The organism is Serratia sp. SCBI, from assembly GCF_000747565.1.
In the GTDB taxonomy this organism is placed as follows: domain Bacteria; phylum Pseudomonadota; class Gammaproteobacteria; order Enterobacterales; family Enterobacteriaceae; genus Serratia; species Serratia ureilytica.
The window spans coordinates 3,958,308-4,073,650 of record NZ_CP003424.1; the positions used below are offsets into that span (position 1 = coordinate 3,958,308).

A 115,343-nucleotide genomic window follows, 5' to 3' on the forward strand; every position below is an offset into this window, starting at 1 on the left:
CGCAACACGTCGATCAGGGGCTGTCGCTGACGTTGTTCTTCCGCGATACCGCCACCACCCGCGACATCAACCGCGCGCAGATCTACGCCTGGCGCAAAGGCATCAAAACCATTTACTACATCCGCCTGCGCCAGATGGCGCTGGAAGGCACCGAGGTGCAGGGCTGCGTGTCCTGCGCGCTGTGAGGCAACTTATGACGACCGTAACATCGGCGCCGCTGGTGCGCGCCATCAACTGGAACATCATCGAAGACGACAAGGATCTGGAGGTGTGGAACCGCCTGACCTCCAACTTCTGGCTGCCGGAGAAGGTGCCGCTGTCCAACGATATCCCCTCCTGGGCCACGCTGACGCCGAAGGAGCAGCAGCTGACCATTCGGGTGTTCACCGGGTTGACGCTGCTGGACACCATCCAGAACACCGTCGGCGCGCCGGCCCTGATCGCCGATGCGCTGACGCCGCACGAAGAGGCGGTGTACTCCAACATCAGCTTTATGGAGGCGGTGCACGCCCGCTCTTACAGCTCAATCTTCTCTACCCTGTGCCAAACGCCGGACGTGGATGACGCCTATCGCTGGAGCGAGGAAAACCGCGCGCTGCAGAAGAAAGCCGGCATCATTCTGGCGCACTACCGCAGCGACGATCCGCTGCTGAAAAAAGTCGCCAGCGTGTTCCTCGAGTCGTTCCTGTTCTATTCGGGCTTTTACCTGCCGATGTACTGGTCCAGCCGCGCCAAGCTGACCAACACCGCCGATCTGATCCGCCTGATCATTCGCGACGAGGCGGTGCACGGCTACTACATCGGCTATAAGTTCCAGAAAGGGCTGGAGAAAGTGGACGCCGCGCGGCGCCGGCAGGTGAAAAACTTCGCCTTCGACCTGATGCAGGATTTGTACGACAACGAGGTGCGCTACACCGAGGAGCTGTACGACGGCGTCGGCTGGACGGAAGACGTGAAAACCTTCCTGCACTACAACGCCAACAAGGCGCTGATGAATCTGGGGTATGAAGCGCTGTTCCCACCGGCGATGGCGGAGGTCAACCCGGCTATCCTATCGGCATTGTCGCCGAACGCCGATGAAAACCACGACTTCTTCTCCGGCTCCGGTTCGTCTTACGTTATCGGCAAGGCGGTCAACACCGAGGATGAGGATTGGGATTTCTGAGGACATGACAGCGATGCCGGTCTTTCAGGCCGGTATCGTGCATTCAATACCCTTGTTCTTTCTGACTGCGGATCGCCAGAACAAACGCCGTATCGATATCAGGAATGTATTTGTAGAGCGCCAAATAACCGCGAGCTTGCTGCCCAATAATCAATTCACGCAGCCCTGCGCCAAGGGACCGTCCGATCAATGGATTATGTTCCAATACCGCAATTGCCTGGATGATTTCCTGAATGCGCCGCCCTGAATCCGCAGCGCCATACTGAGCCAAATGAGCGAGAATACGTTCGATATCATCCCTGACCTCTGGCGCCAACTCGACATTTGCCATCAGCGCCCCAATTTTTTAACCGGAGGTTTGACAGCGGCAGTATCACCCGCTGCGTAATTTTCCAAATAACCGCGCATCTCTTTCCAAGAGACCGTCTCTCCCGTCGCAATTATCTTGGCATAGCGTTTTTCCGCTTCATTCTCAAAGTCGCGGCGCAACTCTTCCTGCTGCGTTTTCTCCGCTATTGCCTGCAAAATAAAGCTGTGAGACGTTACGCCAACCTGCTCGGCGACGGCAGCGACTCGGGCTTTAAGCTCATCTGGAATACGAATGGTCGTCGTCGACATAATCGCTCCTAACGTCGGTCAATCACATGTAGCTCAATTGTGCTACATGCAGTCTGGCAGCGCAATAATGCAGAGGATTATTTCACCGATTGACGCAGCTCTAGCCGCTGCCAGATAGCGCGTTTCTCCGCGTCGCTGGCGGTCGGCCAGGCGGCGATCTCCGCCCGCGTGCGCCGGCATCCGCGGCACTGCTGGGTTTCGTCGTCGATCCGGCACAGGCTGACGCAGGGCGACCTGACGCCGGGATGAAATTGCTGATTGTCGCCCGCCATACGCTGCCCTTGATGTGATGAGTTCCGCCACAGGATACCCGATCCTGCGGCGGCGCGTCGTCAATCAGATGATGCCGCCGTTGGCGCGCAGGGTTTGGCCGTTGATCCAACCGCCGTCGGCCCCCGCGAGGAAGGCCACCGCCGCAGCGATATCGTCCGGCGTGCCCAGGCGCTCCAGCGGTGCCATCTTCGCCAGCCGTTCGATAAGCTCCGGGGTTTTGCCGTCGAGGAACAAGCCGGTGGCGGTCGGTCCCGGCGCGACGGCGTTCACCGTGATATTGCGGCCGCGCAGCTCTTTCGCCAGCACGCTGGTCAGCGCTTCGATCGCCGCCTTACTGGCGGCATACATACCGTACCCCGGCTGCAGCAACCCCACCACGCTGGAGGAGAAGTTGATGATGCGGCCATTGTCACGCAGGCGTTTCGCCGCCTCGCGCATCGCATTGAAGCTGCCTTTCAGATTGATGTCGAGCAGGCGATCCACGTCTTCGTCACGCATGTCCGCCACCGGCGCCAGCGCGATCACCCCGGCGTTATTGACCAGCACGTCGACGCCGCCAAACGCCTGTTCGGCGCTGTCGAACAGGCGGGCGACCGCAGATGCATCGCTGACGTCGGCTTTGACGCTCAAGGCGCGGCCGCCGCCCTGTTCAATCTTGCGCACCAGCTCATCGGCCGGCGCCGGGTTGCCCGAATAGTTGATGATGACGGTGAAGCCATCGGCGGCCAGACGCTCGGCGATGGCCGCGCCGATGCCGCGCGATGCGCCGGTGACGATGGCGACGGAGGGAGTTTTCTGATTCATCGGGAGATCCTTAAAGAAAACGACGAGGGTAACGTTAATCATGCACTCTTTATCACGGCGAATAAGCCCCGATTCTCTGGCATCATCATCCCAAATTATCGAACAATGTCCCCAAGGCGCTTACGATGGCCGCCCGTTGGGCGGCCATCGCCATTACAGCGCGCCGTAGTTCAATGGCACCCAGGTGTAACCGTCGCCCTGGCGGTTCAAATACCCCAACCCCGGGAACGACAGGTGTGCGCCCCCCACCAGCTCGCTCTGCCGCGCGCTGTCGCCAAATATCCGCAGCCGCTGAGCGACCGCCGCCTTGGCGTCATTATCAAAGCTGATAGCCACCTTCGGATGCGGCATCTGCACCGCCGCCACGTGGATCAGATCCCCCAGCAGCAACAGCTTCTGGCCCTGGCTGGTCACCTGATACACGCTATGCCCCGGCGTATGGCCGTGGGCGGCAAAGGCGGCAATGCCCGGGGAAAGCTCACCGTCGCCGCTGAACGGCTTAAAGTGGCCGGCCGCCTGATACGGCTTGATCACTGCCTGAGCCCTTTCGAAGTTGCTTTTACTGCCCGCGCTAGCCTGTTTCAGTTTGTCCGCGCTTAGCCAGAAGTCCGCGTCCTGGCTGGCGGCGCGCACCACCGCATTGGGGAATACCGCCTTGCCGTCGTGCGTCAGCCCGCCGAGGTGGTCCGGGTGCATGTGGGTCAGGTAGATCTCATCCACCTGCTCCGGCTGGTAGCCCGCCGCACGCAGGTTATCCACCAGCTTGCCCAGGCCGTCGCCCAGCAGTTGGCCGGCGCCGCTGTCGATCATCACCAGCTTGTCGCCGGTATTGATCAGATAAGCATTGACCGACGTGACCACCGGCAGGCTTTGATGCTGCTCGGCTACCCCGGCGGCGATCTGCTGCGGCGTACGGCCCAGTAACAGCTTATCCGCCGGCAGGCGAATAATGCCGTCGGACAACGCGGTCACTTCAAAGCTGCCCAGCATGATGCGGTAAAATCCCGGCGTCGGGGTTTTGGCCTGCGGCGCGGCGGCGCCGGCCTGTAACGACATAACGGCCAGCGCCGCGCCCAACAGACAACGTTTCCAGAACATGATGACTCCTTGTGAGAATTGAACAGCGCTAAGTATTGACGCAAAAAGCCCGATGCGCCTGTTTAATAAATGCCTTTGATAAATATATAAATAATATATTCATTATGAATAATTTTGTTTGCCGAGCCACACAACCCCAATCCATATTTTCTCGTGCGCCGCTTCGTTATTTTTCTTACTCCCTAAACCACGAGTAAGGAAATATGATGAGCTATCAATTCGAAAACCTGGTCTTTGAAGGCGGCGGCGTAAAAGGCATCGCCTATGGCGGCGCACTGGAATTGCTGGAGGCCAAAGGCATCATGCCGCAGATCAAGCAAACTTCCGGCGCCTCAGCGGGCGCCATCGCCGCGCTGCTGGTCGGGCTGGGCTGCAGCTCGGCCGACGTGACCAAGATTCTGTCGGCGATGGATTTTAAAAAATTCCTCGATTATAACGGCGGTTTTTTCGGCACGCTCCAGGACGCCTATCGCCTGTTCAATCAATACGGCATCGCGCCCGGCGATTATTTCTATCAATGGTCACGCGATATTATCAAACAATATACCGGCAACCCGGATATTACCTTCGAACAGTTCGAAGCGATGAAGGCGGCGAAAGGGTTCAAGTCGATTTACTTTATCGGCGCCAACCTCAACAGCGGCCAGCGAGAGGTTTATTCTCACCGTACCACGCCGCGCATGAAAGTGGCGGATGGCCTGCGCATTTCGATGTCGTTCCCGTTCGCCTTCGTGGCGAAGAAAAATGCCCTGGGCGACCTGTGCATCGACGGCGGCATGATCGACAACTACCCGGTGCGGCTGTTCGACTATGACTTCTCCGCCACGCCGCCTTACATCGACAGCACCAGCCAGCGCATCAACACCCGTACGCTGGGCATTCGCCTGGACTCCGCCAGTGAAATCGCTCAGGCCGCCGGTCAGGCCGGCCCGCGCACGCCGGTCAACAACCTGTTTGATTTCACCCTGGCGGTGGCCAACGTGATGCTGGACATCCAAACCAAGGTGCATCTGGACAGCGATGACTGGAAGCGCACCGTGTATGTCGACACGCTCGACGTCGGCACGCTGGAGTTCGGCATCAGCGAGGAGAAGAAACGCGCGCTGATCGAATCCGGCCGTCGCGGCGTAGAGCGCTACTTCGCGTGGTATGACGCCGCCATGAAGCAAGCGGCGTAACCGGCAGTTCCCCGCCCGCGCGTCGGGCCGGCGCGCGGGCAAAAAAAATCCCCGCGGGGGCGGGGAAAGGCAAAGTAACGCTAAGGATTTATAGGAGTTATACGAAGAACTTGGCCAACACCAGCAGCGACAGCGAAACGTTGATAGCGCCGCCGATACGGGTTGCGATCTGGGCGAACGGCATCAGCGACATGCGGTTGCCGGCGGTGAGGATCGCGACGTCGCCGGTCCCGCCCTGCCCGCTCTGGCAGCAGGAGACGATCGCCACGTCGATAGGGTGCATGCCGATTTTCTTGCCGACGAAGAAACCGGTCGCTACCAGCGCGCTGACGGTGGTGACGATCACGATCAGATTCTGTACGGTGAACGCGTCCACCAGTTCCTGCCACGGCGTGATGGCTACCCCGACGGCGAACAGGATGGGATAGGTCACGGCGGTGCGGAAGAATTTGTACACCACCTGCGAGCCTTCCTGAATGCGCGGCGACACCCCGTGCGCCAACTTCACCGCCACGGCGGCGAACAGCATGCCCACCGGCGCCGGCAGGCCGATCAGACGGTGCAGCAGCATGCCCACCATATACAGCAGAATGGCCAACAGCGCGCCGCAGGCGATGGTGCTGACGTCCACCTTGCCGCTGATTTTTTCAACCGCGCTCATGTCGCTTTCACCCTGCTTGCTCGGCATCAGGCTGCCTTCGCCGGTCAGGTGCGGATAACGCTTGCCCAGCTGGTTGAGCAGGCCGGCGATGACGATAGCGGTCAGGCTGCCGAGCATCACGATAGGCAGAATGCGACCCAGCGCCACGCCCTGCTCCATGTGCAGGATCGCGGCATAGCCCATCGACAGCGGGATCGCCCCTTCACCTACGCCGCCGGCCATGATCGGCAAGATCAGGAAGAAGAAGATCTGGAACGGTTCCAGGCCCAGCGCCATGCCGACGCCCATCCCCACCAGCATGCCGACGATCTCGCCGCACAGCATGGGGATGAAGATGCGCAGGAAGCCCTGGATCAGCACCTGGCGGTTCATGCTCATGATGCTGCCGACGATGATGCAGCAGATGTAGAGGTAAAGAATGTTGGTCGATTTGTAGAACTTGGTGGTCGACTCCACCACCACGTCCGGCAGCAGGCCATAGTGCACCAGCGCGGAAGGAATGAAGGTCGCGCAGATCGCCGCCGCGCCCATTTTGCCGATCAGTGGCAGGCGCTTGCCGAATTCGCCGCAGGCGAAGCCGAAGAACGCCAGGGTGGCCACCATCACCACAATATCGCTCGGCAACTTGCCTTCCAGGCAGTCGAGCAGAATCAATACGCCGGCCAGAATAAAGAACGGTAACGGAATAATCCCTACTTTATAATTGTCCAGTATCCGCCACCATTTCTCACGCAGAGGAATATCAGCGGCCTTGTCTTTGGCTACGAGGTAAGAATCATCTGTTGTGCTCATAATCTGGCCTCTTATTAGTTTGTTCAGCCATCATAGAGAAGCGCACGGATTATCTGCTGTGATTATGTTCAAAATTAAAAAGGGTTTTTAATGGTGGTTATGGTTTCTATGGGGTTAATTAAGATTATGTAAAAATCAGCGTGGTTTTAATGGCGTTAATACCGTTTTTATTTTAAAGCTTATCAACTTTATCGCAGACGAACAATTCTCGTCCGGTTCACGCTAATCCCGTGTGAGGGATCACAAGTTGATCGGGCGCAATATTACACACCCCGTATCTCGTGATAGGGTAAGGCTTCAGGATCTCTTTACGGTGAAGCTCCTCCATGCGCCTTAAACTCTCATTTCAAATCAAGCTGTTTCTGTGCCTGGTGGCCTTCTCCTGCCTGCTGCTGAGCTGCATCGGCGCCTACACCTATTACCAGCTGGATGCGCAGCTGCACCGCGATCTCGGCGCCCGCGCCCAGGTGCAGGCGCGTGAAATCGCCCTTATCCCTTCGTTGGTGGATGCCGTAGAAAAAAACGACGCCGCCAGGATCGCTGCGTTGATGAAAAAAATCCGCGCCAGCAGCGACGCCAGCTATATCGTCATCGGTGATAATCATGCCCGTCATCTCTATCATTCCGAATATGAGGGCCGCCTGGGCACGCCGATGATCGGCGGTGATAATAAAGAAGTATTGGAAGGAAAAAGCATTATTTCCATTCGCAAGGGTGGCATCGGCGTTTCATTACGCAGCAAGGCGCCGATTCTGGATGAAAATAATCACGTCATCGGCATCGTTTCCGTCGGCTATTTGAAATCGCATATCGATAATTTAAATGCCAGGACATTAACGCAAATTATCGGTTCCATCGTGCTGCTGCTGATCGCCCTGTTCGTTTTTTCCTGGCTACTGTCGAAAAACCTCAAACGCCAAATGTTCTGGCTGGAGCCGAAAGAGATCGCGCTGCTGGTGCGCCAGCAAAAAGCGCTGCTGGAAGCCATCTATGAGGGCGTGATCGCCATCGATCCGCAGCTGCGGATCATCACCATCAACCATGCGGCGCGTGAGCTGTTGGATCTGCATCAGCCCGCCACCGGCCTGCTGGGCCGGCCGATCGGCGACGTGATCCAGGCCCAGCCGGACTTTTTCGCCGTCGCGCAGTTGGAGCACGACACCCATGACGAGGTGTGCCGCTTCAACCACGTGCGGGTGATCGCCAGCCGGGTGCGCATCATGCAGGAGCAAGAGCTGCAAGGCTGGGTGATCAGTTTCCGCGACAAGAACGATATCAATACCCTGAGCAGCCAGCTCAGCCAGGTGAAACGCTATGCCGACAACCTGCGCATCATGCGCCACGAGCAGCTGAACTGGACCGCCACGCTGGCCGGACTGCTGCATATGCAGCGCTACGACGAGGCCATCCGCTATGTGGAAGCCCAGTCGGAGGGCGCGCAGGAGATCCTCGATTTCATCTCGCAGCGCTTCAGTTCGGCGGCGCTGTGCGGGCTGCTGCTGGGCAAATACTCCAGCGCCAGAGAGAAAGGCATCGAACTGCGTTTCGATCCGGCCTGCCAGCTGCGGCAGATCCCGGCGGCGCTGAATGAGACCGAACTGATGTCGATCGTCGGCAACCTGCTGGATAATGCGGTGGAGGCGACGCTGCACTGCCCGGCTCCGCACGACGCGATCGAACTCTATATCAGCGACGGCAGCGACGAGCTGGTGATCGAGGTGGCGGATCGCGGCACCGGCATCGCCGAGGAGATTCGTGATACGCTGTTTGAACAGGGCGTGACCACCAAAGCGGATAAAAGCGACCACGGCATCGGCCTGCATCTGGTCGCCAGCCACGTGGCGCAGGCGCACGGCAGCATAGAAGTGTCGGACAACGAGCCGCACGGCGCGATATTCTCTATATTTATCCCTAAATAAAACCCATAACCCGATTTTTTTGAGCACCCGATTATGTCACACCAAACACTGGACGTTCTGATCGTGGAAGATGAGCCGCAACTGGCGACGCTGCACGCAGAGTTCATCGAGAAAAATTTCAACCTGCGGGTGGTGGCCTACGCCGCCACGCTGGCCGAAGCGCGGGCCAAAGCCAACGAGCATCAGCCGCGACTGATCCTGCTGGACAACTTTCTGCCGGACGGCCAGGGCATTGAGCTGATGGAAGAACCGGCGGTAAAGAATCCCGCCTGTTCGGTGATTTTCATCACCGCCGCCAGCGACATGCATACCTGCAGCCAGGCGATCCGCAACGGCGCCTTCGACTACATCATCAAGCCGGTGTCTTACAAACGGCTGCGCAACTCGCTCGAGCGCTTCATGCAGTTCGTGCAGACCCAGCGCACCTTCAAAATCATCGATCAGGACAATGTCGATGCGCTGTACAACCTGCAGTCGAAGCAGTTCTCCAGCGAACCGAGCGCCAAAGGCATAGAAACCAACACGCTGGAGCTGGTGCAGGCGCTGTTTATCGCCCAGCCGGCGGTGGCGCATGCGGTGGAAGACGTGGTCGAACAGGTCGGCATCAGCAAAACCACCGCTCGCCGTTATCTGGAATATTGCGTCGCCACCCAGTTCGTGCGGGTGGAGATGCTGTACGGCAATATCGGCCATCCGCGCAGGCTGTATCGCAAGGCCTGAGGCTGCCATCTGGCTGTCATACTAAGGCGATAACATGACGCTCGACGATATCCCCCTCGATATCGGCACCTGTCGTTAAAACTGATGAAATACTGATGACTTTTGCCCGGCCTCTGGTCGGGTTTTTTATTATCCGAACGGCAGGCGCGGCGCCCAAATATCTCTCTGCGCCACACCGTATTATTTCCCCAAAAACCAAACCATTATGGCGAATAATGGCCGTTAATTTTGAGTCACGGGCCAAATTACCATAACTAATTAAAACCTTGATGTAAACCACTAATATCCCATTTAAATGACATTGAGGGTTGTCTCAGATATTCACTGTGTTAGGGTAAAAAGCTCTTTTATTTTGCTAAGGACAGCCCATAACGCTTTAATTAAACCAGAGGAAACAGCAAATTGCATGGCAATTAAACTCGAAGTAAAGAACCTGTATAAGATATTTGGCGAGCACCCGGAACGCGCATTCAAACTGCTGGATAAAGGTCTGACAAAAGATCGGCTGTTTGAAAAAACCGGCTTATCGCTCGGCGTAAAAGACGCCACTCTGGCCATTGAAGAAGGCGAGATATTTGTCATCATGGGGCTCTCCGGTTCCGGCAAGTCCACCTTGGTACGCCTTCTCAATCGTCTGATAGAACCCACCCGTGGTCAGGTGCTGATCGACGGTGAGGACATCGCCAAAATATCCGACACCGCGCTGCGCACCGTGCGGCGAAATAAGATCAGCATGGTATTTCAGTCATTCGCGCTAATGCCGCACATGAATGTTCTGAATAATACCGCCTTTGGCATGGAATTAGCCGGAATACCGCTGCAGGAACGCCAGGAAAAAGCGCTGGACGCCCTGCGTCAGGTCGGGCTGGAGAATTATGCACTGTCTTATCCGGATGAATTATCCGGCGGCATGCGTCAGCGCGTGGGATTAGCCCGCGCGATGGCCAATAACCCGGATATATTATTGATGGACGAAGCCTTCTCGGCGCTCGATCCGTTAATTCGCACCGAAATGCAGGATGAGCTGGTGAAATTACAGGCTCAGCATCAGCGCACCATCGTGTTTATTTCCCACGATCTGGACGAAGCGATGCGCATTGGCGATCGCATCGCCATCATGCAGGGCGGCGAGGTGATCCAGGTCGGCACGCCGGACGAGATCCTCAATAATCCGGCCAACGACTACGTGCGCACCTTCTTCCGCGGCGTGGACATCAGTCATGTGTTCAGCGCCAAGGATATCGCCCAGCGGCGTCCGGTGACGCTGATCCGCAAAACCCCCGGTTTTGGCCCCCGCTCGGCGCTGCAGCTGCTGCGCGATGAGGACCGTGATTATGGTTATGTTGTTGAACGCGGGAAGAAATTTATCGGCGTGGTGTCGATAGAGTCGCTGAAAAAGGCGCTGTCCGCCAATCAAACGCTGGACGATGCCCTGCTTGAGGCCCCCGCCGCCGTGCCGGCCGACACGCCGCTCAGCGATCTGATCTCCCTGGTCGCCCAGGCGCCGTGCGCGGTGCCGGTAGTGGGCGAAGAACATAACTATCTCGGCATCATCTCCAAGGCCATGCTGTTGCAGGCGTTGGACAAGGAGGGCTCAGCCAATGAGTGATACCACGCAAACCCAAGATCCCTGGGCTACCGCACCGGCCGATGCCGGCGCTGCCCCAACTCACGATGCCGCCGCCAACGCCGGCGACGCCTGGTCCAGCGCACCGCCGCCGGCCGCTCATGACGCCGCCGGGCAAGGCGCCGATTGGCTCAGCAGCGCCCCGGCGCAGCCTGAGCACTTCAGCCTGCTTGATCCGTTCCATAAGGCCTGGGTGCCGTTTGATTCCTGGGTCACGCAAGGCATCGACTGGCTGGTGCTGCACTTCCGCCCGCTATTCCAGGGCATCCGCGTGCCGGTAGACGTGATCCTGAGCGGCTTCCAGCAATTGCTGTTGGGCATGCCGGCGCCGATCGCCATTCTGGTGTTCTCGCTGGTCGCCTGGCAGATCGCGGGCCTCGGCATGGGCGCCGCGACGCTGCTCTCTCTGGTCGCCATCGGCGCCATCGGCGCCTGGTCGCAGGCGATGGTTACGCTGGCGCTGGTGCTGACCGCGCTGTTCTTCTGCATCCTTATCGGCCTGCCGCTCGGCATCTGGCTGGCGCGCAGCAAGCATGCCGCCAAAGTGATTAGGCCGCTGCTCGACGCCATGCAAACCACCCCGGCCTTCGTCTATCTGGTGCCGATCGTCATGCTGTTCGGCATCGGCAACGTGCCGGGCGTGGTGGTGACCATTATCTTCGCGCTGCCGCCGATCGTGCGTCTGACCATTCTTGGCATCAAGCAGGTGCCGGAGGATCTGATCGAGGCCGCCGAATCCTTTGGCGCCAGCCCGCGCCAGCTGCTGTTCAAGGTGCAGCTGCCGCTGGCGATGCCGACCATCATGGCCGGCGTGAACCAGACGCTGATGTTGGCGCTGTCGATGGTCGTCATCGCCTCGATGATCGCCGTCGGCGGTCTGGGCCAGATGGTGCTGCGCGGCATCGGCCGGCTGGATATGGGCCTGGCCGCCATCGGCGGGGTCGGCATCGTGATCCTGGCGATCATTCTCGATCGCCTCACCCAATCGCTGGGGCGCGATCGCCGCAGCAAGGGCATCGGCCGCTGGTACCGTCGCGGCCCCATCGGGCTGTTTACCCGTCCATTTATCAAACAAGCCTGACGCTTTTCCCGCCGGCGGCTACGGCCCCGGCGGGCCAGGGCACCACCACATCAAAAGAGGGGAAACACTATGCGCACCACGGGCATCTGGGCTCTCGCCCTGACGACACTGATTGGCTCACAGAGCGCCATCGCGGCGGATTTACCCGGCAAGGGAATCGCGGTACAGCCGGTGCAAAGCACCATTTCCGAAGAGACGTTCCAGACGCTGCTGGTCAGCAAGGCGCTGGAAAAACTGGGTTACGACGTGAAGGAACCGCGCGAAGTGGATTACAACGTCGCCTACACCTCCATCGCCTCCGGCGACGCCACCTTTATCGCGGTCAATTGGGATCCGCTGCACGCCGATCAGTACAAGGCCGCCGGCGGCGACGCCAAGTTCTACCGCGAAGGCGTCTACGTCAACGGCGCCGCGCAGGGCTACCTGATCGACAAGAAAACCGCCGAGCAGTACCACATCACCAACGTCGAACAGCTCAAGGATCCCAAGATCGCCAAGCTGTTCGACACCAACGGCGACGGCAAGGCCGATCTGACCGGCTGCACCCCGGGCTGGGGCTGCGAGGCGGTGATCAACCATCACATCAAGGCCTATGGCCTGAGCAATACCGTCGAACACAACCAGGGCAACTACGCGGCGATGATCGCCGACACCATCACCCGCTACAAAGAGGGCAAACCGGTGCTGTATTACACCTGGACGCCGTACTGGGTCAGCGATGTGATGGTGCCGGGCCGCGACGTGGTCTGGCTGCAGGTACCGTTCTCTTCCTTGCCGGGCGAGCAGAAGAACGTCGATACCAAGCTGCCTAACGGCGCCAACTACGGCTTCCCGGTCAACACCATGCGCATCGCCGCCAACAAGCAGTGGGCCGAAGCCAACCCGGCGGCCGCCAAGCTGTTCGCCATCATGAAGCTGCCGATCGCCGACATCAACGCGCAAAACCTGCGCATGCATGAAGGCCAGGCTTCGGAGGCCGACATCCAAAACCACGTCAACGGTTGGATCAAGGCGCATCAGGCGACCTTCGACGGCTGGGTGAAAACCGCCGCCGAGGCGGCGAAGCCGTAACCGATCGGGGGCGCCTCTGCCGCGCCCCTACCCCGCCAGATCGATGCCGCTGAACTGTAAAAAACGGGCGGCGGCGTTCGACAAGGGCTGCGGCCAGATGCAATACACCTGGCGCCGCGGCCCGTCTTCAATCGGAATCGACACCAGCGCGCTTAAGCGTTGCGCGGTCGAGATCGGTACGATGCCCGCCGCCAACCCGCGCCGCACCAGATTCTCCAACCATTCGATATGATCGATCTCAAAACTGACGTGTCGGCGGATGCCCGCCGCCTGAAAGGCGCGGTCGGTTTGGCGCCGCGCGCCGGTGCCGCTGTAGAAATCCACCAGCGGCACTTCCGCCAGCGCCTGCAGGTTCACCCGCTCGCGGTTGGCCAGCGGGTGCTGCGGCGCCACCAGCGCCACCAGCGGCTCATCGGTCAACTGCCGGTGCGACATCGGCAGCAGATCGACATCGCCGGGCCAGATGCCGACGAACGCCATATCGCACTTCTGCTGACGCACATCCTCCAGCAGGGCTTCGCTCATGCCAACGTACAGGCGGATGTTCACCGCCGGATAGTGGCGATGAAACTTGTCGAGCTTTTCGGTCAGATCAATCGCGTTTATGGTTGAAATCGTGCCGATGGTCAGGGTGCCGGACACCGCATCGCCGGCGGCGGTCACCTCCTCCACCAGCGCCTGCTGTGCCGCCAGCAGACGCTGCGCCGAGGGTATGAAAGCCTGGCCGGCGGGGGTCAAGCGCACCCGGCGCGAAGTACGTTCAAACAGCGTACAGCCCAGCTCTTCTTCCAGTTTGGCGATCTGGTGGCTGAGCGCCGACTGCACCGTATGGCAGCGCTGTGCCGCCCGGGTGAAACTCTGTTCTTCCGCCACCGCCAGCGCATAGCGGATCTGTTTCAGGTTCATGGCATCTATCTTGAAATGAGATAAATCAAATGAAAATTATACATTGGTTTCCGGACGCGCGTTGCCGGATACTGCGCGCCATCTTCTTTCCGTGATGAAAAAACCATGAGCCAACAAAACGCCCATCCGGGCCTCAGCCCGGCGCTGACCGTGCTGATCGCCATCGCTACCGGCCTGGCGGTCGCCAGCAACTATTACGCGCAACCGCTGCTGGAAACCATCGCCACCGGTTTCAACCTGTCGGTCAATCAGGCCGGCTTTATCGTCACCGCCGCGCAGCTCGGTTACGCCACCGGCCTGCTGCTGCTGGTGCCGCTCGGCGACATGTTCGAGCGCCGCGGGCTGATCGTGTTCATGACGCTGCTGGCCGCCGGCGGCATGCTGCTCACCGCCACTTCCGCCACGCTGCCGATGATGATCCTCGGCACCGCGCTCACCGGGCTGTTCTCGGTGGTGGCGCAGATCCTGGTGCCGCTGGCCGCCACGCTGGCCCATCCGGAAAAGCGCGGCAAGACCGTTGGCATCATCATGAGCGGCCTGCTGCTCGGCATCCTGCTGGCGCGCACCGTCGCGGGCGCCTTGGCGTCGTTCGGCGGCTGGCGCACCATCTACTGGGTCGCCAGCGTGCTGATGATCCTGATGGCGCTGATCCTGTGGCGCGCGCTGCCGCGCTATAAGCAACACTCCGGGCTGAACTACCCGCAGCTGCTGGCCTCGATCTTCAGCCTGTTCTGCCGCACGCCGCTGCTGCGCACCCGCGCCATCCTCGGCGCCCTGTCGTTCGCCAACTTCAGCGTGCTCTGGACCTCAATGGCCTTTCTGCTCGCCGCGCCGCCGTTCAACTATTCCGAAGGGGTGATCGGACTGTTCGGTCTGGTGGGCGCCGCCGGAGCGCTGGCCGCTTCGCGCGCCGGGCATCTGGCGGACAAAGGCAAGGCCGGGTTGACCACCACCGTCGGCCTGGTATTGCTGCTGCTGTCCTGGATACCTATCGCGCTGGCTAAACAATCGCTGTGGGCGCTGATCGCCGGCATCCTGATCCTCGATCTGGCGGTGCAGGCGGTACACGTCACCAACCAGAGCGTGATGTATCGCATCATGCCGGAGGCACGCAACCGCCTGACCGCCGGCTACATGACCAGCTACTTTATCGGCGGCGCCCTCGGTTCGCTGCTCTCCGCGTCCGCCTATCAGCATGCCGGCTGGTACGGCGTAGCCGCCGTCGGAGGGGTGTTATGCCTGCTCAACCTGCTGACCTGGTGGCTCGGCAAGCATCACGATCCGCAGGGGCCGGCGGCAATCTGATTATCGTGCAAATAGTCACTAAAGAAATTTATTAGCGGTGCAGGGTATAAACATTACTTACTCTCTGGTAATGTTCTGGGCATAAACTATTGACGACCTATCTACCCTGCGACCCACAACCATGCAAAGCCAAGCTGCAGACAGCCTTACTCCGCCCGCCGTCAGCGCCACCTTCGCCAACGGCGTCGTCGACAGTTTGCCGATCGTCATCGGGTACGTGCCGGTGGCGTTCGCTTTCGGCCTCAGCGCCGTCAAACTGGGCTTTTCCCCGCTGGAAAGTATTTTCTTCTCCTGCATCATCTACGCCGGCGCCAGCCAGTTCGTGATCACTGCCCTGCTGAGCGCCGGCATGTCGCTGTGGGTCTCCGCGCTGACGGTAATGGCGATGGACGTGCGCCACCTGTTGTATGGCCCGGCGCTGCGTCACCGCATCGTCTCGCGCCTGTCGCCCGGCAAAACGGCGCTGTGGGCCTTTGGCCTGACCGATGAGGTCTTCGCCGCCGCCACCGCCAGGCTGATGCGCAATAACCGCAGCTGGAGCGAAAACTGGATGCTGGGCATCGCGCTCTGTTCCTGGCTCTCTTGGGTAGCCGGCACCGCGCTCGGCGCGCTGTTCGGCAACGGCCCGCTGGAGCAGTTCCCGGTGATCGAGGCCTCGCTCGCCTTCATGCTGCCGGCGCTGTTTCTCAGTTTCCTGCTGGCCGCTTTCCGGCGCCCGCAGAGCCTGACCATCGCCGCCGCGCTGGCCGGCGCGCTGCTCGGCGTGGTGCTGTTCTCCATTCCGGTCGCCATTTTGGCCGGCATCGGCGCCGGCTGCGCCGCCGCCCTGTTCCAACCCCCGCACGCGGAGGCCAGCCATGAACACTGATGTGCTGGTGATCGGCCTGGTGGTGGGCTGCGCCAACTACCTGTTCCGTTATCTGCCGCTGCGGCTGGCGCCGGCGCGCGCTCAGCCCGGCATCAAACGCGGCAAAGCCGCCCTGCTGCTCGACAGCATCGGCATCGCCTCCATCTGCGCCCTGCTGGTGGTCTCCAGCACGCCGGTGGTGATGCGCGAACCGGACAAGCTGCTGCCGACGTTAGTGGGGTTCGCCGCGCTGGCGCTGTGCTTCTACCGCAGCAAAAGCATCATTCTGTCGACGCTGCTCGGCGCGACGGCCTTTGGCTTCACATTAAAATTGTTAATGTTTTTCGGCCCTGGCTGACGTCGCCTCCGACCGTTTGGCTTCACACTGGCGTTTTCAGGCGTCACATCTTTACAAACACTGACAAATGACACGAATTGCTAAATTATCCGCACGGCTGAACATTTACATTATTTGTCACCGTCGTTACTATCTCGAACGAAATTAATGAGGCCCTAAATTATGGAAAGCTCGTTTGCCCCCATAGAACAAATGCTGAATTTCCGCGCCACGCGGCAGAAAGATTTCCCTTATCAGGAAATCCTGCTGACCCGTCTGTGCATGCACATGCAAGGCAAGCTGCTGGAAAATCGCAATAAGATGCTGAAAGCGCAGGGGATTAACGAAACACTGTTTATGGCGCTGATTACCCTGGATGCGCAGGAAAGCCACAGCATCCAACCTTCTGAGCTAAGCTCTGCCCTGGGCTCCTCGCGCACCAATGCGACCCGCATCGCCGACGAGCTGGAGAAGCGCGGCTGGATCGAGCGCCGGGAAAGCGACAACGATCGCCGCTGCCTGCATCTGCATCTGACGCCGCAGGGGGAAGAATTTCTCAGTCAACTGCTGCCGCCGCAGCACCAATGTCTGCATTTCCTGTGGTCCACGCTGACCGACGATGAGCAAAAACAGCTGGAACAGCTGACGCGCAAATTGCTGGCACGTCTGGATCAAATGGAAATCACAGAACAGTTACCCTAATTCACAATTTCTGTTCAGGTACCTACTTATGCGATCCCCATTTCACTGGAGATTCACCCCGCTGTTCGCCGTGTTGCTGCTGGCCGGGTGTGCTTCTACCGATAATATTGCCCCGCAATCCACGCTGATGGATCCGCAGAGCCTGCAGTTGGCTCAGCCGAAAGTCAGTTCGCTGGCCGTCAGCCCGCAGTGGTGGCGCGCCCTCAAGGATCCGCAGCTGGACGCCTTGATGACGCAAACGCTGCAAAGTTCGCCGACCCTGCGTCAGGCCGCCGCCCGCGTGCGCGAAGCGCAGAGCGTGGTAGGCGAAGCCAACGCCGCCAACGGGCCGAACCTGGATCTGAACGCCAGCACCCAGCGTCAGCGCGTGCCGCAGAACGTCAATATGGGGCTGGGGTATCCGCATAAGCCGATCTATTCAAGCTCCAACTCGCTGGGGTTGAACCTGGCGTACGAGTTCGACTGGTGGGGCAAATACCGCAACCAGGTGAACGCCGCCAAGGCGCAAGTGAACGCAGCGCGCGCCGAGCAGGAACAGGCGGCGCTGACGCTGACCAGCTCGGTGGCGTCCGCCTACTATCAGCTGCAGAGCAATCTCGCGCTCGAGAAGCTGCTGCAGCAGGAAGTGAACAACAACGAGCGCCTGACCGCGCTGCGCCAACAGCGCTATCAGGCCGGCCTGACCGGCGTCGACGTGCCGCAACAAACCCAGGCGCAGTCCGACGTCGCCAAACAGCAGATTCTGCAGCTGCAGTCGCAAATCGAACAGCTCAGACACCAGCTCGCCGCGCTGGCGGGCCAGGGGCCGAACGCCATGCAGCACCTGCGTCAGGTGCCGCTGCCTGCAGACAACCTGATGGCGCCGCAGGGCGAACTGACGGCGGATCTGCTGGGCAAACGCCCGGACATCGCCGCGCAACGCCAGCTGGTGGAGTCTTACAGCCAGCGCGTCAGCGCCGCGCGTAAAGAGTTTTACCCCAGCCTGACCATTTCAGCCTTCGCCGGCCTGATGACCACCAATACCAGTGGCACCAGCCCGAATCTGTTTGAAGCGGCCAGCCAGGCCTGGAACGTGATGCCGGCGATCTCGCTGCCGATCTTCCACGCCGGGGCCCTGCGCAGCAAGCTGGGCGAGGAATCCGCGCTGTATGACGAAGCGGTGGAATCCTACAACCAAACCATCCTGAATGCGGTACAGGAAACCGCCGACGCCATCACCATCCAGCAGAGCTCTGCACAACAGCAGCTGCAGGCGGCGTCCGCGGCCCAGTCGATGCAACAGGTGTATCAGGTCGCCAACGCCCGTTACCAGGCAGGGATTATCGGGCGCGACGATCTGTTGACCAGCCAGACGCAGCTATTGCAGCAGCAACAGGCGGAGTTGAATGCCAGCAGCAATTTACTGCAGGCGAAGATAGGACTGATCCGCGCGTTGGGCGGTGGCTATCAGGCCCCGGCCGCAGCGGATTCGAAAGCATAATAATATAAGGCTTGGAGAACACCATGAGCGCAAGCGCGGAAACCCAAAACCCGCAGCAGCCGAGCGGCAAAAAGAAGCAGCGCAAATTTTGGCTGCTGTTGCTGACGGTTATTTTCATTGTTATAGGGGTGGCTTATTTAGTGTATTGGTTCCTGGTGCTGCGTCATCACCAAGAAACCGACGACGCCTACGTTTCCGGCAACCAGGTGCAGATCATGGCCCAGGTGTCCGGCAGCGTGAACAGCGTCAACTTCGACAACACCGACTACGTCAAGCAGGGCGACGTGCTGCTGACGCTCGATCCGACCGATGCCGAGCAGGCGTTTGAACGCGCCAAAACCGGCCTGGCCAACAGCGTGCGTCAGACCCACCAGCTGATCATCAACAGCAAGCAGTATCAGGCCAACATCGCCTTGCGCAAGACCGATCTGAGCAAGGCCGAGAACGATCTGAAACGTCGCGTGGTGCTGGGCAGCGTTGACGCCATCGGCCGCGAAGAGCTGCAACACGCTCGCGATGCGGTCGACAGCGCCAAAGCCGCGCTGGAAGTGGCGGTGCAGCAATACAACGCCAACCAGGCGATGGTGCTGAACACCCCGCTGGAACAGCAACCGGCGATCCAGCAAGCCGCCGCGCAGATGCGCGACGCCTGGCTGGCGCTGCAGCGTACCAAAGTGATCAGCCCGATTACCGGCTATGTCTCGCGCCGCAGCGTGCAGGTCGGCGCGCAGATCGCCGCCGGTTCGCCGCTGATGGCGGTAGTGCCGGCCGATCACATCTGGGTTGACGCCAACTTCAAGGAAACGCAAATCGCCAATATGCGCATCGGCCAGCCGGCGACGGTGGTCAGCGACGTCTACGGCGACGACGTGGTGTATCAAGGCAAAGTGGTCGGTATCGACATGGGCACCGGCAGCGCCTTCTCGCTGCTGCCGGCCCAGAACGCCACCGGCAACTGGATCAAGGTGGTGCAACGTCTGCCGGTGCGTATTGAGCTCGACGCCAAGCAGGTGGCCGATCATCCGCTGCGCATCGGTCTTTCGACGCTGGTGACCGTCGACACCGCCAACCTGGACGGCCGCGTGCTGTCTGACGTGGTGCGCGACAAACCGCTGTATCAGAGCGACGCGCTGGCGTTGAACCTGGCGCCGGTTAACCAGCTGATCGCCGACGTGATCCATGCGAACGCCGGCTAAGCGCGCGGGAGGCCATCTTGCCACAGAAACCGCTTGAAGGCGCCCAGCTTGCCTGGATGACGGTCGCGCTCGCCATGGCGACCTTCATGCAGGTGCTGGACTCCACCATCGCCAACGTGGCGATCCCCACCATTGCCGGTAACCTCGGGTCTTCCAACTCGCAGGGCACCTGGGTGATCACCTCGTTCGGCGTGGCGAACGCCATCTCGATCCCGATCACCGGCTGGCTGGCGAAGCGCATCGGCGAAGTGCGGCTGTTCCTCTGGTCCACCGCGCTGTTCGTTCTCGCCTCCTGGCTGTGCGGCATCTCCAACAGCCTCGGCATGCTGATCTTCTTCCGCGTGATCCAGGGCGTGGTGGCCGGACCGCTGATCCCGCTGTCGCAGAGCCTGTTGCTGAACAACTACCCGCCCGCCAAGCGAGCGATGGCCCTGGCGCTCTGGTCGATGACCGTGATCGTCGCGCCGATCTTCGGGCCAATTCTCGGCGGTTACATCAGCGACAACTACCACTGGGGTTGGATCTTCTTCATCAACATCCCGATCGGCGCCTTCGTTATCCTGGCGGCGATGGCGACGCTGAAGGGGCGAGAAACCAAAACCGAGATCAAGCCGATCGACACCGTCGGCCTGGTGTTGCTGATCGTCGGCATCGGTTCGCTGCAGGTGATGCTCGATCAGGGCAAGGAGCTGGACTGGTTCAACTCGACCGAGATCATCACCCTGACCGTCGTGGCGGTCGTGGCGCTGCTGTTCCTGGTAGTCTGGGAACTGACGGACGATCATCCGGTGGTGGATTTATCGCTGTTCAAGTCGCGCAACTTTACCATCGGCTGTCTGTGCATCAGCCTGGCGTACATGCTGTATTTCGGCGCCATCGTTCTGCTGCCGCAGCTGCTGCAAGAGGTGTACGGCTATACCGCTACCTGGGCGGGGCTGGCGTCGGCGCCGGTCGGGCTGATCCCGGTGCTGCTGTCGCCGATCATTGGTAAGTTCGGCAACCGGCTCGACATGCGCAAGCTGGTGACTTTCAGCTTCATCATGTATGCCGTGTGCTTCTATTGGCGCGCCTATACGTTTGAACCGGGCATGGACTTCGGCGCTTCGGCCTGGCCGCAGTTCGTTCAAGGTTTCGCCATCGCCTGCTTCTTCATGCCGTTGACCACCATCACGCTGTCCGGCCTGCCGCCGGAACGCATGGCGGCGGCATCGAGCCTGTCGAACTTTACGCGAACCCTGGCGGGGTCGATCGGCACCTCGATCACCACCACCCTGTGGACGCAGCGCGAATCGCAGCATCACGCGCAGCTGACGGAGTTCGTCAACCCGTACAATCCGCAGTCGCAGGAGATGTACCGGCAGCTCGAGCAGCTCGGCATGAGCAAGCAGCAGGCGTCGGCCTACATCGCCAACGAGATCACGGCACAGGGGCTGATCATCTCCGCCAACGAGATTTTCTGGCTGTCGGCCGGGGTATTCCTGGTGCTGCTGGCGCTGGTGTGGGTAGCGAAACCGCCATTCAGCTCCGGCGGCGGCGGGGGCGGTGGCGCTCACTAAGCTTCAAACGAAACGGGCGCCCTGAGGCGCCCGTTTTTTTATTCGACGTGAGAATCACGCCTGATTCTGACGCCACCAGTCCGCCAGCAGAATGCCGGTCGCCACGGAAACGTTCAGGCTTTCTACCTTGCCGGTGCCGCCGATAGACACGTTCATATCGCCCTGCTGCCAGGCGCTGTCGCTGAGGCCGTCGCGCTCCTGGCCAAGCACCAGCACCATCTTGGCCGGCAGCTTGGCCTGCGCCAGCGCGGTGCCTTTGTGGCTGGAGGTGGTGACGATGGTGTAACCCGCCTTGCGGAAGGTATCCAGCACCGACAGGAAATCATCGGCGTTGATCGCCTTGATGTGCTCCGCGCCGCCTTCTGCGGTACGCACCGCCGCGCCGGATTCCAGCAACGCCGGATCCTGCAGCAGCACGCCGTTGACGCCGAAGTGGGCGCACGAACGGACGATGGCGCCCAGGTTATGCGGGTTGCCGACTTCTTCCAGCGCCAATACGCAGTCGGTCGCCGGCGCAGTTTTCAGGTAGGTCTGCGCATCCAGGCCCTGACGCTTTTTGATCAGGAAGCAGACGCCGCCGTGGTGCTCGGTGCCGGAAGCCTTGGCCAGCTCTTCCTCATCCACCACGTGGTAGGCTTTGCGGTTAGCCGCCATCCAGCGCAGCGCTTCACGAAAGCGCGGCGTGACCGACTGCACGAACCAGGCGCGCACGATCGCTTCCGGGCGACTGGCGAACAGCGCCTGACAGGCGTTCTCACCGTAAACGCGGGTTTCTTCCGCGCGCTGGCGGCGCAGCTGTTCCGGATCGATGAAGCTTTTGCCGCTGATGCCGCCGTGATCGAACGCCGGCTCTTCACTCGGCGCGCGCGACACGGTTCTCCACGGCGACTCGTTGCCGCCGCGATCTTCAGAGCGCGCCGGACGGCGAGGACGATCGCTTTCACTGCGGCGGGAATCGGCTCCGCGACGATCGTTGCCGCCGCGCGCCTTGTCTTGACCGGTGCGGCCCGAGCGCGCACCGTCAGCCGGACGGCCTTTGCCGGCCGGACGTTTATTCTTGTTGCGGTCGTCGCCATTGTCGTCGTCGCTGCGGACGTACATCACTTTGACCTTACCGTTCTTGCCACTAAATGAATCGTTCATTGTCTTCTCCACCAACGCGCAGGGCGCGAAGATTACCTGATGTTGGTGCATGAAGCCACCAACTTGCGCTAAAAGCTCCCAACTATCACATCCATTGAACAAACCTCATTGTTCATGCGCCGGGTTTTGCCGATAATCGTCAGCATTAAAGAAACATCTCCGCAACCGCGTTGCGGGGACCCGGCTTTCTCAGTACCCGAGGTCAACATGAATACAGTTTGTGCAGCTTGCAATGCCACCAACCGTGTGCCGGAAGAACGTCTGGCGGACAACGCGAAATGCGGCCGCTGCGGCCATGAGCTCTTCGACGGTGAAGTGATCAACGCCACCGCCGCCACGCTGGACCAGTTGCTGCAGGACGATCTGCCGGTCGTGGTCGATTTCTGGGCGCCGTGGTGCGGCCCGTGCCGCAGCTTTGCGCCGATCTTTGAAGACGTGGCCGAAGAGCGCGCCGGCAAAGTGCGCTTCGTGAAAGTGAACACCGAAGCCGAGCCGGAACTGAGCGCACGTTTCCGCATCCGCAGCATCCCGACCATCATGGTGTTCCGTCAGGGCAAGATGGTCGACATGCTCAACGGCGCGATGCCGAAGGCGCCGTTTGACAACTGGCTCAACGAGTTAGTGTGATTCGGCAAGTATAGGCCGTATCCCGCCATCGCGCGCGAACGCGCCCCGATCGAGCCCGCCCCTCCCGGCGGGCTTTTTTCTGCGTTACAATAGCGGTTTTTCCCCAGGATCGTTATGACCGACAACGCCGTACTTCGCCTGCGCCAATTCCGTTTAGACCGCGCCACCCGCCCCTTTCTGGCGCGCGGTTGCCGGGTGGCGCGTTGTCAGGGGTGCCTGCTGCCGCATAAGAACTGCCTGTGCGACACCATTCGCCCGCAGCAGGCCAGCAGCCGTTTCTGCCTGATCATGTTCGGCGCCGAGCCGCTCAAGCCCAGCAACACCGGGCGCCTGATCGCCGATATCCTGCCGGACACCCAGGCGTTCCTCTGGTCGCGTACCGAGGTCGATCCCGCCCTGCTGGCGGCCATCAACGATCCGACACGGCAGCCTTACGTGGTGTTCCCCGCGTCCTACGCCGACGCCGAGCGGCCGGTGTTCAGCGAACTGCCCGTCGGCGGCAAACCGCCGCTGTTCATCATGCTGGACGGCACCTGGGCGGAAGCGCGCAAAATGTTCCGTAAAAGCCCGTATCTCAATCAATTCCCGGTGTTTTCACTCAACGTCGACGCCGCATCGGCCTACCAGCTGCGCGAAGCCAGCCGCGCCGAGCAACACTGCACGGCGGAAGTGGCCGCCGCCCTGCTGCAACAGGCGGGCGATATGCCGGCCGCCGACGGATTGAATCAGCATTTCCGCTATTTCCGTCAACAGTATCTGGCGGGAAAACCGACCCGACCGGAGGCACCGGTCACAGCAATGTAGCCATAAAGCGCCTAAAATCAGGCGTAACGTTGCCAAAAGGAGCCGTGCATGAGCCAGCGAGGGTTAGAAGCGCTACTACGTCCCAAATCGATCGCCGTGCTGGGCGCTTCGCAGCAGCCGGGCCGCGCCGGCAACCTGATGATGAGCAACCTGCTGGCCGGCGGTTTCGGCGGGCCCATCTTGCCGGTGACGCCGCGCTACAAGGCGGTATGCGGCGTCATGGCCTATCCCGACGTCGCCAGCCTGCCGCTGACGCCGGATCTGGCGATCATCTGCACCCACGCCAGCCGTAATCTGGCGCTGATTGAAGCGCTGGGCCAACGCGGCTGCAAAACCGCCATTGTGCTCTCTTCGCCGCCGGAACAGTTCGCCGAGCTCAAAGCCTGCGCGCAGCGTTACGCCATGCGACTGCTGGGCCCCAACAGTCTGGGGCTGCTGGCGCCGTGGCAAGGCATCAACGCCAGCTTCTCGCCGGTGCCGATCCAAAAGGGCAAGCTGGCGTTTATCTCGCAGTCCGCCGCCGTCGCCAACACCATTCTCGACTGGGCGCAGCAGCGCGAAGTCGGCTTCTCCTATTTCATCGCGCTGGGCGACAGCCTGGATATCGACGTCGACGACCTGCTCGACTTTTTGGCGCGCGACAGCAAGACCAGCGCCATCCTGCTGTATCTGGAAAACATCAGCGACGCGCGGCGCTTTCTCTCCGCCTCGCGCAGCGCCTCGCGCAACAAGCCTATTCTGGTGATCAAAAGCGGCCGCAGCCAACAGGCGCAATTACTGCTCAACAGCCAACTGGGGCTGGACGCCGCCTATGACGCCGCCATCCAACGCGCCGGCCTGCTGCGCGTCCAGGATACCCATGAGCTGTTCTCGGCGGTGGAAACCCTCAGCCATATGCATCCGCTGCGCGGCGAACGGCTGATGATCGTCAGCAACGGGGCGGCGCCGGCGGCGATGGCCTTGGACGAACTGCTCGGCCGCAACGGCAAGCTGGCGACGCTGAGCGAGGAGAGCCTGGCGACGCTGAGCGACGCGCTGCCGGACTTCATTCGCGCCGGCAACCCGCTCGACCTGCGCGACGACGCCACGCCGCAGCGTTATCTGGCGGCTCTCGAAGCGCTGCTCGACAGCCACGACTATGACGCGCTGCTGCTGATCCACGCGCCGAGCGCGGCTGCGCCCGGCACCGCCACGGCGCAGCGGCTGATCGACGCGCTGCATCGCCATGCGCGCGGCAAGCGCATCACGCTGCTGACCAACTGGTGCGGCGAATACTCTTCGCAAGAGGCACGCCGGCTGTTTACCGAGGCCGCCATTCCGACTTACCGCACGCCGGAAGGCGCTGTGACCGCTTTTATGCATATGGTGGAATACCGCCGCAACCAGAAGCAGCTGAAGGAGACGCCGGCGCTGCCGGTCGGCCTGACCGCCAATACCGCCGACGCTCACCGCCTGATCCATCAGGCGCTGGCCGAAGGCGCCACCCAGTTGGATACCCACGAGGTGCAATCCATTCTGCAGGCTTATGACCTGAGCACCCTGCCGACCTGGATCGCCGAAGACAGCGCCGAAGCGGTGCACATCGCCGAGCAGATCGGCTACCCGGTAGCGCTGAAGCTGCGCTCGCCGGATATCCCGCACAAGTCGGAAGTTCAGGGCGTGATGCTCTACCTGCGCACCGCGACCGAAGTGCAGCGCGCGGCGGAGGCGATCCTCGACCGCGTGAAGCGCACCTACCCTCAGGCACGCATCCACGGCTTGCTGGTGCAGAGCATGGCCAACCGCGCCGGCGCCCAGGAGCTGCGCATCGCGGTAGAGCAGGATGCCATTTTCGGCCCGTTGATCATGCTGGGTGAAGGCGGCGTAGAGTGGCGCCAGGAAAATCAGGTCGCGGTCGCGCTGCCGCCGTTGAATATGGCGCTGGCGCGTTATCTGGTGCTGCAGGCGGTGAAAGGCGGCAAGATCCGCGGGCGCAGCGCACTGCGGCCTTTAGATATCCCCGGGCTGAGCCGCTTGCTGGTGCAGGTTTCCAACCTGATCCTTGACTGCCCTGAGATCGCCCGACTGGATATTCATCCGGTGCTGGCTTCCGGCAGCGAGTTCACCCTGCTGGACGTTTCGATGCAGCTCGCACCGTTCAGCGGCGATCCGCAGGCGCGGCTGGCGATTCGGCCTTATCCGCATGAGCTGGAAGAGACCATCGCGCTGAAAGACGGCAGCCAATGCCTGTTCCGCCCGATCCTGCCGGAAGACGAGCCGGCGCTGAAGCATTTCATCGACCGGGTGACCAAGGAAGATCTCTATTACCGCTACTTCAGCGAGATCAACGAGTTTACCCATGACGATTTGGCCAACATGACGCAGATCGACTACGATCGGGAAATGGCCTTTGTGGCGGTGCGGGCAGACGAGATTATCGGCGTGACCCGCGCGCTGTCCGATCCGGACAACACCGATGCCGAGTTCGCCGTGCTGGTGCGTTCCGACCTGAAAGGCGTGGGGCTCGGCCGCCAGCTGCTGGAGAAAATGATCGCCTATGCGCGCGCGCATGGCCTGACCCGCCTGAGCGGCATCACCATGCCGAATAACCGCGGCATGATCGCGCTGGCGCAGCGGTTGGGCTTTGGCATCGAGGTGCAGCTTGAGGACGGCATCGTCAATCTGACGCTGCCGCTGCAGGCCGACGACGCGCAGTGACCTGCGTCGCAATGCGCTACGAATCCACCACTTAACGCCAAAACATACGCACAATCGAGGCAACTAATGGTATTATCGCCCGATTATTCGGTTTATTGTTTTTAAGTCTGTGGCGTTCCGGCCATCAATCATGAGAGAAGAAGCGCACTGTGATGTTGTCAAAATTTAAACGTAGCAAACATCAACAACACCTTGCACAACTGCCCAAACTCCCCCAGACGGTTGCTGATGTTCGTACTCTGTACGCGCCGTCCGACTTTCGCGCCACGCTGCTGGATTCCATCGCCAACGCCACCCAACGTATCTATCTGGTGGCTCTGTATCTGGAGCATGACGACGCCGGGCGTGAGATCCTCAACGCGCTGTATCAAGCCAAGCAGCGGCGGCCCGAGCTGGAAATCTGCGTGCTTGTCGACTGGCACCGCGCACAGCGCGGGCGCATCGGCGCCGCCGCCGCCAATACCAACGCCGACTGGTACTGCGCCATGGCCAGCCAGCATCCGGAGCAATCGGTGCCAATCTACGGCGTGCCGGTCAATACCCGCGAAGCGCTGGGCGTATTGCATCTGAAGGGCTTTGTGGTCGACGATACCGTTATCTACAGCGGCGCCAGCATCAACGACGTCTATCTGCATCAGCATGAGAAATACCGTTACGATCGCTACCAGTTGATCACCAACGGCGTGCTGGCCGATACTCTGATCGATTACATCAAGCAGCATCTGCTCACCGCCGGCGCCGTACAACGCCTGGATCGCAGCGATCGGCCGAAAAGCCCGGAGATCAAAAACGAAACCCGTCTGTTCCGTTTCGCCCTACGCCGCGCCGGTTACCACTTCCGCGGCAAAGCCGGCAACGATGAGCTGGCGGTGACGCCGATGGTTGGGCTAGGCAAACAAAGCGTGCTGAATAAAACCATTCATCACCTGATGTCATGCACCGACCAGAAACTGACGCTGTGCACCCCCTATTTCAACCTGCCGGCGCTGCTGGTGCGCAACATCATTTATCTGCTGCGACAGGGCAAGCAGGTGGAAATCATCGTCGGCGATAAAACCGCCAACGATTTCTATATTCCGGAAGACCAGCCGTTCAAAATCATCGGCGCGCTGCCCTACCTGTATGAGATCAACCTGCGCCGCTTCCTGAGCCGGTTGCAGCGTTACATCGACACCGGCCAACTGATCGTGCGTTTGTGGAAGGATGGCGATAACAGCTATCACCTGAAAGGCATGTGGGTAGACGAAGAGTGGCAGCTGATTACCGGCAATAACCTCAACCCGCGCGCCTGGCGGCTGGATCTGGAAAACGCCATTCTGATCCACGATCCCAAGCAAGAGCTGCGCGAGCAACGGCAGAAAGAGCTGGAATGCATCCGTACTCATACCACTGTAGTCGGCCATTATCAGGAACTGCAAAGCATTCAGCAGTATCCGATCAAGGTGCGTAAGCTGATTCGGCGTCTGCGCCGTATCCGCATCGATCGGCTGATCAGCCGTATCCTGTAAGCGGTATGCTGACCCCGGCCAAGGCCGGGGTTTTTATTACAGCTGTATCTCCTTGCCTTTGCGATGCAACCGGAGCGAGACCAGCAGCGCCAGCAGGCACATGCCGGAGACATACCAGAAGAAGGCGTTCTCCACGCCAAACGATTTAAGCGACAGCGCCACATATTCCGCCGAGCCGCCGAACATGGCGTTCGCCACCGCATAAGACAAGCCCACCCCTAAAGCACGTACCTCCGGCGGGAACATTTCGGCTTTAAGCAGCCCGCTGATCGCGGTGTAAAAACTGATGATGAACAGCGCCAGCACGATCAGGCCAAACGCCATATAAGGATTACTCACCTCTTTCAGAGCGAACAGGATCGGCACCGTCAACACCGTGGCAAAGGCCGAGAAGATCAACATCGAGCTGCGACGGCCGATTTTGTCCGAAAACGCGCCTACCGCAGGCTGCAGCAGCATAAAGACGAACAGCGCGACGGTCATGATGGCGCTGGCCAGCTTGGCGTCCATACCGGCGGTATTCACCAGATATTTCTGCATGTAGGTGGTGAAGGTGTAGAAGGTCAGCGAACCGGCGGCGGTAAAGCCCAGCACCATCAGGAACGCCTTGCGATTTTTCCACAGCCCCGTCAGCGAACCGGCATCTTTGTGGTTACGCGTCTTCGCATCGGAGGTTTCATTCAGCGAACGGCGCAGGTACAGCGCAACTACCGCCAACACGGCACCCAGGGCAAACGGAATGCGCCATCCCCAGGCTTTCAGCTCTTCGGCGGGCAATATCTGCTGCAGGATCACCAGGACCAGCAGCGCCAACAGTTGCCCGCCGATCAGCGTCACGTACTGGAACGAGGCGTAAAAGCCGCGTCGCCCCTTGATCGCCACCTCGCTCATATAGGTCGCGCTGGTGCCGTATTCCCCCCCTACCGACAGCCCCTGGAACAGGCGGGCGATCAGCAGCAACGCCGGCGCCCAGCTGCCGATCGATTCATACGTCGGCAGGCAGGCGATCACCAGCGATCCGGCGCACATCATACAGACCGAAAGCAGCATGGAATTTTTTCGACCATGCTTGTCGGCAATATAACCGAATAGCCAACCGCCAATCGGCCGCATAAAGAAGCCGGCGGCGAATACCCCGGCGGTTTGCAGCAGCTGCGTGGTGCTGTTGCCCGCCGGGAAGAACGAGGCGGCAAAGTAAATGGAACAGAAGGAGTAAACGTAAAAATCAAACCACTCCACCAGATTGCCTGATGAAGCCCCGACGATAGCGAAAATGCGTTTCTTGTTATCCAGCGCCCCCTGTTCGACGCCGTGCTCATCCCCAAGAGCCGAGGTTGTTTCTGTCATGATGTATTCTCCGAGCCATAACAATGATGAAATTTGGCTTTCTGCCGCCTTGGTTGTTACTTTATTGTTACTTATAAGTTAACAGCCAAACTTAATAGCGGACGAAGAATATCTGACATTCAGAGAAACAATGCGTTGGTTTTGTGATGAATATTAAACAGTACGATGAAAGCTGAAGCGGATTACAACGGGGATTTTCCATTTTATGCATAGCAAAAAGCCCTGAACTGACGCATCAAATAAAGCCGAAAGCCCTGAACGTGGCAGTGTCCTACTCTCGCATGGGGAGACCCCACACTACCATCGGCGCTACGGCGTTTCACTTCTGAGTTCGGCATGGGGTCAGGTGGGACCACCGCGCTATTGCCGCCAGGGCAAATTCTGTTTCATTCCAACCGCCTCACTTCCATGAAGCCATCAGAACCAATCTTGGAACGTCGCTGAAAATCTCTCTAAAAACACCTTCGGTGTTGTAAGGTTAAGCCTCACGGATCATTAGTACTGGTTAGCTCAATGCATCGCTGCACTTACACACCCAGCCTATCAACGTCTTAGTCTTAAACGTTCCTTCAGGGGCCTTAAAGGCCCAGGGAAGACTCATCTTGAGGCAAGTTTCGCGCTTAGATGCTTTCAGCGCTTATCTTTTCCGCACTTAGCTACCGGGCAATGCCATTGGCATGACAACCCGAACACCAGTGGTGCGTTCACTCCGGTCCTCTCGTACTAGGAGCAACCCCTCTCAATCTTCCAACGCCCACGGCAGATAGGGACCGAACTGTCTCACGACGTTCTAAACCCAGCTCGCGTACCACTTTAAATGGCGAACAGCCATACCCTTGGGACCTACTTCAGCCCCAGGATGTGATGAGCCGACATCGAGGTGCCAAACACCGCCGTCGATATGAACTCTTGGGCGGTATCAGCCTGTTATCCCCGGAGTACCTTTTATCCGTTGAGCGATGGCCCTTCCATTCAGAACCACCGGATCACTAAGACCTACTTTCGTACCTGCTCGAGCCGTCACTCTCGCAGTCAAGCTAGCTTATGCCTTTGCACTAACCTCACGATGTCCGACCGTGATTAGCTAACCTTCGTGCTCCTCCGTTACTCTTTGGGAGGAGACCGCCCCAGTCAAACTACCCACCAGACACTGTCCTCACCCCGGATTACGGGGCCGAGTTAGAACATCAAACATTAAAGGGTGGTATTTCAAGGATGGCTCCACGCAGACTGGCGTCCACGCTTCAAAGCCTCCCACCTATCCTACACATCAAGGCTCAATGTTCAGTGTCAAGCTATAGTAAAGGTTCACGGGGTCTTTCCGTCTTGCCGCGGGTACACTGCATCTTCACAGCGAGTTCAATTTCACTGAGTCTCGGGTGGAGACAGCCTGGCCATCATTACGCCATTCGTGCAGGTCGGAACTTACCCGACAAGGAATTTCGCTACCTTAGGACCGTTATAGTTACGGCCGCCGTTTACTGGGGCTTCGATCAAGAGCTTCGCCTTGCGGCTGACCCCATCAATTAACCTTCCAGCACCGGGCAGGCGTCACACCGTATACGTCCACTTTCGTGTTTGCACAGTGCTGTGTTTTTATTAAACAGTTGCAGCCAGCTGGTATCTTCGACTGGCTTCAGCTCCATCCGCAAGGGACTTCACCTACATGCCAGCGTGCCTTCTCCCGAAGTTACGGCACCATTTTGCCTAGTTCCTTCACCCGAGTTCTCTCAAGCGCCTTGGTATTCTCTACCTGACCACCTGTGTCGGTTTGGGGTACGATTTAATGTTACCTGGAGCTTAGAGGATTTTCCTGGAAGCAGGGCATCAACTACTTCTGCACCGTAGTGCATCGTCATCACGCCTCAGGGTTGATATGCAACCGGATTTACCAGGTCACACCCCCTACACGCTTAAACCGGGACAACCGTCGCCCGGCCAGCCTAGCCTTCTCCGTCCCCCCTTCGCAGTAACACCAAGTACAGGAATATTAACCTGTTTCCCATCGACTACGCTTTTCAGCCTCGCCTTAGGGGTCGACTCACCCTGCCCCGATTAACGTTGGACAGGAACCCTTGGTCTTCCGGCGAGCGGGCTTTTCACCCGCTTTATCGTTACTTATGTCAGCATTCGCACTTCTGATACCTCCAGCAACCCTCACAGGCCACCTTCAACGGCTTACAGAACGCTCCCCTACCCAACAACGCTAAGCGTCGCTGCCGCAGCTTCGGTGCATGGTTTAGCCCCGTTACATCTTCCGCGCAGGCCGACTCGACCAGTGAGCTATTACGCTTTCTTTAAATGATGGCTGCTTCTAAGCCAACATCCTGGCTGTCTATGCCTTCCCACATCGTTTCCCACTTAACCATGACTTTGGGACCTTAGCTGGCGGTCTGGGTTGTTTCCCTCTTCACGACGGACGTTAGCACCCGCCGTGTGTCTCCCGTGATAACATTCTTCGGTATTCGGAGTTTGCATCGGTTTGGTAAGCCGGGATGGCCCCCTAGCCGAAACAGTGCTCTACCCCCGAAGATGAGTTCACGAGGCGCTACCTAAATAGCTTTCGGGGAGAACCAGCTATCTCCCGGTTTGATTGGCCTTTCACCCCCAGCCACAAGTCATCCGCTAATTTTTCAACATTAGTCGGTTCGGTCCTCCAGTTAGTGTTACCCAACCTTCAACCTGCCCATGGCTAGATCACCGGGTTTCGGGTCTATACCTTGCAACTAATCGCCCAGTTAAGACTCGGTTTCCCTACGGCTCCCCTATACGGTTAACCTTGCTACAAAATATAAGTCGCTGACCCATTATACAAAAGGTACGCAGTCACACCACGAAGGTGCTCCCACTGCTTGTACGTACACGGTTTCAGGTTCTATTTCACTCCCCTCGCCGGGGTTCTTTTCGCCTTTCCCTCACGGTACTGGTTCACTATCGGTCAGTCAGGAGTATTTAGCCTTGGAGGATGGTCCCCCCATATTCAGACAGGATGTCACGTGTCCCGCCCTACTCATCGAACTCACGACCTGTGCATTTTAGTGTACGGGGCTATCACCCTTTGCTGCGCGACTTTCCAGACGCTTCCACTAACACACAAGCCGATTCAGGTTCTGGGCTCCTCCCCGTTCGCTCGCCGCTACTGGGGGAATCTCGGTTGATTTCTTTTCCTCGGGGTACTTAGATGTTTCAGTTCCCCCGGTTCGCCTCATGCCACTATGTATTCATGACATGATAGTGTGTCGAAACACACTGGGTTTCCCCATTCGGGTATCGCCGGTTATAACGGTTCATATCACCTTACCGACGCTTTTCGCAGATTAGCACGCCCTTCATCGCCTCTGACTGCCTAGGCATCCACCGTGTACGCTTAGTCACTTAACCTCACAACCCGAAGATGTTTCCATCGTTCGCGCTGCAAACATTTGAGAGACTCTATGACAGGTTACTCTTCATCCCAGTACATCTACGGAGGGATAAATTTCAGCCGTCATGTTTCAATTTTCAGCTTGTTCCAGATTGTTAAAGAGCAATATCTTAAACATGACTCGGAAGTCATCTTTAAGATATGGTGTATCGTCAGATACTTGGGACCGCCGCTTTCACCGGGTGGGTCGGAAGCTTGGCGTCCCCTAGGGGATTCGAACCCCTGTTACCGCCGTGAAAGGGCGGTGTCCTAGGCCTCTAGACGAAGGGGACACGACACCGTACTTTTATGACGCTTTTGCTCGTTACTTTTTCATCAGACAATCTGTGTGAGCACGCCACTCGAACTAATATCTTTAGGTAAGGAGGTGATCCAACCGCAGGTTCCCCTACGGTTACCTTGTTACGACTTCACCCCAGTCATGAATCACAAAGTGGTAAGCGCCCTCCCGAAGGTTAAGCTACCTACTTCTTTTGCAACCCACTCCCATGGTGTGACGGGCGGTGTGTACAAGGCCCGGGAACGTATTCACCGTAGCATTCTGATCTACGATTACTAGCGATTCCGACTTCATGGAGTCGAGTTGCAGACTCCAATCCGGACTACGACGTACTTTATGAGGTCCGCTTGCTCTCGCGAGGTCGCTTCTCTTTGTATACGCCATTGTAGCACGTGTGTAGCCCTACTCGTAAGGGCCATGATGACTTGACGTCATCCCCACCTTCCTCCAGTTTATCACTGGCAGTCTCCTTTGAGTTCCCGGCCGAACCGCTGGCAACAAAGGATAAGGGTTGCGCTCGTTGCGGGACTTAACCCAACATTTCACAACACGAGCTGACGACAGCCATGCAGCACCTGTCTCAGAGTTCCCGAAGGCACCAAAGCATCTCTGCTAAGTTCTCTGGATGTCAAGAGTAGGTAAGGTTCTTCGCGTTGCATCGAATTAAACCACATGCTCCACCGCTTGTGCGGGCCCCCGTCAATTCATTTGAGTTTTAACCTTGCGGCCGTACTCCCCAGGCGGTCGATTTAACGCGTTAGCTCCGGAAGCCACGCCTCAAGGGCACAACCTCCAAATCGACATCGTTTACAGCGTGGACTACCAGGGTATCTAATCCTGTTTGCTCCCCACGCTTTCGCACCTGAGCGTCAGTCTTCGTCCAGGGGGCCGCCTTCGCCACCGGTATTCCTCCAGATCTCTACGCATTTCACCGCTACACCTGGAATTCTACCCCCTCTACGAGACTCTAGCTTGCCAGTTTCAAATGCAGTTCCCAGGTTGAGCCCGGGGATTTCACATCTGACTTAACAAACCGCCTGCGTGCGCTTTACGCCCAGTAATTCCGATTAACGCTTGCACCCTCCGTATTACCGCGGCTGCTGGCACGGAGTTAGCCGGTGCTTCTTCTGCGAGTAACGTCAATTGATGAACGTATTAAGTTCACCACCTTCCTCCTCGCTGAAAGTGCTTTACAACCCGAAGGCCTTCTTCACACACGCGGCATGGCTGCATCAGGCTTGCGCCCATTGTGCAATATTCCCCACTGCTGCCTCCCGTAGGAGTCTGGACCGTGTCTCAGTTCCAGTGTGGCTGGTCATCCTCTCAGACCAGCTAGGGATCGTCGCCTAGGTGAGCCATTACCCCACCTACTAGCTAATCCCATCTGGGCACATCTGATGGCAAGAGGCCCGAAGGTCCCCCTCTTTGGTCTTGCGACGTTATGCGGTATTAGCTACCGTTTCCAGTAGTTATCCCCCTCCATCAGGCAGTTTCCCAGACATTACTCACCCGTCCGCCGCTCGTCACCCGGGGAGCAAGCTCCCCTGTGCTACCGCTCGACTTGCATGTGTTAAGCCTGCCGCCAGCGTTCAATCTGAGCCATGATCAAACTCTTCAATTAAAAGCTTGATGTGCTTCCACTCGAGAAGCGATGCTCAAAGATTTACTGCATGAATTTTACTTCAGTTAGTCACTCTTCAAGACTTGATATTTTTTGCATCCGAAGATGCTGGATATCGTCTTGTGGAGTGCCCACACAGATTGTCTGATAAATTGTTAAAGAGCAGTGAGTTAGGCGCTTTCGCTTGCTAACTCGAGGTGGCGTATATTACGCTTTCCTCTTTCAGAGTCAACCCTAATTTTCAGGATTTTTTCTCTGCGACCCCCGGATACTCTGTGAAGTTGTTCACATGTTCCGTGTCGATGGAGGCGCATTATAGGGAGCCGGTTCAGAATGACAAGCGTTAATATGCATTTTTTATCTGACCGCTCACTATTCATTCGTAACGCCTATTAAACCCGCTTTTTGATGGCTGCCGGCAGGTCCGCCAGGCTGTTTAGCACCCAATCGGCCAGCTTTTCGCCCTGCTCCGTCACCGGCTTGCCGGTACGCACCAGCACCTTGGTGCCGACGCCGGCCGCGATCGCCGCCTGCATGTCTTCCGGTTTATCGCCCACCATATAAGAAGCGGCCATATCGATGTTCAATTCCTGCTGCGCTTGCAGCAACATGCCCGGCTGCGGCTTACGGCAGTCGCACACCTGGCGATACTCTTCTACTGCCGCCTCCGGATGATGCGGGCAGAAATAGATGCCGTCGAAGTCGACGTCGCGATCGGCCAGCGACCAGTCCATCCACTCGGTCAGGTACATAAACTGGTCTTCGCTGAACTTGCCGCGCGCAATGCCGGACTGGTTGGTCACCATCACCAGCGCGAAGCCCATCTTTTTGAGCTCGCGACAGGCGTCGATCACGCCGTCGATAAAGTGGAAGTTGTCGATTTCATGGACATAGCCATGGTCAACATTAATCGTGCCGTCACGATCGAGAAAAATTGCTGGAACGCTTTGTGTCACCGCTTTGCTCCTGAGGGCCTGTATACGCTGACAGTATCGCATGTTTTACCCCACGCTGAGAACGCCGGAGAACGTCGTTGGTCGTTGACTTAGACGTCTAGACGCCTTAACATCTGAGACATACCTTGGTTCCACGCCGAGGTTTACTTTTATCTAGCCACGGGCAACCACGCTAAAATAAGAAGAATATGATTAAACTTTCTAACATCACTAAAGTGTTCCAGCAGGGTTCGCGCACCATTACCGCGCTCTCTGACGTGACCCTTCACGTTCCTGCCGGGCAAATCTATGGCGTCATCGGTTCCTCCGGCGCCGGTAAAAGCACGCTGATCCGCTGCGCCAACATGCTTGAGCGCCCCACCTCCGGCCAGGTGCTGGTCGATGGCCAGGATCTGACGTCTCTGTCAGAAAGCGAACTGACGCGCGCCCGTCGCCAAATCGGCATGATCTTCCAGCACTTTAACCTGCTCTCTTCCCGTACGGTGTTCGGCAACGTGGCGTTGCCGCTGGAGCTGGACAATACGCCGCGCGGCGAGATCAAAAAGCGCGTGACCGAACTGCTGGAACTGGTCGGCCTGGCGGACAAGCACGACGCCTACCCGGCCAACCTGTCCGGCGGCCAGAAACAGCGTGTGGCGATCGCGCGTGCGCTGGCCAGCAACCCTAAAGTGCTGCTTTGCGACGAGGCCACCAGCGCGCTGGATCCGGCCACCACCCGTTCCATCCTGGAACTGCTGAAAGACATCAACCGCCGTCTGGGCCTGACCATTCTGCTCATCACCCATGAAATGGACGTGGTGAAACGCATCTGCGACCAGGTCGCGGTCATCAGCCAGGGGCAGCTGATCGAAAAAGACAGCGTCAGCGAAGTGTTCTCGCACCCGAAAACGCCGCTGGCCCAACAGTTCATTCAGTCCACGCTGCATCTGGATATCCCGGACGACTACGCCGCGCGCCTGTCGCCGGAGCGTCAGGGCGACCGTCAGCCGCTGCTGCGCCTGGAGTTCACCGGTCAGTCGGTCGATGCGCCGCTGCTGTCTGAAGCCGCTCGCCGCTTCAACGTGAACAACAACATTATCAGCGCCCAGATGGATTATGCCGGCGGCGTGAAATTCGGCGTGATGCTGGCGGAGCTGCACGGCAGCGACGAAGACGCGCTGGCAACGATTAAGTTCCTGCAAGAAAATCAGGTAAAAGTAGAGGTTCTGGGTTATGTCTGAGGCAATGATGTGGTTGATGGCGCGTGGCGTGTGGGAAACCGTCATGATGACCTTTGTCTCCGGCTTTTTCGGTTTCGTGCTCGGCCTGCCGGTAGGCGTGCTGCTGTATGTCACCCGCCCGGGGCAGATCATCGCCAACAATTCGCTGTATAAGATCCTGTCCGGGCTGGTGAACATCTTCCGTTCCATCCCGTTCATTATCCTGTTGGTTTGGATGATTCCGTTTACCCGCATGATCGTCGGCACCTCGATCGGTCTGCAAGCGGCGATCGTGCCGCTGACCGTTGGCGCCGCGCCGTTCATCGCGCGCATGGTGGAAAACGCCCTGCTGGAGATCCCGTCCGGTCTGGTGGAAGCGGCGCGCGCCATGGGCGCCACGCCGATGCAGATCATCAAGAAAGTGCTGCTGCCGGAAGCCCTGCCTGGCCTGGTCAACGCCGCGACCATCACCCTGATCACCCTGGTGGGCTACTCCGCCATGGGCGGCGCGGTCGGCGCCGGCGGCCTGGGCCAAATCGGTTACCAATACGGTTATATCGGTTATAACGCCACAGTTATGAATACCGTATTAGTATTACTGGTAGTTTTGGTTTATCTGATCCAATTCTGCGGCGATCGCATCGTCAAAGCCGTTACCCATAAATAGTTTCACAGCATATTAATGCGAGTCTAATGAGGAAGGGATATGTCGTTAACATTTAAATCCATCGCGACAATTGGCGCACTGATCGGCACTCTGGCTCTGGCGGGCTGCGGCCAGGATGAAAAGAATCCAAACCACATCAAGGTCGGCGTGATCGTCGGCGCTGAACAGCAAGTGGCCGAAGTGGCGCAGAAAGTGGCGAAAGAGAAATACGGTCTGGACGTTGAGCTGGTCACCTTCAACGACTACGTGCTGCCTAACGAAGCGCTGAGCAAAGGCGATATCGACCTGAACGCCTTCCAGCACAAACCGTATCTGGATCAGCAAATCAAAGATCGCGGCTACAAGCTGGTGCCGGTCGGCAACACCTTTGTTTACCCGATCGCCGGTTACTCCAAGAAAATCAAATCGCTGGACGAACTGAAAGAGGGTTCTCAGATCGCACTGCCGAACGATCCGACCAACCTGGGCCGTTCGCTGCTGCTGCTGCAGAAAGTCGGTCTGATTAAACTGAAAGACGGCGTTGGCTTGCTGCCGACCGTACTGGACGTGACCGAGAACCCGAAAAACCTGAAGCTGGTTGAGCTGGAAGCCCCTCAGCTGCCGCGCTCTCTGGACGATCAGCAGATCGCGCTGGCGGTGATCAACACCACCTATGCTAGCCAGATCGGCCTGACGCCGGCGAAAGACGGTTTGTTTGTGGAAGATAAAGACTCGCCTTACGTCAACCTGCTGGTTGCGCGCGAAGATAATAAAGACGCGGAAAACGTGAAGAAATTCGTCCAGGCCTACCAGTCTGACGAAGTTGACGCCGCCGCCAACAAAATCTTCAACGGCGGTGCCGTGAAAGGCTGGTAAGCGCTTATTCACCAATTTTATTCCTATAATTGCAAGACGGGCCAAGGCCCGTCTTGTTATTTCCGCCATAGATTGCTTCAATAGCGCCACTTTCATTAAGGCAGAGGAATCTCAATGCGTGTTCTACCTCTCTGTTTGTTAGCGCTCGCGCTGGCCGGATGTTCATCGCAACGTATCGCGCCATCCTCAACAAACAGCACCAGCAAGCCGACCACGACCGCCCCGGCCAAGACCACGCCGGCCGCCCGCCCCGCTCCGGTAAAACTGTATAAAAGTGCAGAAGAACTCGTGGGTAAACCGTTCCGCGATCTGGGTGAAGTGTCCGGCGAATCGTGCCAAACCACCGTACAAGACTCCCCACCGAATCTGGCTACCGCCCGTAAACGCATGCAAATCCGTGCGTCTTACATGAAGGCCAACGCCGTGCTGCTGCACGACTGCCAGATTGTCAGCGGCGTCGCCGGTTGTTACCAGCAGGCCGTTTGCCAGGGCTCGGCGCTTAACGTCTCGTCTAAATGACCGAATTCGTTTTTGAGCAGATCGGCGTGATCCGCTCGCCGTATAAAGAGAAATTCGCTGTGCCCCGCCAACCGGGGCTGGTCGAAGACGGTGGCGGCGAACTGCTGCTGCTGCCGCCCTACAACCAGGCGGAAGCGGTTCGCGGTCTCAGCGATTTCAGCCATCTGTGGGTGATGTTCATTTTCCATCAAACCATGGAAGGCGGCTGGCGCCCAACGGTACGCCCACCGCGTTTAGGCGGCAATGCCCGCATGGGCGTGTTCGCCACCCGCTCCACCTTCCGCCCCAACCCGCTCGGCATGTCGCTCATTGAGCTCAAAGGCGTACGGGTGAAAAACGGGGAAGTGGCGCTGGAACTGGGCAGCCTCGATCTGGTCGACGGTACCCCGGTGGTGGACATCAAGCCTTATCTGCCGTTCGCCGAGAGCCAACCGCAGGCCCGCGCCGGCTTTGCCCAGGCCGCGCCCGCCGGCGATATGCCGGTGCGTTTCGCGCCGCAGGCGGAACAGCAGCTGCAGCAACATCAGGCGCGCTACCCGCAATTAAGGCGTTTTATCAGCCAGGTGCTGGCACAGGACCCCCGTCCCGCCTATCGTAAAGGAGAGGACGTCGAACGGGATTACGCCGTCTGGCTGCTGGATTTCAACGTGCGCTGGCGCGTCGTGGACGGCCACACCGAAGTGCTGGCGCTCGACCCGCGTTAAAATTCCGCCGCCTCTCTTTTGGCGACCCGCTCGCGCTGGTAAACTAAATCACTTTTTGGCCGCCACTCTGGTAGCCCGATGCAATTTGCAGTTCTAACGGAACCAAAACACCATGCGTACTAGCCAATATCTGCTCTCCACTCTGAAGGAGACACCTGCCGACGCCGAAGTGATCAGCCACCAGCTGATGCTGCGCGCCGGGATGATCCGCAAGCTGGCCTCCGGTCTTTACACCTGGCTGCCGACCGGCCTGCGCGTTCTGAAAAAGGTTGAAAACATCGTTCGCGAAGAAATGAACAATGCTAACGCGATCGAAGTATCCATGCCGGTGGTTCAGCCTGCCGACCTGTGGCAGGAAAGCGGCCGTTGGGAGCAATACGGCCCCGAGCTGCTGCGCTTCGTCGACCGCGGCGACCGTCCTTTCGTGCTGGGCCCGACGCATGAAGAAGTGATCACCGATCTGATCCGCAACGAGATCAGCTCGTACAAGCAGCTGCCGCTGAACTTCTTCCAGATCCAGACCAAGTTCCGTGATGAAGTGCGCCCACGTTTCGGCGTGATGCGTTCCCGTGAGTTCCTGATGAAGGATGCCTACTCCTTCCATACCTCGCAGGAGTCTCTGCAGGAGACTTACGACGCGATGTACGAAGCGTACAGCAAAATCTTCAGCCGCATGGGCCTGGATTTCCGCCCGGTGCAGGCCGATACCGGCTCGATCGGCGGCAGTGCGTCGCACGAATTCCAGGTGCTGGCAGACAGCGGTGAAGACGATATCGTGTTCTCCACCGGTTCCGACTTCGCCGCCAACATCGAGCTGGCGGAAGCGGTCGCTCCGGCAACGCCGCGCGCGGCGGCCAGCGAAGATCTGCGCCTGGTGGATACGCCAAACGCCAAAACCATCGCCGAGCTGGTGGAGCAATTCCAGCTGCCGGTGGAAAAAACCGTGAAGACGCTGATGGTGCGCGCCACCGAAGAGAGCGGCCATAAACTGATCGCCCTGCTGGTGCGCGGCGATCACGAGCTGAACGAAATCAAGGCCGAGAAGCTGGCGCAGGTTGCCGCGCCGCTGACCTTCGCCACTGAAGAAGAGATCCGCGCCATCGTCGGCGCCGGCCCGGGTTCCCTCGGCCCGGTCAAGCTGCAGATGCCGGTGGTTGCCGACCGCAGCGTAGCGGCGATGAGCGACTTTGGCGCCGGCGCCAACGTCGACGGCAAACACTACTTCGGCATCAACTGGGAGCGCGATCTGCCGCTGCCGCAGGTGGCCGACATCCGTAACGTGGTGGAAGGCGACGCCAGCCCGGACGGTCAGGGCACGCTTCTGATCAAACGCGGCATCGAAGTGGGCCATATCTTCCAGCTCGGCACCAAGTATTCGGAAGCGATGAAAGCGACCGTACAGGGTGAAGACGGCCGCAACCAGGTGCTGACCATGGGTTGCTACGGCATCGGGGTGACGCGCGTCGTGGCCGCTGCCATCGAGCAGAACCACGACGAACGCGGCATTATCTGGCCAGACGCCATCGCGCCGTTCCAGGTCGCTATTCTGCCGATGAACATGCACAAGTCGTTCCGCGTGCAGGCGCTGGCCGAAGAGCTGTACAACACCCTGCGCTCCCACGGCATCGACGTGATCCTCGATGACCGCAAAGAGCGCCCGGGCGTGATGTTCGCGGATATGGAGCTGATCGGCGTGCCGCACTCTATCGTTATCGGCGACCGTAACCTCGACAACGAAGAGATCGAGTACAAAAACCGCCGCGTCGGCGAGAAGCACATGATCAAAACCGGTGAAATCGTTGATTTCCTGCTGGGCCAGATCAAACGCTAAACACCGAGCGTCAGCGAATAAAAAACCCGCCTAGGCGGGTTTTTTTATGTCCATGGGGACAGGGGAAGTTAGTTGTTGCTGCAGCTTTTACTGCGGTCGAACGCGATTTTACCGTCCGGCACCACCGCCTTCTCTATCTGCCCCTCTTCCATCGACGGCTGCACGCTGAAGTGCGCGTTGAAAGTCAGAAACACCGGCTCACCGGCATTCTTATTGGCTTTGGCGTAACCTTGCTCCAGCGCGATGTTGTTATCCACCGGGAACGTGATGCCGGTGGCGCAATCTTTGAACACCGCCGCGTCGGCCATATAGGTGTAGCTGCCTTTCATCACCATCGGCGTTTTAGGCAATGGCTTCTCGACCGGCTCCAGACGATAATTCAGTTTGGAGGCGATCGGCGCGCCGCTGCGATCCAGCATCTCAAGACTCTTGCCCACCGGGCGGAAGTAGCGTTTTTCCCCGGTGCTGTCAGTCAGCACCAGCTTATCCGCGGTGCGCGCCCATTTGCCGTAGTCGGCGAAGGTCTGATCGCCGTCTTTGGTGCCGCGATAAGTTTCCTGCAGCACAAAGGTGCCGTCCTCATCCAGGAACAGCGCCGTATCCAGCCCGCCGCAATCGGCGCAAGGCAACAGCCCTTGATAACTCTGCGGCATCGCCTGCAGCGGTTGTTCCTTCGGTTGATAATGATTGTTGCATCCCAACAACGAGAGTGCGCCTGCCGCCAAGAACAGGGCTACCGTAATTTTCTTCACAGTTATTCTCCTACTGTGTTCATGTATTCCTAAGTGCGAACCTTGCCACGCAGCGCCTTGGTGGCGCCCTTACGCGCCTTGCCTTCCAAACGGCGCAATTTTGCCCCTTTGGTCGGCTTGGTCGCCTTGCGCATTTTTTCCACCACCATCGCCTGCTGAATCAGCGCGACCAATCTGGCCAACGCCGCTTCGCGATTCAATTCCTGACTGCGATACTCTTGCGCCTTGATAATCACTACGCCATCAGCGGTAATGAGATGATGATTCAGCGCCAGCAGCCTTTCCTTATAATACTCTGGCAGGCTGGATGCCCGGATGTCAAAGCGCAAATGGATCGCCGTTGAGGTTTTGTTCACGTGCTGGCCACCCGCGCCCTGCGCGCGGATCGCCGTCAATTCCAGCTCATTATCCGGTATGGCTACGTTTCTTGACAGTTCCAGCACCGGTCACACCTGTGCCTGCTGCCACTCGGCAAACTGGATTTCCAGACTATTCTGAGCATCAGACAGCCAAATAGTTCCCTCCTGCAGCGTTGCCTGCAGCGTCATGGTGCGGCTGGCCAGCGCCGTCAGGCGCGCCAGCTGTTCGTCATCGAGGAAACGCACGCTCAGGTTCTTGTAGCCGGCCACTTTTCCCTGCATCGCCTGCCACCAAACGTGCGCGGCGCGCTCGCCGTAAGCGTACAAGACCACGCGCGGCGACTGGTTGCAGGCCTTGCGGATGCGTTTCTCGTCGGGCAATCCCATCTCGATCCACATTTCCAGCCCGTTGTGGTCGTTGCGCTGCCAGATCTCCGGCTCGTCGTCGGCGCTCAACCCTTTGGTGAACACCAGCCGCTCGTCGGCGTGGCAGATCCAGGCCAACAGTCGCAGCATCATGCGCTGCTCATTTTCGGACGGGTGTTGCGCCAGCGTCAGCGTGGCGTCGTGGTAGAAGTGACGATCCATATCAGCAATATTGACCGCGGCTTTATAAATGGTTGCTTTCAGCGCCATGGGTGACCTCGTTATTATCCGGCGACAGTGTACTTGATCAGGGCCAAACCCCGCCAGCGCGGCCAGGCTGCGGCAGTGCGAAAGGCGTGCCGGGGTGCTGATAACTCCATAACAGCTGTGCTATAGTCGTCTAGGATAGGATAAAACTCCGAGAGCCTGCGCCTCATCGCGATAGTAGTCTTGATGATGCAGAGGTTCTTAAGGGAGGAAACTGTGCAACAATACTGTGAGTTAGTACGCCGTACTTACGCCGAGATTGGCAGTGGAGATCTTGGCTACGTGCCTGATGCGCTGGCTTGTGCGTTGAAGGCATTGGACGATGTCGCAGCGAACCACGCGCTACCGTCCTCCGTTAGGGAACAGGCGGCCTTTGCCGCCGCTAACTTATTGGTGAGCGACTATGTTGATGAATGATGAGTACCAACCCATCAATTGCGATGACTACGACAACCTGGAACTCGCCTGTCAGCATAAACTTATTCTGAAGCTGGAGTTACGCGACGGAGAAGTGATCGAGGCCAAGGCGATCGACCTGCTGCAAAAGAAACGCGTTGAGTATCTGACCATCGAACAGAACGGCCAGCAGCGCGACCTGCGTCTGGACCATATCAGCAGTTTCAGTCATCCGGAAATCGGTACCGTGGTCGTCAGTCTGTCGGACTGAGCAGCGGTAACCCCATCCCAACAGGGCAGCCCAACGGCTGCCCTCGTCATTTAGGGCTTCAGGCTGGCGTAATAAGCCGCCAGATCGGCGATATCGTCATCCGACAATCCCGACACATAGGCTTTCATCACCTCGGCCTGCCCGCCGTTGCGTTCCCCTTTCTTGTACGCCTGCAACGCGTGCTGCAGGTACATGGCGTTCTGCCCGGCCAGATTCGGGTACATCGGCACCGTCACCTTGCCCTGCGCGCCGTGACAGGCCGCGCACGCGGCGGCTTTGGCCTGACCGGCGGCCGCATCCCCCGCCGCCAACGCCGGCAGGCTGAACAGGCCGGCGGCCAACAGCGCGATTTCCACAAACTTCATCATTGCTCCTCACGATTATGATTTTTTTCCCAGCGCAGCCGCCACGGGCGTTCGCCTTCCGGCACCTGCCCCGCCTCACAGACGAATACGCCCAGCGCGGCGATCAGCTGCTCATCATAATAAATCAACGGGATGCGTTCACGCTGCCAGGGAGGAATACCCAGCTCCTGCCACAGTTTTTTTATCGGCCGCGAATGGGCGCGCCCCACGATGCGCACCGCGCCCTGTACACCGCCGAAACGAATGCTAATCTGCTGCGATGGCAGCGGCGCGCGCAGCGCCAGATCGCCCTCACCGGCAACCAACTGCCCCAGCCCGTCCGGCAACGTCAGCGTCTCGTCAGGCTGCCAGGGCAGATGCACATCGCGCAGCGCCGCCAGCGGCGGCAACAAGTGCAATCGGCCTCGGAAACGGCGGATCTGATAGGCGCCGAGCTGCAGCTGCGGTTCGGCATCTTCCCGGCTGAGCGCCACCTCCTCCCACAGACGCTGCAACTGCTCACGCGCCGGCATGGTAACGTTGAACAATGCGATCCAACGCCGCAACAAAGCGAAGCGCCGCACCGGCGAACAGGCCGTCAAACCGTCGATCGCCAATGAGCGATCCGCCGCCAACAGGCTTTGCAGCGGTTCCGCCAGCAGCTCGTCCAACAATTGTTCCTGTTCGGCGCACAGGCTGGCGCTGCGCGCCACCGCCGAGGCGAAGTGCGGCCAACGTTGATTGAGCTGCGGCAACACCTGCAACCGCAGGAAATTGCGATCGAAGCGCGTGTCCTGATTGCTGTCGTCGTCTATCCAGGCCAAGCCGTGGCGTTGCGCGTAATTTTCCAGCGTTTGACGCGAGCAGCCCAGCAGCGGCCGCAACAGCAGGTGCTCGCCCAGCGTGGCGCGCGCCGCCATCGCCGACAACCCCGCCGGCCCGCTGCCGCGCTTGAGCGCCAACAGGAAGGTTTCGCTTTGATCGTCAAGGTGTTGGGCGGTGAGCAGCGCTTCGCCCTCCGCCAATGCTGTGCTGAAAGCGGCATAGCGCGCCGCCCGCGCCGCCGCTTCGATGCCGCCCTGGCGGGCATCCACCTGCACGTGCGTCACCGTCAGCGGGATCCGCCACTCGGCGCACCGGCTGCGGCAATGCTCAACCCAACGGTCGGCAAAGGCGCTCAGGCCATGGTGCACGTGCAGCGCACGTAGCTGCAGCGCCGGACGTTGGCGGCGCAACGCCGCCAGCAGATGCAGCAGCACGCTGGAATCCAGGCCGCCGCTAAACGCCACCAGCAGCCGCTGCTGCGCGCCCAGCTGTTCCGCCACCTGCGTCGTTAATTGATCAGTATCCATCGGTAGGCTTTGTCACTTCTACATAGCTGCACGTTAACCCCGCCTACCGCCATCAATCAAGCATTAACCGTCCGGGCCTGGCGTCGCGTCAGCAGCCACCAGCCGCCCAGCACCGCGATCACCGCCAGCGCACATCCGGCCGCCCCCCAGCCGATCTGGGCGAAAATGCGGCCATACGCCTGCATCGCCGCCCCTTCGATGTGATCCTCGGCGGTCTGATTGGCGATAATGCCCGCCAGATAGTTGGCGATCGAACCGGTGGCCAGCATATAGATGCCGGTCAACACGCCGGTGGCACCAGGGATATTCAGCCGGGTGATCTGCGCCATCGCCACCGGATCGATAAACAGTTCGGCGAAGCCCATCACCGCCAGACCGGCGATCATCAGCCCCATCGATCCCGGCCCGTGCAGCCGGGTATTGAGCGCCATCAGCGTAAAGCCGACGCCGATCAACAGCAGACCGAAGGCGAACTTGCACCAGATGCGCAGCGTGCGATCGCCATCGCCGCTCGCCAGCCACGCCAGCGCCACGCCGCCCAGCATCACCGCACAGGCGTTAACCGACTGGAACAAGGCGGTCGGCACCGTCCAGCCGAACCAGCGCCGATCGACGAAGTGATCGATAAACAGGCTGATGGAGCTGCCGCCCTGCTGGGCGAAAGCCCAGAACAGCGTGCCCAGCAGCATCAGCACAACGATCTGCCACAGCCCCCGGCGCTGGCCGGCATCCGCACGCAGCATAATGCGCGCCACCAGCACCACCGCCGCCACGCACACCAGCCCGAGCAAATAGCCGGCCCAGCCGCGTTCAAACAGCAGCGTGAAGAACAGCGGCGACGCCAGCAGCGCCGCCAGAAGCCAACCCCAGTGCGGCAAACCCAGGCTTTTGGCGCGCATCAGCGGTGCATTCACGCCGCGCGTGTGGCGGAAATGGCGTCCGCCCAGCAGAAAAATCACCAGGCCGGCGAACATGCCGATCCCGGCCAACGCAAAGCCGACGTGCCAGCCATAGCGCTCGGCCGCCAACCCGCAGGCGATCGGCGCCAGAATAGATCCGACGTTGCCGGCGGCGTACAGCAGCGAGAAGCCCCCTTCGCGGCGCGAGTCCTGCGCCGGATACAGCTCGCCCAGCAGGCAGCTGATATTGGATTTGAACAGGCCGTAGCCGCAGATGATGATCGCCAGCGCCAGATAGAGCGACTGGGCGGAGACCGCGCTCAGGCCAAGCACGATATGTCCCAGGGTCATCAGCGCCGCGCCGGCGATCACCGCGACGCGGTTGCCCAGCAGGCGGTCGGCGAGCCAGCCGCCAAGAATAGGAGTGACGTAAACTAACGAAGCGTAAGCGCTGTAGAGATCGATGGCGTGGCTGTCGGTATAGCCGAGTTGGTGGGTCAGATAGAGGATCAATAACGCACGCATGCCGTAAAAGCTGAAATATTCCCAAATTTGTATCGCTACGACATAGTAGATTGCGCGCGGCTGTGAGGGTGTTTTCATGGTGGTCTCCCATCAGTCGGTGAACGACAAAGGGGAAGCGCGAGCGCCTCCCCTCTTATTGGCTGCGGTTATTTCGCCTTCAGCACTTTCACCCGATAACGTCCGTCCGCCTGGCGATAGGCGCCGTGAATGTCGGTTTCAAAGCCCGGATAATGCGCGCCGATTTCGCACAGCATCTGCAGGAACTCCAGCACCGGCCGGCTCTCTTCGGTCAGCATCTCGCCCGGCATCACCAGCGGCACGCCCGGCGGGTATGGGAGGATCATGTTGGCGTTGACCTTACCGACCATCTCTTCCAGATAGACCTCTTCCACTTCGCCGTGCAGCTCTTTCTGGAACGCCTGGTACGGATTCATCACCATGGTTGGCAGCACTTCGAACGCGCGGTACATCAGGTCCGGCAGGTTGTGTTGCTCCACCAGGCGGTGAATGTTCTGCGCCAGATCCTGAATGCGCATGTTTTCATAGAAATCAGGCGCTTCCTGATACAGCGAAGGCAGCATGTTTTTCACCCGCAGGTTCAGGTCGAACGAGCGTTTGAAGTCGGTCATCGCGCGCAGCAGGCTGAGCGCCTTGGTTTTATCGATGCCGATGCTGAACAGGAACAGCAGGTTGTAAGGCCCGGTTTTCTCGACGATGATGCCGCGCTCGTCGAGGTATTTCGCCACGATGCTGGCCGGGATGCCGAACGGCTGCATCTCGCCTTCCTTGCTCATCCCCGGGGTCAGGATAGTGACCTTGATCGGGTCCAGATACATGTGTTCGTTGTCGATGTTCTTGAAACCGTGCCAGGCGCTGTCGGAGCGCAGCGGCCAGCATTCCGGCTCATCGATATGCTCCGGCTGCCAGACGTCGAAGAACCAGCCGTCGGACTCGACTTTCAGGCGTTTGATCTCTTTGCGGAACTTGATCGCGCGCTCGATAGAGCCGTTGATCAGGCGCTTGCCGGCGTTGCCTTTCATCATCGCCGCGGCGGTTTCGGTCGACGCCACGATGCCGTAGTGCGGCGAAGTGGTGGTGTGCATCATGTAGGCTTCGTTGAAGGTCTCTTCGTTGATATCGCCCTTCACATGAATCATCGAAGCCTGCGAGAAGGCCGCCAGCAGTTTGTGGGTGGACTGGGTTTCATAGATCACCTTGCCCTCCACGCGGCCGCCGCTCATGCCGCACTTGCCTTTATAGATCGGATGGAAGTTGGTGTAAGGCACCCAGGCGGAGTCGAAATGGATCGACTTCACGTCCAGAGTGTTCTTGATAAAGTCGGTGTTGTACAGCAGGCCGTCATAGGTGGAGTTGGTGATCACCGCATGCACCGGCCAGGTGGCGTTCGGGGTCTCCTTCACGCGTTTGGCGATGGTGGCGCGCTGGAACTCGCTCTGCGGAATGCCGCCGAGGATGCCATAGGCATTGCGGGTCGGGCGGAAGTAGATCGGCGTGATGTCGCTCATCATCATCAGATGAGTCAGCGACTTGTGGCAGTTACGGTCAATCAGCACCGTGCTGCCCGCCGGCGCTGAATACATGCCGACGATCTTGTTGGCGGTGGAGGTGCCGTTGGTCACCATGTAGCTGCGCTCGGCGTTGAACACGCGGGAAATGTACTCTTCCGCCTCTTTGTGCGGGCCGGAGTGATCCAGCAGCGACCCAAGCTCGGACACCGAAATCGAAATATCCGACTTCATGGTGTTCGGGCCGAAGAAATCGTAGAACAGGCTGCCCACCGGGCTTTTCTGGAACGCGGTGCCGCCCATGTGGCCCGGCGTACAGAAAGTGTATTTGCCTTCGCGCACGTATTTGAACAGCGCCTTGGTCAACGGCGGCAGGATGGTGTCGATATACTCGTCGGTGTTCTGTTTGATCTTGGCGGCGATGTCGGTTGCCGCGCCGAGCGCATACTCGAAGAAGCGCACCTGCATGCGCAGATCGTTCAGGCTGACGTCCAACGTGGAATAGGTGTTGGCGAATGCGTACAGCGGCATGTATTCGTTCAGTTGGCTGATCTCTTCGCACAGCTCCAGATTGTATTTGTCCCAGTCGAAGATCACCCCGCACAGACGGGCGTTGTTCTCGATCAGTTTCAGCAGGTCTTCGCGATCGTTAGGGTAAACGATGCGGAAATCCAGACTTTCCAGCGCCTGATGCAGTTCACGGATAGGCTCTTCTTTGAAGTAGACACCCATGTGATTCATGATGGCGATAACGTTCATATGCATTTCTCCTGGCAAAGCAAGCCCCTTCCCGTCGCGGCTGACAGGTCGGAAAGAAAGGGGCTGGGTAAATTCAGTCGGTCAGCGGACGCGAATCAGTGCGCTTTGGCCGTGGTGTTTTCATCGACCGCCGCTGCATTGGCAGCCTGGCGGGTATTCATTTTCCGGGCGTAGAACATCAGGATAATCAGGCTGATGATAAAGGTGCCGGACAGTTCGAAAGAGTTGGCGCCCATCAGCGCGATGAAGCAGAAGCCGCAGCCGCACACCGAAGCGATCAGGCTCAGCAGGTTGCGCACGTTGACCCCTTCGAAGCGAATCAGGTCTACGCAGGAGTAGAAGTAAGGCAGCATGGTCAGCAGCACCGCGATGCCGGTCAGCTCGCCGAACAGATCGGAAGCCTTGCCGCCGGCGGAGCTCATCAGGGTGATCAGCACCATCAGCGCGGTCATTTTGCAGCTCGCGAGCAGCAGGCCTTTTTTCGGAATGCCGTTTTTATCCAGCTCGCCGTACACTTTCGGGAAGTTGCCGTCGTTGGCGGCGCGCACCCCGGCCTGGCCGACCAGCATCATCCATGACCCGAGCGAGGTCAGGCAGGCGAAGGCGGTGAACGCGGAAACCATCGGTGCCGCCCAGTCGCCCATAATCGCCGAGGCGCTGATGGCGAACGGCGCGCCGCTGGCGGCCATTTCAGACGCCGGGAACATGCCGCTGATCACCTGGGTGGCGGCGATGTAGATGATGCCCGCCAGGCCGGTGCCGAGCATGGTCGCCAGCGGCACGGTGCGTTTCGGGTTTTTCACCATGCCGGTGCTGACCGCCGCGGATTCCACGCCGATGAACGCCCACAGGCACAGCAGAATACTTTTGATGACCGCATGGCTGTCGGTGGTGCCGGAGGTATTCCAGTTAGCCTGGTAGGTGGCGGCGTCAAACCAGTGCCAGCCGAGGGTGGCGGTTACGATCACCGGGATCAGCACCAGCACCAGGCCCAGGGTGGTCAAGCGGCTGACCCAGGTCCCGCCCAGCATGTTGACGAAGGTGAAGATCCACACGATGGCGATACAGGCGATGCCGGCAGGCACCGGGTTGTTCAACGCAGGGAAGAAGGTGGAGAGATAAGAAACGGCGGTAATGCCGATGGCCAGGTTGCCGATCCAGTTGGCATGGTAATAAAGCACGCCGGTCTGGAAGCCGAACGCCGGGGAAATTTCACCGGCGTAGGCGATAGGGCCGCCCTGCTGCGGATTTTTGGTCGCGAGGCGGGCGTACACGTAGGCCAGCGACATCGCCCCGATAATCGAGATCACCCATCCCCAAATGGCGATGGATCCGAGACTCGCCAGGTTGGCGGGCAATAAGGCAATCCCGCTCCCCATCATATTACCGGCGACTACGCCGGTGCAGGCAATAAGCCCTATTTTCTTGGGTGAAGCCATGGTCAGTTTCTCCTGATTTACGTTTCTTATAAGCCACACCCATAAATAAAAGATTTTAATGAGCCGGCTTGATAGTCAGGATGCTAACCATCGGCAGAAATAAAGTCCTAAAGATAAAGTGAGATTACGCTCATGATCATACAAATGATAATCTGAGGTTTTTGATTAACACATCAAGATAAAAAGGTAAGCTAAAGAAAAGATAAACATCGTTAAAAAACAGGATAATAACCAGGTTAATCACGAATAACAAACAGCAGAAAAGGAACGATATTGCGCAGCAAAATAACACAATGGCGCAACATGTCTTCACCAATAAATAACGCCGCCGGAATTCCCTGAGAATAATGGCGGCGTGGTTCTGGTGAATTATTGGCGCTGATAGTTATTTAAATAAGGCACCACGTTGGTCAATGACGTCTGGAATACGCCATTGGTGATCCAATGCAAGGTATCTTCACCGGGGCGCAGGTTGAACGCGGTAATATAAGAATCCGCCGCCAAATGATTCTGCCCCTGCATTTCATACACTTTGCCCAGCAGCACATAATTCAGCCACGACATTTGCAACTCAATCCCCAGCTCGATCGCCCGGTGCGCATCGTCAATGCGTCCCTGCGCCAGCGCATCAACCGCCAGAACTTGCTGCACGATCGGCGTATTTTTCAATTCGGGGATCGTCGCCAGATGGCTGATATCGGCGCGCAATTGCGCCAGCCCCTGGCTGTCGAACGGTTGATAAGAGTTGCGCAGCACATCCACCAGCGCTTTTTCCGCCAGCAGGTAGTGGAAATTAGGCGCGCTTTTAATCAGCTCGCTCAGCTGCGCGCTGGCGCGAGTCAACGAATCGGCGTCGCCATGGATCAACAATTGATGCGCCTGGTAGAAGCGCTGCAGCAGCGGCCCGTTGTCCGGCAGCAGCTGTGCCAGACGCTGTTCCAGCTGCGGCGGCCAGGGCTGTTTCAGCGCGGCGGACAGGCTGGCGAGGAAGTCGCTTTGGATCTTCAGCTGGTTATCGGCGGTAATGAAGTAACGCTTGTCCAACATGATTGAGCTGTCGGCGTTATCCACCAGCCGCACGGACAGAAAACACTGCTGGGCGCGGTAGTGGCGCTGATTGACGAACTCGATATACAGCGACTTGCCCGAGTTGCTGGGGCCGGAATAGTTGTAATTGGTTTGGTCGTGCACCAGGAAGGTCGAGTAGGTGTTGAGCGAATCGGTGATCAGCTCGCTGACGCCCACCACATAGGAGAGCTGCGGCATCCAGTTGCTGCAGCTCTCGCCGCCCTGGATGCGGATATCGATATCGCGCGGATTGAGCAGCACCGGCATGGTCGATACCGGCACGCGCTGCGACAGCGTGGCGATGCCGACAAACGCCACGCAGACGCTGAGCGCCGCCAGAAACGCCAGCCACACCCAGAACGTCGAGCGGCGATAGAAGCGCGGCTGCTTTTCGCCGGGCGCGGCAACCGGCGTTCGGGTCCGGCTCGGCGGCACGTACGGCGTATCGTCTTCATCATCGCTGCCGTCTTCCGGCTCATGCATGATCACCGCAATCTGCGGCGCCGGCGCAGGGGCGGGCTGCGACTCCCCGTCTTCACACCAGATCACCGAAGCCGCCAACTTATACCCGCGCTTAGGCACGGTGATAATGTATTCCGGACTGTCGCTGTCGCCGTCTTTCAGGTATTTGCGCAGTTCTGAAATGCATTGGGTCACCACGTGATTAGTGACGATATTGCGCTTCCAAACGCTATCGATCAGCTCGTCGCGGCTCAACACCACATCGGGGTGCCGGGCGAAATAGCACAGCATGTCGATCAGGCGCGGTTCCAGCGTTTTCTGGCGGCCGTTACGGCTGATGGTGTTGTCGGCAGGGGTAACCAGCCACTCCCCGACGCGAAAAGCAGGCTCTTGCATGGCGGAAATAACTCTGTAGGCATGTGGGGCAAGGGCGCGATCATAGCATAATCGCCCCCGGCTGTGGCCGCCGGGAGGCGATTAAGCCGTTAACTCTCGTATAATTCTAACGGTAAACCATCGGGATCGCTGAAAAAGGTAAAACGAGATTGAGTATAAGGATCGACGCGTACCGGTTCGCAGGCGACGCCGGCCGCCTGCAGATGGGCGATAGCCTGCTCGATATCGTCAACGCTGAACGCCAGATGGCGCAGGCCGCAAGCCTCCGGGCGGCTGACGCGGGCCGGCGGCGAAGGGAAAGAAAACAGCTCGAGGGTGTATTGCCCGTTGAGCGCCAGATCCGCTTTCCAGGAGTCACGCTCCTCGCGGTAAACTTCACTCAGCAGGGTAAAGCCGAGAATGTCGCAATAGAAATGCTTACTGGCGGCGTAGTCCGCGCCAATGATCGCGATGTGATGCACCTGACGTAATGCCAGCATAGAAACCCTCTCCTGTTCATTCTGATGGTGCACGGTATCCGGCGGCGATGAGGCCGTCAATGAGGAAGCCCGGCGCATCTTTCCAAACCGCCGGGCGCATTATGGCCTTACGGCTGCGGGGCTTTCAGCACCTTCACCAGATAGCGTCCGTCTTCCGTCAGCTTGGCGCCGTGGATATCGGTTTCAAAACCGGGATAGCGTTCGCCGATCGAGCACAGCATCAGCAGGAAATCGAGCACCGCCCGGCTCTCTTCGGTGATCATTTCCCCCGGCATCACCAGCGGCACGCCCGGCGGATAAGGCAGTATCATATTGGCCGCCACTTTGCCCACCAACTGATCCAGCTCGCAGGTTTCCACATTGCCGCGCACCTGCTCCTGGAACATCTGGTGCGGCGTCAGCTTCATTTCCGGCAGCACGTCAAACGCCCGCTGCATCAGGCGCGGCAGATCGTGTTGGCAGATCAGGCGATGAATACCGGCGGCCAGATCCTGAATGCGCATATGGCGATAGAAATCCGGATCCTCGGCGTACAGATCCGGCAGCATGTTCTTCACCCGCAGGTTGAGATCGTAGGCGCGCTTGAAGTCGGTCAGGCCGCGCAGCAGGCTCATCGCCTTGGTTTTATCGATGCCGATGCTGAACAGGAACAGCAGGTTGTACGGCCCGGTCTTCTCCACCACGATGCCGCGCTCGTCGAGGTACTTCGCCACCAGCGCCGCCGGGATCCCCTCTTCCTCCAGCGCCCCCAGTTCATTCATGCCCGGCGTCAGGATCGTCACCTTGATCGGATCGAGATACATATGATCGCGATCGGTCTGGCCGAAACCGTGCCAGTTATCGTCCGGATCCAGCGGCCAGCACTGCGCTTCATCGATCTCTTCCGGCTGCCAGATATCGAAGAACCAGCTGTCGCTTTCCTCGCGCAGCCGCTGCACTTCACGGCGAAAATGCAGCGCGCGCTCCACCGAACGGTTGATCAAGCGGCGCCCCGGATTGCCGCGCAGCATGGCGGCGGCGGTCTCCATCGACGCCACGATGCCGTAGTGCGGCGAAGTGGTGGTGTGCATCATGTAGGCTTCGTTGAAGGTGCTCTCGTCGTAGTCGCCCTTGATATGAATCATCGAGGCCTGCGAGAAGGCCGCCAGCAGCTTGTGGGTGGATTGGGTTTCGTAGAAAACCTTGCCGGGCACCCGATCGCCGCTCATGCCGCTCTTGCCGTCGTAAATCGGGTGGAAGTTGGTGTAAGGCACCCAGGCGGAGTCGAAGTGGATCGACGGCACCTCCAGCGTCTGCTTGATGTAGTCGGTGTTGTACAGCAGGCCGTCATAGGTGGAATTGGTGATCACCGCATGCACCGGCCAGGTGGCGTTCGGGGTCTCCTGCACCCGCGCGGCGATGCTGGCGCGGGTAAACTCGCGCTGCGGAATGCCGCCGAGGATGCCGTAGGCGTTGCGCAGCGGGCGCAGATAGATCGGCACGATATCACTCATCATCAGCAGGTGGCACAGCGATTTGTGGCAGTTGCGGTCGATCAGCACCGTGCTGCCCGCCGGCGCTGAATACATGCCGACAATTTTGTTGGCGGTGGAGGTGCCGTTGGTGACCAGATAGCTCTGCTCGGCATTGAAGGTGCGCGCGATGTACTCTTCGGCCTCCAGATGCGGGCCGGTGTGATCCAGCAGCGACCCGAGCTCGGTGACCGAAATCGAGATGTCGGCCTTCAGGGTATTGGCGCCGAAGAAGTCATAGAACAGGCAGCCCACCGGGCTTTTCTGGAACGCGGTGCCGGCCATGTGGCCCGGCGTGCAAAAGGTGTACTTTCCTTCGCGCACGTAGTTGAACAGCGCCTTGGTCAGCGGCGGCGTAATGGTGTCGATGTATTCCGCCGTGTATTGCTGGATGCGCTGCGCGATATCGTCTGCCGCATTCAGGCCATACTCGAAGAAATAGAGCACCATGCGCATTTCATGCAGGCTGACGTCGAAGGTGGAGTGAGTATTGATAAAGGCGTACAGCGGCAGGTATTCGTTCAGCTCGTTGATCTCGCTGCACAGCTCCAGGCTGTAATCGTCCCAGTCGAAGATCACGCCGCAGATGCGGGCATTGGCTTCGATCAGCTTCAGCAGGTCACCGCTGTTTTTGGGGTATACCAGCTGGAATCCCATCGCGCCCAGCGCCGCGTGGAGCTCGCGGATCGGCTCATCTTTGTAGTAGACGCCCGTCGGGCCCATGATGGCGATGATATTCATCGGCAGCTCCTGTCAGTTAACGGCCAAGTCTCTATAACACCACGAAAATCCGGCGGTGTGTAGACCAAAAAAAAACCGCCCGAAGGCGGTTTATTACCGTGAAGATCGCAACTCAGCAGTAGCCGTAGTTCATCAGACGCTGGTAACGGCGGTTGAGCAACTCTTCGTCGTTCAGGCCATCCAGATCTTTCAGATCGGCCAGCAGCTGCGCTTTCAGCGCGGCGGCCATCGCCGGCACGTCGCGGTGCGCGGAACCCAGCGGCTCCGGGATCACCGAGTCGATCAGCTTCAGCTCTTTCAGACGCGGTGCGGTGATGCCCATCGCTTCCGCAGCCAGCGGCGCCTTGTCGGCGCTCTTCCACAGGATGGAGGCGCAGCCTTCCGGCGAAATCACCGAGTAAGTGCTGTACTGCAGCATGTTCACCTTGTCGCCCACGCCGATCGCCAGCGCGCCGCCCGAGCCGCCTTCACCGATGACGGTGCAGATGACCGGTACGTTCAGGCGCGACATCTCACGCAGGTTGCGCGCGATGGCTTCCGACTGGCCGCGTTCTTCCGCGCCCACGCCCGGATAAGCGCCCGGGGTATCGATAAAGGTGATGATCGGCATTTTGAAGCGGGCGGCCATTTCCATCAGGCGCAGCGCCTTGCGGTAGCCTTCCGGCGCCGGCATGCCGAAGTTGCGGCGGATCTTCTCTTTGGTCTCACGGCCTTTCTGGTGCCCGATGATCATCACCGGGCGGCCATCCAGACGCGCAATCCCCCCGACGATCGCTTTGTCGTCGGCGTAAGCGCGATCGCCCGCCAACTCTTCGAAGTCGGTAAAGATGTGTTTGATATAATCCAGGGTATAAGGACGGCGCGGGTGGCGTGCCAATTGGGCAATCTGCCAGGCCCCAAGATCGGCAAAAAATCTTGCGCGTCAGCTCAACGCTCTTTTCACGCAGGCGCTGAACCTCTTCGTCCAGATTAATATCTAATTTTTCGTCTTGACGGCTGACTGCAGTCAGCGAGTCAATTTTCGCTTCCAGCTCTGCAATCGGCTGTTCAAAATCAAGAAAATTCAGACTCATAGCATTCCTATTTTTAGTCAAATTCCAAGTCCACCTGCTCATTGCCTACCAACGTCCGCAAGTCTATCAACAAGCGGTCGGTGGGCGTCACGCGCCAGGTTGCGCCAAAACGCAGCTTGGCTCGCGCATCTTCCCGTTGATAGTAGAGATGCACTGGAATCGTCCCCGAGCGATGGGGTTCCAACGACTGACGGAGACGGTTCAAAAGCTGGTCATCAATTTGCCTGTCAGTCAGCGAGATAGCAAGCCCGCGAGCGTATTTTTCCCGGGCTTCACTGATGTCCATTACCTCGCGGGCCATCATTTTAAGCCCGCCGCTAAAGTCATCAAAGCTGACCTGTCCACTGGCGATAAGGATACGGTCTTTTTCCAACAAATGCTGGTATTTTTCTAACGCTTCGGTGAATAGCATCACTTCCAGACGGCCCGAACGGTCATCCAGCGTACAGATGCCGATGCGGTTGCCGCGCTTGGTCACCATCACCCGCGCGGCGACCACCAACCCGACGGCGGTAGTCATTTTGCCCCGATCCGTCGGGTGCATGTCTTTCAAACGCTGGCCACCGGCGTAACGTTCGATCTCCTTGAGGTATTGGGTGATCGGGTGGCCGGTCAGGTACAGCCCCAGCGTTTCCCGTTCACCGTCCAACACCACCTGCTCCGGCCAGGGCGCGATGTTGGCGTAGGATTGCTCCACCTGCTCCGGCGCTTCCGCCAGCACGCCAAACATGTCCACCTGGCCGATAGCTTCGGCTTTCGCATGCTGATCCGCCGCTTTCAACGCGTCGCCGAGCGAATTCATCAGCGCGGCGCGGTGTGGCCCAAGGCGATCGAACGCCCCGGACATGATCAGTTTTTCCAGAATGCGGCGGTTCAGTTTCTTGATGTCGGAGCGCGCGCAGAGATCGAACAGGTCTTTGAAATAACCTTGCTCGCCGCTGTTGCGCGCTTCGATAATGGCTTCGATCGGCCCTTCCCCCACGCCCTTGATGGCGCCGATGCCGTAAACGATCTCGCCGTCGTCGTTGACGTGGAAGTGATACAGGCCGCTGTTGATGTCCGGCGGCAGGATCTTCAGCCCCATGCGCCAGCATTCGTCCACCAGACCCACCACTTTGTCGGTGTTGTCCATATCGGCGGTCATCACCGCCGCCATAAACTCGGCCGGATAGTGCGCCTTCAGCCACAGCGTCTGGTACGACACCAGCGCGTAGGCGGCGGAGTGCGATTTATTGAAGCCATAACCGGCGAATTTCTCCACCAGGTCGAAGATTTTCACCGACAGTTCGCCGTCGATGCCGCGCGCTTTGGCGCCGTCTTCAAAGCCGCCGCGCTGCTTGGCCATTTCGACCGGGTTCTTTTTACCCATCGCACGGCGCAGCATGTCCGCGCCGCCCAGCGTATAGCCGGCCAGCACCTGGGCAATCTGCATCACCTGTTCCTGATACAGGATGATGCCGTAGGTCGGCTCCAGCACCGGCTTGAGCGACTCATGCTGCCACTGAATGTCCGGGTAGGAGATCTCTTCGCGGCCATGTTTGCGGTCGATGAAGTTATCCACCATGCCCGACTGCAGCGGCCCCGGACGGAACAGCGCCACCAGTGCGATCATGTCTTCGAAGCAGTCGGGCTTCAGACGTTTGATCAAATCTTTCATGCCGCGCGATTCAAGCTGGAACACCGCCGTGGTTTCCGAACGCTGCAGCATGTCGAAGCTTTTCTTGTCATCGAGCGGGATGGCAGCGATGTCGATCGGTTCCAGCCCGGTCTTGGCGCGCCGGGCGTTAATCATCTCCAGCGCCCAGTCGATGATGGTCAGGGTGCGCAGACCGAGGAAGTCGAACTTCACCAGCCCGGCGTATTCCACGTCGTTCTTGTCGAACTGGGTCACCGGGTGGTTCCCTTCGGCATCGCAGTACAGCGGCGCGAAGTCGGTGATCTTGGTCGGCGCGATCACCACGCCACCGGCGTGTTTACCGGCGTTGCGCGTCACCCCTTCCAGCTTGCGCGCCATGTCGATCAGCGCTTTGACCTCTTCGTCGGCCTCGTAAATCTCCGGCAGCTGCGGTTCGGCGGCGAAGGCTTTCTCCAGCGTCATGCCCGGATCCGGCGGCACCAGTTTGGAGATGCGATCGACGAACCCGTACGGGTGCCCCAACACGCGGCCTACGTCGCGGATAACCGCTTTCGCCGCCATGGTGCCGAAGGTGATGATCTGCGATACCGCTTCGCGGCCGTACATCTCCGCCACGTGCTCGATTACCTGGTCACGTTTCTCCATGCAGAAGTCGACGTCGAAGTCGGGCATCGAGACACGTTCCGGGTTCAGGAAGCGTTCGAACAGCAGGTCGAATTCCAGCGGATCGAGGTCGGTGATTTTCAACGCATAGGCCACCAGCGAACCGGCGCCGGAGCCACGCCCTGGGCCCACCGGCACGTTGTTGTCCTTCGACCACTGGATAAATTCCATCACGATCAGGAAGTAGCCGGGGAACCCCATCTGGTTGATCACTTTCAGCTCGACGTCCAGACGCTCGTCGTATTCCGGGCGGCGCTGCGCGCGCACTTCAGGATCGGGGAACAGGAACTCGAGGCGCTCTTCCAGCCCCTCTTTCGATTTGAGTACCAGGAAGTCCTCGGTGCTCATATCGCCGGTCGGGAACTGCGGCAGGAAGTACTCGCCGAGGCGAATGGTGACGTTACAGCGTTTGGCGATTTCGACGCTGTTCAGCAGCGCTTCCGGGATGTCGGCGAACAGCTCGCACATCTCGTCTTCGCTGCGCATGTATTGTTGCGGGCTGTAGTTGCGCGGCCGCTTGGGATCGTCCAGCGTAAAGCCGTCGTGGATGGCGACGCGGATCTCATGGGCGTCGAAGTCATCTTCCACCAGGAAACGCACGTCGTTGGTGGCCACCACAGGCAAACCGCGCTCGGTGGCCAACGCCACCGCCGCATGCAGATAGTTCTCTTCATCCGGGCGGCCGGTGCGGATCAACTCCAGGTAGTAGCAGTCCGGGAAATATTGCTGGTAGAAATCCAGACACTGATCCACCTGCGCCTGGTTGCCGCGCAGCAGGAACTTGCCGACGTCGCCCTGACGCGCGCCGGAGAGCAGGATCAGCCCTTCGCGATGTTCAATCAGCCAGTCGCGATCGATGATCGGGCCGGCGGCGCCGTAGCCGCGCTGATAGGCGCGGGAAATCAGCAGCGTTAAGTTCTGGTAGCCTTCGTTGTTGCTGGCCAGCACCGTCAGTTGAGCGAGTTCGTCGCCCAAGACTTCGCTTTGCACATGGAAATCCGCGCCGATGATCGGTTTGATCCCGGCGCCGTGCGCGCTGCCGTAGAACTTCACCAGCCCGCACAGGTTGGTGAAATCGGTGATTGCCAGAGCAGGCATGGCTAACGCGGCGGCTCTTTTCACCAGCGGCGCCGTCTTGGCCAATCCATCAATCATGGAGTAGTCACTGTGGACGCGCAGGTGAATAAAACGAGGTTCGGCCATCTCCAGATACCTGATTGAAGGGGCTCAGCGTGCTGAGCCCGGGTTAATGCTATCGTCGAGCCGGTCAGGCTCGCAGGCTACAGCGCGAGCGCCCTTTTCACCGGCGCGAAGCTGCGGCGATGATGCTCGGTGGCGCCCAGCGCGGCCAGCCGCTCCAGGTGGAAGGCGGTCGGGTAGCCTTTATGCTGCGCGAAACCGTAGTCCGGGAACTCGCTGTCCAGCTCGGCCATTTCGCGATCGCGCGTGACCTTCGCCAGAATGGATGCCGCGCTGATTTCCGCCACGCGGCTGTCGCCCTTCACCACCGCCTGCGAACGCATCGGCAAGCTCGGGCAACGGTTACCGTCGATTAAAACCATGTCCGGCGCGATATGCAACCCGGCCACCGCGCGCTGCATCGCCAACATGGTGGCGTGCAAAATGTTCAGCTGGTCGATTTCCGCCGGTTCGGCGCGCCCCAGGCTCCAGGAGAGCGCTTTGGCGACGATTTCGTCATACAGCGCCAGCCGGCGTTTTTCACTGAGCTTTTTGGAGTCCGCCAGCCCGACGATCGGCCGCGCCGGATCGAGGATCACGGCGGCGGTGACCACCGCGCCGACCAACGGGCCGCGGCCCACTTCGTCCACACCGGCAATCAGCGTGGCAGCGGGATAGATAAAGGGTTCAATCATGCTTTCGCCAGCTCCAACACAGCCTGAGCGGCCTGTTCGTCCGCACCGCAACGGATGCTTTGGTGCAAGGTAAGGAAAGTCTGTTTCAGCGCGTCGGTTTCCGGGCTCTCTTCCAGCAGCGGCATCACGGCGGCGGCCAGTTTGTCCGGGACGCAGTCATGCTGCAGCAGTTCGGTGACGATCTCCCGCCCCGCCAGCAGATTCGGCAGCGAGACATAAGGCGTTTTCACCAGCTTCTGCGCCAACCAGAAAGTGAACGGCTTCATGCGATAGCCCACGACCATCGGGCACTTGGCCAGCATGCATTCCAGCGCCGCCGTGCCGGATGCCAGCAGCGCCGCGTCGCTGGCGATCATCGCTTCACGCCCCTGCCCATTCAGCAGGTGTACGGTCAGATCCGGCGCCACTTCGGCCTTGATGCGCTCAAACTGCTCACGCCGTTTGGCGTTGACCAGCGGCACCACCACTTCCAGCTCGGGATAACGCGTGCGCAGCAACTGCGCGGTTTTGAGGAAGTCGGCGCTCAGCATCTCGACTTCGGCGCCGCGGCTGCCCGGCAACAAGGCCAAACAGCGCGCCTGCGGAGCGATGCCAAGCTGAGCGCGCGCCGCCAACCGATCGGGCTGCAGCGGCATGGCGTCCGCCATGGTGTGACCGATAAACCGGCAGGGGACGTTGAAACGATCGTAAAACGCTTTTTCGAAAGGGAGAAAGGCCAGCACCAAATCGGTGGCTTTGCCTATTTTGAAAACGCGCTTTTGTCGCCAGGCCCACACGGAAGGGCTGACATAGTGGATGGTGCGAATGCCGCGCTGCTTGAGGCGGCCTTCCAGCGTGATGTTGAAGTCCGGCGCGTCGATGCCGACAAACACGTCCGGCCGCAGCTCACCGAAGCGGCAGGTGAGATCCTTGCGGATCTTCAACAGGCGTGGCAAGCGCTCGAGCACTTCCACCACGCCCATTACCGCCAGCTCTTCCATTTCGTACCAGGCCTCGCACCCTTCGGCCTGCATCAGCGGGCCGGCGACGCCAACGAAACGCGCGTCGGGGATCTGCGCCTTGAGCGCACGGATCAAACCGGCGCCGAGAATGTCACCGGAGGTTTCTCCGGCGACCAATCCGATAGTCAATGGACGATTCGACATAACTCAGCGAATGATGCCACGGGTAGAACGGGTGAAGAAATCGAGGTACTGCTGCACCACCGGCTGCTCTTTGGCCAGGGCTTCGATTTCCGCTTTCGCTTCATCCAGCGTTTTTTCGCTGCGATACAGGATTTTGTAGGCGTTGCGGATCGCCTGCATTTCATCCTTGTCAAAACCGCGGCGCTTGAGGCCGACCGCGTTGACGCCGAACGGCGTAGCGTGGTTGCCCTGAGCGATGACGAAAGGAGGCACATCCTGAGCGACACCGGAACAACCGCCTACCATCACATGCGCGCCGATAATGCAGAACTGATGGATCGCCGTCATGCCGCCGATGATGGCGTGATCGTCGATTTCCACATGCCCCGCCAGCGTGGCGTTGTTGGCCAGCACGCAAGCGTTGCCAACTACGCAGTCGTGGGCGACGTGCACGTTGACCATCAGCAGGTTATCGTTGCCCACTTTGGTCAGGCCGGTGCCCTGCGCGGTGCCGCGGTGGATGGTGACGCTTTCGCGGATGCGATTGCGATCGCCCACTTCCACACGCGTCGGCTCGCCCGCGTATTTCAGATCCTGATTCACTTCGCCGATAGAGGCGAACTGATAAATCTGGTTATCGCGGCCAATCTTGGTAATGCCGTTTACCACCACGTGGGATTTCAGCACCGTGCCGGCGCCGATTTCCACCTGGGAGCCGACGTAGCAGAAAGGGCCGATATGCACGCCGGCGCCAATCACGGCGCCTTCTTCGACTATCGCGCTAGGATGGATAAAGGCGGTTTGGTCAATCACGGATTAAGCCTCCCGGCTGCGGGCACACATCATGGTTGCTTCGCAGACAATTTTACCGTCAACAGTCGCCACGCCTTTGAAGCGAGTCAGACCGCGGCGAGTTTTCTCGAAGGTGACTTCCATGACCATCTGATCGCCTGGCACCACAGGGCGCTTGAAGCGAGCTTCATCGATACCGGCGAAGTAATACAGCTCGCCCGGTTCCAGTTTGCCGACGCTTTTAAACGCCAGGATGCCGGTGGCCTGCGCCATGGCTTCCAGGATCAATACGCCTGGGAAAATCGGTTTGCCAGGGAAGTGGCCCTGGAAAAACGGTTCATTCACCGATACGTTCTTCACCGCACGCAGATATTTGTGCTCTTCAAACTCGAGGACGCGGTCGACCAGCAAGAACGGGTAACGGTGAGGAAGCAGATCCAAAATTTCTGCAATATCCAGAGTATGAGTGTCAGTAGTCAAAATACTCTTCCTGTCTCTAAAAACTGATGGCATCAACAACACGGCCTGCGCTGACCCCAAAAGGAGATCATCATGCAGGCCGCAAATTAACATCTCTTTGCGCTTTTGGTCTCACGACCAACGCGTTTCGTTTTGTACCCGCGAGAGCGGGCGGCAATGATTAGTCTTTTCCGACTTTACGTTCGACAGCTTTCAAGCGTTTGCTGATCTCATCGATATTCATTACCAACGCAGCGGTTTTACGCCAAACCTTGTTAGGCTGCAACGGAATGCCCGAAGAGTATACCCCAGGTTCGGTGATTGGTCGCATAACCATTCCCATTCCGGTAACAACAACCTTGTCGGCAATTTCCATGTGACCGTTGATCACGCTGGCGCCGCCAATCTGGCAGTAGCGGCCGATTTTCAGGCTGCCGGCCATGATCACACCGCCGGCGACGGCGGTATTGTCGCCAATCACGACGTTATGTGCAATCTGGCATTGGTTGTCGATGATAACACCATTCCCGATTTGGGTGTTATCCAAAGCGCCGCGGTCAATGGTGGTGCAAGCGCCGATTTCGACGCGATCGCCGATAATCACCGTGCCCAACTGAGGGATCTTGATCCACTCGCCGCGCTCATTCGCATAGCCGAAACCGTCTGCGCCGATCACGGTGCCCGACTGAATCAGGCAGCGCTGGCCGATTTCGACCGCATGATAAATCGTTACGTTCGCCCACAGACGCGTTCCCGCGCCGATGCGTGCGTGTTTGCCGATGAAGCAGCCCGGGCCGATAACCACGTTATCGCCAAGCACCGCACCCGACTCGATCACCGCGTTCGCCCCAATGGCGACGTTCTGCCCCAGCTGCGCTTCAGGCGAGATCACCGCGCTTGGCGCGATATCCTGAGCCGGCGACGGCGTGGTGTCCATCAGTTGCGCCATGCGCGCATAGGTCAGGTAAGGGTTCTTAACCACCAGCGCCGCAGCACGGCAGTGTGGTAAATCCGCTTCGGTAAGCACCACGGCGCTTGCCTGGCAGGAAGACAGCTGCTCTTGATAGCGGCTGTTTGACAAAAACGTGATTTGGCCAGGCTGTGCCGAATGCATAGAAGCAATGCCGGTGATGACGAGATCGCCATCACCGTGCAATTGTGCATCCAACTGCTGCGCTAAATCAGCCAGTCGAATTGAAAGCATGTGTTATTTAACCTGTTTCAGCACGTCAGCAGTGATATCTTTGGAAGAGTCTGCATAGGCAACAGCGTTGGCGTCGATCACCACGTCATAACCGCCTTTGCTCGCGACAGATTTCACCGCGTCCTGAATGCGGCTCAGGATCTTGTTACGCTCTTCCATCTGGCGACGACGGTTGTCCTGCTCGAAAGCCTGGGCTTTCTGAGAGAACTGCTCGCGCTGCGCCATCACGTCTTTTTCCAACTTGCTGCGGTCGCTGGCTTTCATGGTAGCGCCGTCACGCTGCAGACGTTGCATTTTGGTCTGCAGGCTACGTTCCATGTTCTGGAGTTCGCTTGCACGGCCTTTAAACTCGTTTTCCAGCTGTTTAGCGACCGCTTCGCGGGCCGGCAGCTGTTGGAAAATGCTGGAGACGTTAACGACAGCGATCTTATCTGCTGCCTGAACGCCAGCTGAAGCAGCCATTGCTAAACCGAGGCCTGCGGCACACAACCACTTTTTCACTATAAACTCCTTACCATCACCCATTTGTGTCATATGACACTGAAGTACACAATTTGCCAGACTTATCCCACCAAACAATGAGAATCATCTCCCTCTGCCGGCGGGCGCCTGGCCATTGCGATTCTTAATAACTGTTATGCCCAGAGGCGAGACCCGTTACCAGGTCTTACCGATGTTAAACTGGAACTGTTCGGACTTGTCGCCTTCGTATTTCTTGATCGGGTTGGCGTAAGAGAACACCAATGGCCCCAATGGCGACATCCACTGCAGCGCGATACCGGCGGAAGAACGAATATTGCTGGCCTTGCTGTAGTCCGGCACGCCGTACATCAGCGTCTCGTTGGTATTCTTCCACTTGGTATCCCACACGGTACCCGCATCGATGAACAGCGACGTGCGCACAGAGTTGGCGTATTTCTCGCTGATGAACGGCGTTGGGGTGATCAGCTCCAGGCTGGCGACCGCCATGGCGTTACCGCCCACCGCGTCATCCGAACCACAGATGCTCTGACGATCGGTGGTGCTGCCGGCGTTGAACTGGCACTGGTACGAATTGGAGTTGTAGTACACCGCCTTCGGACCAATGGTGTTGGACTGGAAGCCACGCACGGTGCTCGAACCACCGGCGTAGAAGTTCTCGTAGAACGGCATTTCCTTGCCGCCCAGCCCATCCGCGTAACCCAGACGGCCGCGACCCAACAGCACCCAGGTGCGGTCGTCGTTGATCGGCACGTACTGTACGCTGTCCAGCGTCACCTTGTAGTATTCGTTGTCCGAGCCCGGAATGGTGACCTTGCCGTTCAACGTGGTGCGGTTACCCGAAGTCGGGAAGTAGCCGCGGTCCAGGTTGTTGTAGGTCCAGCCCAGGTTCAGGGTAAAGTCGTCCGTCGAGTAGCTGGCGCGGTCGGTCTTGTTCGCATCCACACCCATCGAGTCGAGGTAACGCCACATGGCGATCTGCGGTTGCATGTTCGACAGGCCGTTGTGGACATAGCCCAGGCCGGTGCGCAACGAGTTGTTTTCGTTGATCGGGAAGCCCAGCGTGCCGTCAACACCGTAACTCTTGTTGGTGTAGTCGGACAGATCCGCGTTATCCGCTTTAAAGTCGTTGTAGAAGACGCGGCCGCCCAGGCTCACACCGTCAACGGTGAAGTACGGGTTGGTGACCGAGAATTCGGTATACGTCTGGTAATCGTTCTTGGTGCCGCTGATGCCGACCGAGTAGCCGGTACCCAACCAATTATCCTGCTGCACGCCGGCCTGGAAGCTGACGCCGCTCTCGGTGCCGTAACCGACGCCGAAGTTAAAGGTACCGGTGTTGCGTTCTTTCACCTTGTAGGTCACGTCGACCTGATCGGCAGTGCCAGGCACACGCTGGGTTTCCACATCGACCGTTTCGAAGTAGCCCAGGCGGTTCAGACGCTCCTTGCCCTGCTCGACCTGCTCGTTGCCGAGCCAGGCGCCTTCCATCTGGCGCATTTCGCGACGCAGTACGGAATCCTTGCTGGTGTCGTTGCCTTCGAACTTGATGCGGCGCACGTAGAAACGGTTGCCCGCGTCAACGTTGACGTGCAGCTTGACGGTTTTATCCGCGTCATTGATCTCCGGCTGGGTGCCGACGCGCGGGTAGGCGTAACCATAACGGCCCAACATCGTTTTGATGTTGTCTTCCATTTTGGTCACTTTGCTGCCGTTATACAGCTCGCCCGGCTCGATTTTGGTGATCTGAGCGACTTCCGCCGAGTGGCCGGCCAGGTTGCCGTTCACGACAACATCAGAAAGCTTGTACTGATCGCCTTCGGTGATGTTGATGGTGATGTAGATGCCTTTTTTATCCGGCGTCAGGCTCACCTGGGTAGAATCGATGTTAAAGCGGGCATAGCCGCGATCCAGATAGAAGCTGCGCAGGGTTTCGAGATCGCCCGCCAGTTTTTGCTTCTGGTATTTGCGATCGCCGACCAGGTTCCACCACGGCACTTCGTCACGCAGTTGGAAGCGCGAGATCAGTTCATCGTTGGTGAAGGCATGGTTGCCGACGATGTTGATTTGTTGAATCTTGGCGGAGACCCCTTCCGTGAACACCAGCTTCAGGTCGACACGGTTGCGCGGCAACGGCGTGACCACGGCTTTCACCGAGGCGCTGTATTTACCAACGCTGTAATAGAAGTCTTCCAGCCCTTTTTCAATGCTGGAAATCGTGGTGCGGTCGAGCGCCTCGCCCACCCGGACGCCGGAGGCTTCCAGGTTTTGCTTGAGCATGTCATCCTTCACCGACTTGTTGCCGGAGAAAGTGATGCTGGCGATGGTAGGACGTTCCTTCACCTGCACGATCAAGGTATTACCATCGCGCAGTACGCGCACGTCCTCGAAGTTGCCGGTGGCAAACAAGGCACGAATGGTATTACTGATGTCATCGTCAGTGACGGTATCGCCGACGCGAACCGGCATGTTGAGTAACGCCGCACCGACGGCAACTCGCTGCAGGCCTTCGAAATGAATGTCTTTCACTACGAACCCGTCTGCACCGTATACGGTGGCGCTGCCAAACAGCAGCGACGCTATGAGCAACTTTTTCATCGCCATCGTTGTTATGCGTTCTTCCTAACCTATCCCCGCCCCTAAAGGCGGGAAAAATCATTGAAAAGTGCAAGACCCATCAACAACACCAACACGATCGAACCTATGCGGTAGCTGTAGTCCTGTACTCGCTCGGAAACCGGCCCACCCTTCAGCTTTTCTATCGCCAGGAAGAGGAGATGCCCACCATCTAACACCGGTAATGGGAACAGGTTGATGATCCCCAGGTTGACGCTAATCAACGCCAGGAACATCAGATAATACACGAATCCGACTCCGGCTGACGCCCCAGCTCCCTGTGCAATCGAGATCGGGCCACTCAGGTTGTTCAGCTTTACATCACCGGTTATTAATTTGCCCAGCATGTTGACCGTCAGCCGCATCAGCTGCCAGGTCTTGTCGCCGGCCTGATACAGCGCCGGGAACGGTCCATACTGGCGAATCGTCTTATACTCTTCCGGCAGCGGCAGCACCTTTGGAATGATGCCTGCAAACCCCACCGATTTGTCTTTTCCCACCGGCTTTGTATCCGGTATCAGCGTCAAAGACAAGGGGGCGCCGTTTCTTTCAATCTCCAAAGCCAGCGGTTGCCCCGGGCCATCGTGGATACGCTTCACCAGCGTCTGCCAACGACCCAACGGCTGACCATCGACTTTAACGATCCTGTCCCCCGCTTGTAAACCCGCCTTTTGCGCCGCCGAGTTCGGCTGCACTTCCGCCAACACGGATTCGATCTGCGGGCCGCGCGGCATAATCCCCAGCGCGACAACGGGATCCTGCTTGTCCGGTTCAAAATTCCACTGGCGCAAGTCCAGGGTTTTGGTCACCACCTGCGAAGAGCCGAACGGCGCTACGCCGACTTCGGTTTGCACATCGCCAATCTTCGCCACCAGCGCCAGACGAACTGACTCCCAATCAGGCGTTTCGATGCCGTCAACCGACTTTAGTTCCATGCCAGACGAAATTTCAGCCTTGGCGGCGATCGATTGCGGCGCGATTTCGCCGATCACCGGACGGAAACTCGGCACGCCGATGATGAACACCAGCCAGTAGGCAAGGATAGCAAACAGGAAGTTGGCGATGGGGCCGGCGCTGATGATAGCCGCGCGCTGCCAGACGGTTTTATTGTTGAAGGCCTGGTGGCGCATCTCCGGCGCCACCGACTCCACGCGCTCGTCCAGCATCTTCACGTAGCCGCCGAGCGGGATCAGAGCGATAACGTACTCGGTGCCCTGGCGATCGGTTCGGCGCCACAGCGCCCGGCCAAAGCCGATGGAGAAGCGTTCAACGCGCACGCCGCAACGACGGGCAACCCAAAAGTGTCCGAACTCATGCACGGTAATCAAGATACCGAGCGCAATCAGAAACGCCACCAGGTTCCAAAGCACGCTGACCATCATCCCTCACTTTCCGTCATCGACGGATTAAAACACCAACAGCATCAGGCAGGCAAACACCGGCACCGCCGCGGTCAGGCTGTCGATACGATCCAGTATGCCGCCATGACCGGGAATCAAATGCCCGCTGTCCTTGATGCCCGCTTCGCGTTTGAACATGCTTTCGGTCAAATCGCCCAGCACCGAAGCCAGCGCGGCGATCACCGAACAGGCCAGCAGCGTGGTCGGCACCACGTTCAGCGGCGCGTAGCGGCCGAACAGCCACGAGATCACCGCCGACGTCAGCAACCCGCCGATCAACCCTTCCCACGTTTTGCCCGGTGAGACCTTCGGCGCCAGCTTATGCTTGCCGAACAGCTTGCCGAACATGTAGGCACCGGAATCTGCGCCCCACACCAGCAACATCACGTACAGCAGCCACCAGGCGCCGGTAAACGGGTTTTGCTCGTAGCCGAACTGGCGCAGCGCCAGCATGCCCCAGAAAAACGGCACGATGGTCAGCAGGCCAAACAGCAGGCGCAGCGGGCGCGAATTGCGCCAGATAGCGGCCGAGCCGGGATAGAACAGCACCAACAGCAACGCCGCCAGCCACCAGGCCAACGACAGCCACAGCGAGCCGCTTATCTGCGGCACGGATTGATGGTAAGCGGGGACGCTGAGCATCATCAGCGCAAGCAGAAAACCGCACAGTATCGCCAACCAGATGCGCTGCGAACGGGAGGTAAAACCGGCCAATTGGCCCCACTCCCAGGCAGCTAACATGCACACGACGAGCGTTACCAGAGCAAAGGCCAACGGCGGCAACAGGAACAGCGCCGCGATAACGATCGGGATTAAAATCAGAGCAGTTATGAGGCGATACTTCAGCAAAAGTTCTCCCTAGGACGCATCGGCGCCGTTAGGTGTTGTTCCCCCGAAGCGGCGCTCACGTTGTGCAAATGCATTCAGCGCACCTTCAAAGACAAGTTCATCGAAATCAGGCCAGAGCACATCAGTAAAGTAAAGTTCAGCATAGGCGATTTGCCACAGCAGGAAATTACTGATGCGATGCTCGCCACCGGTGCGGATAACCAGATCCACCGGCGCCAGGTCGCTCATGCAAACCCGCTCGTTCAATAATTCCTCGCTGATCTGATCCGGGTGCAACTCGCCTACCCGTACCTGTTCGGCCAGTTCCCTTACTCCCTGAATGATATCCCAACGGCCGCCGTAGTTGGCAGCGATATTGAGCGTCAGGCCATCGTTATTTTCCGTCAGAGCTTCAGAGCGGCGGATCCGCTCCTGCAAACGCGCGCTGAATCGGCTGATATCGCCGATCACTCGCAGCCTGACGTTATGTTTATGCAGGCTTTTTACTTCACTATCCAAAGCGCGGACAAAAAGCTCCATCAGGGCAGAGACTTCCTGCACCGGACGGTTCCAGTTTTCGCTGCTGAAGGCATAAAGCGTGAGCGCATCTAAATGGTGGCTGGCGGCAAAACTGACCGCGCGGCGAACCGATTTCACCCCTGCTTTATGACCGAAGACACGTAACTTGCCCTGACGTTTGGCCCAGCGTCCGTTACCGTCCATGATAATGGCGACATGGCGCGGCCCCGGGGAAGATGGATTAGCCTCTTGTTGGTTTGCGGACGACATAACTCGTACTTATTTCCTCAATAGAAATATAACTGCCTTTCCGGAACATCAGGCCCTTACGCGCAAAAAAAGCCGTGTGCCCGACACGGCTTTCAGCCTGCCCTTGCGACACCCGGCGCAGCCGGGCCGCCATTGACGCACAAGGCGCCAATCGGGCCATAATTCAACGGTATAACCGCTGACAGGTGGCGCAGACTATACCACCTCAGCGGGGCATGAACAAACGGCCCCGCTGCGGCGCACGCGAATTACGAGCAAAATCGGATAATCACCGTGATCGGCCGCACAACGCGCGAACCCGCTCCTCAGCGGCGGCGCGCGCCTGACGGTCAATGTCTAAGACCGCTTCGATGCTCGTCGGTTCCTGCAGCGCGAGACGTTCCACCACCTGGCGATTGACCGCCGCGATATCGGTAAAGCGAATCTGCTGCTGCAAAAATGCCGCCACGGCGATTTCGTTGGCCGCGTTCAGCGCGGTGGTGGCCGCCTGGCCGGCATCAAACGCTTCGATCGCCAAATACAGGCAAGGATAACGCTCACGCTCCGGTTCGGCGAAGGTCAGCGAACCGATACGGCAGAAGTCCAGCGCTTCCACACCGGAATTCACACGCTGCGGATACGCCATCGCGTGAGCGATTGGCGTGCGCATATCCGGCGTCCCCAACTGCGCCAGCACACTGCCGTCTGCATAGCGCACCATCGAGTGAATCACCGACTGCGGGTGCAGGATCACTTCCATTTGCTCGGCCGAGGCGTTAAACAGCCAGCGGGCCTCAATGTATTCCAGACCTTTGTTCATCATGGTGGCGGAATCCACCGAGATCTTGCGACCCATCGACCAGTTCGGGTGGGCGCAGGCTTGATCCGGCGTCATCGCGGCGAACTGTTCCAACGGCGTGGTGCGGAACGGGCCGCCGGAACCGGTAAGCACGATGCGCGAAACACCATGACTGTCCAGTGAAGAGTATCCCAACTGACGCTGAATGTTCTCAGGCAAACTCTGAAAAATCGCGTTGTGCTCGCTGTCGAGCGGCAGCAGTTGCGCCTGGCTTTGCCGCACCGCGTCCATAAACAGACGGCCGCAGGTGACCAGCGACTCTTTGTTGGCCAGCAGCACCTGCTTGCCCGCGCGGATCGCCGCCAGCGTCGGCAACAGCCCCGCGGCGCCGACGATGGCCGCCGTCACTTGATCGACGTCATCCAAAGCGGCCAATTCACAGGCCGCTTGTTCCCCGGCCAACACTTCGGTAGCGACGCCGTTCTCCGCCAGGATAGCGCGCAGCTCGCGCGCGGCGCTTTCATCCGCCATCGCGGCAAACGCGGGCCGAAATTCCATGCATTGCTGCGCCATGACCGCAACGTTGCGGCCGGCCACCAGCGCTTTGATCGCAAAACGGTAGAGATTCGCCCTGACCACGGCCAGGGTGCTGGTCCCTACCGAGCCGGTCGAGCCAAGAATGGTCAGTTGCTTCATGAGTTCACTCTGAATAACTGTCTGATGAGATCGGAGGTGCTCCAGTGTGGAACCTTGGACACCGCTTGTCCATGATCTTTCAGTACGATGAAACGGGATCTGCGCCACAAAAAACAAAGCGCCGCCCAGGCGACGCTTTTTTTCTGCGCGATGCTGATTAGAATTCCATCAGCTCTTTTTCTTTCTCCGCCAGCGCGGCGTCGACCAGCTTGATGTAAGCGTCGGTCATTTTCTGAATCTCGTCTTGTGAACGACGCTCTTCGTCTTCGCTGATCTCTTTATCTTTCAGCAGCGCCTTGACCTTGTCGTTGGCATCGCGACGCACGTTACGCACCGCTACGCGGCCCTGCTCGGCTTCGCCGCGCACGATCTTGATCAGATCCTTACGACGTTCTTCTGTCAGCGGAGGCAGCGGAACGCGAATGTCAGAACCGGCGGAAGACGGGTTGAGGCCCAGATCGGAGCTCATGATCGCTTTCTCAACGGCCTGGCTCAGGCTGCGGTCGAATACGTTGATTTTCAGCGTGCGGGAGTCTTCCACGGTCACGTTGGCCAGCTGACGCAGCGGCGTAGCGGCGCCGTAGTATTCCACCATGATGCCATCCAGAATGCTTGGAGAAGCGCGGCCGGTACGGATCTTGCTGATTTGGTTTTTGAATGCTTCTACGCTTTTTTCCATGCGTGAATCAGCATCTTTTCTGATTTCATTAGTCACGTTGCAAACCCTTGGAAGCTGGTTACTTGGCAGGCGATACTCAAGTATAGCCCGTAATCGTACTCGAAGAGCGCGCGGCGCCTGGCGTCACGCGCTCCGAAAAAGAGGTGTGAACAGCCTTATTTGCTGATCAACGTACCTTCGTTCTCACCCATCACCACGCGGCGCAGCGCACCAGGCTTGTTCATGTTGAACACGCGGATCGGCAGACCGTGATCGCGGGCCAGCGTAAATGCCGCCAGATCCATCACTTTCAGCTCGCGCTCCAGCACGTCCTGATAGGTTAATTGTTCATACAGCGTCGCATCCGGGTTTTTCACCGGATCGGCGGAGTATACGCCATCCACTTTGGTGGCTTTCAGCACCACGTCCGCTTCGATCTCGATGCCGCGCAGGCAGGCAGCGGAATCGGTGGTAAAGAACGGGTTGCCGGTACCGGCGGAGAAGATCACCACGCGGTTGTTGCGCAGCAGGCTGATAGCCTCTGCCCAGCTGTAATTATCACATACGCCGTTCAGCGGGATCGCTGACATCAGGCGGGCGTTCACATAGGCACGGTGCAGTGCATCACGCATAGCCAGGCCGTTCATCACGGTAGCCAGCATTCCCATGTGGTCGCCCACTACGCGGTTCATGCCGGCTTGCGCCAACCCCGCGCCGCGGAACAAGTTCCCGCCGCCAATAACTACACCGACCTGAATTCCCAGTTCGACCAGCTCTTTCACTTCCTGAGCCATGCGATCCAAAACGCTGGCGTCGATACCAAAACCTTCTGCACCTTGCAGGGCTTCGCCACTCAGTTTAAGCAGAATACGCTGATATACGGGTTTTGCATTGGTTGCCATGGTGTTCTGTCCTAAGAAGCAGTATTAGTATTGGGGATTTCAGCCGATGAAACGCGCCTGAGGTGAGCATCACGCTGCAGGGCCTGCCACCGGTGTAATTCTGGCTGGATAGTATGGAACCGCCAGACGGCGGTTCCATCGACAGTCATTAAGACTGTTTGCTCATCGCGGCAACTTCAGCAGCGAAGTCGGTTTCGACTTTCTCGATGCCTTCGCCCACTTCGAAGCGAATGAAGTTGGTCACGTCAGCGTTGTGCTCTTTCAGCACCTGAGCAACGGATTTGCTCGGATCCATAACGAAAGGCTGACCGGTCAGAGAAACTTCGCCGGTGAATTTCTTCATGCGGCCTTCAACCATTTTCTCTGCGATTTCTTTCGGCTTGCCGGACTGCATGGCGATGTCCAACTGAACCTGGTACTCTTTTTCTACCACTTCAGCAGACACGTCTTCTGGCTTCACGAACTCTGGCTTGCTCGCCGCAATGTGCATTGCGATTTGCTTAACCAGCTCTTCGTCAGCGCCTTTAGCCGCAACCAGAACGCCGATGCGCGCGCCGTGCAGGTAGCTGCCCAGCACGTCGCCTTCCAGGGAAGCAACGCGACGAATGTTGATGTTTTCGCCGATTTTTGCCACCAGCGCTACGCGCTCTTCTTCGAACTGTGCTTTCAGCACGTCAACGTCAGTGATTTTGCCGGCCATAGCGGCATCCAGCACTTTGTCGGCGAACGCCTGGAAACCGGCGTCTTTCGCAACGAAGTCAGTCTGGCAGTTAACTTCCAGAATGATGCCGTAGTTGCCTTCGATCTTGGTTTTGATCACGCCGTCAGCAGCTACGTTGCCTGCTTTTTTAGCGGCTTTGATCGCACCGGACTTACGCATGTTTTCGATTGCCAGTTCGATGTCGCCGTTGGATTCAACCAGCGCCTTCTTGCAATCCATCATGCCAGCGCCGGTACGCTCGCGCAGTTCTTTTACCAGGGCAGCGGTAATATCAGCCATTTATTTTTCCTCGGTTATCTCGCGTGGAGACAGTTCTCATTCAGATAAGCAAAGGGGGCCTTTACAGGCCCCCCTAACCAACATATGTCAATACCTGGTTAATAAGGGCTCAGTGACGAGCTTGCCTTATTATTCAGCTTCTACGAAGCCTTCTTCCGCCTGAACGGCCAGATCTTGAGAACGACCTTCACGCACAGCGGCAGCAACAGCAGTCAGGTACAGGTTTACTGCACGGATTGCGTCGTCGTTACCAGGGATGATGAAGTCAACGCCGTCTGGGTTGGAGTTGGTATCAACGATAGAGAATACCGGGATACCCAGGTTGTTGGCTTCTTTGATCGCGATGTGCTCGTGATCGGCATCGATAACGAACAGTGCGTCTGGCAGACCGCCCATATCTTTGATACCGCCCAGGGAGTTTTCCAGCTTGGCCAGTTCACGAGTGCGCATCAGCGCTTCTTTCTTGGTCAGCTTGTCCAGGGTGCCGTCTTGAGACTGGATTTCCAGATCTTTCAAACGCTTGATGGACTGACGAACGGTTTTCCAGTTAGTCAGCATGCCACCCAACCAGCGGTGGTTCACGAAGAACTGGTCACAGCTGTTCGCAGCGTCTTTTACCGCTTCGCTTGCTGCGCGTTTGGTACCAACGAACAGGATCTTGCCTTTACGGGAAGAGATCTTGCTCAGTTCAGCCAGAGCGGCGTTGAACATTGGTACAGTCTGCTCCAGGTTGATGATGTGAACCTTGTTACGAGCGCCGAAGATGAAAGGCTTCATTTTCGGGTTCCAGTAACGGGTCTGGTGACCAAAGTGAACACCAGCCTTGAGCATGTCGCGCATGGAAACAGTTGCCATGATTAAACCTCTATAGATTAATTGGGGTTATGCCTCCACGTATCCCATAACGCCGACCCTGGCGGCGACAAGTCACCTCAGGGCACCCCGGCGGATGTGCCGATACGTGTGTGTTATTTACACAAAATGAGTGCAGTTAAAGTATTTTCGGCTCATTCCCGCCAGGTCACAAGAACCAAGACACGGATCGCCGGCGCGCTTTATACCATAAACCCGCCGCCGACACCAACTTTTGTTGCGTTTCGCCGGGCGTCAGGAAATGAAATTTGGCAGCCCCCGGCCGGGCTGATACCATAAGTCACTGCTTCTTATTGTCGACGATAACGACACCTGCGGACGAATTTCATGGCAATCTCAATTAAAACACCTGATGACATCCAAAAAATGCGCGTGGCCGGCCGCCTGGCCGCCGAAGTGCTGGAGATCATCGAGCCGCACGTCAAACCTGGCGTGACCACCGGCGAGCTGGACCGTATCTGTCACGAGTACATCACCAACGAGCAGCAGGCCATTTCCGCCTGCCTCGGCTATCACGGCTTCCCGAAATCCGTGTGCATTTCGGTGAACGAAGTGGTGTGCCACGGCATCCCGAGCGACGACAAAACGCTGAAAGACGGCGACATCGTCAACATCGACGTGACCGTGATTAAAGACGGTTTCCACGGCGACACGTCGAAGATGTTCATCGTCGGCAAACCGACCATTCTGGGCGAGCGCCTGTGCCGCGTTACTCAGGAAAGCCTGTATCTGGCGCTGAAGATGGTCAAACCGGGCATCCGTCTGCGCACCCTGGGCAAGGCTATCCAGCAATTCGTCGAAGCCGAGAAGTTCTCCGTGGTGCGCGAGTACTGCGGCCACGGCATCGGCGAAGTGTTCCACGAAGAGCCGCAGGTGCTGCACTATGACGCGGACGACGGCGGCGTGGTGCTGCAGCCGGGCATGGCCTTCACCATCGAACCGATGGTCAACGCCGGCGACTACCGCATCCGCACCATGAAAGACGGCTGGACGGTAAAAACCAAAGATCGCAGCTTGTCGGCGCAGTATGAGCATACTATTGTGGTGACTGATAACGGCTGCGAGATAATGACGTTGCGCAAGGATGACACCATCCCCAACATCATTACGCACGAGATGTAAGCACCGCGGCGAACGCCGCGTGCAGAATATCACCAGGCCGGCTTATGCCGGCCTTTTTTATGGGCTGCGCACTATGTCTGACAATCTTCTTCAACAGGCGGCCCCGGCCGTGCCGATGCCGCCCGCCTCCCCCAGCGCCTACGGCGACGACGAGCTCACCTGCCCGGTGCTGAAACAGCGGCTGGAACAGTTTCAGCTGTGGCTGGCGGCGGCGTTCGACGCCGGCTCCAGCGCAGAAAGCCTGGTGGCGGCGCGCAGCGACTTCATCGATCGCCTGCTGCGCCGGCTGTGGACGTTCTACGGCTTTGAAGATATCCCGGAAACCGCGCTGGTGGCGGTCGGCGGCTACGGCCGCGGCGAGCTGCACCCGCTGTCGGATATCGACGTGCTGGTGCTCAGCCAGCGCCGGCTGACGGAGCAACAGTCGCAGCGGGTCGGCGAATTCATCACCCTGCTGTGGGATCTCAAGCTGGAAGTGGGCCACAGCGTGCGCACCCTGGAAGAGTGTCTGCTGGAAGGGCTGGCGGATCTGACCGTGGCCACCAACCTGATCGAATCGCGCATGATCTGCGGCGACGTCGCGCTGTTCCTGCAGATGCAAAAACATATCTTCAGCGACGGCTTTTGGCCTTCGCCGCAGTTTTTCCACGCCAAGATCAACGAGCAGCAAGAACGTCATCAGCGCTACCACGGCACCAGCTATAACCTGGAGCCGGATATCAAAAGCAGCCCCGGCGGCCTGCGTGACATCCACACGCTGCTGTGGGTGGCGCGCCGCCACTTCGGCGCCACCTCGCTGGACGAAATGGTCGGCTTCGGCTTTCTCACCCAGGCCGAACGCAACGAGCTGAACGAATGCCAGAGCTTCCTGTGGCGCATCCGCTTTGCGCTGCACCTGGTGCTGCCGCGTTACGACAACCGTCTGCTGTTCGATCGCCAGCTCAGCGTCGCGCAGCTGCTGCGCTATGAAGGCGAAGGCAACGAGCCGGTCGAGCGCATGATGAAAGACTTCTACCGCATGACGCGGCGCGTCAGCGAGCTGAACCACATGCTGCTGCAGCTGTTCGACGAAGCCATCCTGGCGCTGGACGCCACCGAAAAACCGCGTCCGCTGAACGACGATTTCCAACTGCGCGGCGCTCTGATCGATCTGCGTGACGAAACGCTGTTCATCCGCGAGCCGCAAGCCATCATGCGCATGTTCTACCTGATGGTGCGCAACCGCGAGATCAAAGGCATTTACTCCACCACCGTGCGCCAGCTGCGCCACGCGCGCCGCCACCTGAAACAGCCGCTGTGCACCATCCCGGAAGCGCGCGATCTGTTCATGGCCATCCTGCGCCATCCCGGCGCGGTGTCGCGCGCGCTGGTGCCGATGCACCGTCACAGCGTGCTGTGGGCCTATATGCCGCAGTGGGGCAAGATCGTCGGGCAGATGCAGTTCGATCTGTTCCACGCCTATACCGTCGACGAACACACTATCCGGGTGCTGCAGAAGCTGGAGAGCTTCGCCGATCCGCAAACCCGGCCGCGCCATCCGCTGTGCGTGGAGCTGTATCCGCGCCTGCCGCACCCGGAACTGCTGCTGCTGGCCGCCTTGTTCCACGATATCGCCAAAGGGCGCGGCGGCGATCACTCGATCCTCGGCGCGGAGGACGTGGTGGAGTTCGCCGAGCTGCACGGCCTCAACTCGCGAGAGACCCAACTGGTGGCCTGGCTGGTGCGCTGCCACCTGCTGATGTCGGTCACCGCGCAGCGCCGCGATATCCAGGATCCGACGGTGATCCAGCAGTTCAGCAGCGAAGTGCAGAGCGAAACTCGCCTGCGCTACCTGGTATGCCTGACGGTGGCGGATATCTGCGCCACCAACGAAACCCTGTGGAACAGCTGGAAGCAGAGCCTGTTGCGCGAGCTGTATTTCGCCACCGAGAAACAGCTGCGCCGCGGCATGCAAAACAGCCCTGATCTGCGCGAACGCGTGCGCCACCACCGGCTGCAGGCGTTGGCGCTGCTGCGCATGGACAACATCGACGAAGAGGCGCTGCACCGCATCTGGAGCCGCTGCCGCGCCGACTATTTCCTGCGCCACTCGCCGAATCAGCTGGCCTGGCACGCCCGCCATCTGCTGGCCCACGATTCCACCCAGCCGCTGGTGCTGGTCAGCCGCCAGGCGACGCGCGGCGGCACCGAGATCTTCATCTGGAGCCCGGATCGTCCTTATCTGTTCGCCGCCGTTGCCGGGGAGATGGATCGCCGCAACCTGAGCGTGCACGACGCCCAGATCTTCACCAACCGCGACGGTATGGCGATGGACACCTTTATCGTGCTGGAGCCGGACGGCAGCCCGCTGGCGCAGGATCGCCACGCGGCGATCCGCCAGGCGCTGCTGCAGGCCATCACCCAGCGTGAGTACCAGCCGCCGCGCGTGCGCCGTCCCTCTTCCAAGCTGCGCCACTTCAGCGTGCCGACCGAGGTCACCTTCCTGCCGACCCACACCGATCGCCGCAGCTACCTGGAGCTGACCGCGCTCGACCAACCCGGCCTGCTGGCGCGGGTGGGCGAAGTGTTCGCCGATCTGGGGCTGTCGCTGCACGGCGCGCGCATTTCCACCATCGGCGAGCGGGTCGAGGATTTGTTTATCCTGGCCGACGGCGAGCGGCGCGCGCTCGACCAAGAAACGCGCAGAAAGTTGGAGCAACGGTTGACAGAGGCCCTCACCCCAAACGATAAAATGTGATACAAGTAACTTTTTACCGACAACATCAGGAAAGAGAACAGCATGCAGCAATTACAGAACGTTATTGAAAGCGCCTTCGAACGCCGTGCGGACATCACCCCGGCGAACGTAGACACCGTAACGCGCGAAGCGGTAAACCAGGTGATCGGCCTGCTGGACAGCGGCGCCCTGCGCGTCGCCGAGAAGATCGACGGTCAATGGGTCACCCACCAGTGGCTGAAGAAAGCCGTGCTGCTCTCTTTCCGCATCAACGACAACAAGGTGATGGACGGCGCGGAAACCCGCTACTACGACAAAGTGCCGATGAAATTCGCCGACTACGACGAAGCGCGCTTCCAGAAGGAAGGCTTCCGCGTCGTGCCGCCGGCCACCGTGCGCCAGGGCGCGTTCATCGCTCGCAACACCGTGCTGATGCCGTCTTACGTTAACATCGGCGCCTACGTCGACGAAGGCACCATGGTCGACACCTGGGCCACCGTCGGTTCTTGCGCGCAGATCGGCAAAAACGTTCACCTGTCCGGCGGCGTCGGCATCGGCGGCGTGCTCGAGCCGCTGCAGGCCAATCCGACCATCATCGAAGACAACTGCTTCATCGGCGCGCGTTCCGAAGTGGTGGAAGGCGTGATCGTGGAAGAAGGCTCGGTGATTTCGATGGGCGTCTACCTCGGCCAGAGCACCCGCATCTATGACCGCGAGACCGGCGAAATCCATTACGGCCGCGTGCCGGCGGGTTCGGTGGTGGTTTCCGGCAACCTGCCGTCGAAAGACGGTTCTTACAGCCTGTACTGCGCGGTGATCGTCAAGAAAGTCGACGCCAAAACGCGCGGTAAAGTCGGCATTAATGAGTTATTGCGTACTATCGACTAAATTGAAATAGCGGGTGATTCACCCGCTATTTTTTTGTCTGCGTTTCGCTGGCAGTCACAGTCGCAGATCTCGCTTTCCGCCATAATCGCAGTCGTGGAATATAACGATCACATCTAAAGAGGGCGCAGTATGTACGATAACTTGAAGAGTTTGGGCATCAATCAACCGGAAGACGTCGATCGCTATAGCCTGCGTCAAGAGGCCAACAACGACATCCTCAAGATCTATTTCCGCAAGGACAAGGGCGAGTTCTTCGCCAAGAGCGTGAAGTTCAAGTATCCGCGCCAGCGTAAAACCGTGGTGGCGGACAACGCCGGCCAGGGCTACAAGGAAATTCACGAGATCAACCCGAACCTGCGTTACGTGATCGACGAGCTGGATCAGCTGTGCCAGCGCGATCAGGTGGAAGTGGATCTGAAGCGTAAAATCCTCGACGACCTGCGCCATCTCGAAGGCGTGGTGTCGCACAAGATTGCCGAGATCGAAGCCGATCTGGAAAAACTCACCCGCGGCAAATAATGCGGATCGGCTGACCCGCATCATCGTTAAGGCGCCCTGTTACGGCGCCTTTTTACGTTATGACTGCAGCAGCGTGCCCCACTGCTCGACCCACGGGCAGGCGGCCACTTCCGGCTCCGGCTGTTCCATCGCATCGATTTCCAGCACTTCGCCAACGCGGGTGGCGCCCTGTTCCTGCAGCAGCGCATCGAACGTGCGCCCGGCGCCGCAGAAGTGGTCATAGCTGCTGTCGCCGAGGGCGATCAGCCCATAGCGCAGCTCCGGCTGATAGCCAACCTGATCGCGGATAGCGTGGAACAGCGGCGCGATGCTGTCCGGCAGATCGCCCTGCCCGGTGGTGGAGGTGATCACCAGCGCGTAGTGCTGACGATAAAACTGCCAGGCCTCCAGCGTGCCCTCTTCGAACAGTTTGACCTCATGGCCCTGCTCGCTGAGGATGTTTTGCGCCTCTTCCGCCACCAGCAGCGAATTGCCGTAGACCGTTCCCACGAAGATACCAACCTGAGCCATGGCTCCTACTCCCTTCATTACCTTTAAAAATTGTCAGCTATCCTGACCGTTAGCCGCGCTAAACTCAACCCCGGCAAGTTCAGGGAATACCCCCGCCCAGCCGAACTGCGCCATCACCCCTTGCCAGGCCTCGTCCCAGCGCGCCGTTACCTGCAGCGGCTCGCCGGTCACCGGGTGCGTCAGCTGCAGATGGCTGGCGTGCAGCATCAGGCGCGGGCAACCGAAATGCTGCGCCATCCCGCGATTCTGCCGCAGATCGCCGTGCTTGCTGTCGCCGATGATCGGGTGGCGCAGGTGCGCCATATGGCGCCGCAGCTGATGTTTGCGGCCGGTTTCCGGCTGCAGTTCCACCAGACTGTAACGCGCGCTGTCGTAGCGGCCGACGGCCACCGGCATCTCTACCTGCGCCAACGGCCGGTAGTGCGTCACGGCCGGCTGCGGCCCCTTGTCAGCATCGGCATGTTTATCGGCGATTTTATCCAGCTCCGCCGTCAGCGGGTAGTCGAGGGTCGCCTCCTCCTGCACGTAACCGCGCACCACCGCATGGTAGGTTTTCTGCACCTGATGCTGCTCGAACTGCTGCGACAGCAGGCGCGCCACCTCGCTGGAGAGCGCCATCAGCAGCACGCCGGACGTCGGACGATCGAGACGGTGCACGGTAAAGACGTGCTTCCCGAGCTGATCGCGCACCGTCTGCATCATAAAGCGAGTTTCATGACGGTCCAGCCAACTGCGGTGCACCAACCAGCCCGACGGTTTGTTCACCGCCACCAGGTGTTCATCCTGATACAAAATCTCAATCACATCGCATTCCCAGGTCAATAGCCGTTTCGGGCGCGAGTATAACAGGCATGAGACGCAACGCTAGTTCACCCATTCGATGGTCACCAGGCGCGTATCGGCGCGGCCGCGATCGTCCACCGCCCGAATGCGGTAGCGCCCGTTGTTGATCGGCCGCCAGTCGATCGGTTTTTTACTGGCGCTGCTGCCGAGATAGATATCGTCGACGAACCAGTACACCGTCTTGCTGTCGGCGTCCGTCACCGCATTGAAGGCGATTTTGTCCCGTCCCTGTTGCGACTGGCGCAGGGTATAAGTGGTGTTTTTCAACGGCGAGGTGATGCGCGGCGCGTTGCCGCCGACGGCGATGCCGTTGTCCTTGCAGCGATTGACCGGCGGCGCCCGCTTCGGCAGCCCGGCCTGGGCGAACACGTTGGCCAAATCGGAAGGCCAGAATTCAAAAATTTCGGTGCGGGTCTGCGCCGCGTCATACGGCGGGCAAACAACCTCGCCGCTGTGAATATCCAGCACCACCGGCCGGTAGACGCTGTCTACCTTGATCGGCGACTTGCCGGGAATGAACCAGGTCTTGCCCTTTTGCTGGCACCACGGCGTCGGCAGATCGCCGCTGGCGAGACAGATGTCTACCCGCCGCAGCCGCTTGGGGAACGGATGTTTCGGTTCCCGCAGGGCGGGATAGCTGGCGTTGACGCTGTCGATGATATTGAAAAACAGCGGCGCGGCCGCCTCGGCGCCGACCAACGCATTGTTGCCGCGCCCATCGAAGTTGCCTTCCCACACCACCAGCACGTAAGGGCCGAAAATCCCGACGCTCCAGGCGTCGCGAAAGCCCCATGAGGTGCCGGTCTTCCAGTACACCGGCAGCGACGAAGAACGCTGCGCCAGCGTATCGCCCGGCCGCCGGTGCTGGCGCAGCATATCCAGCGTGATGAAACTGGCCTCCTCGCTCAACAGCCGCACCGGCCTCGGTTCACCCTCGTTCAGCCGCAATCGCAGCGGCCGCAGCTCGCCGCGGTTCGCCAGCAACGCGTACAGCTTCGCCAGCTCCTGCGCCGTCACCTCGCCGCCGCCCAGCACCAGCGACAGTCCGTAGTGGCTCTCATTGGCCATATTGGCGACGCCGGTCAGGCGCAAAAACTGATAAAAGGTCGGCTGACGCAGCTGTGAGGCGACATAGACCGCCGGGATGTTACGGCTGAAATTCAGCGCGTCGGTGGCGGTCACCGGGCCGAGAAAACGCCGGTCGAAATTTTCCGGCGCATAGGCGCCGAACGACGAAGGCACGTCTTTCAGAATGGTCATCGGATGCAGCACGCCCTGCTCCATGCCCAGCGCGTAGATGAACGGCTTCAGCGTCGATCCCGGCGAACGCTTGGCGTTGGTGCCGTTCACCTGCCCCTGGATCGGACGATTGTAATAGTCCGCCGAGCCCACCAGCGCGCGCACCCCCATATCGCGGCTGTCCACCAGCAGCACCGCGGCGTTTTGGATGCCGCGGCTGCGGTTGCGGGCGATAAAAGCGTTGACCTGCCGTTCGACCAGCCGCTGCAGCCCGGCGTCCAGCGTCGTGTCTACGCGGGTATCGCGCTGCACCAGTTGCTGCGTCTGCAGGCGCAGCTGTTCGATAAAGTGCGGTGCGATATAAGGCACTTGTTCAGGCTGCCGCAGCGCCAACGGCAGGCGGAACAGCGTTTGCTGGCTGGCGTCGGTGGGGTAAACCCGCTGCCAACGCTGGAACAGACGATTGCGCGCCTGCGTCAACGCCGCGCCGAGCACGCCGGTTTTCGGCTCCAGACGGTAGCTGGGTGACTGCGGCAAGACCGCCAGCGTCAGCGCCTCCGGCAGAGTCAACTCCCGCGGCGGCTTGGCGAAATAGATCAGGCTGGCGGCGCCGATGCTTTCAATGTTGCGGCCGTAGGGCGCGTAATTCAAATAGGCTTCCAGGATATCGCGCTTGGAGTAGCTCAGTTCCAGCTGCACCGCACGCAGCACCTGCAACACCTTGCCGCCCGGCGTACGGGTATTGAGATGCCAGCGCATCCGCGCCAGCTGCATGCTGATGGTCGAACCGCCCTGCATTTTGCCGCCAGCGACATAACTGCGCCAGAAACCGCGCATCAGGCTGACAGGGTTAAAGCCGGGGTTATAGTAGAACCAACGATCTTCGTGCAGCAGCAACCCGCGCACCGCCAGCGGCGACACTTGCTCCAGCGAGGTCCACAGCCGGTAGCGATCGTCGTTGGCCAGCGTAATGCGCAGCAGCGCGCCGTGCCTGTCGTAATAAACGGAAGACTGCGGCAGCCCCTGCCACAGGGGCGGATGCGGCCACAGCCGAATTGCGGTCAACAGCAGCGCCAGTAAAAACACCGCCATCAAGCCGTTTTGCAGCACGCGCCCGGTCAGGATCTTCATACGTTCTCAGCATTCCGGCGCCAGACGCTGGCCTGGCGCCGGATACGGCCTAGTCGTTGCCCGCCGGCACCACCACCAGCTTGCCGCCGCCGGCCGACATGGCCTGCACTTCTCGGTCATACATGGCTTCGCCGTAGGCCGGTGGAATAATAAAGCTGCCGGTATTGGTGGCCTTGATCTGATAGACGAACTCCTGCACCTCGGTGCCGACGCTGCCGTAGATAATCACCCGATCTTCACGGATGTCGCTGTAATCCGGCGCCCAGGTGGAGCCGGTGGCGGCCAGCGGCGACTGCCAGCCGCCGCGATCGTCGCTCTCCTCACCGGCATCGGCCGGTTCCGGCGGCGTCTGCTGCACCACTTCGAACCCGCCCGGCAGCAGATCGACAATCGCCAGGTTGCTCTGCCCCTCTTTCGAGTTGGCGCGCACCTTCAGATGGACGTTGATCTTCTGCCCCAGCGTCACCTGCGTCACCGGTTTACCCTGTTCGTCGGTGTACTCGCGGACGATCTCAATCCCGCGCGACAGCGCTTTTTGCGGCGCGTTCAGATCGTAACCGGCCTGCGTCACCACATACCAGGCCGGCGCGCTGCCGCCGTTGGTGAAGCGCACGGCGGTGGCATCGGCGTTGAACTGCCCCTGAACGAACAGCCCCTGCAGCTCACTGATGCGCTGTGGCTCACCGCCGGCTTTATCTACCTGCACGATGCCTAACGCGTCCGCATTGGCGGATTGCGCCGCCACCTGGGCCGAATAGCTTTCCAGCGCCAGGATGCTCATTGCAGAGGAGTAGGTGGTATAACGCTCTTCTTTCAGTGCCTTGACCATATTCTCCAGCACCTGCGGCGGAATCGACGCCACCTTCTCAGGGAAGTGACGGGTAATCAAATACAGCCGCGTCGCATCCTGCACCAGCGGATCGAAATAGTTCTGCGTCCACCAGGCGCTGTCATAGGCTTTGCTCAGTTGCTGCCAGCTGGGTTGCAACAGCGCGGCGGCTTCGTCGTCCATCTTCAACAAACGATAGGAAGAGGCCAGATACAGCGCGCTCAGATCGGTTTTCCACTCTTCGCCATAGCGTTTTTGCAGCGTATCCTGCACGGCCGCCAGCGAGTTGGTGGTCACTTCGCCCTGCAGCGTCAGCAGGTAGACCGCCCAACTGCGCAGGCGCAGCAGATACAGATCGTCGAAACCGCTGGCCGCCAGCTCGCGCAGCGCGCCGTTGGCTTCGTCCAGCATGCCTTCCGGCAGGGCGTAACCCGCCGCTTTGGCTTCGAGCAGATATTGCACCACATAAGGCGTGACGAAAGGATCGGCATCCGGCGACGAACGCCAGGCGCCGATCGCCCCGCTGTCGTTCTGACGGGCGCGCAGCACGCTCAGCAGGTTGCGCAGCTGCTTGCTGACTTCCGCCTGGCTCAGGCTGCCTTTCATCTCTGGATGGCGGCTCTGCAACATCAGCGGAATGGAACGGCTGACGATCTGCTCGGAACAGTAATACGGATAATCCGCCAGGTATTGCGCCAACCCGCTGGTCAGCACCAGCGGCGAATTCGACACCGCCGCCCGGCGCTGCGCGAAGGCGTCGAACATCTGGCGCAGGCCATCGACGTTCTGGCTGCCGCCGCTCATGCGCCCCATCACCGATTGAGTACGGTACGGCGCCGCCGGCCGCACCGAGGTGCTGACGGTGCGACGGCTGGCCTGGTCGCCGTAACGGGCGTCGAACACCAGCGGCGCATCGCCCAAAACGGCTTTGGCGCGCAGACGGAAGGCGATCACGCCCTCGCGTTTTTCCGCCAGCGTCAGGCTTTGCGTCGCGTTGCCCACCACCTCCAATTGCGGCGGCGGCGTCAGCAGGACGTTGATGGCTGCCGACTGGCCGTTCAGCCCTTCGAGGTTGTTGCTGACGCCCACGCTGACGTCGAACTCATCGCCCGGCGCCACCATCGCCGGCACGTTCGGCGTCATGATGAAGCTGTCGCGCACCGTAGCGGCGGTTTGCGCCTTGCCGATTTTCTCCGGCGTCACCGAAATCGCCATGACGCGGATCTTGCCGTTGAAGTAATCCGGCACCGGGTAGACGAACTGCTTCTCGCCGCTGACTTCGGTTATGCCGGACCAATAGGCCACCGGCTTATCGCGCTTGCGCTTGAACGGGTTGAGGTTGAGATCCAGCCCTTCGCCCGCATCGCCGCCCGGCGCCGCGGTCAGCGCCATCAGCTTGCTGAATTCCGGCAGGATCAGATCGAGGATCTGCGAGCTGCTCACGTTCAGTTCGCGCTTGCTGAAGAAGAACTCCAGCGGATCCTTCAGGCGATAACGCGCCACCTGCAAAATGCCCTCATCGACGGCGAACAGCGCCACCTGCTGCGGCGCATCGGTCTTGACAGTCATCGTCAGGTTTTCACCCGGTTTGATGACCTCCGGTGCCGTCACCTCAAGGCTGTTTTGGCGCGCCCTGGTACTGATCTTGAACGGCATCACGCCATAGCTCAGCGGGCTCATGAAGATCTCGCTGGAGTTGATGTCGCGCACGAACTGCACGTTGATGTAGCCGTTGCCCTCCATGCCGGCCGGCACGCGGATCGTCTGCACCGAGCTGGTGGTGTCGGTGTGGAACCACTGCCAGGCGTAAACCTTGTCCTTCTCGATGGTGATCAAGCCACTGCCGGTATAAGGCGCGTTGATCGCCACCTCGATCTCTTCGCCGGGCTGATATTCCGCCTGGTTGAGTTTTAGCTTCAGTTCGGCGTTGCGATCCAGCGAACGGCTCAGGTTGGCGTTGCCGGCCACGCTGTAGGCGACGCGGTTGAGCGTCTTGCCCTGCGCATCTTCGATCACCAGCACGAAGTCGCCCGGCTTATCGGTCGCCAGCCGCAGATCCGCGCCCTGATCGCCCAGCGCCAGCGGCTGTTCCGAGAGCTGCACTTCCTTCATCTTCGATTGGTATTTGTAAACGCCCGAATCCTGTTTGGTCAGCACCGAAATGTATTTCTGTTCGATCAGCACCTGCTTCAGGTTCGGCATGGCGATCTGTTTCAAGGCCGGATCAATGGCGATCACATTCAGATGCCGCTCCGCATCGCGATTGATGTAGCCCAGATCGCCGTCGGCCTTCACCCCAATCAGGTAATCGTAAGGCGAAACCAGCGTACGGGCGGTAGCCGCCACCGAGCGACCGCCGCCGGCAACGAACGCCTCCGACAACAGCTGCAGCTGATAAGTGGCGTCGGCGTAAGATTTCAGATCGAGCGGAATATCAGCCGCGCCGTGTTCATCGGTGGTGCGATCTTCCAGCTCGGTTTCGAACCCGTCGCTGTTTTGCCGGTTTTCGTAGAACGCATAATCCGGGAAGCGATCGAAGCTCGGATACATTGGCCGCAGCGTCAGCCTGGTGGTCACACGGCGATCTTGCGCCGGGGTGCCGAACAGGTTCTGCACATCGATGCTGGCCTTCAGCTCAGACGGCTTGACCCAGCCTTGCTGGCGGTCCGGCGTCAACGCCAGCTTCACTTTCAGTTGATCCGGCTCGAACTCCTTCACATTGACTGCGGTATGGCCGAGCAGCGTGGAGGTGTCGTTGTTTTTGCCGATCAGATACAGATAAACGTTCCACTCGCCGGTGGGCGAGTTTTCATCGGTGGTATAGCTCAGTTCGTTGAAACCGCTGGCGCCCAGCGTCAGCGGCACGGTGGACATCAGCTTGTCGCGCGGATCGCGAATTTCTGCGCGCACCGGCACGCCGGCGAGGCCAACGCGCCAGTCGGCGGCGCGAGTGATCAGGCCGATATTGAAGGTGTCTCCCGGCCGATACACGCCGCGGTCGGAGAACAGGTAGCTGCTGAGCGTGCGCGGATCGGTCGGCGTTTGTTCACCGGCAACGTCGAAGCGCGAGAAATCCAGCCCGCGATCGTTAGAGCTGCCGGTCGGCAGGAAGGAGACATCCCCTTCTTTCTCCACCAGGAACATCACCGGCTGGCGCTCGTTGGTGTACACATCCAGCGCCGGGAAACGCACGTGGCCGTCGGCGCCGGTGGTTTGGCTGAGCAGCGTCACGCCGTTTTTGGCCACCACAGATACGTTGGCGCCGCTGACCGGCGCACCGCTTTGGATCGACTGCACGAAGACGTCGCGCGTCTTATCCTGCGAGCTCTTGGCGACGATGCCCAGATCGGTCACCACCACAAAACGCGAATCGCCGACGTCGGGCTGCTCTTCCCCTGCGCTCTCGTCCTGTTCCTGCTCCTGCTCGGCGCCCGCCTCTTCCGCCGCCGGTTTGCGATTCGGCTGCCATTCCGACAGCGTCAACAGAAACACCCCACGATGGGAACTGGCGTTGGTGGAGAGATAGCGGGAAAGATCGATGCCCTGATAGTTCACTTCCCCCGGCCGCTCGTTGTTGAGCGCCGTCTGGTATTTGAAATGCTCGGTGAAATACTCATCGTTGAGCCGGTTGAATTCCGTGGACGAGTATTCCCGGCTTTTGAAGGAAACAATGTGCTGCAGCTGACTCGGGATCACCCGCTTGATGTCCAGCCGCAGGCCCGCCACGTTGCGCGCCGCCACGCTGATCTGCTTGTCGCCGTTGACCGACAGCAGCGAGCCCTGCGACATGAACTGCAGCGATTTCGGGAACTCCGGCACTTCGACCACCCGATAAACCTTCTTCGGCATTTTGTAACCGCCGGCGGAGATCAGCTGGTTATCGATCTCGAGCAGCATAAAGCGGTGCGCCGGGGCGTCAAAACGGAAGCTGAACTGCGGCTGATAGGCCTCTTCCGCCTCGTTAAGCGTCAACGGCAGCGGCGTCGCCTGCGCCAGCACGTTCTTGCCGACGCTGTCTACCGTCCATGGGTAAAAGTCTTCAGCATCATTGGCGGCCTCGGCATCGCTCGGATCGTGCTGCGGCAGCAGCCAGGCTTTCGCGGCTCGCGCCAGCTCTTTATCCTTCACCGCATCGCTGAAACCAACCACCAGCGCACGCTGCCCTTTGCCGCCGTCGGTGTCCACCACCTGGGCGCTGGCGTCGCTCAGCGCCAGGCTGTAGAGGGTAGGAACCTTGACCCAGTTGCTTTTCGCCTCTTCGACCGCGTTGCCGGCCGCCGTCGATTTAACGCCCTTGCCGACGGTCAGATGTACCGCGCCGCCCTGATCCAGCGCCTGCAGCGGCTCGGAATGCACCCAGGCGTTCAGTTTTTTCTCGTCATAGACCAGAGAGAAATTCAGCTTCTTCTCGGAGGTGGCGTTGCCTTCTTTCAATCCCAGCGAAATCTGTTTTTCAAAGCTGGCGACGTCGACCGGCGCGTTGAACTGCAGATTGAAAATCGCGCTGCGTTTCTGCGCATTCTGCGGATCGCGGTAGTACTCGGCCTGCCCCAGACGGTAGTCGAACGCAGGCACGGTGAAGGCATAGCGGGTTTTGGCGAGTTTGACCTGCGGCGCCAGCAAGGCGGCGGGCTCGAGGGTCACGTCATATTTCGCGCCCATCGGCAGCGGCTTTTTCGGCGTGAACACCAGCGTCGATTCATTGTTCCACGCCCACTGTCCTTCCGCCGTCGGTTTGAGGGTGATGCCGGCGCTCACGGTTTTGCCCACCGCGGCGATCGGCGCGACCGAGCCGCTGAAGGCCAGGCTCACCGTTTGTGGCGCTTGCCGGGCGGCGGTGTAATCTATCGGCGCGGGGTTAGCCAGCGATGCGCTGACCTCCTGAACCACCATCGGCGCCGGTTCGATCGGCTGAGGCCGATTTTGCCACCAGTGCCAACCGTAAAACGCGCCGCCCGCGGCGCCTGCCAGCAGCAGCAGGCCCAGACCGATCGCTTTCGGATGTTTATCCACGCCGCTTTCCAGCCGCAGAAAACCGCGCGGCAGCGCAGCCCACCAGGCCGGCGCGCGCCAGCTGAGGTTGCCGACCAGCGGTCTCAGCAACCGCCCCAACAGCGACAAGACCCCACCCAACAGGCGGCAAACGCCCTTAACCAGGGTAAAAGGCAAACGAAGGATAAACCTTAATAAATCCATTATTGCAGCACCTCATCATCCTAATGCAGCCCCCGGTCAACCACCGCGGTTTAACCGAGCCGAAAGACGCCGTCGGCTCTCCTGCCCGGCATCCGCGCGAGTACTCTACACTGCCGGGCGGCAAAAATCTGCGCGCCGCCGGCGAATTACGGCTCTTTATTCAACATCAAATCCAACTGCTGCAGCAGCACCAACAGCGGCAGACTGCTCGGCTCACGCTCCTTCAACGCCTCCTCGAAGTAAGGCGTGATGGCAAAACGCGTCGGCAGCGGCGCTTCGGCGTCCAACAGCGCATACATGCGCGGCAGAAACACCCACTGCAGCCAAGCCTCGGCCGACATGCTGTCGATGCAGAACGGCTCGGTGCTGGAGAAAGCCTCAGGCTCGGGCGGCGCGGCCTGCCACAAGGCCAAATCGCGCATGGATTGTTCAATCGCCTGCAAACTGCGGCGAACCTGATTATGTATACTCATCTGCATTCCCGATCTCTTTTCATCATGATATTCAGCTCGCTGGCTGAAAGGCGGCAAAGCATAGCATTTTTATAGCCCAAATTTGGCGCGCCCGAGACCGGCTGCCGTTTTTATCTGGTGGCGTGCGCCGCCGCGCGGCACAATAGGCCCACCGAATTCACCACACAGATAAAGATTCATGTCCGTAATAACAGAGAAAAAAAATCACGCGACGCCCGGTAAGGCCATGCTGGCCTCGGTCACCGGTTACGCCATGGACGGGTTTGACCTGCTGATCCTCGGCTTTATGCTGCCGGCCATCAGCATCGAATTAGGATTAACCTCATCGGCCGCCGGTTCGCTGGTCACCTGGACGCTGATCGGCGCAGTGCTGGGCGGCGTGATCTTCGGCCATCTCAGCGATCGCTTCGGCCGCATCCGGGTGCTGACTATCACCATCCTGATGTTTTCCCTGTTCACCGGCCTGTGCGCCGTGGCGCAAGGCTATTGGGACCTGCTGGCCTATCGCACGCTGGCGGGCATCGGGCTGGGCGGCGAGTTCGGCATCGGCATGGCGCTGATCGCCGAAGCCTGGCCGGCGGAGAAACGCAACCGCGCTTCAGCCTACGTCGGCATGGGCTGGCAGTTGGGGGTGCTGGCGGCCGCTTTCCTGACGCCGTTGCTGCTGGAACATATCGGCTGGCGCGGCATGTTCCTGGTCGGCCTGCTGCCGGCGCTGGCGTCATTCCTGATCCGCCGCACGCTGGGCGAACCGGAGGAATTCGTGCGGCAGAAAGACGCCGGGCAGCCGCTCTCCTTCCTTCAGCGTTTGCGCCTGCTGTTTAAGGATCGCGCCACCAGCAAGACCAGCATCGGCATCTTCATTCTCTGTTCGGTGCAGAACTTCGGCTACTACGGGCTGATGATCTGGATGCCGACTTATCTGGCGAAAAACTTCGGCTTCTCGCTCACCAAGTCCGGCCTGTGGACGGCGGTGACGGTGGTCGGCATGACGTTCGGCATCTGGCTGTTCGGCGTCCTGGCCGACCGCTTCGCCCGCTGGAAGATCTTCGTGCTGTATCAGGTCGGCGCGGTGGTGATGGTGATCGGCTACGCCCAGTTGAGCGATCCGATGCTGATGCTGTTCGCTGGCGCAGTGATGGGCATGTTCGTCAACGGCATGATCGGCGGTTACGGCGCGTTGATTTCCGATACCTACCCGGTGCAAGCACGCGCCACCGCGCAAAACATCCTGTTCAATCTGGGACGCGGCGTCGGCGGCCTGGGGCCATTGGTGATCGGCGCGCTGGTGACGCAGGTGTCGTTTACCGCCGCCATCAGCCTGTTGGCGGCGATTTACCTGCTGGATATCTACGCCACGCTGTTCCTGCTGCCGAAAAAACAGGGCGCAGGCGATACGCTGGGCGCGATTGGTTAACGCGGAAGAAGGATTGAGACGGGGCGCACGCGCGGCGGAATAGAACAAAAAGTTGGGGGCACTGCGTTAACAGTGCCCCCGGTTCGTTTTATAGCCATCCCGCTACACAGCATGCTCCCTGCTCAATCCTTGAAAACTTTTCCTGCGGCCATCCTGACCAAGTGGTCCTTGCATCATCCTGCAGCATCGTCCTGACGCGGTTCCTCAGCCTTCCTGACCCGCCGACAGTCCTGCGCCGGCTCTCAATCTCCGTCCTGGAGGTGTCCTTGGTTTCAATCCTGAAACATCCTGGGCATCTCCTGACGCCATCCCTCGCTCTTGCCTGAGCGCATCCCTTTCTTCTTCCTGAAGCTGCATCATCCTGATGCTTTCCTGCTCCGCCGGGTCCGTGCCGGTAATGATAAGATCGCTCAAATTTCCCGGAATCACAAGGGTTTGAGAGGTGTCTCACACTAAATTAAGACTAAGAGTTATCCTAAAGAAATTCTAACCAATTGATCTGGATAACAATAATCTCATGGTCCAAAGAGAGGTGAAAAAAATTAAGAGCGATCTCTCACAGCCCGTGTGAGAGATCTCTTACACGACCGACGGCGAATCCGCCGCGCTTCAGTCCAGCACTGGGCGCAGCGCATCGAGGAAATTCCCCAGCGTCGCCGCCAACAAGGTGCGCTTATCGCTGCCAAACTGCTCCAGCACTACGTTGCCGCTGACGTTGCACAGCGACACCATCGTCATCTCGGATTCGGTGGTCGCCAGGAAGAGAGTCGGTGACAATTTGAGGCGCTTTTGCGTCACCAGATGGCCGATCAGATTCTCCTGCAGGCGGATGAAATCCTCTTCGCTCCATACCTGCAGCAGGCTCAGGCGATGCTCCCCAAATTGCGCGCTCATGTCACCGGCGTATTGCTGCGTGTAGAAACGGTGCGCATCCGGCTGCAAACGCAGCTCCAGTGCGGCCTCTACCTTCTCCAGCGTCGCCGCCGGTTCGAAAGGCTGCGGCAACCACAGCACGTCGTCCTCGCGATTCTCCACGATGCAGGGCGATGGCACGCCGTACAGCGCCTCGCTGGCCGGCGCGTGGCCGCGCTCTTGCTGCCACAACTCGACATAGCGTTGAGTGAATTCACGCAGAGCGTGCGATACATCATGGTCCATATTCTTTCTCGCATACGTTAAACTGACGGCCATTGTACCTATCTCTGACCGAGGTGACAGCAGATGTCCTCATATCAAGACCACCAGGCCCTGTCAGGGCTGACGCTGGGCAAACCCACCGCCTATCGTGATCGCTACGACGCCACGCTGCTGCAGGCGGTGCCGCGCAGCATGAACCGCGAGCCGCTGGGGCTGTATCCCGACAACCTGCCCTTCCACGGCGCGGACATCTGGACGCTGTACGAACTCTCCTGGCTGAACGCCAACGGGCTGCCTCAGGTGGCGGTGGGCGAGATCAGCCTCAACGCCGACAGCCTGAACCTGATCGAATCGAAAAGCTTCAAGCTGTATCTCAACAGCTTCAACCAAACGCCGTTCGCCGATTGGGAAACGGTGCGCAGCACGCTGCAACGCGATCTGTCCGCCTGCGCCCAGGGCGAGGTGAGCGTCACCCTGTTCAGCGTCGACCAACTGGAAGGCAGCCCGATCGCTCGTCTGGCCGGCGACTGCATCGACCAGCAGGATATTCGCATCGACAATTATGAGTTCAACGCCGACTACCTGCAGAACGCCGCCGGTGAAGAGGTAGTGGAAGAGCAATTGGTCAGCCACCTGCTGAAGTCCAACTGCCTGATCACCCATCAGCCCGACTGGGGCTCGGTGCAGATAAGCTACCGCGGCGGCAAGCTCGATCGCGAAGCGCTGCTGCGCTATCTGGTTTCCTTCCGCCACCACAACGAATTCCACGAGCAATGCGTCGAGCGCATCTTCAACGATCTGATGCGCTATTGCCGGCCGCAAAGCCTGACGGTTTACGCCCGCTATACCCGCCGCGGCGGACTGGATATCAACCCGTGGCGCAGCAACGTCGCATTCGCTCCCGAGCACGGCCGCCTGGCGCGCCAATAAGTGCGAAACATTGCTCAACAACTGAGCTAACGAGCGGTTTGTGTTGGTAAAAGCGCAGGGACGGCGGTAAGGTTAAAACGAGGCTGCAGCCGGGCAGAGCGCCCGCTTCGCCGCAGCACGCCAACCATAACGAGATGCTGTTTTGCTGCGTATGGATTACTACCGCCCCACACCGGGTGCAAAGGAGTTACCTTGATTACACACATCAGCCCGCTTGGCTCTATGGATTTATTGTCGCAGCTGGAAGTAGACATGCTGAAGCGCACCGCCAGCAGCGACCTGTACCGCCTGTTTCGCAACTGTTCGCTGGCCGTGTTGAACTCCGGCAGCCAAACCGACAACAGCAAACAGCTGCTGTCGCGCTATGAAACCTTCGATATCAACGTGCTGCGCCGCGAGCGTGGCGTGAAGCTGGAGCTGGTCAATCCGCCGGAAGAGGCGTTCGTCGACGGCCGCATCATCCGTTCACTGCAGGCCAACCTGTTCGCCGTGTTGCGCGACATTCTGTTCGTGCACGGCCAAATCGCCAGCGCCGGCCGTTTCCAACACCTGAACCTGGAAAACTCGGCCCACATCACCAACCTGGTGTTCTCGATCCTGCGCAATGCGCGCACGCTGCATCTGGATGAGGATCCCAACATGGTGGTGTGCTGGGGCGGGCACTCGATCAACGAGAACGAATACCTGTACGCGCGCAAGGTCGGCAGCCAGCTGGGCCTGCGCGAGTTGAACATCTGCACCGGCTGCGGGCCGGGCGCCATGGAAGCGCCGATGAAAGGCGCGGCGGTCGGCCACGCGCAGCAGCGTTACCGCAACAGCCGCTTCATCGGCATGACCGAACCGTCAATCATCGCCGCCGAGCCGCCTAACCCGCTGGTGAACGAGCTGGTGATCATGCCGGACATCGAAAAACGTCTGGAAGCGTTTGTGCGTATCGCGCACGGCATCATCATCTTCCCGGGCGGCGTCGGCACCGCCGAAGAGCTGCTGTACCTGCTGGGTATCCTGATGAACCCGGAGAACAGCGAGCAGGTGCTGCCGCTGATCCTGACCGGGCCAAAAGAGAGCGCCGATTACTTCCGCGTGCTGGACGAGTTCATCATGAACACGCTGGGCGACGCCGCGCGCCGTCACTACACCATCATCATCGACGATCCGGCGGAAGTGGCCCGGCAGATGAAAAAAGCCATGCCGCTGGTGAAGGAAAACCGCCGCAACACCGGCGACGCCTACAGCTTCAACTGGTCGATCCGCATCGCGCCGGATCTGCAGCTGCCGTTCGAGCCGACCCACGAGAACATGGCGAACCTCAATCTGTATCCGAACCAGCCGCCGGAGCAATTGGCCGCCGCGCTGCGCCGCGCCTTCTCCGGCATCGTGGCCGGCAACGTGAAGGAAAACGGCATCCACGCCATTGAGCAGTTCGGCCCGTACAAGCTGCACGGCGAACCGCAGATGATGAAGCAGATGGACAGCCTGCTGCAGGGCTTTGTCGCCCAGCACCGCATGAAGCTGCCGGGCAGCGCCTATGTGCCCTGCTACGAAATCGTCGCCTGATCCTCAATCCCGGGCGGCGTAACGGCCGCCCTGTTTTTTTCTGACCTTGCCGCCCATGATGATACACCTACTGATTGTCGACGCCCTGAACCTCATCCGCCGCATTCACGCCGTACAGGGCTCCCCTTGCGTCAACGCCTGTCGCCACGCGCTGCAGCAGTTGCTTCAGCACAGCCGCCCGACCCACGCGGTGGCGGTATTTGACGAGGACGACCGCAGCGAAAGCTGGCGCCACCAAATTCTGCCGGACTACAAGGCCGGGCGCTCGCCGATGCCGGAAAACCTGCAACAGGAGATGCCGCAGCTGCGTGAAGCCTTCGCCGAACTGGGCGTCGCCAGCTGGCATTCACCCGGCAACGAGGCAGACGATCTGGCGGCCACGCTGGCGGCGAAGGTCGCCGGCGGCGGCCACCAGGTGACCATCGTCTCCACCGACAAAGGCTATTGCCAACTGCTGGCGCCGAACGTACAGATCCGCGATTACTTCCAGAAACGCTGGTTGGATATGCCTTTCGTGCAGCAGGAATTCGGCGTGCTGCCGCAGCAACTGCCGGACTACTGGGGGTTAGCGGGGATCGGCAGCAGCAAGATCCCCGGCGTGGCCGGCATCGGGCCGAAAACCGCCGTGCTGCTGTTGCAGCAGTCGGGCAGTCTGGACGGGATCTATCAGCACCTGGAGCAGGTGCCGGAGAAATGGCGCGGCAAGCTGGAGCAGCACCGCGAGCTGGCCTACGTCAGCAAACACGTCGCCACGCTGCGCACCGATCTGTCGCTGGACGGCAACCTGCAGCAGCTGCGCCTGCCGATACAATAAGGGGCGCTGCAAGCAGCGCCCCTTATCAGGTTTAACGCGATTAATCGCGCTCGTCGCGGCGGCCCGGCACCGCCGACCACATGCGGCGCACGTGTACGGTGATCTCTTCGCGGTCGTGATACAGCTGCTTGGCATGCACTTCAACGCTGATGCCGGCAGCGCCCAGCGCTTCGCGGATGCTCATCAGGTTTTGCGACACTTCCTCATAGCGCTTTTTCATCGGCAGTTTGAGGTTAAAGATCGCTTCGCGGCACCAGCCTTTCACCAGCCACTGAATCATCAGGCTGGTCACCTTCGCCGGTTTCTCCACCATGTCGCACACCAGCCAGTAGATCTTGCTGCTGTTCGGCTCGAACTTGAAGCCGTCGGCGCGGTGGTGCGTCACCTGGCCGGTTTCCATCAGGCTCGGCGCCATCGGGCCGTTATCCACCGAATGCACCATCATGCTGCGCTTCACCAGCTGATAGGTCCAGCCGCCCGGGCAGGCCCCCAGATCGACCGCATGCATGCCGCTGGCCAGGCGCTCGTCCCACTCGTCGGCGGGGATGAACACATGGAACGCTTCTTCCAGTTTCAGCGTCGAACGGCTCGGCGCATCGGCCGGGAAGCGCAGACGCGGAATACCCATGTAGAACGGCGAGTTGTTGTTGCTGTAGGAGTAACCGACATAGCAGCAGCCCGGCGCGATGAAGAACACGTGCACCACCGGGCGAGTCGGGTTCTCGCGCGCCATCAGCACCTTCTGCTCACGCATCGCGGCGCGCAGCGGCACCGTCAGCTTGCGGCAGAATTTCATCAGCTCTTTGCTTTCGTTGGTGTCCGGCACTTCCACCCGCAGCTCGCCGCCGCGATCAACCACGCCGATCAGCATGCCGACGATCGGCGATACCCGATCTTCCGGCGGCAGATCGCGCAGCAGCTCACCCACCACGATCATTTGGCGGGCGAAAATCAGTTCGCGGAACGGAATCTCCCGCGCCAGGCGGTCGGCATCGTCCGGCTGATAGCATTCGAACAACACGTAACCGCTGTGCTCTTTTACCCGCGCAAAGCCGTAAATCTCCAGCTGGGCGGCTTTATCGGTGATCTCCGCCGCACACTCTTTTTCGAAGCCGGGACGGCAGTACAACGCAATCTTATTCATGGCGCTCGGCCTTTTTCCTCAGACGCAAAGCGCCAATCAACATCAATATCCAGCCGATCAAGAAGCACACGCCGCCAACCGGCGTGATATATACCCAGACCTTCAGGTGCGACAGCGCCAGACAATAGAGGCTGCCGCTGAACAACACGGTGCCGAACGCCAACAGCGCTCCGCTCCAGTAAAACCACAGGCTCACGCGGCGCTGCATCGCGACCGCCAGCGCCAGGATGGCCAGGGTGTGGAACCCCTGATACTCCAGCCCGGTGCGGATCCAGGCCATTTCGTTGGCGCCCAGCGTGCCGCTTAACACATGCGCGCCGAATGCGCCCAGCGCGACAAACACAAAGCCGCTGATAGCGGCGAAAACCAGCATGGAACGGCTGCTCATCGTGATCTATCCCATTAAAAATCACCGACCGCGGCAAGGCGGCGGCCGGCCTTATTGTTCGTAGCGGAAGCGGAACTTCTCTTGTTCGCTGGCGGCGCGCGCCAGGATCCACTGCCGGAAGGCGGCTATTTTACCCAGTTCTGCCTGGCTGTCATGACATACCAGATAAAAAGCATTTTTACTGACCAACACATCATTGAACGGGCACACCAGACGACCGGCTTCAATCTCGGTTTGCGCCATCACGTTGTTCACCAGCGCCACGCCCTGACCGTGCACCGCCGCCTGCACCACCATGGCGCTGTGGCTGAAGATTGGCCCCTGCTGCACGTTGATGTGCTGCAACCCCAGCTGGCGCGTATAGGCCAGCCAGTCGCGACGTGAAACGTCATGCAGCAGCGTATGATAAGCCAGATCGTCTGCAGTTTTCAGCGGATGATCGCCGGTCAGCAGGCTCGGCGAACAAACCGGCAGCAAATATTCCGCATACAGGCGCTCGGCGCGCAGCCCCGGCCAATTGCCGCGGCCATAGAAAATCGCCACGTCGACGTCGTCCGCCAGCTTGTCCTCTTCACGGTCCACCGCCTGGATGCGCACGTCGATGCCCGGATAAGCTGAGTTAAAGCCGGACAGACGCGGCACCAGCCACTGAATGGCGAAGCTCGGCGGCAAACTGACGGTCAATGCCCCCTTGGCGCTGCGCGCCTGCAGCTTGCGCGTCGCCTCGTTGATCGAAGAGAAGATCTCCTTGATATCAAGGTAGTAACTTTGCCCCTCTTCGGTCAGCAGCAGCGAGCGATTGCGCCGGCGAAACAGCTTCAGCCCGAGGAAGTCCTCCAGCGACTTGATCTGGTGGCTCACCGCGGCCTGAGTCACGAACAGCTCTTCCGCCGCCTTGGTGAAACTCAGGTGGCGAGCGGCCGCATCGAACACGCGCAGCGCATTGAGGGGAGGTAAGCGTTTAGACATTAAATTAGCTACTTTTGTGTAACATTAATCCGAATGATTCGGCGCCGAAAATCGGGCGGCTTTGTGTGGCAAGCCATGGACAAACGCTAACGGCGCATTGCCATTAGTTTTTTTAATCCGAGCCATTATAATTTGTCCGTTGAGGATGCGCCAGCAAATACCTATAGTGGCGGCACTTCCCGGGCCGGAACGAAAAGGGAGTGGGTGTCGAGGACGCCGATGAACTTTTGGCTTGTGGTTGTGATGTTGTGTTTGCAAATTGTCCGGCGATTCCGGACATGGTAGCTAGGCTACTGTTTTTTCACTTCCTGTACATTTACCCTGTCTGTCCATAGTGATTTTATGCAGCACCGCAAAACTTGCGGTGCTTTTTTTTTGCCTGACGGTTACTGGTTGCTTTCAACCATCTCTTTCACATCGGCGCGGTTGATCTGCTGTTCGACGCCGTTGGCGTCTTTATAGCTGATCATGCCGGTATCGTTATCCACTTTAGGCTTGCCGTCAGCGACAATGGTGCGTCCGTCATTGGTATGCATCACGTAGTTGCTGGAACAGGCGGCCAGGGTGAACGTAAGCATCAGGGCAGAGAGAACTGCGGCTGTTTTCTTCATTGAGGACTCCTTTGTAGTTTTAAATGCTGATAAATACCTTTTATGTGTATAGATGCGATTAATAAGCGCACGTTTAATAGCATAACAGACTTTCCCAATTTTGCCAGGCGATAAGTCCTAATCGGCGCGAACGCTTGTCTCCGGCGGCAAAATAGGACAGGATCACCCATCGACTCAAGCCAGTGACAATCAGGGTATGACGCCTTTTAACCCCAGCCTTTTTCGCCAACAGTTTCCCGCGCTCGCGCAGGACGGCATCTATCTGGACAGCGCCGCCACCGCGTTGAAACCGCAGGCGGTGATCGACGCCACGCAGCAGTTTTATCGCGACGACGCCGCCACCGTGCACCGCAGCCAGCATCGGGCGGCGCAGGATCTGACCGCTCGTTTCGAGCAGGCGCGCGGCCAGGTCGCGCAACTGATCCATGCGCCATCGGCCGACGATATCGTCTGGACGCGCGGCACCACCGAGGCGATCAACCTGGTGGCGCAGAGTTATCTGCGTCCGCGTCTGCAGCCGGGGGATGAAATTCTGGTGAGCGAAGCGGAACACCACGCCAACCTGATCCCCTGGCTGATGGTGGCGGATCAAACCGGCGCCCGGGTAGTGAAACTGCCTATCGGCGCCGACCGGCTGCCGGACCTGGCGCAGCTCCCCGCCCTGCTCAACGATAGAACCCGCCTGTTGGCGCTGGGGCAAATGTCCAACGTCACCGGCGGCTGCCCGGATCTGGCGCCGGCGATCGCGCTGGCCCATGCCGCCGGCGCGCGCGTGATGATCGACGGCGCACAGGGCGTGGTTCACGATCCGGCCGACGTACAGCGGCTCGATATCGATTTCTACGCCTTCTCCGGCCACAAACTGTATGGCCCGACCGGCATCGGCGCGCTGTACGGCAAATCCGAGCTGCTGGCGCAGATGGCGCCGTGGCAAGGAGGGGGAAAGATGTTGACCCAGGCGTCGTTCGACGGTTTTATCCCGCAAAAACCGCCGCACTGCTTCGAAGCCGGCACGCCAAACATCGCCGGCGTGCTGGGGTTGGCCGCCGCGCTCACTTGGCTTCGCGAACAGGACATGGCGGCGGCGGAGCGCTACAGCCGCGAGCTGGCGGATCGGGCGGAACAGCGGTTGGCGCAGTTGCCGGGCTTTCGCAGCTTCCGCAGTTCCGGTTCCAGCCTGCTGGCGTTCGATATCGCCGGCGTACACCACAGCGACATCGTCACGCTGCTGGCGGAGCAAGGCATTGCGCTGCGCGCCGGCCAGCACTGCGCGCAGCCGCTGATGGCGGCGTTAGGCGTCAGCGGCACGTTGCGCGCGTCGTTCGCCCCCTACAATACTCAACAGGACGTCGATACGCTGGTCAGCGCGTTGACCCACGCCCTCGACCTGCTGGCCGACTGACTTGATTCCCGGAGACGCTATGCTCGCCCCCCATCCTTTTGGCCGAGAGATCACCGCCGAAGCGTTGATCGCCACCTTCAGCGCGCTGAAACAGTGGGAAGACCGCTACCGCCAACTGATTATGCTCGCAAAACGGCTGCCGCCGCTGCCGGAGGCCTTGCGCAGTGAAGAAATGGCGTTGAGCGGGTGTGAAAACCGCGTCTGGCTGGGGCACCAGTTGCTGGAAGACGGCACGCTGCACTTTTATGGCGACAGCGAAGGCCGCATCGTGCGTGGCCTGTTGGCGGTGCTGCTGACCGAAGTGGAAGGGAAAACGCCGCAGCAGATCGCCGAGTTGGATCCGCTGGCGCTGTTCGACCGCCTGGCGCTGCGCGCTCAGCTGAGCGCCACTCGCGCCAGCGGGCTGGCGGCGTTGGCCGCCGCCGTGCAGGCGATCGCCGCCCGTTACGCCTGACGCGCCGCCTTCGCCACCATCTTTTTCAGCGCGTGCGACACGGCGACGAAGCCGAAGGTGGCGGTGACCATGGTCGCCGCGCCGAAACCTGCGCTGCAATCCATTCTTTTCGGCCCTTCCGCCGTGCTGCGCGAAGCGCATACCGAACCGTCCGGCTGCGGATAAACCAGCGGCTCGCTGGAAAAGACGCAGTCGATGCCCAGCTTGCCCTTGCCGTTTTTCACCACGTTAAAATCGTGCTTCAGCCGCTCGCGCAGCTTGGCGGCCAGCGGATCCTGAATGGTTTTCGCCAGATCGGCCACTTCGATTTTGGTCGGATCTATCTGCCCGCCGGCGCCGCCGGTAGTCACCACCGGGATCTTGAAGCGGCGGCAGTATGACAGCAGCGCCGCTTTCGGCCGCACGCTGTCGATCGCGTCGATGACGTAGCTGAAGTTATGGTCCAGCAGCTCGGCGACGTTGTCCGGGGTAATGAAATCGTCAATGCAGGTCACCCGGCATTCCGGGTTGATCGCCAGGATACGCTCCGCCATTACCTCGGTTTTCGATTGCCCGACGTGCTGGCGCAGCGCGTGGATCTGACGGTTGGTATTGGTAACGCAAACATCATCCATGTCGATCAGAGTGATGGCGCCGATGCCGGTGCGCGCCAGCGCCTCAGCCGCCCAGGAACCCACGCCGCCGATGCCGATCACGCAGACGTGCGCCTGCGCGAACACCGCCAGCGCCTGCTGGCCGTATAACCGCGCCGTGCCGCCGAAACGCTGCAGATAGGCTTCCGAATAAGCTGTGCTCATAACGCTTTAATTACCTTCGTAATGCAAATGATAAGGGCCGGAAAATCCGGCCCCTGCGGGTCAATCTTTTCACGCCGTGCGCGTTTAACGGGTGACCAGCAACGAACCGCCGCCGTTTGACTGATTGGCGCTGAACAGCTGGCCGCCGCCGTTGTTCTTCAGCACCCAGACGCGGCCATAGTGGTTGTAGTACCCCGCCGAGTGGCCGGCTTCCGGCCCGATGCCCTGATACATGTCAAAATGCTGGCCCTTGATGGCGCCGCCCACGTCGAGCGCGACCATCAGACGCATCTCGTATTTTCCCGTGAATTTACCCTTGTTGTCCAGCAGCGGCACTTCGGCCAGCAGCGTGGTGCCTGCCGGGATCAGCGAACGGTCGGAGGCCACCGACGCTTTGGCGATCAGCGGCACCGCGCTGGCGCCTTTCACCGGCGCAAAAGCTTCCGGGCGGAAGAACACGAACGACGGGTTCTGCTCCAGCAGCTCGCGCACCTCTGCGGCGCTGTGGGTATCCGCCCACTGACGGATCGCCTGCATCGACATGTCCGCCTTGGCCACTTCACCGCGATCGATCAGCACTTTGCCGATGCTGCGGTAGGCGTGGCCGTTCTTGCCGCCGTAGCCGAAGAACACCAGCGGCTGACCGTTGCCGTAGTCGACGTAGCCGCTGCCCTGGACTTCCATCATGAAGTTGTCCATCAGCGAGTTGGTGTAAGCGATGATATAGCGATCGTCGAGCGCGCCGGAATAAATGCCCGCGCGATCCGGCAAGCGGCCCCTACCCTTCGGCGGCATGCGGTACAGCGGATAACGGAACTCGCCCTGTTGGGTATAACGCGCCTGCACCACCGGCGTGTAGTAGCCGGTAAACTGCACGTTGCCGTAATTGTCGACGCCTTCCATCTGGTAAGCGCTGAGGCCGTACTGGCTCAGCATGCGCGTGTCGGCGCCGGACGCCATCCAGTTTTGCACCGCCTGATAGGTGCTGTTGTTGCGGTTAAACAGCGAAGGCGACGCGTACTTGATCTCCATCAGCTGATCCGAATAATCCTTGGCGTTGACCGGCGAACCTTTGGCGTTGGGCTGATTGACCAGCTCCAGCGATTGATCCAGACGGCCGTCCTTATATTGCTGACCCCGATCGGTCGGCTTGGACGAACAGCCCGCCAATACCGCCACCATCAACCCGCCCAGCAGGTATTTGCCCCAACGTCCTTTCATCGCGCACACTCTCAAACTGATATGATCTACCGGCTGAACGATAACAAACGCTCATTGATAAAGGAATCGCTGCAAATAAAAAAAAGCCGCACGGAGGATGGTGATGAAAAAGAAGGCAAATTGCGGGCAAATTCAGCAGAAAAACGGGTTTAGGCCAATAAAAATGCAAAAAAGGGTTTGCAACAAAAACGCATGGAGAGTATAGTGCGCATCCATCGGACGCGGGGTGGAGCAGCCTGGTAGCTCGTCGGGCTCATAACCCGAAGGTCGTCGGTTCAAATCCGGCCCCCGCAACCAACCGATGCCGCAGTGGCGGTATTTTGCGTTTGGGTTCGATAACAAAGTATTACACGGACGCGGGGTGGAGCAGCCTGGTAGCTCGTCGGGCTCATAACCCGAAGGTCGTCGGTTCAAATCCGGCCCCCGCAACCAACCGAATGCCGTACCAGCGGCATAACATGAACGGTGGTTTCGTCGTAATACCGCATCAAGACGGACGCGGGGTGGAGCAGCCTGGTAGCTCGTCGGGCTCATAACCCGAAGGTCGTCGGTTCAAATCCGGCCCCCGCAACCAACTCTTGATGACAACAGATAAGCACCCTGACGGGTGTTTTTTTGTATCTGCAATCCGCAAAAACAGCCGGACTTGCGCCCGGCCCTGCCGCTATCGGCTCGCTAACGCGCCGCCGTTGGCGAAATAAGCCTTGATGCCCGCCAGAATCGACTCCGCCACCTGCTGCTGGAAATGGCTGGTGCGCAGCTTGCGCTCCTCTTCGATATTGCTGATAAACGCCGTTTCCACCAGGATCGACGGGATATCCGGCGCCTTCAACACCGCAAAACCGGCCTGATCGACGCGATTCTTGTGCAACCGGTTGATTTTACCCATCCGGTTCAGCACTTCCTTGCCGAACTTCAGGCTATCGTTGATGGTTGCGGTCTGGATCAAATCGAACATGGTGTGGTCGAGATAGCGATCGCCGCTCTTGCTGACGCCACCGATTTGGTCCGAGGCGTTCTGCGTCTGCGCCAGGAACTTGGCCGCCGAGCTGGTGGCGCCTTTGGTGGACAACGCGAACACCGATGACCCGCGCGCGGCGCGGCTGGTGAAGGCGTCGGCGTGAATCGAAACGAACAAATCGGCGCGTTGCTTGCGCGCCTTGGCGACGCGCACCTTGAGCGGGATAAACACGTCTTCATTGCGCGTCATGAACACCTTCATGTTCGGCTCGCGCTTGATCATGGCGCTCAGCTTGCGGGCAATCTGCAGCACGATGTCTTTCTCGCGCGTCTTATACTTGCCGATCGCACCGGGATCTTCGCCCCCGTGGCCAGGATCCAGCATGATGACGATCGGCCGATCGCGCCCCGCCTTGCCGGCCTGCGGCGCTTCGGGCGGCAGCGTGCGCTCCAGATCGCCTTTGTTGTAATCTTCCAGTAACGCCAGTAGCGGATCATACTCCTCGCCGCCGCTGCCGCCTTTGGTCGGGTAGAGATCCATCACCAGACGGTTGCGATACTCCGGCACCGGCGCCAGCGAGAACATGTGCGGGCTGACGCTTTGCTTGAGCTCCAGCACCAGCCGCACGGTATTCTGATCGAACTGGCCGACGCGCGCCTGCTTGAGATAAGGATCGTCGGCGCGCACCTGCCCGGCGATGCCTTTCAGCACGCTGTTGAGATGCACGCCTTCGATATCCACCACCACGCGATCGGGATTGGTCAGGGCGAACTGCTTGTATTTCAGTTCGACGTTGGATTCCAGCGTGACGCGGGTATAAGTGGAGGACGGCCAGACGCGCACGGCAATCACGTGCGATGACGCGGCGAAGCCCGTGCGACTCACACTCAGCAACCAGCTGGCGGCAACGCCCTGTAATAAACGACGGCGGCCCAGATTGTGATTAGCGTTTGGCATGCGGCTCCGGCAGTAATAACTGTTTACAACAGATGAAAAAAACACCAATGACTTGGGAATGCCGAAAACTTTAACCAATCATTCCAGCCCTGTCATCAGAAAATCTTTTTATGGTTTTTCAATTTATTAACGATTTAGCGCCCTTAGCTCGCTCTTCATGACGATTTCCCACTTGCCATTGGCGCAATAAAAGAATAAAAATACAAAAATATCGTATAAATATGCAAAGAGGTTTGCCCGTGAAGGAACGTAGTACAGAGCTGGTGCAAGGATTCCGTCACTCCGTCCCCTATATCAACGCACACCGCGGCAAGACGTTTGTCATCATGCTCGGTGGGGAAGCCATCGAACACGAGAATTTTTCCAACATCGTCAATGATATCGGGCTGCTGCATAGCCTGGGCATTCGCCTGGTGGTGGTTTACGGCGCACGGCCGCAGATCGACGCCAATCTGGCGCAGCACAACTATGAACCGATCTACCACAAGCATACGCGCGTGACCGACGCCCATACGCTTGAGTTGGTCAAGCAGGCGGCCGGTTTATTGCAGCTGGACATCACCGCCCGGCTGTCGATGAGCCTCAACAACACGCCGCTGCAGGGCGCACACATTAACGTGGTCAGCGGCAACTTCATCATCGCGCAGCCACTGGGCGTCGATGACGGCATCGACTACTGCCACAGCGGCCGCATTCGCCGCATCGATGAAGAAGCGATCCATCGTCAGCTCGACAGCAACGCCATCGTGCTGATCGGCCCGGTCGCCGTCTCGGTGACCGGCGAGAGCTTCAACCTGACCTCGGAGGAAGTCGCGACTCAGCTGGCGATCAAACTGAAAGCGGAAAAAATGATCGGTTTCTGCTCCTCGCAGGGCGTGACCGACGCGGAAGGCAACATCCTTTCCGAGCTGTTCCCCAACGACGCGCAAAAGCGTCTTGAAGAGCTGGAGGAAGGCGGTGATTACCATTCCGGCACCGTGCGCTTCCTGCGCGGCGCGGTGAAAGGCTGCCGCAGCGGCGTGCGCCGCAGCCACCTAATCAGCTATCAGGAGGACGGCGCGCTGGTGCAAGAGCTGTTCTCACGCGACGGCATTGGCACCCAAATCGTGATGGAAAGCGCCGAACAGGTGCGCCGGGCGACGATCAACGACATCGGCGGTATTCTGGAACTCATTCGGCCGCTCGAACAGCAGGGTATTCTGGTGCGCCGTTCGCGTGAACAGCTGGAAATGGAGATCGACAAGTTCACCATTATCGAACGCGACAACCTGACCATCGCCTGTGCGGCGCTGTACCCGTTCCCGGAGGAAAAAATCGGTGAGATGGCCTGCGTGGCGGTGCATCCCGATTACCGCAGCTCTTCGCGCGGCGAGATGCTGCTGCAGCGGGTGGAAAATCAGGCGCGGCAGATGGGATTGAAGAAGCTGTTCGTGCTGACCACCCGCAGCATCCACTGGTTCCAGGAGCGTGGCTTCACCCCGGCGGAGGTCGACGTGCTGCCGATGCAGAAACAGGCGTTGTACAACTACCAACGCCGCTCCAAAATTCTGCTGGCGGATCTGTAATCCCTGTGGGCGCGGCCGCTACCGCGCCCCTTCATCGCTTATTCCGTCGTCTGCAGCCGTTCAGCCAATCCGCTGCGACGCTGGGTCGGCGTGCGAATGGCCCGCAGCAGCACCGCGTCCGTGGCGTACAGCGAGAGCTGCTGACGCGCACGGGTGATCGCGGTGTAGACCAGTTCACGCGTCAGCACCGGCAGGAAATGGTTCGGCAACACCAGAACCGTATGCTCAAACTCCGATCCCTGGGACTTGTGCACCGTCATGGCATAAGCGGTTTCATGCGCCGGCAAACGGCTCGGCTGCACCGACTTGATGCTGCCGTCCGGCAGTTGGAAATGCACGCGCAGCTCGCCGCGCTCATCCGGCAGAGTAATGCCGATATCCCCATTGAATAACCCCAGCGCGCTGTCGTTGCGGCCGATCATTACCGGCCGCCCCCGATACCAGCGGCCGAGCACGCCCGGTTTGCGGTCGATCAGACCGGCGCGCTGCAGCCCGAGTTCAATACGTTCATTCAGGCCGGCGACGCCGAACGGCCCTTCACGCAGCGCGCACAGCACCTGGAAGCGGCTAAAGGCGGCCAACACCGCCGCCGCATCCGCGCCTTCGGCAGTCAGCCGCAGATAGTCGCGATAGCCCGCCACGCACGCGTCCAGCAGCGCCTGATACTCTTCGCTCGTCGCCAGCGCATAGCCCGCAACATCGCCGAAACGGCCGTTTAATGCCGCCAGCGCGCGATCCCCCGCACCGGCGTTGACCGCCAACGCCAGTTGACCGATGCCGGAACGGGCGTCGAAGCGATAGCTCTTACGCAACAGGCACAGGCTGTCGCGCACCGCCGCTTGCGCGTCGGCCCGCTGCCCAGCGATCGAACAACCGGTCAGGCGGCTCAGCTCTGCGGCGCGCGCCTCGCTGTATCCCTGCTCGGCAAAACGGCAAATATCCCCCAGCACCGCGCCGGCCTCTACCGAAGCCAGCTGATCGCGGTCGCCGAGGAAAATCACCCGGGCCCGATCGGGCAACGCCGCAATCAGGCGCGCCATCATCGGCAGATCGACCATCGAGGCCTCATCCACCACCAACACATCCAAATGCAGCCGGTTACCGCGGTGATAGCGCATGCGCTGACTGTTGGGTTGCGCCCCCAACAAACGGTGCAACGTCGCCGCCTCCGTGGGGAACAACGCCTGCTGCGCCGGGGTCAACGCCAGCTGACGGCTGGCGCTGCCAAGCGACTCCGTCAGGCGTGCCGCCGCCTTGCCGGTTGGCGCCGCCAGCTGAATCCGCAAGCGCGCGCTTTCATCCAGCTGCACCAGCGCCGCCAGCAGTTTAGCGACGGTGGTGGTTTTACCGGTGCCCGGTCCGCCGGAAATCACCGCGATGCGCCGCGTGGCAGCTACCGCGGCGGCGATCTTCTGCCAGTCGGGTTCATCGCTCGCCGCGCCGAACAAGCGGTCGAGAATGGCGCGCAACGCCTCCTCCGGCACCGTCAGCGATTCACCTTCACCGCCGATAAACACCGCCACTTCACCTTCGTTTTGCCACATGCGTTGCAGATATAAGCGCTGCCCACGCAGCACCAGCGGCGTAGCGCCGCTGCCGTCCCCAACCGCCGCGCTGCTCGCAAGGCGCTGCTGCCAACGTGCGCTATCCGGTCGCCCGGCCGCCTCCCATAGCGCCAGCGCCAGCGCCGGTTGGCGCCCTTCAAACAGCGTGTCCGCCTGCAGCTGCTCCAGCATCAGGCAAACATGCCCCGCCCCCGCCTCTGCGCTCAGACAGGCGGCGGCCAGTAAAATATCAGGCTCGTCTTCGCTCGCCACCACGCGGGCGAACTGCACGTCCAGGGGGCGCAGCGCGCCAAGCGCCACCGCCTGCTCCAGCAGTGCGATCATGATTTTTCCTCCGTCGCCGCAGCTTCGCCGCTGAACAAGCTATCCATTCCCGCCACCAGCTCAAACGCGGGGAGACAGGTGTAAATGCCGTTGCCCGGGTGCGCCGCATCCACGCCGCGCAGGAACAGATAAATCACTCCGCCGAAATGGCGCCGGTAATCATAATCCGGCAACCGATGGCGCAAATAACGATGCAACGCCAGCGTATACAGCTGGTATTGCAGATCATAACGATAATCCGCCATCGCCTGCTCCATCGCCGGCCGGGTATAGGCGCTGCTGTCCTCCCCCAGCCAGTTGGACTTGTAGTCCAGCAGGTAGTATTTGCCTTGCCAGCAGAACACCAGGTCGATAAAGCCTTTCAGCATGCCCTGCACCTGATGGAAATCCAGCGCCGGGCAGCGGGCGGAAAGCGGATCGTAACGCTTCACCAGAGCATCGAGCTCCTTCGCCTGCAACAGCCGGTTAATCGGTAAATAGAACTGCAGCTCTGCCTGCTTATGCTGCGGCGTCAGCGCCGCCAGCGTCACGCCGCTGTCATCGAGCGGCGTATTGAGCAGCACCTGCATCCACGCCAGCAGTATCGGTTGCCAGTGTTCGGCGAACCCTTGCTGCTGCAGCTGTTCCAGCAGCCACTGTTCGTCGAGCGGCTGGGTGAAGTCCAGCGTTTCAAACAGGCTGTGCAGGAAGGTGCCGGGCGTTGCGCCGCGCGGGAAGGTATGCGGTGTAAGCGCTGGCTCACTTTCTTCCCCGCGCTCACCGGCCGCATCGACATCCAGACGCGGCAGCAGATCCTGCATCAGGTTCGCGCCGTGCTGTTGCAAACCGGTATAGCTGGTCACCCGCCAAAAATCCTGGATCCGCCGGGTAAAGCTTTTCGCCGCCAACGCTTCGGCCAGCGACGCCTGGGGTTGCCAAGGTTCTGCATCCGGCGGTTCAACCAGCGACAGCGCGATACCGCCGCCCACCAATTGCTGCAGCCGCTCCTGCAGATACACGGCGTCGCCGGGCTGCCCGCCCTGCACCAGATAGCCCAATGCGCTGCGGTGCAGGTCGGTATCGCCCTGTTTCTTGCGCGTGCCCTGGAACAGCGGCGCAATGCCGATACTGCAGTGGTACACCGAGCGGGTCAGCGCCACATACAGCAGACGCAGATCCTCCGCCAACCGCTCCTCCTCCGCCCAGGCCTGGCTCTCTTCATTGGCGTCGAGGTCCAGCAACGCCTGGAAACTGTGGCGATCGTGATACAGCGCCTGCTGCTGCTGGCGGAAGTTGCCGACGAACGGCAGCCACACCAGATCGAACTCCAGTCCCTTGGACTTGTGGATCGTGATCACCTGCACCAGATGCCGGTCGCTCTCCAGCCGCAGTTGCTGATTGTCGGACTGGCGATTAGGCTGAGCGATCTGCTGCGCCAGCCAGCGCACCAGCGCATGCTCGCTGTCGAGCTGCGCCGCCGCTTCTTGCAACAGCTCCCCCAGATGCAGCACGTCGGTCAAGCGACGCTCGCCGCCGGCGCTGGCCAGCAGGTTCTCCGCCAATTGGCGCGCTTTCATCACCTCGCTCAGCATCGGCAACACGCCGCGGCGCAGCCAGAGCGTGCGGTAATTGTCGAATTCATTAACCAGCGCGTCCCAGGCGCGCTCATCGCGGCTCAGGCCGTCCAGCGTCGGCGCGTCCAGCCCCATCAGCCCGGTGGCCATGGCGCTGCGCAGCGTGCGCTCCTGCTCCGGCGCCAACACCGCCTGCAGTAACCACAGCAGGTCTTTGGCCTCCGGGGTGTCAAACACGCTGTCGCGGTTGGACAGGTAGACCGACGGAATAGACAGCGCGCTCAGCGCATCGCGCACCAACGCCGCCTCGTTGCGGCTGCGCACCAGCACCGTGATATCAGAGGCTTGTACCGGCCGTGACGCCTTGCCGTTCTGCAGCCGCGCCAGGCCCTGCTGCCCGGCGCTGAGCCAGTCGCGAATTTGCGTGGCGCACAGGCGCGCCATCAGCTGTTGGTAATCACTTACACCCGCGCCCTCCCCCTGCTGCAGCCACAACTGCATCGCCGGCTGCGCCTTGCCGTGCAATTCAAACGCCAGCCCTTGGTTCTTTTCCGCCGCGTTAACCTCAATAAAGGGGATTTGGCCGAACAGGAAAGGTTTTTCTACCTGAGAAAACAGGTGATTGACGCTGGCGACCATCGACGGCGACGAGCGCCAGTTGGTCTCCAGCGTATAGTGGGCGCTCACCTCTGAACGCGCGCGCATGTAGGTAAAGATGTCGGCGCCGCGAAAGGCGTAAATCGCCTGCTTGGGATCGCCGATCAGCAGCAGGCCGCAATCAGGCCGGCCGACGTACAGCTTTTGGAAAATGCGGTATTGCTGCGGATCGGTATCCTGGAATTCATCGATCATCGCCACCGGATAGCGCTGGCGGATCGCCTGCGCCAACTGTTCGCCGCCGCTGCTTTGCAGGGCGCAGTCCAAGCGGCTGAGCAGGTCGTCAAACCCCAGCTCGGCGCGCTGGCGCTTTTCCTGCTGAATGGAGGTGCGGATCTCGCTGAGCGCGCGCGCCATGATCAGGTCGCGCAGCGTCAAGGGTTCATCGAACAGTTCGTCTATCGCCGTGAACAGCGCATGACGCGGCGGTTCGCCCTTCTTGGTCTTCTCCAGCAGCACCGACTGGCGAAACTTGTCCAGCTCCTTCGGTAGTTGGTAATCCTGGGTCTCCTGCCCGCTCCATTCGCCGACCTTGCTCAGCCAGTTCGGCAGGTGTTTGCTGCTGTAGCTGCGCTTATCGACGCCGGACTGGGCGATTAACGCCTCAAGATCGCCCGCAGCCGCCCGCCATTGCGCCTTGATGGCGTCGATGCGCGCGACAATCTGCTCGTGGCGCATCAGAACGGTTTCTTCGTCCTTCGGTGGTCGCCGCAGCGCCGGCGCTTCACCGTGCAGATAACCGGAAAGGTCGGCCAGCAACGCTTCCGGGCCGCTCCACTCCTGGCTGATCGCACGCGCCACGCCCAGCGGCAACGGATAGCAATGACGGCGCCAGAAATCGGCGCAGGCCTGCCGCCGCAGCGGCAGTTCGTCCTGCACCAGCGTTTGTTCAAACAGCATGCCGGACTCGAAGGCGTTGTGCGTCAACATCCGTTGGCAAAAGCCGTGGATAGTGTAAATCGCCGCTTCGTCCATCTGCCGCTCCGCCGCCAGCAGCTGCGCAGCGGCGTCAGACAAATCGTCAATTTCTTCCATCAGCGCCGAAAACAGCGGGTTAGCGCTGATGCCGCGCACGCAGGCGATGCGCAGCCCGTGGATATTGTCACGGATACGCCCGCGCAGCTCCTCGGTGGCGGCCTCGGTAAAGGTCACCACCAGGATTTCTTCGACCGTCAACGGGCGGGGAAACGCCGCTTCCCCCCCCAATCCCAGCAGCAAGCGCAGATACAGCGCGCCGATGGTAAAAGTTTTGCCGGTGCCCGCCGACGCCTCGATCAGGCGTTCGCCAAACAGCGGCAGCGTCAGCGGTTCTAGCCTCTGCGGGGCGACTTCCGTCATGGCGTCGCCACTTTACGCGGCAGGATCTGCTGCAATGCCGACGCGTTCGGATAGGTGACCCAATCCTTAGGCGCCGCGTAATCCGCTTTGTCCTGCCCGCTGCCGCTGACCTGCGACAACACCGCCAGCCCCTGCGGCTGGATCACCGCCTGGTGGAAATAATCCGCCAGTTTGGTCGGAGTCAGCTGTTGCACCTGCGCGATCAGCTTCTGGCGGGTATCAAAGGTGAAGTTGCCGCGATCGAAATCATTGGCGAACCGGCTGGCCTCCTCGCTGAGGGTTTGCGGCCGCTGTTTGAGTTCGTTGATCAGCGCCTGTTTGTACTGCTCAAAATCGGCCTCGCTCATTTCACGCAGGCGTTTCTCGGTTTTCGGATAGAAATCCTGATAGCGCTGGTACAGGTAGGCCGGCTGTTTGCTGTTGCTCTGCAACAGGAAGCCTACGCCCCACTGGCGGCCCACCGACATCGGGAAGGCAAAGACCGCATACCCCAATTGTTCCTGAGTGCGCAGCTGGCTGTAGAACCACGGCTGAATAATCTGCCCCAACAGCGAGCTATAGGCCATGCCGGTCACTTCGTCGTAACCGGTCGGTACGTAGACCGCCGCCAGCGCCGAGTCGGTACTGCTGCCTACCTGTTGCAGGTTGGCCAGCTGATTCTTGTCCACCACCACGTCTTCGCCGTGCCACCACTCAATACCGGTACAGCCCAGACGGTGCTTCAGCGTCGACGCCAGCGTATCGACCTGTTGCTTGCTCATGTTGCCCACCACCAGCAGCTCCGGCGTGGCCTCGGCCAGCAGGCTGTCGCGATACGCCAGCACGTCTTTCAGCGTCAGCGTTTTCAGCACTTCGCGGCGCTCGCTGCGTTCGGAATACGGCACGCGGGAAACCATCTGTACCGGCTGAATGGCCAGTTCAAACGCCTTGCCCTTCTCGGCGGCGTCCAACTGCTCCAGGTACCAGGACTTGGCCTGCGCCAGCTGATCTTCCGTCGGCGTGAAGCTGGAATAGCCCTCGATCAGCGCCGTCAACAACTGCGGCAGGCGCTGGGTAAAGCCGTTGGCGTTAAACATCAGGCCGTTGTTCGGCGACGTCGAAAAACTCAACCCGCCGACCGACGCCTGATAACTCAGCTGATCCAGCGCCAGGCCGGCCAAATAATCCGTCAGCGAGAACAGCACCTGGTTGCGCGCGGAATCCATGGTCTTGGCGTTGCGGAAAGCGACGGTGACATCGGCCTTCGGCTCATCGGCGAAGTAACGGCTCGGCATATACAGCACGCGCAGGCCGGGCTTATCCACTACCATTTCCGGCTTTTTGAATTCATGCGACGGTTTGGTCAGGGTGAAATCATCCGGAATGTACGGGTTGAGCGCCGGCAATGACAGGGAAATGCCGCTGCCTAACTGCTGCCACTGCGTAAAGCGCTGTGGCGTGATTTTGTCGACCTGGTAAGGCGCATTGACGAAATAGGCCGTCTTGTTGTGCGGCTCATCGGGGCTGACGAACCAGATGCGCGCATTTTGCGGCGTCATGGCGTCCAGACGTTCAGCGATCGCCTTAGGATCATAGCGATCGGCCAGGTAAGGCGCGTCCAGCGCATGCTCAACCGGCACGCGCAGCATAGTGTCCACCAGCCATTCGATGTAGTCCATGTCGCGCGTGATCGACGGATAGCGGAAGTCCAGGTTCAGAACATGCGATATTTCGTCGAAGTAACTCTGCTTGATACCTTCGCTGCGCAGCATTTTCAGGTAGTTGAAAATGGCGGCGACGACTTGGTCGCGCTGGGCCAAGCCTTTGTCAGTCAGCGAGACGCTGATGGCGAAGACGCCGCCGTTGCGATCCACCATCGGATCGGCGCCGGCATTGATGGCGTCCGCCAATCCCTGCTTCTGCAACCAGTCGGACAGGGTATTTTTACTGCGGTTGCCGATCAGGTAACCGATGTAGGTATCGGTTTTGCTGCGAAACGCGGCGCTGTTGTTATCGATGCGGAACTCAACCTTCAGCTGCTTGCGCGGCTGCGCCGGCACATAGTGAATGATGATGCCCTGCTGCTCCGGCGTGACGGCCGGTACGGTGATCGGCGGCACGCTGGCGTCATGATTCGGCACGCGGCCAAAGGTTTTTGCGGCAATGTCAGCCAGCTGCGGCAGCGGCTGATTGCCGTACAGCACCCCCATCATCAGATTGGCGGAGTAGTAGCGCTTATAGAACCCCGTCAGCTCATCGTGCAACTTGCTGCCCGGCTTGTCTTTCAGCGTGTCCAGATTACCACCGGAGAAGCGCGCGCTCGGGTGCGCCGGGTTGAGGGTTTCCGCACCGACCTGCGCCATACGCATGCCGTCGCGCGAACGCGCCATCGTCAATTCTGCATTCACCGCGTTGCGCTCGCGATCGGCATTGCCCGGATCCAGCAGCGGCTCCGCAATGGCGTCGGCCATGCGATCGACCGCCGGCTCCAGCGCGTCATTCTCCACTTCCAGATAGAAGGCGGTGCGATAAGAAGCCGTGCTGGCGTTGTGGCTGCCGCCGTGCTTTTTCAGGAATTCGGACAGGTTTTCCGGCTCGGGATAACGTTTGGAGCCCATCAGCACCATATGTTCCAGATAGTGCGCCAAGCCCAGTTGGCTGTTCGGATCTTCGAGCGACCCGACCGGCAATGCCAGCGCCGCCAGCGATTTCGGCGCCTGGACATCGGACACCAGCAGCACCGTCATGCCGTTAGCCAACTTGATCGCCTCGTACTGACGCGGATCGTGCTCACTCTTGTTGATCTTCTCCGCCAGCGGTTGCCATCCTTGTGCGGCCCAGCTCAACGGCGCCCAACACATA

92 protein-coding genes, 4 tRNA genes, 3 rRNA genes and 1 pseudogene (2 of these 100 cut by a window edge) are annotated in these 115,343 nt (G+C 59.7%); 41 read left to right on the forward strand and 59 right to left on the reverse strand.

Features of this window, described 5'->3' with window-relative positions; all coding sequences use genetic code 11:
• Positions 1–185: the 3' end of a class 1b ribonucleoside-diphosphate reductase subunit alpha gene (gene nrdE / locus SERRSCBI_RS18595; RefSeq protein WP_071883575.1), read on the forward strand. The gene continues 1,960 nt to the left of window position 1, outside the view; only the last 185 of its 2,145 coding nucleotides appear in the window; its start codon lies beyond the left edge, outside the window; it ends in the stop codon at positions 183–185.
• A gap of 8 nt (positions 186–193) precedes the next feature.
• A complete protein-coding gene (gene nrdF / locus SERRSCBI_RS18600) occupies positions 194–1,165 on the forward strand; it encodes a class 1b ribonucleoside-diphosphate reductase subunit beta (RefSeq protein WP_042785244.1) in 972 nt (323 codons plus the stop codon).
• A gap of 43 nt (positions 1,166–1,208) precedes the next feature.
• On the opposite strand, the gene SERRSCBI_RS18605 is transcribed toward nrdF, so the two are convergent.
• The 5 genes from SERRSCBI_RS18605 to SERRSCBI_RS18625 form a co-directional block, all read right to left on the reverse strand.
• Positions 1,209–1,496 (reverse strand): type II toxin-antitoxin system RelE/ParE family toxin, encoded by a 288-nt coding sequence (locus SERRSCBI_RS18605; protein ID WP_033639548.1) that lies wholly within the window; start codon positions 1,494–1,496, stop codon positions 1,209–1,211.
• Complete coding sequence (locus tag SERRSCBI_RS18610) at positions 1,496–1,783, reverse strand: CopG family ribbon-helix-helix protein (RefSeq protein WP_033639547.1); 288 nt, start codon at positions 1,781–1,783, stop codon at positions 1,496–1,498. The genes SERRSCBI_RS18605 and SERRSCBI_RS18610 overlap by 1 nt, the downstream gene beginning before the upstream one ends.
• Positions 1,784–1,860: 77 nt before the next feature.
• Positions 1,861–2,055 carry a DUF1289 domain-containing protein gene (locus tag SERRSCBI_RS18615; RefSeq protein WP_042785245.1) on the reverse strand — a complete coding sequence of 65 codons (195 nt, stop codon included), beginning with the start codon at positions 2,053–2,055 and terminating at the stop codon, positions 1,861–1,863.
• 64 nt (positions 2,056–2,119) lie between these two features.
• Complete coding sequence (locus SERRSCBI_RS18620; RefSeq protein WP_042785246.1) at positions 2,120–2,860, reverse strand: SDR family oxidoreductase; 741 nt, start codon at positions 2,858–2,860, stop codon at positions 2,120–2,122.
• A 153-nt stretch (positions 2,861–3,013) separates the two neighbouring features.
• A complete protein-coding gene (locus SERRSCBI_RS18625; RefSeq protein ID WP_033644153.1) occupies positions 3,014–3,958 on the reverse strand; it encodes an MBL fold metallo-hydrolase in 945 nt (314 codons plus the stop codon).
• Between the two features lie 206 nt (positions 3,959–4,164).
• Here SERRSCBI_RS18625 and SERRSCBI_RS18630 point away from each other — a divergent pair, with 206 nt between their 5' ends.
• Positions 4,165–5,136 carry a patatin-like phospholipase family protein gene (locus SERRSCBI_RS18630; RefSeq protein ID WP_033644154.1) on the forward strand — a complete coding sequence of 324 codons (972 nt, stop codon included), beginning with the start codon at positions 4,165–4,167 and terminating at the stop codon, positions 5,134–5,136.
• A gap of 97 nt (positions 5,137–5,233) precedes the next feature.
• On the opposite strand, the gene SERRSCBI_RS18635 is transcribed toward SERRSCBI_RS18630, so the two are convergent.
• Complete coding sequence (locus SERRSCBI_RS18635) at positions 5,234–6,589, reverse strand: 2-hydroxycarboxylate transporter family protein (protein ID WP_033644155.1); 1,356 nt, start codon at positions 6,587–6,589, stop codon at positions 5,234–5,236.
• 326 nt (positions 6,590–6,915) lie between these two features.
• Here SERRSCBI_RS18635 and SERRSCBI_RS18640 point away from each other — a divergent pair, with 326 nt between their 5' ends.
• Both SERRSCBI_RS18640 and SERRSCBI_RS18645 read left to right on the forward strand, forming a co-directional pair.
• The gene (locus SERRSCBI_RS18640; RefSeq protein ID WP_042785247.1) at positions 6,916–8,508 is read left to right on the forward strand and encodes a sensor histidine kinase; all 1,593 of its coding nucleotides are present in this window, start codon (positions 6,916–6,918) and stop codon (positions 8,506–8,508) included.
• A 33-nt stretch (positions 8,509–8,541) separates the two neighbouring features.
• Entirely contained in the window at positions 8,542–9,228 is a 687-nt protein-coding gene (locus SERRSCBI_RS18645; RefSeq protein WP_033644157.1) for a response regulator, read from the forward strand.
• Between the two features lie 16 nt (positions 9,229–9,244).
• Here SERRSCBI_RS18645 and SERRSCBI_RS24960 read toward each other — a convergent pair whose 3' ends face one another.
• Positions 9,245–9,508 carry a hypothetical protein gene (locus SERRSCBI_RS24960; RefSeq protein WP_127897172.1) on the reverse strand — a complete coding sequence of 88 codons (264 nt, stop codon included), beginning with the start codon at positions 9,506–9,508 and terminating at the stop codon, positions 9,245–9,247.
• Between the two features lie 126 nt (positions 9,509–9,634).
• Between SERRSCBI_RS24960 and proV the strand changes: the two genes are divergently transcribed.
• The 3 genes from proV (at position 9,635) to proX (ending at position 13,007) form a co-directional block, all read left to right on the forward strand.
• A complete protein-coding gene (gene proV, locus SERRSCBI_RS18650) occupies positions 9,635–10,837 on the forward strand; it encodes a glycine betaine/L-proline ABC transporter ATP-binding protein ProV (protein ID WP_042785248.1) in 1,203 nt (400 codons plus the stop codon).
• A complete protein-coding gene (proW, locus tag SERRSCBI_RS18655; protein WP_042785249.1) occupies positions 10,830–11,936 on the forward strand; it encodes a glycine betaine/L-proline ABC transporter permease ProW in 1,107 nt (368 codons plus the stop codon). The genes proV and proW overlap by 8 nt, the downstream gene beginning before the upstream one ends.
• A gap of 69 nt (positions 11,937–12,005) precedes the next feature.
• Positions 12,006–13,007 (forward strand): glycine betaine/L-proline ABC transporter substrate-binding protein ProX, encoded by a 1,002-nt coding sequence (gene proX / locus SERRSCBI_RS18660; protein WP_033644160.1) that lies wholly within the window; start codon positions 12,006–12,008, stop codon positions 13,005–13,007.
• A 27-nt stretch (positions 13,008–13,034) separates the two neighbouring features.
• On the opposite strand, the gene SERRSCBI_RS18665 is transcribed toward proX, so the two are convergent.
• Complete coding sequence (locus SERRSCBI_RS18665) at positions 13,035–13,913, reverse strand: LysR family transcriptional regulator (protein ID WP_042785250.1); 879 nt, start codon at positions 13,911–13,913, stop codon at positions 13,035–13,037.
• A 105-nt stretch (positions 13,914–14,018) separates the two neighbouring features.
• Between SERRSCBI_RS18665 and SERRSCBI_RS18670 the strand changes: the two genes are divergently transcribed.
• The 7 genes from SERRSCBI_RS18670 to emrB all read left to right on the forward strand — a co-directional run bounded on the left by SERRSCBI_RS18670 (position 14,019) and on the right by emrB (position 21,336).
• On the forward strand, positions 14,019–15,218 hold the full coding sequence (locus tag SERRSCBI_RS18670; protein WP_042785251.1) for an MFS transporter: 1,200 nt from the start codon (positions 14,019–14,021) through the stop codon (positions 15,216–15,218).
• A gap of 121 nt (positions 15,219–15,339) precedes the next feature.
• Entirely contained in the window at positions 15,340–16,086 is a 747-nt protein-coding gene (locus tag SERRSCBI_RS18675) for an AzlC family ABC transporter permease (RefSeq protein ID WP_033644163.1), read from the forward strand.
• Positions 16,076–16,423, forward strand: coding sequence for an L-valine transporter subunit YgaH (gene ygaH / locus SERRSCBI_RS18680; RefSeq protein ID WP_042785252.1), 348 nt, complete (start codon positions 16,076–16,078; stop codon positions 16,421–16,423). The genes SERRSCBI_RS18675 and ygaH overlap by 11 nt, the downstream gene beginning before the upstream one ends.
• Positions 16,424–16,585: 162 nt before the next feature.
• Positions 16,586–17,104 carry a transcriptional repressor MprA gene (gene mprA, locus SERRSCBI_RS18685; protein WP_004928879.1) on the forward strand — a complete coding sequence of 173 codons (519 nt, stop codon included), beginning with the start codon at positions 16,586–16,588 and terminating at the stop codon, positions 17,102–17,104.
• 28 nt (positions 17,105–17,132) lie between these two features.
• Positions 17,133–18,584, forward strand: coding sequence for an efflux transporter outer membrane subunit (locus SERRSCBI_RS18690; RefSeq protein ID WP_033644165.1), 1,452 nt, complete (start codon positions 17,133–17,135; stop codon positions 18,582–18,584).
• A 23-nt stretch (positions 18,585–18,607) separates the two neighbouring features.
• Complete coding sequence (gene emrA / locus SERRSCBI_RS18695; RefSeq protein ID WP_016929855.1) at positions 18,608–19,780, forward strand: multidrug efflux MFS transporter periplasmic adaptor subunit EmrA; 1,173 nt, start codon at positions 18,608–18,610, stop codon at positions 19,778–19,780.
• A 17-nt stretch (positions 19,781–19,797) separates the two neighbouring features.
• Positions 19,798–21,336: a multidrug efflux MFS transporter permease subunit EmrB gene (gene emrB, locus SERRSCBI_RS18700; protein WP_033644166.1), complete on the forward strand. Its 1,539-nt coding sequence runs from the start codon at positions 19,798–19,800 to the stop codon at positions 21,334–21,336.
• Between the two features lie 54 nt (positions 21,337–21,390).
• Here emrB and SERRSCBI_RS18705 read toward each other — a convergent pair whose 3' ends face one another.
• Entirely contained in the window at positions 21,391–22,479 is a 1,089-nt protein-coding gene (locus SERRSCBI_RS18705) for a tRNA/rRNA methyltransferase (protein ID WP_033644167.1), read from the reverse strand.
• Positions 22,480–22,686: 207 nt separating this feature from the next.
• On the opposite strand from SERRSCBI_RS18705, the gene trxC reads away from it, so the two are divergent.
• The 4 genes from trxC (at position 22,687) to pssA (ending at position 28,115) form a co-directional block, all read left to right on the forward strand.
• Complete coding sequence (gene trxC, locus SERRSCBI_RS18710; protein ID WP_004928868.1) at positions 22,687–23,106, forward strand: thioredoxin TrxC; 420 nt, start codon at positions 22,687–22,689, stop codon at positions 23,104–23,106.
• Between the two features lie 114 nt (positions 23,107–23,220).
• On the forward strand, positions 23,221–23,910 hold the full coding sequence (locus SERRSCBI_RS18715) for a tRNA-uridine aminocarboxypropyltransferase (RefSeq protein WP_042785253.1): 690 nt from the start codon (positions 23,221–23,223) through the stop codon (positions 23,908–23,910).
• A gap of 48 nt (positions 23,911–23,958) precedes the next feature.
• Positions 23,959–26,607: a bifunctional acetate--CoA ligase family protein/GNAT family N-acetyltransferase gene (locus SERRSCBI_RS18720; RefSeq protein WP_033644169.1), complete on the forward strand. Its 2,649-nt coding sequence runs from the start codon at positions 23,959–23,961 to the stop codon at positions 26,605–26,607.
• 152 nt (positions 26,608–26,759) lie between these two features.
• Positions 26,760–28,115, forward strand: a complete 1,356-nt coding sequence (gene pssA, locus SERRSCBI_RS18725; protein ID WP_033644170.1) for a CDP-diacylglycerol--serine O-phosphatidyltransferase — start codon at positions 26,760–26,762, stop codon at positions 28,113–28,115.
• Positions 28,116–28,151: 36 nt separating this feature from the next.
• On the opposite strand, the gene SERRSCBI_RS18730 is transcribed toward pssA, so the two are convergent.
• The 6 genes from SERRSCBI_RS18730 to gmhB form a co-directional block, all read right to left on the reverse strand.
• The gene (locus SERRSCBI_RS18730) at positions 28,152–29,462 is read right to left on the reverse strand and encodes an MFS family transporter (protein WP_033644171.1); all 1,311 of its coding nucleotides are present in this window, start codon (positions 29,460–29,462) and stop codon (positions 28,152–28,154) included.
• A 258-nt stretch (positions 29,463–29,720) separates the two neighbouring features.
• Positions 29,721–29,836 (reverse strand): 5S ribosomal RNA (rrf, locus tag SERRSCBI_RS18735).
• A 100-nt stretch (positions 29,837–29,936) separates the two neighbouring features.
• Positions 29,937–32,843: ribosomal RNA gene (locus SERRSCBI_RS18740) — 23S ribosomal RNA — on the reverse strand.
• Positions 32,844–33,082: 239 nt separating this feature from the next.
• A tRNA-Glu gene (locus SERRSCBI_RS18745) sits at positions 33,083–33,158 on the reverse strand.
• An 88-nt stretch (positions 33,159–33,246) separates the two neighbouring features.
• Positions 33,247–34,787: ribosomal RNA gene (locus SERRSCBI_RS18750) — 16S ribosomal RNA — on the reverse strand.
• Together the 16S, 23S and 5S rRNA genes with 1 tRNA gene alongside form the textbook arrangement of a ribosomal RNA operon.
• Positions 34,788–35,179: 392 nt before the next feature.
• On the reverse strand, positions 35,180–35,743 hold the full coding sequence (gmhB, locus tag SERRSCBI_RS18755; protein WP_025304009.1) for a D-glycero-beta-D-manno-heptose 1,7-bisphosphate 7-phosphatase: 564 nt from the start codon (positions 35,741–35,743) through the stop codon (positions 35,180–35,182).
• A gap of 188 nt (positions 35,744–35,931) precedes the next feature.
• On the opposite strand from gmhB, the gene metN reads away from it, so the two are divergent.
• From metN to proS, 6 genes are all read left to right on the forward strand, one after another.
• Complete coding sequence (metN, locus tag SERRSCBI_RS18760) at positions 35,932–36,963, forward strand: methionine ABC transporter ATP-binding protein MetN (protein ID WP_042785255.1); 1,032 nt, start codon at positions 35,932–35,934, stop codon at positions 36,961–36,963.
• The gene (locus SERRSCBI_RS18765; RefSeq protein WP_004932010.1) at positions 36,956–37,609 is read left to right on the forward strand and encodes a methionine ABC transporter permease MetI; all 654 of its coding nucleotides are present in this window, start codon (positions 36,956–36,958) and stop codon (positions 37,607–37,609) included. Before metN ends, SERRSCBI_RS18765 begins: the two co-directional genes overlap by 8 nt.
• Before the next feature lie 39 nt (positions 37,610–37,648).
• Positions 37,649–38,464, forward strand: a complete 816-nt coding sequence (locus SERRSCBI_RS18770) for a MetQ/NlpA family lipoprotein (RefSeq protein WP_033644900.1) — start codon at positions 37,649–37,651, stop codon at positions 38,462–38,464.
• A gap of 114 nt (positions 38,465–38,578) precedes the next feature.
• Complete coding sequence (gene rcsF / locus SERRSCBI_RS18775; protein ID WP_025304011.1) at positions 38,579–38,983, forward strand: Rcs stress response system protein RcsF; 405 nt, start codon at positions 38,579–38,581, stop codon at positions 38,981–38,983.
• Positions 38,980–39,687: a tRNA (N6-threonylcarbamoyladenosine(37)-N6)-methyltransferase TrmO gene (tsaA, locus tag SERRSCBI_RS18780; protein WP_016929866.1), complete on the forward strand. Its 708-nt coding sequence runs from the start codon at positions 38,980–38,982 to the stop codon at positions 39,685–39,687. Before rcsF ends, tsaA begins: the two co-directional genes overlap by 4 nt.
• Before the next feature lie 112 nt (positions 39,688–39,799).
• A complete protein-coding gene (gene proS / locus SERRSCBI_RS18785; RefSeq protein ID WP_042785256.1) occupies positions 39,800–41,518 on the forward strand; it encodes a proline--tRNA ligase in 1,719 nt (572 codons plus the stop codon).
• A gap of 68 nt (positions 41,519–41,586) precedes the next feature.
• Here proS and nlpE read toward each other — a convergent pair whose 3' ends face one another.
• From nlpE to SERRSCBI_RS18800, 3 genes are read right to left on the reverse strand one after another with little or no spacing between them, the layout of a single operon-like run.
• Positions 41,587–42,270, reverse strand: coding sequence for an envelope stress response activation lipoprotein NlpE (nlpE, locus tag SERRSCBI_RS18790; protein ID WP_033644894.1), 684 nt, complete (start codon positions 42,268–42,270; stop codon positions 41,587–41,589).
• A gap of 29 nt (positions 42,271–42,299) precedes the next feature.
• Complete coding sequence (gene arfB / locus SERRSCBI_RS18795; protein WP_033644893.1) at positions 42,300–42,713, reverse strand: alternative ribosome rescue aminoacyl-tRNA hydrolase ArfB; 414 nt, start codon at positions 42,711–42,713, stop codon at positions 42,300–42,302.
• 3 nt (positions 42,714–42,716) lie between these two features.
• A complete protein-coding gene (locus tag SERRSCBI_RS18800) occupies positions 42,717–43,265 on the reverse strand; it encodes a YaeQ family protein (protein WP_033644891.1) in 549 nt (182 codons plus the stop codon).
• A 213-nt stretch (positions 43,266–43,478) separates the two neighbouring features.
• Here SERRSCBI_RS18800 and SERRSCBI_RS18805 point away from each other — a divergent pair, with 213 nt between their 5' ends.
• Together SERRSCBI_RS18805 and rof are read left to right on the forward strand one after the other, a co-directional pair.
• Positions 43,479–43,679 carry a YaeP family protein gene (locus tag SERRSCBI_RS18805; protein ID WP_033652508.1) on the forward strand — a complete coding sequence of 67 codons (201 nt, stop codon included), beginning with the start codon at positions 43,479–43,481 and terminating at the stop codon, positions 43,677–43,679.
• Positions 43,666–43,929, forward strand: coding sequence for a Rho-binding antiterminator (rof, locus tag SERRSCBI_RS18810; RefSeq protein ID WP_004931991.1), 264 nt, complete (start codon positions 43,666–43,668; stop codon positions 43,927–43,929). Before SERRSCBI_RS18805 ends, rof begins: the two co-directional genes overlap by 14 nt.
• Before the next feature lie 50 nt (positions 43,930–43,979).
• Here the strand turns inward: rof and SERRSCBI_RS18815 are convergent, their stop codons facing one another.
• The 25 genes and pseudogenes from SERRSCBI_RS18815 to rpsB form a co-directional block, all read right to left on the reverse strand.
• Positions 43,980–44,294 carry a c-type cytochrome gene (locus SERRSCBI_RS18815; RefSeq protein ID WP_025304017.1) on the reverse strand — a complete coding sequence of 105 codons (315 nt, stop codon included), beginning with the start codon at positions 44,292–44,294 and terminating at the stop codon, positions 43,980–43,982.
• Positions 44,294–45,625, reverse strand: coding sequence for a tRNA lysidine(34) synthetase TilS (gene tilS, locus SERRSCBI_RS18820; protein WP_042785257.1), 1,332 nt, complete (start codon positions 45,623–45,625; stop codon positions 44,294–44,296). Before tilS ends, SERRSCBI_RS18815 begins: the two co-directional genes overlap by 1 nt.
• 56 nt (positions 45,626–45,681) lie before the next feature.
• Positions 45,682–47,127, reverse strand: a complete 1,446-nt coding sequence (dtpD, locus tag SERRSCBI_RS18825; RefSeq protein WP_042785258.1) for a dipeptide permease DtpD — start codon at positions 47,125–47,127, stop codon at positions 45,682–45,684.
• Positions 47,128–47,195: 68 nt separating this feature from the next.
• A complete protein-coding gene (gene cadA / locus SERRSCBI_RS18830; protein ID WP_033635725.1) occupies positions 47,196–49,334 on the reverse strand; it encodes a lysine decarboxylase CadA in 2,139 nt (712 codons plus the stop codon).
• A 95-nt stretch (positions 49,335–49,429) separates the two neighbouring features.
• A complete protein-coding gene (gene cadB, locus SERRSCBI_RS18835; RefSeq protein ID WP_042785259.1) occupies positions 49,430–50,773 on the reverse strand; it encodes a cadaverine/lysine antiporter in 1,344 nt (447 codons plus the stop codon).
• 369 nt (positions 50,774–51,142) lie between these two features.
• The gene (gene cadC, locus SERRSCBI_RS18840) at positions 51,143–52,699 is read right to left on the reverse strand and encodes a lysine decarboxylation/transport transcriptional activator CadC (RefSeq protein ID WP_042785260.1); all 1,557 of its coding nucleotides are present in this window, start codon (positions 52,697–52,699) and stop codon (positions 51,143–51,145) included.
• An 89-nt stretch (positions 52,700–52,788) separates the two neighbouring features.
• Positions 52,789–53,178, reverse strand: coding sequence for a VOC family protein (locus tag SERRSCBI_RS18845; protein WP_042785261.1), 390 nt, complete (start codon positions 53,176–53,178; stop codon positions 52,789–52,791).
• Between the two features lie 107 nt (positions 53,179–53,285).
• On the reverse strand, positions 53,286–55,430 hold the full coding sequence (locus SERRSCBI_RS18850; protein ID WP_042785262.1) for a lysine decarboxylase LdcC: 2,145 nt from the start codon (positions 55,428–55,430) through the stop codon (positions 53,286–53,288).
• A gap of 112 nt (positions 55,431–55,542) precedes the next feature.
• Positions 55,543–56,503, reverse strand: a pseudogene (gene accA, locus SERRSCBI_RS18855) (acetyl-CoA carboxylase carboxyl transferase subunit alpha).
• Between the two features lie 13 nt (positions 56,504–56,516).
• Entirely contained in the window at positions 56,517–60,005 is a 3,489-nt protein-coding gene (gene dnaE, locus SERRSCBI_RS18860; protein ID WP_033652500.1) for a DNA polymerase III subunit alpha, read from the reverse strand.
• 77 nt (positions 60,006–60,082) lie between these two features.
• A complete protein-coding gene (gene rnhB / locus SERRSCBI_RS18865) occupies positions 60,083–60,676 on the reverse strand; it encodes a ribonuclease HII (protein ID WP_033644879.1) in 594 nt (197 codons plus the stop codon).
• Positions 60,673–61,821: a lipid-A-disaccharide synthase gene (gene lpxB, locus SERRSCBI_RS18870; protein ID WP_042785263.1), complete on the reverse strand. Its 1,149-nt coding sequence runs from the start codon at positions 61,819–61,821 to the stop codon at positions 60,673–60,675. The genes rnhB and lpxB overlap by 4 nt, the downstream gene beginning before the upstream one ends.
• A gap of 3 nt (positions 61,822–61,824) precedes the next feature.
• Positions 61,825–62,613, reverse strand: coding sequence for an acyl-ACP--UDP-N-acetylglucosamine O-acyltransferase (gene lpxA, locus SERRSCBI_RS18875; RefSeq protein WP_033644878.1), 789 nt, complete (start codon positions 62,611–62,613; stop codon positions 61,825–61,827).
• Between the two features lie 3 nt (positions 62,614–62,616).
• On the reverse strand, positions 62,617–63,072 hold the full coding sequence (gene fabZ / locus SERRSCBI_RS18880) for a 3-hydroxyacyl-ACP dehydratase FabZ (protein ID WP_004931962.1): 456 nt from the start codon (positions 63,070–63,072) through the stop codon (positions 62,617–62,619).
• A 160-nt stretch (positions 63,073–63,232) separates the two neighbouring features.
• Positions 63,233–64,255, reverse strand: coding sequence for a UDP-3-O-(3-hydroxymyristoyl)glucosamine N-acyltransferase (gene lpxD, locus SERRSCBI_RS18885; protein ID WP_025304030.1), 1,023 nt, complete (start codon positions 64,253–64,255; stop codon positions 63,233–63,235).
• A 3-nt stretch (positions 64,256–64,258) separates the two neighbouring features.
• Positions 64,259–64,756 (reverse strand): molecular chaperone Skp, encoded by a 498-nt coding sequence (skp, locus tag SERRSCBI_RS18890; protein ID WP_004931958.1) that lies wholly within the window; start codon positions 64,754–64,756, stop codon positions 64,259–64,261.
• A gap of 156 nt (positions 64,757–64,912) precedes the next feature.
• Positions 64,913–67,339 carry an outer membrane protein assembly factor BamA gene (gene bamA / locus SERRSCBI_RS18895; protein WP_033652498.1) on the reverse strand — a complete coding sequence of 809 codons (2,427 nt, stop codon included), beginning with the start codon at positions 67,337–67,339 and terminating at the stop codon, positions 64,913–64,915.
• Between the two features lie 35 nt (positions 67,340–67,374).
• Complete coding sequence (rseP, locus tag SERRSCBI_RS18900; RefSeq protein ID WP_042785781.1) at positions 67,375–68,730, reverse strand: sigma E protease regulator RseP; 1,356 nt, start codon at positions 68,728–68,730, stop codon at positions 67,375–67,377.
• 27 nt (positions 68,731–68,757) lie between these two features.
• Positions 68,758–69,600: a phosphatidate cytidylyltransferase gene (gene cdsA, locus SERRSCBI_RS18905; protein ID WP_033644875.1), complete on the reverse strand. Its 843-nt coding sequence runs from the start codon at positions 69,598–69,600 to the stop codon at positions 68,758–68,760.
• 9 nt (positions 69,601–69,609) lie between these two features.
• Positions 69,610–70,368 (reverse strand): (2E,6E)-farnesyl-diphosphate-specific ditrans,polycis-undecaprenyl-diphosphate synthase, encoded by a 759-nt coding sequence (gene ispU, locus SERRSCBI_RS18910; protein WP_033644874.1) that lies wholly within the window; start codon positions 70,366–70,368, stop codon positions 69,610–69,612.
• Positions 70,369–70,636: 268 nt separating this feature from the next.
• Positions 70,637–71,842 carry a 1-deoxy-D-xylulose-5-phosphate reductoisomerase gene (gene ispC, locus SERRSCBI_RS18915; protein ID WP_042785264.1) on the reverse strand — a complete coding sequence of 402 codons (1,206 nt, stop codon included), beginning with the start codon at positions 71,840–71,842 and terminating at the stop codon, positions 70,637–70,639.
• Between the two features lie 157 nt (positions 71,843–71,999).
• A complete protein-coding gene (gene frr / locus SERRSCBI_RS18920) occupies positions 72,000–72,557 on the reverse strand; it encodes a ribosome recycling factor (protein WP_025160240.1) in 558 nt (185 codons plus the stop codon).
• Positions 72,558–72,676: 119 nt separating this feature from the next.
• Positions 72,677–73,402, reverse strand: a complete 726-nt coding sequence (gene pyrH, locus SERRSCBI_RS18925; RefSeq protein ID WP_004931940.1) for a UMP kinase — start codon at positions 73,400–73,402, stop codon at positions 72,677–72,679.
• 148 nt (positions 73,403–73,550) lie between these two features.
• Positions 73,551–74,402 carry a translation elongation factor Ts gene (gene tsf / locus SERRSCBI_RS18930; RefSeq protein WP_033644872.1) on the reverse strand — a complete coding sequence of 284 codons (852 nt, stop codon included), beginning with the start codon at positions 74,400–74,402 and terminating at the stop codon, positions 73,551–73,553.
• Between the two features lie 129 nt (positions 74,403–74,531).
• The gene (gene rpsB / locus SERRSCBI_RS18935; RefSeq protein ID WP_016929891.1) at positions 74,532–75,257 is read right to left on the reverse strand and encodes a 30S ribosomal protein S2; all 726 of its coding nucleotides are present in this window, start codon (positions 75,255–75,257) and stop codon (positions 74,532–74,534) included.
• A gap of 345 nt (positions 75,258–75,602) precedes the next feature.
• On the opposite strand from rpsB, the gene map reads away from it, so the two are divergent.
• The 4 genes from map (at position 75,603) to SERRSCBI_RS18955 (ending at position 80,520) form a co-directional block, all read left to right on the forward strand.
• Entirely contained in the window at positions 75,603–76,397 is a 795-nt protein-coding gene (map, locus tag SERRSCBI_RS18940) for a type I methionyl aminopeptidase (RefSeq protein WP_028127527.1), read from the forward strand.
• Between the two features lie 73 nt (positions 76,398–76,470).
• The gene (gene glnD, locus SERRSCBI_RS18945; RefSeq protein ID WP_042785782.1) at positions 76,471–79,134 is read left to right on the forward strand and encodes a bifunctional uridylyltransferase/uridylyl-removing protein GlnD; all 2,664 of its coding nucleotides are present in this window, start codon (positions 76,471–76,473) and stop codon (positions 79,132–79,134) included.
• Positions 79,135–79,176: 42 nt separating this feature from the next.
• Positions 79,177–80,001, forward strand: a complete 825-nt coding sequence (gene dapD, locus SERRSCBI_RS18950) for a 2,3,4,5-tetrahydropyridine-2,6-dicarboxylate N-succinyltransferase (RefSeq protein ID WP_004931932.1) — start codon at positions 79,177–79,179, stop codon at positions 79,999–80,001.
• 129 nt (positions 80,002–80,130) lie between these two features.
• Entirely contained in the window at positions 80,131–80,520 is a 390-nt protein-coding gene (locus tag SERRSCBI_RS18955; protein ID WP_004931929.1) for a DUF3461 family protein, read from the forward strand.
• 57 nt (positions 80,521–80,577) lie between these two features.
• Here SERRSCBI_RS18955 and SERRSCBI_RS18960 read toward each other — a convergent pair whose 3' ends face one another.
• The 5 genes from SERRSCBI_RS18960 to SERRSCBI_RS18980 all read right to left on the reverse strand — a co-directional run bounded on the left by SERRSCBI_RS18960 (position 80,578) and on the right by SERRSCBI_RS18980 (position 90,741).
• Positions 80,578–81,030: a flavodoxin gene (locus SERRSCBI_RS18960; protein ID WP_033644870.1), complete on the reverse strand. Its 453-nt coding sequence runs from the start codon at positions 81,028–81,030 to the stop codon at positions 80,578–80,580.
• 33 nt (positions 81,031–81,063) lie between these two features.
• Positions 81,064–81,834 (reverse strand): tRNA pseudouridine(65) synthase TruC, encoded by a 771-nt coding sequence (truC, locus tag SERRSCBI_RS18965; RefSeq protein ID WP_042785783.1) that lies wholly within the window; start codon positions 81,832–81,834, stop codon positions 81,064–81,066.
• A gap of 60 nt (positions 81,835–81,894) precedes the next feature.
• Positions 81,895–84,243: a penicillin-binding protein 1C gene (pbpC, locus tag SERRSCBI_RS18970; RefSeq protein ID WP_042785265.1), complete on the reverse strand. Its 2,349-nt coding sequence runs from the start codon at positions 84,241–84,243 to the stop codon at positions 81,895–81,897.
• 49 nt (positions 84,244–84,292) lie between these two features.
• Complete coding sequence (locus tag SERRSCBI_RS18975) at positions 84,293–90,268, reverse strand: alpha-2-macroglobulin (protein WP_042785266.1); 5,976 nt, start codon at positions 90,266–90,268, stop codon at positions 84,293–84,295.
• Between the two features lie 146 nt (positions 90,269–90,414).
• Positions 90,415–90,741: a YqcC family protein gene (locus SERRSCBI_RS18980; protein ID WP_033644943.1), complete on the reverse strand. Its 327-nt coding sequence runs from the start codon at positions 90,739–90,741 to the stop codon at positions 90,415–90,417.
• 178 nt (positions 90,742–90,919) lie between these two features.
• Between SERRSCBI_RS18980 and SERRSCBI_RS18985 the strand changes: the two genes are divergently transcribed.
• Complete coding sequence (locus SERRSCBI_RS18985; protein ID WP_042785267.1) at positions 90,920–92,158, forward strand: MFS transporter; 1,239 nt, start codon at positions 90,920–90,922, stop codon at positions 92,156–92,158.
• A gap of 609 nt (positions 92,159–92,767) precedes the next feature.
• On the opposite strand, the gene syd is transcribed toward SERRSCBI_RS18985, so the two are convergent.
• Positions 92,768–93,316 (reverse strand): SecY-interacting protein, encoded by a 549-nt coding sequence (syd, locus tag SERRSCBI_RS18990; RefSeq protein WP_033644866.1) that lies wholly within the window; start codon positions 93,314–93,316, stop codon positions 92,768–92,770.
• A 63-nt stretch (positions 93,317–93,379) separates the two neighbouring features.
• On the opposite strand from syd, the gene queF reads away from it, so the two are divergent.
• The 3 genes from queF (at position 93,380) to xni (ending at position 96,596) form a co-directional block, all read left to right on the forward strand.
• Positions 93,380–94,225 (forward strand): NADPH-dependent 7-cyano-7-deazaguanine reductase QueF, encoded by an 846-nt coding sequence (gene queF / locus SERRSCBI_RS18995; RefSeq protein ID WP_042785268.1) that lies wholly within the window; start codon positions 93,380–93,382, stop codon positions 94,223–94,225.
• A 192-nt stretch (positions 94,226–94,417) separates the two neighbouring features.
• Entirely contained in the window at positions 94,418–95,782 is a 1,365-nt protein-coding gene (gene ppnN / locus SERRSCBI_RS19000) for a nucleotide 5'-monophosphate nucleosidase PpnN (protein WP_019455737.1), read from the forward strand.
• A 55-nt stretch (positions 95,783–95,837) separates the two neighbouring features.
• Positions 95,838–96,596 (forward strand): flap endonuclease Xni, encoded by a 759-nt coding sequence (xni, locus tag SERRSCBI_RS19005; protein WP_042785269.1) that lies wholly within the window; start codon positions 95,838–95,840, stop codon positions 96,594–96,596.
• Between the two features lie 40 nt (positions 96,597–96,636).
• Here xni and rlmM read toward each other — a convergent pair whose 3' ends face one another.
• The 4 genes from rlmM to SERRSCBI_RS19025 form a co-directional block, all read right to left on the reverse strand.
• Entirely contained in the window at positions 96,637–97,740 is a 1,104-nt protein-coding gene (gene rlmM, locus SERRSCBI_RS19010) for a 23S rRNA (cytidine(2498)-2'-O)-methyltransferase RlmM (protein ID WP_019455735.1), read from the reverse strand.
• Positions 97,733–98,128, reverse strand: a complete 396-nt coding sequence (locus tag SERRSCBI_RS19015) for a DUF423 domain-containing protein (RefSeq protein WP_004931896.1) — start codon at positions 98,126–98,128, stop codon at positions 97,733–97,735. The genes rlmM and SERRSCBI_RS19015 overlap by 8 nt, the downstream gene beginning before the upstream one ends.
• Positions 98,129–98,179: 51 nt before the next feature.
• On the reverse strand, positions 98,180–99,097 hold the full coding sequence (locus SERRSCBI_RS19020; protein ID WP_004931894.1) for a transcriptional regulator GcvA: 918 nt from the start codon (positions 99,095–99,097) through the stop codon (positions 98,180–98,182).
• 386 nt (positions 99,098–99,483) lie between these two features.
• A complete protein-coding gene (locus SERRSCBI_RS19025) occupies positions 99,484–99,708 on the reverse strand; it encodes a YgdI/YgdR family lipoprotein (protein ID WP_025304050.1) in 225 nt (74 codons plus the stop codon).
• Positions 99,709–99,904: 196 nt separating this feature from the next.
• On the opposite strand from SERRSCBI_RS19025, the gene csdA reads away from it, so the two are divergent.
• Positions 99,905–101,110 (forward strand): cysteine desulfurase CsdA, encoded by a 1,206-nt coding sequence (gene csdA, locus SERRSCBI_RS19030; protein ID WP_042785270.1) that lies wholly within the window; start codon positions 99,905–99,907, stop codon positions 101,108–101,110.
• A gap of 19 nt (positions 101,111–101,129) precedes the next feature.
• Positions 101,130–101,564 (forward strand): cysteine desulfurase sulfur acceptor subunit CsdE, encoded by a 435-nt coding sequence (gene csdE / locus SERRSCBI_RS19035; RefSeq protein WP_033652490.1) that lies wholly within the window; start codon positions 101,130–101,132, stop codon positions 101,562–101,564.
• Here csdE and tcdA read toward each other — a convergent pair.
• Positions 101,555–102,361, reverse strand: a complete 807-nt coding sequence (tcdA, locus tag SERRSCBI_RS19040) for a tRNA cyclic N6-threonylcarbamoyladenosine(37) synthase TcdA (RefSeq protein WP_004931886.1) — start codon at positions 102,359–102,361, stop codon at positions 101,555–101,557. The genes csdE and tcdA overlap by 10 nt on opposite strands.
• Positions 102,362–102,445: 84 nt before the next feature.
• Complete coding sequence (gene mltA / locus SERRSCBI_RS19045; RefSeq protein ID WP_033644860.1) at positions 102,446–103,582, reverse strand: murein transglycosylase A; 1,137 nt, start codon at positions 103,580–103,582, stop codon at positions 102,446–102,448.
• Positions 103,583–103,802: 220 nt separating this feature from the next.
• Between mltA and SERRSCBI_RS19050 the strand changes: the two genes are divergently transcribed.
• The 3 genes from SERRSCBI_RS19050 (at position 103,803) to SERRSCBI_RS19060 (ending at position 104,156) form a co-directional block, all read left to right on the forward strand.
• Positions 103,803–103,879, forward strand: a tRNA-Met gene (locus SERRSCBI_RS19050).
• A 58-nt stretch (positions 103,880–103,937) separates the two neighbouring features.
• Positions 103,938–104,014: transfer RNA gene (locus SERRSCBI_RS19055), tRNA-Met, on the forward strand.
• A gap of 65 nt (positions 104,015–104,079) precedes the next feature.
• Positions 104,080–104,156: transfer RNA gene (locus SERRSCBI_RS19060), tRNA-Met, on the forward strand.
• 90 nt (positions 104,157–104,246) lie between these two features.
• Here the strand turns inward: SERRSCBI_RS19060 and amiC are convergent.
• Positions 104,247–105,500 carry an N-acetylmuramoyl-L-alanine amidase AmiC gene (amiC, locus tag SERRSCBI_RS19065; protein ID WP_033644859.1) on the reverse strand — a complete coding sequence of 418 codons (1,254 nt, stop codon included), beginning with the start codon at positions 105,498–105,500 and terminating at the stop codon, positions 104,247–104,249.
• Between the two features lie 239 nt (positions 105,501–105,739).
• Between amiC and argA the strand changes: the two genes are divergently transcribed.
• The gene (gene argA / locus SERRSCBI_RS19070) at positions 105,740–107,065 is read left to right on the forward strand and encodes an amino-acid N-acetyltransferase (protein WP_015378910.1); all 1,326 of its coding nucleotides are present in this window, start codon (positions 105,740–105,742) and stop codon (positions 107,063–107,065) included.
• A gap of 38 nt (positions 107,066–107,103) precedes the next feature.
• Here argA and recD read toward each other — a convergent pair whose 3' ends face one another.
• The 3 genes in view from recD to ptrA are tightly spaced (each overlapping or abutting the next) and all read right to left on the reverse strand, a layout consistent with a single transcriptional unit that may run on beyond the window.
• Positions 107,104–108,954: an exodeoxyribonuclease V subunit alpha gene (gene recD / locus SERRSCBI_RS19075; RefSeq protein WP_042785271.1), complete on the reverse strand. Its 1,851-nt coding sequence runs from the start codon at positions 108,952–108,954 to the stop codon at positions 107,104–107,106.
• The gene (gene recB, locus SERRSCBI_RS19080) at positions 108,951–112,502 is read right to left on the reverse strand and encodes an exodeoxyribonuclease V subunit beta (protein WP_042785272.1); all 3,552 of its coding nucleotides are present in this window, start codon (positions 112,500–112,502) and stop codon (positions 108,951–108,953) included. The genes recD and recB overlap by 4 nt, the downstream gene beginning before the upstream one ends.
• On the reverse strand, positions 112,499–115,343 hold the 3' portion of the coding sequence (gene ptrA, locus SERRSCBI_RS19085) for a pitrilysin (RefSeq protein WP_042785784.1). The gene runs 44 nt beyond the window's last position; the window shows 2,845 of its 2,889 coding nt (coding positions 45–2,889); its start codon lies beyond the right edge, outside the window — the gene reads right to left on this strand; the stop codon is at positions 112,499–112,501. The genes recB and ptrA overlap by 4 nt, the downstream gene beginning before the upstream one ends.

What these genes read in the sequence shown, in the direction of transcription:
- SERRSCBI_RS18850 (WP_042785262.1), bottom strand. Translation starts at nt 55,430, where the DNA reads ATGAATATCATCGCCATCATGGGCCCGACGGGCGTCTACTACAAAGAT.
- cadB (WP_042785259.1), bottom strand. Translation starts at nt 50,773, where the DNA reads ATGGCTTCACCCAAGAAAATAGGGCTTATTGCCTGCACCGGCGTAGTC.
- cadC (WP_042785260.1), bottom strand. Translation starts at nt 52,699, where the DNA reads ATGCAAGAGCCTGCTTTTCGCGTCGGGGAGTGGCTGGTTACCCCTGCC.
- tcdA (WP_004931886.1), bottom strand. Translation starts at nt 102,361, where the DNA reads ATGAGCACAGCTTATTCGGAAGCCTATCTGCAGCGTTTCGGCGGCACG.
- xni (WP_042785269.1), top strand. Translation starts at nt 95,838, where the DNA reads ATGATGATACACCTACTGATTGTCGACGCCCTGAACCTCATCCGCCGC.
- tsaA (WP_016929866.1), top strand. Translation starts at nt 38,980, where the DNA reads ATGACCGAATTCGTTTTTGAGCAGATCGGCGTGATCCGCTCGCCGTAT.
- dnaE (WP_033652500.1), bottom strand. Translation starts at nt 60,005, where the DNA reads ATGGCCGAACCTCGTTTTATTCACCTGCGCGTCCACAGTGACTACTCC.
- ispU (WP_033644874.1), bottom strand. Translation starts at nt 70,368, where the DNA reads ATGTCGTCCGCAAACCAACAAGAGGCTAATCCATCTTCCCCGGGGCCG.
- SERRSCBI_RS18975 (WP_042785266.1), bottom strand. Translation starts at nt 90,268, where the DNA reads ATGGATTTATTAAGGTTTATCCTTCGTTTGCCTTTTACCCTGGTTAAG.
- SERRSCBI_RS18815 (WP_025304017.1), bottom strand. Translation starts at nt 44,294, where the DNA reads ATGAAGTTTGTGGAAATCGCGCTGTTGGCCGCCGGCCTGTTCAGCCTG.
- SERRSCBI_RS18605 (WP_033639548.1), bottom strand. Translation starts at nt 1,496, where the DNA reads ATGGCAAATGTCGAGTTGGCGCCAGAGGTCAGGGATGATATCGAACGT.
- tsf (WP_033644872.1), bottom strand. Translation starts at nt 74,402, where the DNA reads ATGGCTGATATTACCGCTGCCCTGGTAAAAGAACTGCGCGAGCGTACC.
- lpxD (WP_025304030.1), bottom strand. Translation starts at nt 64,255, where the DNA reads ATGCTTTCAATTCGACTGGCTGATTTAGCGCAGCAGTTGGATGCACAA.
- SERRSCBI_RS18980 (WP_033644943.1), bottom strand. Translation starts at nt 90,741, where the DNA reads ATGAGTATACATAATCAGGTTCGCCGCAGTTTGCAGGCGATTGAACAA.
- mltA (WP_033644860.1), bottom strand. Translation starts at nt 103,582, where the DNA reads ATGAAAGGACGTTGGGGCAAATACCTGCTGGGCGGGTTGATGGTGGCG.
- rpsB (WP_016929891.1), bottom strand. Translation starts at nt 75,257, where the DNA reads ATGGCAACTGTTTCCATGCGCGACATGCTCAAGGCTGGTGTTCACTTT.
- mprA (WP_004928879.1), top strand. Translation starts at nt 16,586, where the DNA reads ATGGAAAGCTCGTTTGCCCCCATAGAACAAATGCTGAATTTCCGCGCC.
- SERRSCBI_RS18800 (WP_033644891.1), bottom strand. Translation starts at nt 43,265, where the DNA reads ATGGCGCTGAAAGCAACCATTTATAAAGCCGCGGTCAATATTGCTGAT.
- SERRSCBI_RS19015 (WP_004931896.1), bottom strand. Translation starts at nt 98,128, where the DNA reads ATGAGCAGCCGTTCCATGCTGGTTTTCGCCGCTATCAGCGGCTTTGTG.
- bamA (WP_033652498.1), bottom strand. Translation starts at nt 67,339, where the DNA reads ATGGCGATGAAAAAGTTGCTCATAGCGTCGCTGCTGTTTGGCAGCGCC.
- tilS (WP_042785257.1), bottom strand. Translation starts at nt 45,625, where the DNA reads ATGGATACTGATCAATTAACGACGCAGGTGGCGGAACAGCTGGGCGCG.
- cadA (WP_033635725.1), bottom strand. Translation starts at nt 49,334, where the DNA reads ATGAACGTTATCGCCATCATGAATCACATGGGTGTCTACTTCAAAGAA.
- dapD (WP_004931932.1), top strand. Translation starts at nt 79,177, where the DNA reads ATGCAGCAATTACAGAACGTTATTGAAAGCGCCTTCGAACGCCGTGCG.
- SERRSCBI_RS18645 (WP_033644157.1), top strand. Translation starts at nt 8,542, where the DNA reads ATGTCACACCAAACACTGGACGTTCTGATCGTGGAAGATGAGCCGCAA.
- SERRSCBI_RS18705 (WP_033644167.1), bottom strand. Translation starts at nt 22,479, where the DNA reads ATGAACGATTCATTTAGTGGCAAGAACGGTAAGGTCAAAGTGATGTAC.
- rcsF (WP_025304011.1), top strand. Translation starts at nt 38,579, where the DNA reads ATGCGTGTTCTACCTCTCTGTTTGTTAGCGCTCGCGCTGGCCGGATGT.
- emrA (WP_016929855.1), top strand. Translation starts at nt 18,608, where the DNA reads ATGAGCGCAAGCGCGGAAACCCAAAACCCGCAGCAGCCGAGCGGCAAA.
- pyrH (WP_004931940.1), bottom strand. Translation starts at nt 73,402, where the DNA reads ATGGCAACCAATGCAAAACCCGTATATCAGCGTATTCTGCTTAAACTG.
- csdE (WP_033652490.1), top strand. Translation starts at nt 101,130, where the DNA reads ATGCTCGCCCCCCATCCTTTTGGCCGAGAGATCACCGCCGAAGCGTTG.
- SERRSCBI_RS18690 (WP_033644165.1), top strand. Translation starts at nt 17,133, where the DNA reads ATGCGATCCCCATTTCACTGGAGATTCACCCCGCTGTTCGCCGTGTTG.
- pssA (WP_033644170.1), top strand. Translation starts at nt 26,760, where the DNA reads ATGTTGTCAAAATTTAAACGTAGCAAACATCAACAACACCTTGCACAA.
- csdA (WP_042785270.1), top strand. Translation starts at nt 99,905, where the DNA reads ATGACGCCTTTTAACCCCAGCCTTTTTCGCCAACAGTTTCCCGCGCTC.
- SERRSCBI_RS18640 (WP_042785247.1), top strand. Translation starts at nt 6,916, where the DNA reads ATGCGCCTTAAACTCTCATTTCAAATCAAGCTGTTTCTGTGCCTGGTG.
- SERRSCBI_RS18665 (WP_042785250.1), bottom strand. Translation starts at nt 13,913, where the DNA reads ATGAACCTGAAACAGATCCGCTATGCGCTGGCGGTGGCGGAAGAACAG.
- queF (WP_042785268.1), top strand. Translation starts at nt 93,380, where the DNA reads ATGTCCTCATATCAAGACCACCAGGCCCTGTCAGGGCTGACGCTGGGC.
- metN (WP_042785255.1), top strand. Translation starts at nt 35,932, where the DNA reads ATGATTAAACTTTCTAACATCACTAAAGTGTTCCAGCAGGGTTCGCGC.
- SERRSCBI_RS18730 (WP_033644171.1), bottom strand. Translation starts at nt 29,462, where the DNA reads ATGACAGAAACAACCTCGGCTCTTGGGGATGAGCACGGCGTCGAACAG.
- SERRSCBI_RS18985 (WP_042785267.1), top strand. Translation starts at nt 90,920, where the DNA reads ATGTCCGTAATAACAGAGAAAAAAAATCACGCGACGCCCGGTAAGGCC.
- SERRSCBI_RS18720 (WP_033644169.1), top strand. Translation starts at nt 23,959, where the DNA reads ATGAGCCAGCGAGGGTTAGAAGCGCTACTACGTCCCAAATCGATCGCC.
- SERRSCBI_RS18675 (WP_033644163.1), top strand. Translation starts at nt 15,340, where the DNA reads ATGCAAAGCCAAGCTGCAGACAGCCTTACTCCGCCCGCCGTCAGCGCC.
- SERRSCBI_RS18960 (WP_033644870.1), bottom strand. Translation starts at nt 81,030, where the DNA reads ATGGCTCAGGTTGGTATCTTCGTGGGAACGGTCTACGGCAATTCGCTG.
- dtpD (WP_042785258.1), bottom strand. Translation starts at nt 47,127, where the DNA reads ATGAAAACACCCTCACAGCCGCGCGCAATCTACTATGTCGTAGCGATA.
- recB (WP_042785272.1), bottom strand. Translation starts at nt 112,502, where the DNA reads ATGACGGAAGTCGCCCCGCAGAGGCTAGAACCGCTGACGCTGCCGCTG.
- SERRSCBI_RS18620 (WP_042785246.1), bottom strand. Translation starts at nt 2,860, where the DNA reads ATGAATCAGAAAACTCCCTCCGTCGCCATCGTCACCGGCGCATCGCGC.
- SERRSCBI_RS18955 (WP_004931929.1), top strand. Translation starts at nt 80,131, where the DNA reads ATGTACGATAACTTGAAGAGTTTGGGCATCAATCAACCGGAAGACGTC.
- recD (WP_042785271.1), bottom strand. Translation starts at nt 108,954, where the DNA reads ATGATCGCACTGCTGGAGCAGGCGGTGGCGCTTGGCGCGCTGCGCCCC.
- nrdF (WP_042785244.1), top strand. Translation starts at nt 194, where the DNA reads ATGACGACCGTAACATCGGCGCCGCTGGTGCGCGCCATCAACTGGAAC.
- SERRSCBI_RS18615 (WP_042785245.1), bottom strand. Translation starts at nt 2,055, where the DNA reads ATGGCGGGCGACAATCAGCAATTTCATCCCGGCGTCAGGTCGCCCTGC.
- proS (WP_042785256.1), top strand. Translation starts at nt 39,800, where the DNA reads ATGCGTACTAGCCAATATCTGCTCTCCACTCTGAAGGAGACACCTGCC.
- SERRSCBI_RS19020 (WP_004931894.1), bottom strand. Translation starts at nt 99,097, where the DNA reads ATGTCTAAACGCTTACCTCCCCTCAATGCGCTGCGCGTGTTCGATGCG.
- proX (WP_033644160.1), top strand. Translation starts at nt 12,006, where the DNA reads ATGCGCACCACGGGCATCTGGGCTCTCGCCCTGACGACACTGATTGGC.
- proV (WP_042785248.1), top strand. Translation starts at nt 9,635, where the DNA reads ATGGCAATTAAACTCGAAGTAAAGAACCTGTATAAGATATTTGGCGAG.
- SERRSCBI_RS18635 (WP_033644155.1), bottom strand. Translation starts at nt 6,589, where the DNA reads ATGAGCACAACAGATGATTCTTACCTCGTAGCCAAAGACAAGGCCGCT.
- map (WP_028127527.1), top strand. Translation starts at nt 75,603, where the DNA reads ATGGCAATCTCAATTAAAACACCTGATGACATCCAAAAAATGCGCGTG.
- trxC (WP_004928868.1), top strand. Translation starts at nt 22,687, where the DNA reads ATGAATACAGTTTGTGCAGCTTGCAATGCCACCAACCGTGTGCCGGAA.
- syd (WP_033644866.1), bottom strand. Translation starts at nt 93,316, where the DNA reads ATGGACCATGATGTATCGCACGCTCTGCGTGAATTCACTCAACGCTAT.
- rof (WP_004931991.1), top strand. Translation starts at nt 43,666, where the DNA reads ATGTTGATGAATGATGAGTACCAACCCATCAATTGCGATGACTACGAC.
- rseP (WP_042785781.1), bottom strand. Translation starts at nt 68,730, where the DNA reads ATGGTCAGCGTGCTTTGGAACCTGGTGGCGTTTCTGATTGCGCTCGGT.
- proW (WP_042785249.1), top strand. Translation starts at nt 10,830, where the DNA reads ATGAGTGATACCACGCAAACCCAAGATCCCTGGGCTACCGCACCGGCC.
- SERRSCBI_RS18670 (WP_042785251.1), top strand. Translation starts at nt 14,019, where the DNA reads ATGAGCCAACAAAACGCCCATCCGGGCCTCAGCCCGGCGCTGACCGTG.
- lpxB (WP_042785263.1), bottom strand. Translation starts at nt 61,821, where the DNA reads ATGTCGAATCGTCCATTGACTATCGGATTGGTCGCCGGAGAAACCTCC.
- pbpC (WP_042785265.1), bottom strand. Translation starts at nt 84,243, where the DNA reads ATGAAGATCCTGACCGGGCGCGTGCTGCAAAACGGCTTGATGGCGGTG.
- rlmM (WP_019455735.1), bottom strand. Translation starts at nt 97,740, where the DNA reads ATGAATAAGATTGCGTTGTACTGCCGTCCCGGCTTCGAAAAAGAGTGT.
- ispC (WP_042785264.1), bottom strand. Translation starts at nt 71,842, where the DNA reads ATGAAGCAACTGACCATTCTTGGCTCGACCGGCTCGGTAGGGACCAGC.
- SERRSCBI_RS19025 (WP_025304050.1), bottom strand. Translation starts at nt 99,708, where the DNA reads ATGAAGAAAACAGCCGCAGTTCTCTCTGCCCTGATGCTTACGTTCACC.
- amiC (WP_033644859.1), bottom strand. Translation starts at nt 105,500, where the DNA reads ATGCCAAACGCTAATCACAATCTGGGCCGCCGTCGTTTATTACAGGGC.
- SERRSCBI_RS18625 (WP_033644153.1), bottom strand. Translation starts at nt 3,958, where the DNA reads ATGTTCTGGAAACGTTGTCTGTTGGGCGCGGCGCTGGCCGTTATGTCG.
- rnhB (WP_033644879.1), bottom strand. Translation starts at nt 60,676, where the DNA reads ATGATTGAACCCTTTATCTATCCCGCTGCCACGCTGATTGCCGGTGTG.
- SERRSCBI_RS18845 (WP_042785261.1), bottom strand. Translation starts at nt 53,178, where the DNA reads ATGCTGGCATTACGTCAGGTGCATCACATCGCGATCATTGGCGCGGAC.
- SERRSCBI_RS18770 (WP_033644900.1), top strand. Translation starts at nt 37,649, where the DNA reads ATGTCGTTAACATTTAAATCCATCGCGACAATTGGCGCACTGATCGGC.
- SERRSCBI_RS18765 (WP_004932010.1), top strand. Translation starts at nt 36,956, where the DNA reads ATGTCTGAGGCAATGATGTGGTTGATGGCGCGTGGCGTGTGGGAAACC.
- SERRSCBI_RS18715 (WP_042785253.1), top strand. Translation starts at nt 23,221, where the DNA reads ATGACCGACAACGCCGTACTTCGCCTGCGCCAATTCCGTTTAGACCGC.
- glnD (WP_042785782.1), top strand. Translation starts at nt 76,471, where the DNA reads ATGTCTGACAATCTTCTTCAACAGGCGGCCCCGGCCGTGCCGATGCCG.
- ygaH (WP_042785252.1), top strand. Translation starts at nt 16,076, where the DNA reads ATGAACACTGATGTGCTGGTGATCGGCCTGGTGGTGGGCTGCGCCAAC.
- SERRSCBI_RS18610 (WP_033639547.1), bottom strand. Translation starts at nt 1,783, where the DNA reads ATGTCGACGACGACCATTCGTATTCCAGATGAGCTTAAAGCCCGAGTC.
- SERRSCBI_RS18630 (WP_033644154.1), top strand. Translation starts at nt 4,165, where the DNA reads ATGAGCTATCAATTCGAAAACCTGGTCTTTGAAGGCGGCGGCGTAAAA.